Below are 114,218 nucleotides of genomic sequence, written 5' to 3' on the forward strand. Positions count from 1 at the left end.
TTGACGCGGGCTTCCTTAACTCAGTGTCCAACACAGCCCAAGCAGGCTGGACACTACTCACCGAGGCCTATTTTGCAACATACGCTCAAATCTCCGGTCACGTTTACAGGCGTCGGGCTGCACAGCGGCAAGCCGGCGACCATGGTCCTGAAACCGGCGGCAGCCGGTCATGGCATCTGGTTCAAGCGGACGGATATTCAACTGGGCGACGCGATGATCCCGGCGATCTACTATGCGGTTGAACGGACCCCGCTTTGCACGCGTCTGGTGAATGATGCCGGCGTTTCGGTTTCCACCGTCGAACATATCATGGCTGCATTGGCCGGGTGTGGCGTGCACAACGCGCTTGTCGAGATCGACGGTCCCGAAGTTCCGATCATGGACGGCTCCTCGATTGATTTCGTGCGTGGCATCATGGCCCGGGGTGTGCGCCGTCAGGCCAGCCCGGTATTGGCCTATGAGGTCCTGAAAACCGTCACCGCATCCCGCGAAGGCGCGAGCGCCAGTATTGCGCCCGCTGACGGGCTGATCATCGACTTCCATATCGATTTCGAAGACGGTGCCATCGGCAGCCAGAGCAAAACGCTTGATATGCGCAACGGTTCCTTCGCGCGCGAACTCAGCGATTGTCGCACGTTCTGCCGACGCACGGATGTCGAGGCGATGCGCGAAAACGGGTTGGCTTTGGGCGGCACGCTTGAAAACGCCGTGGTCGTTCAGGGCGTCGAAGTTCTGACACCGGGCGGTTTCCGCCGGGTCGACGAGGCCGTGCGCCACAAAATGCTGGATGCTCTGGGTGATCTCTATCTGGCTGGTGGGCCGATTTTGGGTCACTTCACCGGAAACAAGTCGGGTCATTCGCTGACCAACACATTGCTGCGCAACCTGTTCGAAACGCCGGGCGCCGTGCGTCCGGTACTGTGCACACCGGAACAGGCCGCGCGCCTGCCGGGGCAGGGGCTTGTGGTCAACGAAATTCCCGAAGTGGCCTGATCAGATCAACTCTGACGACATTTGCGCCGGAAGTCGCATAAGGCGTTTTGCACCGGAATTTTCTGTGCTAGACCATGGCTCAAATCGGGGCAAACCCCATTAAGCAAGACGACAAGGATGGGCGGTATGGTTGGCAGCAAAGCGGCAGTCAGACTCGCGGGTGCGATTCTTCTGGCAGCAGTTTTGACGGCATGCGGCAACGCCGGCGGCCTTTTTGGTCGCAAGGGCGCGGACCGTGAACAGAATCTGGAAGGGTTCACGCCGGAACAGATCTATACCCGAGGTGAATACGAACTGTCGCAGAATCGCTCGGACGACGCGGCGTGGTATTTCTCGGAAGTCGAACGTTTGTATCCGTATTCGGACTGGGCCAAGCGCGCACTGATCATGCAGGCGTTTTCGTTCCATTCGGACCAGAATTACGAAGAAAGCCGCGCGGCGGCGCAGCGGTATATCGACTTCTATCCGACGGATGAAGATGCTGCCTATGCGCAGTATCTGCTGGCGCTCAGCTATTATGACCAGATCGACGAAGTCGGGCGTGACCAGGGCCTGACCTTCCAGGCGCTGCAATCTCTGCGGACCGTGATCGAGGTCTATCCCGACAGCGAATACGCCACATCGGCGGTACTGAAGTTCGATCTGGCCTTCGACCATCTGGCGGGCAAGGAAATGGAGATCGGGCGCTACTACCTGCGTCAGGATCACTATATAGCGGCGATCAACCGATTCCGAGTTGTGGTCGAAGACTTTCAGACCACATCCCACACCGCCGAAGCACTGTATCGTCTGGTCGAGGCCTATCTGTCGCTTGGCCTGCTGGACGAGGCGCAGACCGCAGGTGCCATTCTTGGCTACAACTACCAGTCCTCGGAATGGTATGACGATGCGTACAAACTGTTGACCTCTCGCGGGCTTGATCTCAAGAGCCGCGGTAACAACTGGCTCAGCACGATTTATCGTCAGACCATCAAAGGTGAATGGTTGTAATCGCGATGGCCTTTGGTCCGGGACGCTGAAGACCACATGCTGCGCGCCCTTGATATCCGCGATATGCTGATCATTGACCGGCTGGAACTCAGCTTTCAGCCGGGCTTGAACGCCCTGACCGGCGAGACCGGTGCAGGCAAATCGATTCTGCTGGATTCGCTTGGCTTCGTGTTAGGCTGGCGCGGGCGCGCGGAACTTGTGCGGCAGGGTGCCGCGCAGGGTGAGGTCGTCGCCGAATTCGAACTCTCTGCCGATCATCCCGCACATGCGATTCTGGTCGAAGCCGGTCTGCCGGGTGGCCAGGAACTGATCCTGCGCCGCGTCAACACGGCCGAGGGGCGCAAGACCGCCTGGGTCAATGACCGCCGCTGCTCGGGCGAAGTTCTGCGGGCGCTGTCCGAGACCCTGATCGAACTGCACGGACAGCACGATGACCGCGGTTTGCTGAACCCACGTGGTCATCGGGCGATGCTGGACGAATTCGCACAGGTCACGGAGCAGCTGTCAAACGTGCGAACCGCCTGGGCCGCGATGTCCCGAACCCGCAAGGCGCTGGCCGAGACCGAGGCCGCTCTGGCTGCGGTCCGCAGCGAGGAAGAATTCCTGCGTCACGCGGTCGCCGAGCTAGACCAGCTTGACCCGCGACCCGGTGAGGATGCCGAACTGGATGCCCGCCGCCGCATGATGCAAGGGGCCGAGCGGATTCGCGACGATGTTGCGCGTGCCTTTGCCCTGTTGGCCGGGGACGGGGCGGAAGGGGCCATGTCCGACGCCATGCGCTGGTTGGAAGGCGTCTCGGACAACGCGGGCGGCCAGCTGGAAGAACCGATAGCAGCGCTCGGGCGCGCAATGATCGAGTTGGGCGAGGCGCAGGATGGCGTGAATGCCTGCCTTCAGGCGCTGGACGTCAACCCGGCAGAATTGGAACAGGCCGAGGAACGCCTGTTTGCCATCCGTGCGCAGGCCCGCAAACATGGCGTGGCCCCGGATGATCTGGGTTCGTTTGCCGACACTCTGCGTGACCGGTTGAACCGGTTGGAGGCAGGGGATGCCGACCTGGCAGACAGGCGAGCTGCCGTAGACGCGGCGCAACAGGCCTATGACGCCGCCGCAGCCGACCTCAGCGCCGCGCGCAAGGCCGCCGCTGGGCGGCTTGACGCGGCCGTCATGGCGGAACTGGCCCCGCTCAAGATGGAACGTGCCGTGTTCCAGACCGAGATCACCCCGGTTGAACCCGGCCCCGAAGGCACCGACGCTGTGGCCTTCACCGTGGCCACCAACCCCGGTGCGCCGGCGGGGCCGCTGAACAAGATCGCCTCGGGGGGTGAGCTCAGCCGCTTTCTGCTGGCCCTCAAGGTCTGCCTGTCTGGCGACGACAGTGCCCGGACGATGATCTTTGACGAAATCGATCGCGGTGTCGGTGGGGCAACCGCCGATGCGGTCGGACGCAGGCTGGCGTCGCTCGCGCAGGGCGGGCAGGTTCTGGTTGTCACCCATTCCCCGCAAGTTGCTGCGCGGGCAGCTCATCACTGGCGGGTGCAGAAACAGGTTACTGACGGACAAACCCTGTCCACCGTCATTCCTCTGGCCGAACCGGATCGGGTGGATGAGATCGCGCGCATGGTGGCCGGCGACACCATCACCGAAGAAGCCCGCGCCGCCGCCCGGGCTCTGTTGCAGGCCTGACGCGGCGATGGCGTGAATTGGTGCTCACACTGTCGCTATCTCACTTTTATATGGGCGCTCCGTGGCTTACTAAGGGTTAAGTGATGATCCTCGAGGGCCAATGACCCAATCGACCCGCACCGTTCTGCGCAACCAGTTCAATCAGGCTGTGGCCGCGATCAAGGATGCGTGGCGGGTCATGCTGCGCCGGGGGCCAAGCCAGATCCAGTTCTGGTTCATTGCGCTGGCCATCGGGATAGGGGCGGGTTTCATGGCGCTTGGCTTCCGCAAGGCCATCAGCGCATTGCAGGCCTATCTGTACGACACCAATGATATCCTGCTGCTGCACAGCCACGCCGAGAAACTGCCATGGTTCATGGTTCTGATCATTCCCATCTTCGGTGGCCTGGTCGTCGGCATCATCCTGAACCGGTTCACCAATGACGGGCGCGTCCGGTCGGTTGCCGACGTGATCGAAGGTTCGGCCATCACCGACGGGCGGGTCGAGGTCAAGGCGGGCATCGCGTCGTTCTTCGCCTCGCTGATCACGCTCAGTTCTGGCGGGTCAACAGGCCGCGAGGGGCCGGTGGTGCATATGGCCGGAGTGATTTCCACATGGGTCAGCAACCGCATACATGCGGACGGGATCACGGGGCGTGACCTGTTGGGATGTGCCGTCGCTGCGGCCGTGTCGGCCAGCTTCAACGCCCCCATTGCGGGGGCCTTGTTCGCGCTCGAGGTCGTGCTGCGCCATTTCGCCGTTCACGCCTTTGCTCCGATCGTCATCGCCTCGGTCGCGGGAACGGTGATCAACCGGCTGGAATATGGCGACGTTACCGAGTTCACGCTGGAGACGCCGGGATCGCTGCAATTCTATGTCGAGCTTCCGGCCTTCCTGATCCTGGGCCTGATCTGCGGACTTGTCGCGCTGCTGCTGATGCGGTCGATTTTCTTTGCCGAGGATATCGGCAGCCATATCCAGAACCGCCTGTCGATTCCGGCCTGGTTGCGCCCTGCGGTGTCCGGGGCGATGCTGGGGCTGATGGCGATCTGGTTCCCGCATATCATCGGCGTGGGGTACGAGACGACAATTCGCGCCCTGACCGGTGATCTGGTGCTGACCACGGCCATCCTGTTTGCGGTGACCAAAACGGTTGCGGTGGCGATTACCATGGGTGGGCGCATGGGCGGTGGGGTGTTCTCACCGTCTCTGATGGTCGGCGCATTGACCGGGCTGGCCTTCGGTCTGATCGCCACCGGGTTGTTGCCGGATGTGTCGGGCACGCATACGCTCTATGCCTTTGCCGGAATGGGCGCCGTAGCTGCGGCGGTGCTGGGCGCGCCCATCTCGACCACTTTGATCGTTTTTGAACTGACCGGCGATTGGCAGATCGGTCTTGCCGTGATGGTAAGCGTGTCCATGTCCACGGCACTGGCCTCGAGACTTGTGGACCGGTCTTTCTTCCTGACCCAGCTGGAACGGCGTGATGTCCACCTGGCCGCGGGGCCGCAGGCTTATCTGCTGGCAATGCTTCGCGCCGGTGCCGTGATGCGCCCGCTTGGGGATCCGCGGTCGATCACGAAAGAAGAGGCGCAGGGGCTGATTGACCAGGGCCTGTGCATTCAGGCCAGCGCCACGCTGGAAGCCGCCATGCCCTATTTTGATCGTGACGACATCCCCTGCATTCCGGTTGTCATTCTGGAAAACGACGGCTCTGAAACACCGGTTGGGGCGCTCTATCACGTCGATGCGCTCAAGGCATATAACAGGGCGCTTGCGGCCACGGCTGCCGAAGAGCATTCCTGAGTTTCACTCACCATACACGCTGGCTGCGTCGCCCAGATAATTGTCCCACGCAAACCAATAGGAAACATGACCGGCGACTCGTGGCAAACGCGTTCCATCCGGCCCGATCAAAGCCTCTTCCGTGACGGTCCAACCGTTCCCCGCGCTATCCTGCAACCCGCCTTGCGTCGCCCGGAACGCATGCGTTTTTCGCTCATAGGCCCGCACGCTGCGCTCTTTGGGATCGCCAATCAGAACCAGAGGTGTCCGACCGATTGCATCGTTGATCACCGGTTTGCCCTTGAACGCAACCAGAGGCCAGGCGCGGGCTGCACCAAACTGGCGCACGGCAAAGATGTAATCCTTCTGCCTAAGCCGGGACTGATCCACAACCGCCGGGAACATCAGCTCGCTCGAGGCGAAATAGTCGCGATAAACCACCCCTGATCCGTAATTGCGCCGATGCCCGGTGTTCAGCGACAGAACACGGGTTTTGGGATGCGAGGTCCTCCAGCTGTCCCATGTCGTGATCACCACAGGGTGTTGTTTCAACGTGATGCCGCTGTTCGCCAAGGGCCCCACAACAGGTTTGCCGGTATACTGGTTCCACAGCGAATGCGTCTCACGGTCAAACATCAGCTTGTTCGAGCGATAGAGGAAACCTGACGACCCGAAAATGAACGGCTTTCGCCGCCCCGCCACCTGGGTTTCAAACAGGATGCCAGACCCGCAAAGCGTGCAATAGGCCAGCGCCACGGGCACGCCACCGATCACCTCGTTGAACATCTCGTGCCAGCCCATGATCCGCAGGGGATAGGCGCGCTCATCCCCGTTGATGGCGACGCCGAACACCAGATCATCGCCCTTCAGATACCCCGCATTCGAAGCAGAGATCAGGGTGGGATCGTCCAGGGACGGAATGCCATCCTTGTACACACCGCCCCAGGCGATCTCTTCCAGGCGGATCTTCATCTTGTCGCGTTGCAGATATTCGGGCCGCAGGAACAGATCGAAATTCGGGTCGATCCCCAGAAGAACCTCGCGCTTGAACGGGATCAGCGACGGATGAGGGACAATCTGCGGGTTACGTTCCTGCCACAGCATCCAATCGAACCAGTCATTGCCATGGCGTTGCCCGGTCAGGGCCTCCATCACCTCGACAATCTCATCCCGTCGCCTGTCGGCATAACGCATCGCAGTCAGCAACCCGGCCACAACATCCGGCTGGCCACGGCCCTTCAGATACGCCATCTGCGCCTCAAACGCGGTCCGACGCCCGCTCAGCGTGCTGCGCAACGCGTCCAGAACCGGATCCTGCTGCGCCCACAGCACGCCGGGCGCCATTGCACCAGCCCCAATCATCCCAGCAAAATCGCGACGTGACATCGACATGGAAGCCTCCGGTGTTACCCCGGAGAAAGTGTGCCGCAAATGCCGTTCACGTGCATGCCACAGCTGCGTGAGGTGGGCGCGGGGGCTGGCGTTAAATCTGCTCCACTTTCACCGATTCGACCGGGTAGAATGCCAGATGGTCCTTGATCTCGGCCACCGCCTGAATCGGATCCTCATAGCTCCAGACCGCGTTGTCGGTCACGGATGACTTGTTGACGATGGAAAAGTGCGTCGCCTCGCCCTTGCCGGGGCAGTGGGTCACCTTGTCAGTCCGATCCAGAAACGCCATCGCAATATCGTTGCGCGGGAAATAGATCACCGGATCCTTTTCGCCTTCAAGCAGTTCCAGCGCGTTGTTCGTTTCGCCCAGGATAGCACCGCCCGAGCGGACAGTCCATTTGCCCGGCGCTTTCCGGATCGTGATCTCAGCCATTCCTCTTCCTTCCGTCGTCGTATCAGGGTCACCCCTCTGCCTGTTTTATGTAACAGGCCAGTGTCAGATTGGGGCAGTTGCGGCATCCAACCACAGTTGTGCGTCATGTCCCAGCCTTGGGCGGATTTTTTCCGCAACGTCGCGGTGATAGGCATTCAGCCAGTCGCGTTCGTCAGGCGTCAACATATCGACCAAGATCAGTCTGCGGTCAATCGGCACAAAGGTCAGCGTGCGCCAGTACAGCATCGCGCGTTCGGCATCGCCACCGGGAAGCAGAGGAGCGTCTTCCACCACCACAAGGTTTTCGATGCGGATGCCAAAGGCACCTTCCCGGTAATACCCGGGTTCGTTTGACAGGATCATGCCGGGTTGCAGCGGTACATGGCTGACTTTGGACAGCCGTTGCGGCCCTTCATGCACGCTCAGATAGGCGCCGACCCCATGTCCGACCCCATGGTTGAAATCCTGTCCCGCAGACCACAGCGGCACGCGGGCCACACATTCGATATCCCGCCCGGAAAGGCCCGCAGGCCAGCGCAGCATCGACATGGCAATCATGCCCTTCAGCACCCGGGTGAAGCAGGTTTTTTCCTCGGTTCCGACGTCACCGATGGCGATGGTTCGGGTGATGTCGGTGGTGCCGTCCAGATACTGCCCGCCACTGTCCAGCACCAGAATATGGCCATTTTCCAGGCGGCTGTCGGTCTCTTCGGTCACGCGGTAATGCATGATCGCGCCATTCGGACCCGTGCCTGCAATGGTATCGAACGAGATGTCCTGAAGCGCATTGTCCTTACGCCGGTTTTCTTCCAGCCGGGTGACAACCTGTGTTTCGGTCACGCTGCCCGGGGCCTGTTCGTCCAGCCAGCACAACGTCTCGATGACCGCCACCGCATCGCGCAAATGCGCCTCGGCGCTGCCCGCGATTTCAGCCGCATTCTTGCAGGCTTTGGGCAGGGCGCAAGGATCGCCGCCATCCGTCATTGCGTCACCCAGCGCATCGGCCACGATCTGAGGCACCGAAGCGGCATCCACCTGCACCGGACCGGCCAGAGCCGCAACCGAATCCAGAAAATCGCCCACAGCGCGCAAGGTCACCTGAGAACACAGATGATCCCGCACCCCGGCCAGTTTTTTTGCCGCCATGAACAGATCGACCTGACCACCTGCATGAAGAATGGCAAAGCCGTGGGCCACCGGGTTATAGGCGATATCCGACCCACGGATATTCAACAGCCACATGATGGAATCCGGCAGGGTGATCACCGCTGCCTTGTGCCCGGCCCGCCGAAGGTCTTCGGCCAGACGGGCGATCTTGCTGTCCGCACCTTCCCCGGCAAATTCGATCGGATGCGCCTTGACCGGGTTCATCGGCGGTGCGGGTTGATCGGCCCAGATCCGGTCCACAAGGTTTTCGCACCTTACCAGTTCGATGCCCGATCCATCCAGATCACTCAATGTGCCGGAAATCTGCCCCGCCGAATGCAGCCACGGGTCAAAACCGATCTTGCCGCCGTTGGGCAATTGCTGTTTCAGCCAGGCGCTCAGGCTTACCTCGGGCCAGGGGACCGGGGTGAAATCTGCGGCAACTTGTGCCTTGACCTGGGTGCGATACCGCCCGTCGATGAAAACTCCGGCCACGTCGCGCAGGGCGGCGCAAAACCCGGCCGAGCCCGTGAACCCGGTCAGCCAGGCCAGACGTTCATCGCGCGCCGCGACATACTCTCCCTGATGCGCATCCGCCCGCGGGATCAGAAACCCGTCCAGCCCTTCTTGCACCATCTGTTCGCGCAAGGCGGCCAGCCGCGGTGGCCCCTGTTCCGGGCGGGCGGTCACTTCGAAGGATTGGAACATGGGCGGCCTCATTCACATCATTTGAGCGTGACCCTGAGGCGCATTTCAAAAAATGTCCAGACGGGAACACCCCGTCTGAACGGGCCGATGATCAGCAAGGAAAAACACGTCGCCCTCGGGGAAATACGCCCACCGCGCGGAAGATCAGCCTCAGCCGGCCTTTCTCATCCCCATGACACGCGCCCGCGCCCGCGGGTCACTGTCAAACAGAGCCGCCAGTTGTTCGGTCATCGCGCCGGCCAGTTGTTCGACATCGGTAATCGTCACCGCCCGGTCGTAATACCGGGTCACGTCATGGCCGATGCCGATGGCCAAAAGTTCGACCATCTTGCGTTTTTCAACCATCGCGATCACGTCGCGCAGGTGTTTTTCCAGATAGTTGGCGGGGTTCACGCTCAGTGTCGAATCATCGACCGGCGCACCGTCCGAGATTACCATCAGGATCTTGCGTTGTTCGCGCCGTGCCAGCATCCGGCGATGGGCCCATTCCAGGGCTTCCCCATCGATGTTTTCTTTCAGCAGGCCCTCTTTCATCATCAGACCCAGATTGGGCCGCGCGCGACGCCAAGGGGCGTCCGCGCCCTTGTAGATGATGTGGCGCAAATCGTTCAGACGGCCGGGCTGTTGCGGGCGGCCATCGTTTAGCCACGCCTCGCGCGCCTGACCGCCTTTCCACGCCCGCGTGGTAAAGCCCAGAATTTCGACCTTTACATTGCACCGCTCCAGCGTCCGGGCCAGAACATCGGCACAGATGGCGGCGATCGAAATCGGACGACCCCGCATCGACCCCGAATTGTCCAGCAGCAGCGTCACCACCGTGTCGCGGAACTCGGTGTCTTTCTCGACCTTGAAACTCAGCGGAGTGGTGGGGTTCGCGACCACACGTGCCAATCGGCCCGCGTCCAGAATGCCTTCCTCGCGGTCGAACTCCCAGCTGCGGTTCTGCTGCGCCTGCAAGCGACGTTGCAGCTTGTTGGCCAAACGGCTCACCGCGCCTTTCAGCGGTTCAAGCTGCTGATCCAGATAGGCCCGCAGACGTTCCAGCTCGGCCGGTTCCGCTAAATCCTCAGCGGCGATCTCTTCGTCGTGAGTGTCCAGATAGACCTTGTAATCCGGGTCCGCTTCAGATGCCGGCGGTGGGGCAGGCGGCTCCAGAGGCGCCTCGCCATCCGGCATCTCAGCCTCGTCACCCATCTCGTCTTCGGCCATTTCGTCCATCGAGACCTGGGCCTGAGACTGATCCTGCTGCTCTTCCTGCGTCTGCTCAGGTGTCGCGTCGGCGTCCTGTTCGTCCTGATCATCCTGACCGGTGCTGTCCGGATCGGGCTGCTCCTCGGCGTCTTCCTCGGCCTGGTCTTCCTGCTCGTCGTCCAGCTCATCGGGGTCATCCCCAAGCTGGTCGCCATATCCCAGATCCTTGATCACCTGACGGGCGAATTTGGCAAACTCCGCCTGATCCGAGAGAATCTCGTCCAGATTCTCCAACGTCCCACCCGCTTGCTCTTCAATGAACCCACGCCACAGGTTCATGATGTTTTCTGCGGCGGGGGGCAGATCGCGCCCGGTGGCCAGATGCCGGATCAAGTACCCTGCCGCAACCGACAAAGGTGCATCGGCAGGTTGCTTGCACTGATCATACCCACGCCGGATTGCTTCATGCCCGATCTTGACGTCAATATTGCTGGCGGTGCCCGGCATGTCCCGCGCGCCCATTGCCTCGCAGCGGGCGGTCTCCATCGCTTCGTACAGATCCCGCGCCATATCGCCCGGAGGCGCATAGCGCGCATGGGTCGCGTCGTCATGATACTTGCGATGCAACGCCAAGGCGTCCGCCGTGCCTCGCGCCAACAGCACTTCTTCGCGCGTCATCCGGCGCGAGACCTGAGGCAGCCGCATCGACTCGCCCGTCATGCCCGAAGGGTCCACCGTATAGGTCACCGACAGTTCGGGATCATCGGCCATGACCTTGGTGGCCTCGGCCAAGGCCTTCTTGAACGGATCGGCGGGGTTGTCGTTCTTCTGTGCCATGTCCTTAAGCCCTCATAGTACTGGCCTGCCCGGCGTCGAAAACAGCAACGGATCTGTCTTCATCTGGCCAAAAATATCCCCGCCGGAGGCATTGCGCCCGCGCCGGGCGCAATTCGAGTGCTTACCCCAAGCTTGCACTCGCCGCGCTTTCAGGCAACTCCTCATCAAAGCAGCGCTGATAGAACTCGGCCACGGTCTGGCGTTCCAGCTCATCGCACTTGTTCAGGAAGGACAGGCGGAACGCATAGCCCACATTGCGGAAAATCTCGGCGTTCTGGGCCCAGTTGATCACGGTCCGCGGGCTCATGACGGTGGACAGATCGCCATTCATGAAGGCGGTCCGGGTCAGGTCGGCCACGGTGACCATCTGGCTGACAGTCTTGCGGCCCTCGGCGGTGTTGTAATGCGGCGCCTTCGACAGAACGATCATCGTCTCGGCGTCGTGGCTCAGATAGTTCAGTGTCGACACCAGCGACCAGCGGTCCATCTGCGCCTGGTTGATCTGCTGCGTGCCGTGATACAGACCCGTGGTGTCGCCCAGACCGACCGTGTTGGCGGTGGCAAACAGGCGGAAATTGGGGTTCGGGGTGATGATCTCGTTCTGATCCAGCAGGGTCAGCTTGCCGTCATGCTCCAACACACGTTGGATCACGAACATCACGTCGGCGCGGCCCGCATCGTATTCGTCGAACACGATGGCAACCGGGTTGCGCAACGCCCAGGGCAGAATGCCTTCGTGGAATTCGGTCACCTGCTTGCCGTCGCGCAGTTTGATCGCGTCTTTACCGATCAGGTCGATCCGGCTGATATGGCTGTCGAGGTTCACACGCACGGCGGGCCAGTTCAGACGGGCAGCGACCTGTTCAATGTGGGTGGATTTGCCGGTGCCGTGATAGCCCTGGATCATCACGCGACGGTTATGGGAGAAGCCCGCCAGAATCGCCAGCGTGGTTTCCGGATCGAACTTGTAGGTCGGGTCGATGGCAGGCACACGGTCTGTGGCTTCGGCAAAGCCCTTGACCGCCATGTCGCTGTCAATGCCGAACACGTCACGGACCGAGATATCCTCGGTAGGTTTTGCGTTGATATCGATCGATCCGTCAGCCATGCGCCTAGTCCTTATCCTTTGGCCCGTTCACCGGGTATGAACCCGTGTGTGGTGCAACATATTGCGGGCAAGGGCAAGGGAAAGCGAAAGGCGCCCAAAGGTGCGCATGTTTTTCTTGCAAACTGGCCCTATCGTTGCGCGTGGGATGTCATTCCAGAATGATGACCCACGCTACGATTTGGCACCTCGCGTTAACAAGCTTTGAGGCCGATTGCGCATAACCCAGAAGTCCTCGGTGAAAGGCTGGCAACGGCCTTTGCGCCTCGCTCAAATGCAAACATTAACATACTATCATTGAAATGCTTCTTCGGCGCGTTAACATGACTTCTAAATGTGGTTTTTTTGGCGGTCTTTGTGAGTTTGTGAGGGCTGTGGTGTTCTGTTCAGTCAACACACGGAAGGAACTTGTTCATTGCGAGTTCCCTTTTGGTCCACCCTGCTTAGCGGATACAACGTATGTCGTTTGATGTCTTACTTCATTCGGTCAACACAAGCGGGCAAGGGGACTTGATCGTCAAAAACTTGACCGATCCAGCCACTGTCTCGGGTCAAACGATTTCGATCAACGGTGGTCCGTTCGTACCCTACACGTATCTTGGACAAGGTAACTACAGAGGTACCGGCGAATCTGGTGAGTTTATTCAGGTTGGAACCGAAATCTATGCCTGGGACACCAACAACCCCACCGGGCCAATGACAACCGGAAACTGGCAAATCACAACCGGAGATCTTGATCCAAACAATCCGCCCTGTTTTGTTGCTGGAACCCTGATAGAGACCGAGGCCGGTCCACGCCCGGTCGAGAACCTGATGATCGGTGACAGAGTTTGCGTGTCAGGTGGAAAAACGCTGCCGATTTTGTGGATCGGGAAAAAAGTGCTGAGTGCACAAACACTGGCTTTGCAACCGAAATTTAGACCCGTTCGCATTCGGCGCGACGCGATTTGCAAGGGTCAACCCAACCAGGATGTTTTTGTGTCCCCGCAACATCGGATCATGCTGGAAGGCTGGCGCGCCGAGTTGTTGTTCGGACAAGATCGGGTCTTTGTTGCGGCAATCCACTTGGTGAATGACGGAACAATTCAGCAGGTGCATACAGGTGAAGACATCACATATTACCACATTGCCTGCTCTCGACACGCGATACTGCACTCGCAGGGGCTACGTAGCGAAAGTCTTTTTCTGGGCGACACAGCGCTGCAGTCTTTCTGTCGTGAAGACGTCGAAGAACTGCTCGCACTGTTCCCCGAATTGCGTGACGGCACTGCAGAGTCGCAACAAACTCGCTTAAGTTGTTTGAAGCGCCGGGAAGCAATTGCATTGCGAAGCTCATACCCGGACTAAAGCGCGGATAGTTGTAATCCGAACCGCTCCTGATTTGATCCCTGGCCTCAACAAACCCCTTCAAATGTGTTCTCTGGGACCATTTACCATAGGCAATTTCTCAGTGCAGCACCGTTGAGATGGCCTTACACATCTGTGCCTTGGGTCAACCGTTGCTTGACTATAGCGAAAACCAAAGCTCGCCCTTTTGAAAACCGCCTTTCACCAGGCGATCCGCGTTCAACACATCCGGAAACTCGTCTGCCCAATCCCGAAACCGGTCATTTGTGACGATGCGCGCCTGGCTGTCCCGCGCCGCCTGCAAGATCAGCGGGTCGGCGGGCGTTCCTTTGGGGGCCACCATGACCTGCTTGGATCGCAGGCCCAGGGCGCGGCTCAGCTTCCGGTCGTCCATATAGTGGCCTTCGACTTTGTACCCGACATTCGCATCGAACATAACACCGGGTTTGAACCCTGCGCGCTTCAAAGTCTCAAGGACCTTCTTCAACGTAACCAGATCCGGGGTGCCATCTTTCCAGTGCATGACGTTCGAGCCGTCCACGATGATCCATGTATTGGCCCGGCGCCACCTGAACCAGGCCCGTATGAACAGGATTGTGCTGGCCATCACGCAAATCAGCGCCAATAGGAACAGCCAATCCGCGTCTGTCTGAATGAAACTGGCAGCGATGAGCCCGCTTAGCGAGACGAGCAACAGGCAAATGGATGTGCGCACGAAACTGATCCCTGGAAACTCCTGTCCCAAATCCTCCACCACTTTCGCGTGGAATGAAACAGGGTTCCATACGGAACTTGCGCAGTTTTTTCAGGTTGTGTCGTCTGCGGCACCCAACCATTCAGGCAGAGCGCGCCGCGAACGCAAAGCAGGCAAAGCCGTGACCGCTACTTGAAGTTCCGGCTGTCCTTGATCTGATCCCAGGCCCAGACAACTTCCTGCAGCTGTTCTTCCTGTGAACGGTCGCCGCCGTTCATGTCCGGATGCAGCACTTTGATCAGCTTCTTGTACGCTTTGCGAACCTCGGCCTTGGTCCAGCTGTCATTGGCCTCGAGAATCTCGATCGCACGGCGTTCGGTCGGCGGCAGGCGTCGTCCGCCGCCACCCGTCGTGCGGCCTTTGTTCTGCGTGCTGTTGGCACCAAGAACCTGATGCGGATCCTCGATCCCCAAACGGGCCCAGGCACGTGCTTCGGGGTCGCCCATCGGCTTGGTCTCGCGCTCCCAAACCTTGTCTTTCGATCGCTGCGCGTTCAGCTCGGCTTCGGTGGTGCCGTCAAAGAAATTCCACTTCTGGTTATATTCCCGCACGTGTTGCTGGCAGAACCAGAAAAAATCATCCAGGACATCCGGTGCTTTTGGCGCGCGGAACTTTCCCGGTTCTTCGCATCCCTCGTGGTCACAGATCCGGACCGAGGTTTCAGAGGCACCCGACATGCCCCGGCGTCCCCGCGGATTCTTCTTTTTGGCGCTGGAAACGGACATATCGAATCCGAAGGGGTCTGATTTCGCCATGCTCTAATCCTCAAGAACGCGTCTTTTCGACTCGGAGGCAGCAGTTTAATCTAAGCAGCCGAAAGTAGAAGAGGGGTGCGGCAATATTTTTGCCGCTGAGCAAAAAAATGAGTGTGACTGACGAGATCCGAACCCGCCTGCAAGCCGCCTTTGATCCGCGCGAGCTGGACGTGATCGACGACAGCGAAAGCCATCGCGGCCATGCGGGATATCAGGACGGTGGTGAAAGCCACTTCAACGTCCGTATCCGCGCCAGCGCATTCGAAGGCAAATCCCGCGTCGCCCGCCACCGTGCCGTGCACAAGGCGCTGGGCGACATCGTACCGCGCATCCACGCGCTGGCCCTGGATATCGGCGTCTGAAGACCTTTACGTGTCAACCCGCCTCCATCTGTGCGGACGGCGTCGATGCCGAGATGGCGTATTCCTCTTCCGTCATGCCCTCTTCTATTTCCTCGAACAGCGGGGTCGACAAGTATCGCTCGCCGGTGTCCGGCAACATGACCAGCATGACAGAGCCCGCCGACGCGGATTCGGCCAGCTTCATGGCCACCGCAAAGGTCGATCCGCCCGAAATCCCGGTGAATATCCCTTCTTCGGCGGCAAGCCGGCGCGACCATGCGATTCCTTCGGGTCCGGGAATGGGGATCAACTCGTCATAGTATGAATTGTCGATGGCTTCCTGAAGAACCCAGGGGATGAAATCCGGTGTCCAGCCCTGAATCGGGTGGGGCTCGAAATCGGGGTGGCTTTCGGTCGGCTGATGGTCAGCGTTGCGCGTATTGACGTAACCTGATGATACTATTGCGGCATTTGCCGGTTCGGTCAGGATGATCCTGGTGTCGGGCCGCTCTTTCCGCAGTATACGCGAAACGCCCGAAACGGTGCCGCCGGTCCCATAGCCCGTCACCCAATAATCCAGCCGTTGCCCTTCGAAATCCGCAAGAATTTCCCGGGCAGTCGTGTTCTCGTGAATATCGGCATTGGCTGCGGTCTCGAACTGGCTGGCAAGGAACCATCCGTTTTCCTCGGCCAGTTCCTTGGCCTTGGTATACATGCCGAACCCTTTTTGCGCCTTCGGGGTCAGAACAACCTTGGCGCCCAGAAACCGCATCAGCTTTCGCCGTTCGACCGAGAAGCTCTCGGCCATCGTCACGACCAGAGGGTATCCCTTGGCCGCGCACACCATGGCCAGCCCGATCCCGGTGTTGCCGGATGTCGCTTCGACAACGGTTTGTCCGGGCTTCAGCCGCCCGTCACGTTCCGCCGCCTCGATGATGTTCAGCGCCAGCCTGTCCTTGACCGAGCCTGCCGGGTTGAAGGCCTCGAATTTCACATAGACGGTCACATGCTCGGGCGCGATCCGATTGACCCGAATGCAGGGCGTGTCACCGACCGTGTCGAGAATGCTGTCATACAGGCGTGTCCGCCCTTGTGTCTGTCGAATAGCCATTTCGATGTCCCTCCAGAATATCCGGCTAACATGCCACAGATTTCCCGAGGGTGTAGCCCTTATTGCTTTCCAATGTGGTTGGGCCGTCCCGGCTCGACTTGACGTATGTCAGAGCGAACACGGATGTCCTGCACAAGGCCACAGGGCATTTGCAATCGCTCTGGCGGTCGTACCAGCCCCCAAGCCTATGTTTTTGAAGGGTCGCTTTCATCAGCGGCGTCATCAGACCGCTTCAACGACAAAGGCGGCTCGTCCGCCTCTGCGGCAATAGGTTTTGGGGCCTGTACCTCGTCGGGGCCCGGAATCGGCTGGGCCAGCGGGGTGTCATCCATCTCAGGTACTGCGCCGACCCACGAGGCATCGACTTCCTCTTCCACCACGCGGCGGAACACCAGCACATTGCGCCAGTTCGTGGTCGATCCGGTCAGACCCGAGCGTTCTTCGCTGGGCAGCAACTCGGCCCGCTGGTATTCCCAGCCATCCTGCCCCAACTGATTCAGCAGTTGCTCGACCGAGACGGCAAAGCGGCCCTCGGCCGTTTTCACGCCTTTGGCTTTGACACCTTTTTGCGGGGCGGGGATGACCTTGTATTCGTAGCGCTTCATCTACTGTTCCTAAATGCGTTTCCGCGCCAACTTAACACGCTGCCCCCCGGGTGAAAGGGCCCTTGCTCATCCGGCGGAATTCACCTCTGACCATTCGCTTCGGCCTGTGCCGCCTTGGCCACAACCGACAGGCACAGTTCCGTCGCCAACGCCATGTCCTGCACTGAAATCCATTCCAACGGGCCGTGAACGCACTGCATCCCGGTGAAAATGTTGGGGCAGGGGGTGCCGAATTCGGTCAGGCGCGATCCGTCCGTGCCGCCCCTAATCGGTACCGACAGCGGTTCAACCCCCAACTCGCGACACGCATCGCGCGCCAGTTCGACCGGAGTCATGTCGTTTTCCAGCCAATACCGCATGTTGCGGTACTGGTGGCTGATGTCGCAGGTGATGGTCGCGCGCGGTTCCGTGGCCTGCACGGCGGCGCAGACCTGCCGCACGATGTTTCGTTGCGCTTCCAGCCCGTCCATCTCGAAATCACGCAGGATCAGCTTGATCTCCATCTCGGATGATCCGCCGTTCATGTCAGTGACATGGATGAAGCCTTCGCGCCCGTCCGTGGTTTCCGGCGTCATGGTGGCCTGAGGCAATGTCTGTACGATCTTTGCCGCCAGATGCGTGGCGTTCACCATCTTTTCCTTGGCCAGGCCGGGATGGATCGAAACACCCTCGATCCGGATCACGGCGCGGTCGGCCGAGAAACTTTCATACTCGATCTCACCCACTTGCTGCCCATCCAGCGTATAAGCAAAATCCACGCCCAGATCCTGGGGAAGTTGTTCCGTGACACCCCGGCCGATCTCTTCATCCGGAGTGAACGCGATACGAATCGGACCATGTGGAACATCCTGATTTTCGATCAGGTGCCGCGCCATCGTCATCAGAATCGATACACCGGCCTTGTCGTCCGCGCCCAGCAGGGTTGTGCCCGACGCAGTGATCAGGTCGTGGCCGATCTTTTCGGCCAGATAGGGGTGGTCTTCCGGAGAAAGAACCAGATCCGGGTTGTCCGGAAAGGTGATGTCGCCACCGTTGTAGCCCTTGATCACCCGCGGCTTGACGCCGGTTGCGTTGAACTGAGGGGCTGTATCGACATGGGCCAGAAAGCCCACGGTCGGCCCCGGCGCCGTTCCGGGAATGGTCGCGACGACAACACTGTCGCCCGTCATCTCAACATCCTGCGCGCCGATCTGGATCAGCTCATCGCGCAACAGGTTCAGCATGTCGAACTGAATCTGAGTGCTCGGGGTCGTCGGGGATGTCTCGTCACTTTGACTGTCGATGGCGGCATAGCGCACCAGCCGGTCTTCGAGTTCCTGATCAAATCTGCTTTGCATAATACCTCACCTCTCTGTTGCGGAGGAAAGGGCCCAAACAGCAGGAAGTCAAGCCGATGGCTTGACCCCAAGTCTTAAGATTTTGTGAGAAACCGGATAGTACAAACCCGCCAAAGATTGCCGGCAGGCTTGTACAAAACGAAAGGTTTACGAGCCCAGCTTCTTGCTGACCAGTTCGTTGACGGCTTTCGGGTTCGCCTTGCCGCCGGTGGCTTTCATGACCTGACCCACGAACCAGCCCGCCAGTTTCGGGTTCACCTTGGCCTTCTCGACCTGCGCCGGGTTGGCGGCGATGATCTCGTCCAGCGCGGCCTCGATCGCGCCGGTGTCGGTCACCTGTTTCATGCCGCGATCCTCGACGATCTGCGCCGGGTCGCCGCCTTCGGTATAGACGATCTCGAACAGCTCTTTGGCGATCTTGCCCGAAATCGCGTCCGAGGCGATCAGGTCGATGATCCCGCCCAGCTGCGCGGGCGAAACCGGCGAGTCGGTGATATCGCGGTCGTCTTTCTTCAGGCGGCCGAACAGCTCGTTGATGACCCAGTTCGCCGCCAGTTTTCCGTTACGGCCCTTGGCCACTTCCTCGAAATAGGCGGCGGATTCGACCTCGGCGGTCAGCACTGATGCGTCATAGTCGGTCAGGCCGAACTCATTGATGAAGCGCGCCTTTTTCTCGTCCGGCAGCTCGGGCAGCCTGGCGGCGATATCATCGACCCATGCTTGTTCGATCTCCAGCGGCAGCAGGTCGGGGTCGGGGAAATAGCGGTAATCATGCGCTTCTTCCTTGGACCGCATCGAACGGGTTTCACCCTTGTCCGGGTCATACAGACGGGTTTCCTGCTCGACCTTGCCACCACCTTCGACGATGGCGATCTGACGGCGGGCTTCGACCTCGATCGCTTGCTGGATGAAGCGCATCGAGTTCATGTTCTTGATCTCGCAGCGCGTGCCCAGATGCGAAAAATCCTGTGTTTCCTGATACTTCTCATAGGCGCCGGGCAAACAGATCGAGACGTTCACATCGGCCCGCAGGTTGCCGTTCTGCATGTTGCCGTCGCAGGTGCCCAGGTAACGCATGATCTGACGCAGCTTGGCGATATAGGCCGCGGCCTCTTCCGGCCCGCGGATGTCGGGGCGGCTCACGATCTCCATTAGGCAGACACCGGTGCGGTTCAGGTCGACGAAGGACATATGCGGATCCATGTCGTGAATCGACTTGCCCGCGTCTTGTTCCATGTGGATACGCTCGATCCGCACCTTGCGCGCGGTACCGTCGCCCAGTTCGACCAGCACTTCGCCTTCGCCCACGATCGGGTGATACAACTGGGAAATCTGATACCCTTGCGGCAGGTCGGGGTAGAAATAATTCTTGCGGTCAAAGGCCGATTTCAGATTGATATCCGCCTTCAGGCCCAGCCCTGTGCGCACAGCTTGCTCAACGCAGTATTCGTTGATCACCGGCAGCATCCCCGGCATCGCCGCGTCCACGAAAGCCACGTTTGAATTCGGTTCCGCCCCGAATTGGGTGGATGCACCCGAAAACAGCTTGGCATTGGATGAGACCTGAGCATGCACCTCCATCCCGATCACCAGTTCCCAATCGTGCTTGGCCCCGGCAATGGTTTTGGGTTTGGGCATTTCGTATGTCAGATCGAGCATGGCGCGCCTCATTTCCGCAGAAGTCTAAGCCTGCGTATTAGGCCCGGCAGGGCTTAGGGGCAAGGGGGAATCCTGTCGTGTTCAGTTCTGGGAAAACCGCAGGCCCGACGGTGTGAATGTCACATCCATACCGCTGCGCAGTTCTTCCCGGAACAGATCCGAGATGGCGCGCAAGGCATCGCGCTGACCGCGCGCTGCAAATCGTTCGGGCGAGTTTATGCGGACGGAATTGTTGAAACCGTTGGCCGCATGCGCCCAGATCAACGGGTGCAATTCAGTCAGGTGATCGCGGATAAGCCGGTTTGCCGTGTCACGCATCTGCGAACGGACAAGGTCGGCCTGATCGTTCAGGCCAAATCCGTTCTGGACAGTGATCGCGCAGTAGGATGACAGCATGTTGATCATCTGCTGATCAGGCCGCAGGCGCAGGATATCGCGCAGGCCTTCAAGGAAATACTCGATATCGACGCGGGCACAGGCCTCTTCGTCCAATGCGATGGCGTCGAACTGAACCCATGTGTATCCGCCCGCGCCCCAGATATCCTGTGTCCTGGCGGCTGTACGCAAGGCTTGCAGCTCCAGCTCTTCGTAGCTGCCGAACCACCGGGGCAGAAGATGGCTGCCCATCGCGCGCATGTGGCGCTGATTGCATGGATCCAGCGTGATCAGCCGTTCATATTCTTCGGCCACCCGCGCGTTGGATTTGCGCTGGCCAGCCAGCAGCGCACATCCGGTCGCTGCAATCAGGGGGCTGTCGGGAGCATCCTTTCTGCATTTGGGCAGGATTGCTGCGGCCCGGTCGAAATGCGCGGCGCAGCGTGACCGGTGCAAAGGTGGCAGCGTCGCGTCCGAGGCCGTACCGCGCCATGCCCACGCCAGATCGATATGGGCAAGGGCAACAACGGTGGCGATCATCGGGTCATAGGGGTTGTCTGCCATCTCGCCTTCAAGTTCCGAGATGCCACCCAACAGGTCGTAATCCGAGATGGCCGCGCCATCCGAGAGCGCATGTTCAGCGGCCAGAACAACGTCAGACCTTGCACCGAACGCCAGCAGATCGGCCACCGGCATACCATCCGCAACGGCGGCGCGATCCTGATCAGCCACGCGCATTTCCTGCGATAGCTCTGCCCAGCGGTCCTGCCGGGCGAGATAGCGGCCATGTTCGATCGTGGAATGTCCGATCAGATCATCGCGGTCGGATTTTGCGACGGGAATATTCAGCTGACCCTGCTCGGGCAAGGCGGCCGCAAGCGCGGATTTTGTCGCGCACAGATCTGCTGAAACATTTGTAGGAGTAGCTGTGGATGGGGCGAACAGTGCCCTTAGCGACCGAAACATGGCGATACTCAAAACTGTAAAAACGTATAACTGACACCGAAGTCTGGCGGGATATCGGGTTCAAATCAAGTAAATTGCCGATTAATTTCTTCTTTTCGTGTCCAATTCACCATTCAAGGGTCCAGTGTTTCAGAAAACAGTGAAATGATGCCGTTCTACGCGAAATCCGGCTTGTTTCAGAAGGGTTTCCAAATCCAGATGCGCCGGCAGCGACTCATCCGGCAGACGGATTCGTTTGCCGGAATGCAAAACGATCGACACTCGAACCGAGAAATCCCAACGGGTGTCAAAGCGGAAATGGTCGATGTCGCGCAGCGCGACCTCTGCCTGCCGGTTCCCCGTGAACCAGCTTAGCGCATCCTGATCCAATTGCATGCCTGCGCTGGTGTTCTGAACCACGTCCCAAAGTGCGGGCAGGGTGGCCAAAGACAGCAGCCCCGTGATCCACCAGGCCGCGTCAAACAGGACAACCAGCGTCAGCAACGCCGCATAAACGCCGGCCAGGATGGCCAGCGTTCGCAAATTCCGGTTGCTGCGGGCAAAGCTGTAAGGCGTCATGCGCCGAGGATGCGGGACACCATTTCGGTCGTGTCCCGCGACAGGTTCGGTGTTTCCGCGATGCGGGAAAGCTGCGCACGCATCAGGGCCTGACGATCCGGATCATACCGTTTCCAGGTCTGGAACGCCGAGCACATTCGGGCCGTGGTCTGTGGGTTTACCGGGTCCAGACGGATCAGCCAGTCGGCCAGCAGGGCGTATCCGGCGCCATCCGGCTGGTGGAACCCTGCGTGGTTCATCGCCAAGGCCCCCATGACGGCGCGGAACCTGTTCGGGTTTTTCCAGTTGAAATCGGAATGCTCGGTCAGGGTCGCGGCAATTGTGGGTGTAGCCTCGGGTGCTGCCATCGCGACTTGCAGGCCAAACCACTTGTCCATGACCAACCGGTCATGCTGCCACTGGTCGTAGAAGGCATCCAACTGCGCCTCACCCTTGCGGGCGCGTAAAAGGCAAGACAGCGCCGTCAGTTGCAATGTCATGTTGTCTGCCTTGTCGTACACCTCGGCCGCCATCGCCCCGCCGTCCAGGCGAGAGGTCAGCGCCAGCGCGGCGCTGCCAAGTGCCCGTTTGCCGGACTGCTCGGCGTTCGGGCTGTAGGGGCCGTCCACCAAAGCCTCACTGTGCAGGCGGGGCAGCAAATCTTGTACGGTCTGGGCTGTTGCCTGCCGCAACGTTTCCACTGCGGTCCAGATCGCCATAGGGTCGGGCGTGTGGCCACGGTCGTGCAGGGCCGCTGCCAATTCCGATTGTGTCGGCAATCCTAGCATCAACGCACGATAGGCCGGGTCCAGTTCGTCATTGCGCAGCACAGTCAACACGCCGTCAAGGTAATCGGTATCCGGTGCCGCATCCTTAAGGATCATCCGCATCAGGGTGTCCTGCGCCAGATCCCGTCCTGCCTGCCAACGGTTAAACGGGTCCGTGTCATGCGCCAGAAGAAACGCGCGTTGCGCGTTCGACTGGTCATGTTCCAGAATGACAGGTGCCGAGAAATCGCGCAGGATCGATGCTGTGGGTTTCGCCGCCAGGCCAGTGAACGCAAAGCTCTGTTCGGCCTGCGTCAGTTCCAGCACTTCGGTCGCGCGAACCTCATCGCCGTTTGGCCCAATCAGGCCGACTGCAACCGGGATGACCTGAGGCAGTTTCTCCTCCTGTCCCGGCGTGGGATCGGTTCGCTGTTTCAGCGTAAGTGTATAGGTGCCGTCGGCCCAGTCTTCCTGAACCCTGACGCGCGGAGTGCCCGACTGGCTGTACCAACGTTTGAATTGTGTCAGATCGCGCCCGGTGGTGTCTTCGAAAACCTTCAGCCAGTCCTCGATCGTGCAGGCCTGACCGTCATGGCGTTCAAAATACAGATCAAGCGCCTTGGCATAGGCCGCATCCCCGACCAACCGTTTCAGCATGCCGATCACCTCGGCGCCCTTCTCATAGACGGTGGCGGTATAGAAGTTGTTGATCTCCTGAAAGCTTTCTGGGCGCACAGGATGCGACAACGGCCCGTTGTCCTCGGGGAACTGCCGGGCACGCAGGTCTATGGCATCGTGGATGCGCTTTACCGGGGCCGAGCGCATGTCCGATGTGAATTGCGCATCCCGGAATACTGTCAGACCTTCCTTGAGGCACAGCTGGAACCAGTCGCGGCAGGTGATGCGGTTGCCGGTCCAGTTGTGGAAATACTCATGCGCGATGATCGCCTCGATCCGTTCGAAATTGGCGTCGGTCGAAGTTTCGGGACTGGCGAGAACGGCCGACGAGTTGAAGATGTTCAGCCCCTTGTTTTCCATAGCGCCCATGTTGAAGTCATCGACGGCGACGATGTTGAAGACGTCCAGGTCGTATTCACGGCCATAGACATCCTCGTCCCATTTCATCGACTTCTTCAACGCCTCCATGCCGAAGGCGCATTTTCCCTCGTCTCCGGGACGGACCCAGAGGTTCAGTTCGACGGTGCGACCTGATCTGGTGGTGAACTGACCGGGATGTGCAATCAGGTCTCCGGCGACCAGAGCGAACAGATAGGCGGGTTTTGGCCATGGATCGACCCATTCGGCCCAACCTTCACCCTTGCCCGACGGGTTGCCGTTCGACAGCAGAACCGGCAGGTCGCCGTTGATCCGAACTGTGAAGGTGGACATCACGTCGGGACGGTCGGGATAGAAGGTGATCTTGCGGAACCCCTCGGCCTCGCACTGGGTGCAGTACATGCCGTTCGACATGTACAGACCTTCCAGCGCGGTATTGTTGCCGGGGTCGATTTCAACCTCGGCTTCCCACAGGAACGGGGCGTCCGGGACATCTGCGGTTAGTCCTTTGTCGGTCACGTCTGGCGTGATCTCGGCCCCGTCAATGGCGGCGCGGATCAAGTTCAGTTCTTCCCCGTGCAGAAAGAAGGTGCGGTCGGTTGCGTCAGGATTGGGCCGGAACGCAATGCGCGAGGTGACGCGCGTGGCGTGCGCGTCCAGATCAAAAGTCAGGTGCACGCTGTCCACCAGATAGCCAAACGGTGTGTAGTCTTTCAGGTAGATCGTGGTGGGGGCAGCGTCGCGCATCTTGGGCCTCGTATCTGTTCGGGACTGGCGCGACGTTAGGGGCTTCGTTCGGGCGCTGCAACCGGCCCTGCCATTGCCTTGAGGTTTTTGAAACAGCTTCAAGCAAAAGCGAATGCCCCAAATGACGGGATGAAAGTTGCCTATCGGAAACTTTCCGCCTAAGTCACAGTGCATACAATGGCGCACAATCGCAGGAGAGCAGGAATATGACGGACAGACAAACCCTGAGCGGACTGCAGATCGATCCGGTATTGGCTGAGTTCATCGAGACGCAGGCGCTGCCGGGCACGGGCGTCTCTTCGCAGAAGTTCTGGGACGGCATGGCGCGGATGGTGGACGAACTGGGGCCGAAAAACCGTGAGCTGCTGGCCAAACGGGCCGAGATCCAAAGCCGCATCGATGGGTGGCACATGTCCCGAAAGGGGCAGAACACCGATGCCGCTGAATATGAGGCTTTCCTGAAAGAGATCGGGTATCTGGTCGAAGAAGGCGACGCGTTCCAGATTGAAACGGCCAAGGTCGACCCCGAGATCGCCCTGACCCCGGGCCCGCAACTGGTTGTTCCGATTACCAATGCACGCTTTGCCCTAAACGCGGCCAACGCGCGCTGGGGCAGCCTGTATGATGCGCTGTACGGAACCGATGCAATGGGGGATCTGCCGGCAAGCGGTGGCTATGATGCGGCGCGCGGCGCACGGGTGATCGCATGGGCCAAGGCGTTTCTGGATGATGCCGTGCCTCTGGCGTCGGGATCATGGGCGGATGTCACCGAACTGGGCATCACCGACGGTGCGTTGACCCCTGCGCTGGGCGATCCCGCTCAATTTGCCGGGTTTGGCGGTTCGGCGGACACGCCCGACTTTGTGCTGTTGAAAAACAACGGCCTGCACATCCAGATCATGATCGACTCCACAAGCAACATAGGCGCGACCGATCCCGCAGGCATTGCAGATGTCCAGTTGGAATCCGCACTGTCCACCATCATGGATTGCGAAGACTCGGTTGCCTGTGTCGATGCCGCCGACAAGGTTGTGGCCTATGGCAACTGGTTGGGCCTCATGAAAGGCGACCTGACCGAAGAGGTCACCAAGGGCGGCACAACGTTCACTCGGAAACTGGCCGAGGACCTGAGCTTTACCACTCCGTCGGGTGATCAGGCCAGGCTGAAAGGCCGGTCCCTGATGCTGGTGCGCAACGTGGGTCACCTGATGACCAACCCGGCCGTGCTTGACGCAGAAGGGCGCGAGATCGGCGAAGGCTTGATGGATGCTCTGTGCACCACCCTGATCGCCATGCACGACCTGAAGCAGGACGGGGGCAATTCTGTTGAGGGCTCTGTCTATGTGGTGAAGCCCAAGATGCACGGGCCCGAGGAAGTTGCGTTCTCGGTCGAGATATTCGACATGGTCGAAGACATTCTGGGCCTGCCGCGCAACACGGTGAAGCTGGGCATCATGGATGAGGAACGCCGCACCTCGGTCAACCTCAAAGAGTGCATTCGCGCCGCAAAATCACGCGTCGCCTTTATCAATACGGGTTTCCTGGACCGGACCGGCGACGAAATTCATACCTCGATGGAGGCCGGTCCGATGCTGCCCAAGGGCGACATCAAGAATACGCCATGGATTGCGGCCTATGAAGATCGCAATGTCGATATTGGTCTGGCCTGTGGCCTGAAGGGCAAGGCGCAGATCGGCAAGGGCATGTGGGCCATGCCGGATCGCATGGGCGATATGCTTGAGGCCAAGATCGGCCACCCCATGGCCGGAGCGACATGTGCCTGGGTGCCGTCGCCCACGGCCGCGACCCTGCACGCAACGCATTACCACAAGGTCGATGTGCTGGCCAGTCAGGACGAGCTGGCCGCAGGCGGCGCACGTGGTACGTTGAAGGATCTGTTGACCATCCCCTTGCTGGCTGGACGCAATCTGAGTGACGAGGAAATCACGCGTGAACTTGAAAACAATGCGCAGGGTATCCTCGGCTATGTCGTGCGTTGGGTCGATCAGGGCGTGGGCTGTTCCAAGGTGCCCGACATCAACGATGTCGGCCTGATGGAAGACCGCGCGACGTGTCGGATTTCGTCGCAGGCACTGGCCAACTGGCTGCATCACAGCATCGTGGATGAAGCTCAGGTCATGGCCGCACTGCAAAAGATGGCCGCCGTCGTGGATCGCCAGAATGAAGACGATCCGAATTACACACCGATGGCGCCGGGATTTGACGGTATCGCCTTTCAGGCCGCATGCGATCTGGTGTTCAAGGGCCGGGTTCAGCCCTCGGGCTATACCGAGCCGGTCCTGCATGCGCGCCGTCTGGAATTGAAAGCCAGCCAAAGATAACACCGACAAAAGCCCACAGACCAATCGTTTGCGGGCTTCGTCGAACTTCAATCTGACGAGAGGACCTTCAGATGTCAGTTTCCCTACGCAAGGCCCGCACCATCATCCGCAAAACCCTGGAAAAGGGCCGAGAGATGGAGTTGAAGCCGCTCTCAGTCGTGGTTCTGGACGCCGGTGGGCATGTCATTGCGTTCGAGCGCGAGGATGGTGCAGCACCGGGCCGGTTCGGGATTGCACAGGGCAAGGCCTATGGGTCGGTCATGCTGGGAATGGCGGGCACCGCGCAGATGCAGCGCGCTGAAACACAGGCCTATTTCATGGCCTCTGTAAATGGCGTCTATGGTGGTCAGGTCGTGCCTGTTCCGGGTGGCGTGCTGTTGCGTGATCGCAAGGGGGCCGTGATCGGCGCCGTTGGGGTTACCGGAGACACATCAGACAATGATGCGCTGGCCGCAATGGCGGGGATCGAGGCAGCCGGCCTGATCGGCGAGATTTAACAAGAGCGTTGTATTTATACGTCTTTCCCGCTGAGTGGGGAAATTTTTTCCATCGCGCAGATGTTCGTTGGAAAATTTTTCCAATTAAGCGGGGCGGGCCAGAACGTACAGTGCGTCTTCGAACACGTCCCTGCGCTTTCATGCAGGGCGTGTATTCTTGCACGTTAAAACCACTGCCGCTAGCTTCCTTGACAGGCACAACAACAGCAGGGAAAGCGGAATGTCTCGGCCTGTCGTCGGTATCATCGGCAACTCGTACCTCATGAACGATCAATACCCCACACATGCTGGGGGAACGATGAATTCGGATGCCGTGGCCAACGTGTCAGGATGTCTTCCGTTGTTGATACCCGCAGATCCGCGTTACGTGTCAGTCGATGAGTTGCTGGAGGTCTGTGACGGCTTTTTGCTGACGGGCGGTCGCCCGAACGTGCACCCGGAAGAATACGGGGAACCTGCAACCGATGCACATGGCGAATTCGACCGGGCACGAGACGCCATAACTCTGCCGTTGGTTCGGGCCTGCGTTGAAAGGGGGCAGCCGTTTTTGGGCATCTGCCGGGGGTTTCAGGAAGTCAACGTTGCCATGGGCGGAACGCTTTATCCCGAGATACGCGATCTGCCGGGGCGGATGAACCACCGGATGCCGCCCGATGGAACCCTGGAGGAAAAGTTTGCCCTGCGTCATGTGGTGACACTGGAAAACGGCGGCGTTTTCCACAAACTGTTCGGCGCAACCGAGGTCATGACCAACACCTTGCACGGTCAGGGCATCAAAACGATTGGGCAGCGCGTGGTCATTGATGGCCATGCACCGGACGGGACGCCCGAAGCGATCTACATCAAGGATGCGCCCGGCTTTACCCTGTCGGTTCAATGGCATCCGGAATGGGACGCGATCAATGACCCGGTCTCGCGCCCCCTGTTCGAAGCCTTCGGTGATGCGGTGTGTGGATGGGCCGCCGGAACGGTTCATCAGGCAGTTCAAAAATCTGCCTGAATGACACCGGCCCTGACGAGGGGGAAATCGGGCCGGTGCCGTGCGATCAGACCAGCAGGTTGAACTGATTGATCAGCGGAAGCGAACGGGCGCGCTTGCCCGTCAGGTCGAAAAGCGCATTGCCGAGTGCCGGCATCGAAGGCGGTGTTCCGGGCTCGCCCGCACCACCCATATGCTGATTGGTTTCCAGCACGCGCACCTCGACCTGCGGGGCTGTGTGAATCCGCATCGCGTCATAGTCGGAGAAGTTGAATTGCTCGACTTCGCCTTCCGCAAAGGTGATCTCACCGAAATACGCGGCAGACAGGCCGTACATCATGCCGCCGAACATCTGCGCCTTGACGTTTTCCGGGTCCAGCGCCAGCCCCATGTCGCAGGCAATCCAGGCCTTGCTGATGCGGATGGTGCCGTCTTCGTCGACCACTTCGATGACCTGGGCCACCGGAGTGCCGAAGCTGTATGTGAAAGCCACGCCCCGACCGACGCCTTCGGTCGTCTGACCCGTCCAGCCTGACATTTCCTTCACCGCTTCCAAACATCCCGCTGACGGCGCGTGTTCGTTCCTCATCAGCTCCAGCCGGAACTCCAGCGGATCACGGCCTGCGGCATGAGCCATCTCATCCATGAATGTTTCATGAAAAAAGCCGTTATGGCTGTTGCCGACCGAGCGCCAGAACCCCACGGGAACAGCCAAATCAGCAATGTGGCCGCTCATGCGGTAATTCGGTACCGCGTAGGGCTGGTTGAAGAAGCCCTCGACCAGCACTTTGTCGGGCCCTCCGCCGGGGAACCCGGTGTAGCGCTCGACCGCCTGTTGGGTCGGAGATTGGGCCGCGACCTTCCCGTCAACGAGCACGGCCTTGCCGTCCTGAACCGCGCCGCGCATCCGGGCGATGGCGCCGGGGCGGAAATAGTCGTGACGCATGTCCTCTTCGCGGCTCCAGGTCGTCTGAACCGGTGTGCCGGGCATGGCCATGGCAACCTTGGTTGCGATTTCGCCGAAATCCAGTTCGCCCCTGCGACCAAACCCGCCACCCAGATAGGTGGTGTGGATTTGGACGGCTTCGGTATCCAGACCGGCAGTGTTGGCAACGCGGAACTGAATCAGTGTGGGGGCCTGGTTGCCGCACCAGAGTTCCAACGCATTTCCCGTGTAGAGCGCGGTGGCATTCATTGGCTCCATCGTTGCATGGGCCAGATAGGGCACGCGATACTCGGCGGTGATTTCAATGGCGTTTTCCGGGCTCGCGCTGACATCGCCGTCGTCGCGCATGGTCGAGTTCGGTGCGTCGTCAAACGCCTCGGCGATCCTGGCAAAGATGTCTTCGGTTTCCGGCGGATAGGGCGCGTCGCCCCAATCGACATCAATGGCCTCGACTGCCTGATTGGCCAACCATGTGTTGCTTGCGATCACGGCCACGCCTGTGCCCAGATCGACGACCTTCTCAACCCCGGGCATGGATCTTGCGGCGCTGTCGTCAAAGCCGTTCATCACGCCGCCCAGTTTGGGGTTCATTCGCACGCTGGCGAATTTCATGCCCGGCAGGCGGACATCGACGCCGAATTCAGCGGTGCCTGTCGCCTTGCCCACCATGTCGAGACGCGGTTGGCTTTGGCCCAGATAGCGCCATTCGGACGGGTCTCGCAACGGTACCTCAACGGGTTCCAGCCCGGCGGCATCCTCGGCAAGCATTGAATAGGCGATCTTGTCGCCGTTGGGGGCAATGACATGGCCTGACGCCGTTTTCAGATCCGAGGGGTCGACGCCCAACCGGTTTGCGGCAGCGCGTTTGAGTGTTTCACGGGCCGAAGCACCGGCTTGCCGCATCCGGTCGAACCCATCTTTCATCGAGGTCGAGCCACCCGTGACTTGCAGGCTAAGCGTCTTGCCCAGAACACCCAGTGCCTCGCCCAGATTGTGCTGGAAATTCGAGATATCGTATCCCTTGTTTGGCAACCCTTCGCCCACAAGGGCCGAATTGTAATAGGCCGCCGCAGCGGGGCCGTGCAGAACGGTGATCTGATCCAGATCGACATCCAGTTCCTCGGCGATCAGCGCGGCCCATGTGGTTCGGACGCCCTGACCCATTTCCGCGCGGGGCGCGAACAATGTGACACCGTTCCGGTCAATCAGCACAAACGGGTTCAGTGCTGCCTCTCCTTCGCGGGGTTTCAAGGGGTTGGCCGCGGGGCGGGTCACGTAATAGGTGCCAAAGGCCACGCCGCCAACGATCGCGGCAGAGCCGATCAGGAACGTACGGCGGAGGATTTTTCCAACGGAAGCCATTGCTTACGCCTCCTTCAGCTTGGATGCCGCGTCATGGATTGCTGCGCGGATAAGGGGATAGGTGCCGCAGCGGCACAGGTTGCCCTGCATCGCTTCGTCGATGTCTGCGTCAGAGGGGGCCGGGTTTTCCACCAGCAATGCCGCGGCCTGCATGATCTGGCCCGACTGGCAGTATCCGCACTGCGCGACCTGATGATCGATCCAGGCCTGTTGGATCGTGGCCAGCGCGTCCGGCGAGCCGAGCCCTTCGATCGTGGTCACGTCACCCCAGACATCCGAAAGCGCCACCTGGCAGGAGCGCACGGCCTCGCCATCGATATGCACGGTGCAGGCCCCGCATGCGGCCACGCCGCAGCCGAACTTGGTGCCGGTCAGCCCGACCTCGTCCCGCAGAACCCAAAGAAGGGGGACATCATCAGGCAGATCCACCTGATGTTGCTTGCCGTTGATCTTCAGGGTCGTCGCCATGGCGCACCTCGTGTTACTGTGGCTGGATTCTGACATAATTGTAGGAAAGTGTCAGGATGTCAATTGACAAATTGAACAAAAAATGTCAGGGCTTCGAATATGAAAGACAATGGTGACGGCTCACGGCAACAGGCGATCCTGAACTCGGCGTTTCAGGCGTTTTCCACTTATGGATATAGAAAGACCTCGATGGACGACATCGCGCGCGGCGCGGGGATGTCCCGGCCGGCGGTGTATCTGCATTACAAGAACAAAGAGGCGATCGTCAGCAAGCTGACCGAGCTGTACTATGCCGAAAAGAGTGTTGCGGTGGCCGAAGCGCTGGCGACGCAGGGGTCGGTGCCCGAGGTTCTGACCCGCGCAATTCAGGCGCAGACCGAGGGGATGGCAAAAATTCTGGCCTCGCCCCACGGGCTTGAAATCCTCGACAACACAAAATCTCTGTCTGGGGAAATCATCGCGGCGGGTGAGGCCAGGCTGGCCGCGCTCTATGCGGACTGGCTGACGCAACAGGAAAAGGCGGGCCGGGTTCGCCTGCTGGCTGACGCGGCAGAGACCGGTCGGACGATCACGGCCACGCTCAAAGGGCTGAAGCTGATTGGCGCCGGCGCCGAGGTCTATGAACAGCAGGTCGCACAGGTCGCGGCCCTTTTCGGCGCCGGACTCGAAGTCAGGTAACGCGCTGACGGATCCTGTATTCGGGCGTGTCCCACAGGCGATTCTGCATGATATCGGCCATAATCCCGACGGCGCGTTCGACATCGCCTTCGTCGATATACAAAGGTGTAAAGCCGAACCGCATTATGTCGGGTGCTCGAAAATCTCCGATCACGCCTCGGGCGATCAGGGCCTGCATGGCGGCATACCCTTCCTTGAAACGGAACGAGATCTGGCTGCCACGCTGCTGCGGATCACGGGGGCTGGCCAGTTGCAGATCCGGGCAGGTTGCCTCGACGCGTTCTATGAAAAGCTCGGTCAGTTCAATCGATTTGGCCCGGACGTCGGTCATGTCCGCCAGATCCCAGATATCCATCGCAGCCGACAAGGCCGTCATCTGGATGATGGGGGGCGTTCCCACCCGCATCCGTTCAATGCCGCTGCCGGGGCGGTAGTCGAGATCGAAGGCAAACGGCGCTTCGTGCCCCAGCCATCCGGACAGGGCGGGGCGTGCGTGTTCCGCCAACCTCGGCGCGACATAGATGAAGGCCGGCGCGCCGGGGCCGCCGTTGAGGTATTTGTACGTGCACCCGACCGCGAAATCGGCGTTGCACCCTGAAAGGTCCACCGGGATGGCCCCCGCGGAATGGGCCAGATCCCAGACTGTTATCACGCCGTTGGCATGCGCCAGTTCGGTCAGTGCCTTCATGTCGTGCATCCGACCCGAGCGATAATCCACCTCGGTCAACATAAGAACAGCGACCTCTTCGGTGATTGCACCGGCCACGGCTTCGGGATCAACGACGCGCAACTCATACGCGTCCCCAAGCGAGTGCAGCAAGCCATCCGCCATATACAGGTCCGAAGGAAAGTTGCCGTTGTCCGACAGAACCACTTTGCGACCCGGATTCAGTTCAAGGGCCGAGGCCACGGCCTGATAGACCTTGATCGACAAGGTGTCTCCGGTCACCACACTGCCGGGCTCAGCTCCGATCAGGCGGCCAATCCGGTCACCAAGCGCGGTGGGCAGGGCCATCCAACCAGCCTTGTTCCATCCGGTGATCAGCATCTGGCCCCATTCATCCGTCAGCATCCGTTGCACTCGGGCACCGGCCGATTTCGGCAGGGGGCCCAGAGAATTGCCATCCAGATAGATGACGCCCTCTGGCAGGTCGAACATGGCTTTGGTTGCCGCAAAATCAGTCATGAAGGCTCGCTAACTCGTGTGAACGTCGGTGATTGCTATTGAGGTAGTCGATCCTCGATAATGAGTCCATGCGATGCGACATACTGGTCTTTTGCCATTTTGGCTCAAAAGCGGTAGGACATCGCGCAGAAGCGACATGTGCTTGATCTTGTCGTCATTCAATGAGGGCTTTGCATGCGCTGGATGGACGTTCCGCCGGTTTGGTTGATTGCTTTTGCGGCTCTTGCCTGGTTGCAGGCCAGGTATCTGAAGCTGGGCCTGTCGCTTGAGGGTGGTTTGACGGATCTTCTGAGCGGGGTGTTGATCGGAGGTGGAATCCTGATAGCTGTTCTGGCAGTGGTCGAATTCCGCCGTCACAAGACAACCGTCATCCCACATGAAACCCCGTCGTCGATGGTGCAGTCCGGCATTTACAAGCGCAGTCGCAATCCGATCTATGTGGGCGACGTTCTGATTCTTGCGGGTCTTATCCTTCGGTTTGATGCCGTGCTGTCCCTGGTTCTTTTGCCAGTCTTTGTCTGGGTGTTGGAGCGTCGGTTCATCCTGCCGGAAGAAGACCGCCTGCGTCGTACCTTTCGCGCTGATTACGCTCGCTACGAACGCAAGACACGGCGCTGGATCTAGTGTGGATTCTGCAATGACATCACGTCAAAAATGCTGCGCTTGCGAAATAATGTTGCGCAGGATACATCTTTGCTTAACAAAGAATACCGATCACCCGCTCAGAACGAGTAAGAATTAGGGGGACTGCCAGTGAAGATAGGCACGCCAAAGGAAATACTGGACGGCGAGAACCGGGTCGCGATGACACCGGACTCGGCCGTGCAACTGCAAAAACTGGGCTATGAGTGCCTGATCGAAAAAGGCGCAGGTGCTGCCGCCGGTTTTTCAGACGCGGCGTATGAGGCCGTGGGCGTTGAAGTTGTCAAGACCGCAGCATCGTTGTGGAAGGCCGCAGATATCATCGCCAAGGTTCGTATCCCGACCGAGACGGAACTGAAGCGTCTGACCAAGGGCAAGACGCTGATTTCCTTCTTCAACCCTGCCGGAAACGAAGAAGGAATGGACCTTGCCAAGTCCAAGGGCGCAAACGTGATCGCCATGGAAATGGTGCCGCGTATTTCTCGCGCGCAGAAGATGGACGCATTGTCGTCGATGGCCAACATTGCCGGCTACCGCGCCGTTATCGAGGCGGGCAACAACTTTGGTCGTTTCTTCACCGGTCAGGTGACTGCGGCTGGCAAGGTGCCGCCTGCGAAGGTTCTGATCGTCGGGGCCGGTGTTGCCGGGCTTGCCGCGATCGGTACATCGACCTCGCTGGGTGCAATCACCTACGCGTTCGACGTGCGCCCCGAGGTGGCCGAGCAGGTCGAATCGATGGGGGCCGAGTTCGTCTATCTGGACTTCGAAGAAGAACAGCAGGATGGTGCGGCCACCGGCGGGTATGCTTCCGTCCAGTCAGAAGAGTTCCGCAATGCGCAGCTGGCCAAGTTTCGAGAGCTGGCCCCGGAAATAGATATCGTCATCACCACGGCACTGATCCCCAACCGTCCGGCGCCAAAGCTGTGGCTGGAAGACATGGTCAAGGCCATGAAGCCGGGCTCGGTCATCGTTGACCTTGCGGCCGAACGCGGCGGGAACGTCGAAGGTACCGTGCCGGACGAAAAGGTGGTGACCGACAATGGCGTGACCATCATCGGCTATACCGACTTCCCCAGCCGGATGGCGGCGCAGTCTTCGTCTTTGTACGCGACCAATATCCGTCACATGATGACCGATCTGACGCCTGAAAAGGACGGCCAGATCAATCACGACATGGAAGATGACGTGATCCGCGGCGCGACCGTGACCTATGAGGGTGAGATCACCTTCCCGCCGCCACCACCCAAGGTGCAGGCAATCGCGGCGCAGAAAAAGCCCGAGGTCAAGGAACTGACCCCGGAAGAAAAGAAGGCGCAGGAAATTGCGGCCTTCAAGGCGCAGACCAAGCAGCAGTTCACCCTGCTGGGTGTTGGTGGCGTGCTGATGCTGCTGGTGGGGCTGATCGCTCCGGCCAGTTTCATGCAGCACTTCATCGTCTTCGTGCTGGCCATCTTTGTGGGCTTCCAGGTGATCTGGAACGTCGCACACAGCCTGCACACTCCGCTGATGGCGATCACCAACGCGATCTCGTCGATCATCATCGTCGGGGCCCTGATGCAGATCGGATCGGGGTCGTTCCTGGTCATTCTGTTGGCGGCACTGTCCGTCTTCATGGCCGGGATCAACATCTTCGGCGGTTTCCTCGTAACCCGGCGCATGCTCGCCATGTTCCAGAAATCTTAAGGAGGCCGGGCACATGGATTATGGCTTCACCACTGCCGCCTATGTTGTTGCGGCTGTCCTTTTCATCCTTTCGCTCGGCGGTTTGTCGAACCAGGAAAGCGCCAAGCGCGCGGTCTGGTATGGCATCGTCGGTATGGCGCTGGCGGTTTTCGCCACGCTGGTTGGCCCGGGCTCGGGTCTGTGGCTTCTGTCGCTGCTGCTGATCGCGGGCGGTGGTTTCATCGGCCAGTATGTTGCGCAGCGCGTGCAGATGACCGAGATGCCGCAGCTTGTTGCGGCGATGCACTCGCTGGTCGGTCTTGCGGCCGTGTTCGTCGGCTTCAACGCGCATTTCGAGATCGGCAACGTGGCGCAGGTCATGGCCATTGCGGACAGTGCCAGCCAGGCGGATCTGTCCGATCTGGGGTCTTTTGCCAAGTTGATTGCCAAGAAAACCCCGGCCGAGCTGGCAATCCTGCACGTGGAACTGTTCCTGGGCATCTTCATTGGTGCGATCACCTTCACCGGGTCGGTCGTCGCCTATGGCAAGCTGGCGGGCAAGGTGACCTCGGCAGCGACAAAGCTGCCCGGTGGCCATGCGCTGAACGCGGCGGCGGCGGGTCTCTCGCTGATCTGCCTGATCTGGTACACATCGACAGGGGGTCTGTTCCCGCTGATCCTGATGACGCTGGCAGCGTTGTTCATCGGCTATCATCTGATCATGGGCATCGGTGGTGCCGACATGCCGGTGGTTGTGTCGATGCTGAACAGCTATTCGGGTTGGGCGGCTGCGGCGATCGGTTTCTCGCTGGGCAACGACCTACTGATCGTGGTGGGTGCGCTGGTGGGCTCGTCTGGTGCGATCCTGTCCTACATCATGTGCAAGGCGATGAACCGCCACTTTGTCAGCGTGATACTTGGCGGTTTTGGCGGCCCGCAGGGCGAACAGATGGCCGTTGAAGGCGAACAGATCGCAATCGAGGCCGATGGCGTTGCTGCAGCCCTGAACGACGCGGACAGCGTGATCATCATTCCGGGCTATGGCATGGCTGTGGCACAGGCGCAGCAATCGGTTTCCGAACTGGTGCGCAAGCTGCGGGCCAAGGGCAAGAACGTTCGTTTCGCAATCCACCCTGTGGCGGGCCGCTTGCCGGGCCACATGAACGTTTTGCTGGCCGAAGCGAAGGTGCCGTATGATATCGTTCTGGAAATGGACGAAATCAACGACGACTTTCCGGACACGGATGTGGCAATCGTCATCGGCTCGAACGACATCGTGAACCCTGCGGCACAGGAAGATCCCAACAGTCCCATCGCCGGCATGCCGGTTCTGGAATGCTGGAAAGCCAAGCAGGTCTTTGTCTCGAAACGTGGTCAGGGCACCGGGTATTCTGGCATCGAAAACCCGCTGTTCTTCAAAGAGAACACCCGCATGTTCTACGGCGACGCCAAGGAGTCGCTGGACAAGCTGCTGCCGATGATCGATTGATCGTCGCGTTTGATCCGATTGCAAAGGGCGCCTTTGGGCGCCCTTTTCTTTTTGAACTTGTATGGGGGCGTTGCCCCCAAACCCCCAGGATATTTCCAGCCAGATGAAGCAGGCGGAGTGTGGTAGTCTGGGGTGGCGGCACAGATGGCAGGAGGTCGAGGATGGAGAAAGTGAATGGTATTGGCGGAGTGTTCTTTCGCGCCCGCGACCCTAAAGCGCTGAGCGCCTGGTATGAGAAGCACCTGGGCGTCAATCATTATGACCCCGTGCCTTGGAAGCAGCGTGAAGGCTATACGGTCTTTGCGCCATTCGCGGAGGACACCGCGTATTTCGGGCGGGCCGATCAGCAGTGGATGATCAATTTTCGTGTCGATGATCTGGGCGCGCTGACGGCGCAGCTTGAGCAGGCTGGAATCACGGTGGAAACCAATCCTGACTGGGACAGCGAAGTTGGAAAATTTGCCCGCATCCATGATCCCGAAGGCAACCCCATCGAGCTGTGGCAGCCAAATCAATGAGATAGCAGGGTTGTATACCGTTGTACTCCTGTAAGTACGTGAAATAAAAAGAGAATTGATGTGTCAACTATGTGCCGTATAGTGCGCGTGACGATGCGGAGCCTCACATGACACCGATAGATGACCATCCCCTTCGCTATGCGCTGGCCAATGAACTGCATGCTCGACCGTTTCCGGTCGCTTCAATGCCCTGTACGGTGGTCTTTCTTGCGATCAAAAAGCCTGAGGCCGCCGTGGCGCGCGATCGACGTGAGGATTTGGCTCATTTGATCGACCTGCTGGATCGCCACGGTGCGCAGCACCCTCGGCCGGACGCCACGCATTACGCGGGCCAGATTGGACGCCACTGGTTGAAGTGGGAGCAGCATACCGAATTCGTGACCTATACGGCGATCGCGCAGAATGTGAGTGAACGCGCCTTTGACCCGGCTGACTTTGAGGTCTTTCCGCCCGATTGGTTGATGGCCAGTCCGGGTCAAAGGGTTACGTCGGTTCTGGTGCGCGTGGTTGAACGCGCAAGTGACGACGTGGTGAAATCGAAACTGCTGGATTGGTTCGAGCCGGAAAGCCTGGCCGTGTCCAGGGTATTGGACGATGCAGCGGTTTGTGCCAGTGATTTTCGGATCGATCCGGCAGGTCACATGCGCTTTGCCTTGTTCGTGGCCGAGGGCACCGGACGGCGTCGGACGGGACGGATTATTCAGCGCCTTTGCGAAATTGAAACGTATAAGGCGATGTCGATGCTGGGTTTTGCGCGCGTCAAGCAGCTGATGCCGCGTATCGGAGAGCTGGATGGGCAACTCACCCGATTGATGGGGCAGATGACAGGCAACTCGGCGCAGCCTGACGCGCTGTTGCAGGATTTGCTGGCAACGTCGATCGAGCTCGAAACACTGTCGGCACGGTGTTCTTTCCGGTTCGGAGCCACCGGGGCGTATGAGGCCATCGTCAACCAGCGGATCGAAGTGTTGCGAGAAGAACGTTTCGAGGGCGGTCAGAATTTCGCCGATTTTATGATGCGCCGATATGACCCTGCAATTCGCACCGTGAAATCCACGGAACGCCGCCTTGAGGCCTTGTCGGACCGGGCGATCCGCGCGGGCGAGTTGCTGCGGACAAGAGTGGATGTGGAACGCAGCGCGCAAAATCAGGCGTTGCTGGAAAGCATGGACCGTCGGGCTGATCTGGCACTGCGCTTGCAACATACGGTCGAGGGGCTTTCCGTGGTTGCCATCAGCTATTACGCGGTTTCGCTGGTCAGCTATCTTTTGTATCCGCTGACGGCCTCTGGCATCAGCAAGGGCATGCTGACGGCGGCGGTTACGATCCCGGTTGTCGCCGCGGTGTGGTACTCGGTGCGACGCATTCGCAAACGGCTCGGTTGAGCAGCAATTGCCAAGTTTTTTCTGACCTGTAGAACGGTGGCATTGGGTAAGCTGAGCGAGGGCATGGGATGGCAAGCATAGTTGCAGCATGGCGCGCTGTCGCCGCCATGTTCATTCTGAATGGTGCCCTGTTCGGAATCTGGGCGTCGCGCATTCCCGCCATACGCGACCGCTTGGAACTGTCCCATGATGCGCTCGGGTTCGGCCTGTTGTTCATGGCTGCTGGGGCTGTCTGCTCATTCCCGATAACCGGGCGGCTTACGGATCGTTTCGGCGCTGTTGCAATCACCCGGATCATTGCGATTCTGTATACGGGGTCGCTGATCTTGCTGGCCATGGCGGATGGGCTTTGGGGGCTGGCAGTGTTCCTGTTTGTCTTTGGCGCCTTCCACGGGTCGATGGATGTTGCGATGAATGCATGGGCCGCCGAGGTAGAGCAGGCATATGACAAACCCGTTATGTCCTCGTTCCATGCAATGTGGAGCCTTGGTGCAGGTCTTGGCGCGCTCAGCGGTTATGCCGCGGTGCAGATGGGGCTGACGGTTCTTGTGCACTTCCTGTTGGCGGGTGGCGTGGTTGTTGGCCTTGCGCTTGCGTCATCCTGGGTAAGCTGGACCTCGCGCCAATCCCAAGAGCCTCAGAGTACGGTTTTCGCCTTGCCATCCGGCGCTTTGATACTGGTTGGCATAGCCGCCTTGTGCGGAGCGTTGGGCGAAGGGGCCGTGGCAGACTGGAGCGCGATATATCTGCGTGACATCACGGGGGCGTCCGAAAGCGTCGCTGCCTTGGGCTATGCGGTGTTTTCAGTAACCATGGTGGCGTTTCGACTTGCAGGCGCGCTTGTTATTATCCGGTTCGGTCCAGTCGTTTCCGCCCGGTTCGGCGGTATTTGCGCGGCGTTTGGTGTTTTTACGGTGGTTTCAACAGCAACGATCCTGCCCGTGCTGGCCGGCTTTGCCTTGATGGGAATAGGTTATGCCGTGATCATGCCACTGGCATTCAGCCGGGCGGCCAGCGATCCGAATGTGCCGCCGGGGCAAGCCATCGCAAGTGTTGCGACATTGGGGTATGGGGGGCTGTTGATCGGTCCGCCGTTGATCGGCTTTTTGGCGGAAGTGTTCGGCCTGCGTCTGGCATTCGCCGTGCTGTTGCCATTGGCCGTTCTGATCGTGCTGTTGGCCGGCGCGCTGAGGCGCGCCGACTGAACTTGTTTCAGCGTCCGCGAATGCGGGGATCCAGTGCGTCGCGCAGACCGTCACCCAGATAGTTGACGCTCAGGACAGTCAGCGAGATTGCCAGACCAGGCCAGAACACACGCTCGGGGTATTGCTGTAGGTAATCGACTCCGTCGAACAGCAGGCGGCCCCATGTCGGGAAGTCGGGCGGAAAGCCCAGACCCAGGAAGGAAAGCGCGCTTTCGGTAATGATCGCCGTGGCAATCCCCAGCGTCGCGGACACCATGATCGGTGAAAGCACGTTGGGCAGAATGTGCCGCGTGATGATCTGACTGTTACTGGTGCCGATGGAGCGTGCCGCCAGAACGAATTCGCGTTCCTTGATGGCCAGCACATCACCGCGCACGATCCGTGCGGTCGGCATCCATGAGGTGATGCCGATGGCGCAGACGATCAGGATGAAGATCCCACGCTCCAACCCGAACGCGGCCGACAGGGGCTCGCGGAACAGCAGCATCATGACCAGCAGCAAGGGCAGCAGGGGCAGGGCCAGAAACAGGTCTGTCAGACGCATGAGCGGACCATCCAGCCGTTTGAAGAACCCGGCCAGAACGCCGATGAACGATCCCAGGAACAGTGCCAGCAGCATCGCGGTGATGCCCACCGATACCGAGGTTTGACCGCCCGACATCATGCGCGCCAGAATATCCCGGCCCAACTGGTCGGTGCCGAAGGGATGCGCCCAGCTTGGCCCCTGATTGCGGGCCCGGATATCGATCTGCGTTGGATCGATGCTCCAGAGATAGGGGCCCAGATAGACGCCCGCCACGATCAGGATGAACAGCACCGCACCCACCATGGCGCCCTTGTGCGTCTTGAACTGATCCCAGACGTCGCGCCATTGGCTGCGCGGCGGGGTCGTGAGTTCCTCCATCACATCAGCGGTTGGCAGCGCGGTGGATGCCGGGGCCAGACCTTCGTCGGGGATCAGCGTGTCTGATTTGTCGTGATCAGTCATAGCGAATCCTCGGGTCCAGAATGCCATACAGGACGTCGGCGATCAGGTTGAACAACACGATCAGCACGGCAAAGATGAAGGTCAGGGTTTGCACCATTGGCAGGTCATTGGCCTGAATGGCGCCAATCAGCAACTGGCCGATGCCATTCACCTTGAATACCTGCTCGGTGATGATGGCGCCGCCGAAGATGGCCGGAATGCCCAGTGCAATGACCGTGACCACGGGGATCATCGAGTTCCGCAGGACGTGGACCATGACGACCGTGTATTCGCTGAGCCCCTTGGCGCGGGCGGTGCGAACGTAATCCTGGTTGAGATTGTCCAGCATCGAGGCGCGCATGAAACGGCTGAGTTGTGCCGTGATCTGCAACGCCAGCACCATGACCGGCATGATCATCTGCTTCAGCTGCACGACGAAGCTGTCCCAGCTGTTGACCACATGGGTCGTGTCATAGATCGACGGGAACCAGCCCAACTGGACCGAGAAGATCACGATCACCAGAACGCCCGAGAAAAACGGAGGGACCGAGAAGCCGACCATCGACACGAAGGTGCCCATCTGGTCGAACCAGGAATACTGGCGATAGGCCGAATAGATGCCGATGGGCAGCGCGATCAGGATGGCGACAACATAGGCGGTGCCGACAACCCACAGGGTCTGCGGGATACGCTGAACGACGATGTCCATGACGGGCGAGCGGGTCTGCCAGGATATTACACGCAGGTCGCCTGCGGAAAAACTGGTGCCGAAGATGTGGTCTATCAGAACCTGCGGTTCGATCCAGAAGAATTGCACGATCCACTTCCAGAACCGGATATGCATCGGCTGGCCAAGGCCAAGCGCCTCGCGCATCTTTTCCTTGACTTCGGGGGGAACGGTGAGCGGAACCTGCGCCATCGGATCGCCGGGTGCGAGTTCGAGGAGCAGGAAGATGACGAGGCTGATGAACAGCAGCGTTGGAACGGCCAGCACCAGTCGTCTGATTGTGAAATTAAGCATTAAGAGGCGCCTTTATATGCGTCTTCTTGTTGGGGTGGGATGCAAATGACCGCGCCCCGATAACGATCGGGGCGCGGTTTTGCAAGGTCAGTGCTTAGGAACCGGTCTTGCGGTACCAGTCCGCAATGTTCCACAGCTCGCTGTCCCAAACGTTCAGGACAACGCCACCCAGGGTGTTTGCATGCGCCGACAGGCGACCACGGTGAACCAGCGGGATCATACCACCATTCTGAACCATGATGTCATTCAGCTGCTTGGCGATTTCCGCACGCGCTTCCAGACCAGCGGTTTCGGCCAATTGAGCGTGCAGCTTGTCGAACTCTTCGTTGCAGAAGCGGCTGATGTTTTCGCCCTGCCACTGCGAGTCAGGACGCGGAGCTTTGTCGCACAGGCCGTTGCCCAGATAGGACTGCGGGTCGGTGCCGTTGAAGGTGTTGGCGTACATTTCAACGTCGGCATAGAACTTCTGGAACGTGTCGGGCGAGCCCGGGTCACCACCGAAGAAGACCGATGCGTTGATGTTGCGCAGTTCGGTTTCGATGCCGATCTGGCTCCACCATTCCTTGATCAGCGCCTGGAAGTCCTGACGGACGGCGTTGGTCGAGGTCTGATAGACGATCTTCAGCGGAACGCCATCCTTCTCGCGGACGCCGTCGCCATCGGTGTCGACGATGCCGGCATCATCCAGCAGTTTCTTGGCGCCTTCGATATCCTGGGTGTCACAGGTCATCGAGGTCGAGTTGAACGCAGCAGGGGCCGGAACCCAGTTGCAGGTCACTTTACCAGCCTGACCATAGCCGATTTCCACCAACAGCGGACGGTCGATGGCCATGGACATTGCTTTGTAAACGGCCGGGTCCTTCAGGAACGGATGCGGATGCTTTGCTGTCGAACGCTCGCCTTCAGGCAGCTCGGGCGACGGGTTGGTCTGGTTCAGCATGATGCGCTCGACCAGCGGGCCGAAGCCTGCAACCGGCGTACCTTTGCCACCTTCCTGCATCTGAGCGATCACTTCCGGAGCCAGTTGCAGGTTCCAGGCATAGTCAAATTCACCAGTTTCCATGACAGCACGACCAGCAGCTGTCGCGTCACCGCCGCCTTTGAAGGTCACGGTCGCAAAGGCAGGTTTTGCCGGATCACGATAGTTGTCGTTGGCCTTGAAGGTGATCACGTCGTTCGGCTTGAACTCGGTGACGACAAAGGGGCCGGTGCCGATCGGGTTGAAGTTCTGCTCGGTGCATTCGGGGGCTTTGGCGCCCATGCAGTTTTCGAACTGGGCCTTTTGCAGGATCGGGCTTTCACCGCCGACGAACGGGCCATAGGGGAAGGGGGTCGGTGCGTCGAAAGTGACCTTGACGGTCAGGTCATCAACAGCTTCGACCGAGGTGACGCCTTCGAACTTGGTGACCTGTGCGCAGCCACCTTCCGGGTGCATGCAGTAATCAGCGGTGAACTTCACGTCAGCAGCGGTGAACGGAGAGCCGTCAGACCACGTGATTCCCGGCGCGATTTTCCATGTGATCGACGTCAGGTCTTCGCTGACACCGCCATTTTCCACGGTCGGGATTTCAGACGCCAGAAATGGCACCATGTTGCCGTCCTGGTCGTAGCGTGCAAGTGGCTCGATCACCAGCGAGGCTGATTCCACGTCTTTCGTACCGCCGGACAGGAACGGGTTCAGGATCGACGGAGCCTGCCAATAGATGATGCTGACATTGCCGTCCGAACCGCGCTCGGCAAAGGCCATCGGGGCCATTGCCGTGCTTGCGATCGCACCAAGCAAAAGGGTTTTGATTTTCATAAGTCACTCCCGAATTGGACACGTTCGTGTCTCGATTATCTCCGCAAGGCCTGCGGGTTTGGCGTTGCCGCTTCGGGGTAAGGTTTTGATCATTCACGATAATAGCGCTAACGGATTCCGTCGGCGCTGCTTCCCCAAGGCGGTTACGTTGGGTATCGAAACAGAACTTGAGAAAAATGCAAGTGGTGCCGTCGCGAAAATGTGTAATGGGTTTGACTTTTCCCGGTGGCCCGCCGTAGCGTTCGGCACTCAGAACAAGAATTACCTCGTCAAGGGAGCGCGCACGTGCTGGATCAGCCTATTGCTCAAATCAAAAAACTGCGGGTGGAGTTTCAGACAAAGGACGGTCCCGTTGTTGGTGTTGAGGACGTCTCGTTCGAGGTCAAACCAGGCGAAACCGTTTGTATCGTTGGCGAATCGGGCTCGGGGAAGTCGGTTTCATCTTTGTCTTTGATGCGTCTGGTCGAGTTTGGTGGCGGCGAAATCGCGGGCGGCGAACTGCTGTTTGATCGCCGCGATGGCGAAAAAATGAACCTGGCCAAGGCTGATCAGGATCTGATGAAACAGATTCGCGGCAACGAGATCGGGATGATCTTTCAAGAGCCGATGACCGCGCTGAACCCCGTTTTCACCGTGGGCCGGCAGTTAACCGAAGGTCTGCGCATCCACAAGGACATGACGAAGGCGCAGGCCGAGCAACGGGCGCTGGAACTGCTGCGTCAGGTCCGTATCCCAGAGCCCGAGCGCCGTCTGAAACAATACCCTCACGAGTTGTCGGGCGGGATGCGCCAACGTGTTGTCATTGCGATGGCGATGGCCTGTGAGCCGCGCCTGTTGATCGCCGACGAACCCACCACGGCGCTGGATGTGACCATTCAGGCCGAGATCCTGGCCTTGATGGACCGCCTCAAGCGGGAAACCGGAACTGCGGTGATGTTCATCACCCATGACATGGCCGTGGTTGCCCAGATGGCTGACCGCGTGGTGGTGATGTTCCGCGGCAACAAGGTCGAAGAAGGCACGGTCAAGGAAATCTTTGAAAACCCGCAGCACGACTATACCAAGGCGCTTCTGGCCGCGGTGCCGAAACTGGGCGAGATGCAGGGTAAATCTGCGCCCGAGCCGATGAAGCTACTGGGGGTCGAAGGGCAGAAAATTGCACCAATTCCGGGTACGGAAGAGGTTCTGCTGACCGTCAAGAACCTGACAACACGGTTCCCGGTCAAAGGCGGGCTTTTGCGGCGCACGATTTCGAACGTTCATGCGGTCGAGGATGTCTCGTTCACTCTGAACAAAGGTCAGACGCTCAGTCTTGTCGGCGAATCCGGGTGCGGCAAGTCTTCGGCTGGGCGCTCAATCCTGCGGCTGGTTGAGCCTTTGGCGGGCGAGATTGATCTGGACGGTGTCGATATCATGAAGCTTGATCCATCTGGTTTGCGCAAGGCGCGGCTGGACATGCAGATGATTTTCCAGGACCCGTTCGCGTCGCTGAACCCGCAGATGCAGCTGGTCGACCAAGTGGCCGAGCCGATGCGCAATTATGGTGTGGCATCGGGATCCGAACTTCAGGATCGCGTGGCACAATTGTTCGACAAGGTGCAATTGCCGCGCAGCTTCATGCGGCGCTTCCCGCATGAAATGTCGGGCGGTCAGCGTCAGCGGATTGCAATTGCCCGCGCTTTGGCCCTGAACCCCAAGCTGATCATTGCGGATGAGGCGGTCTCGGCCCTTGACGTGTCGGTGCAGGCGCAGGTTCTGAACCTGATGATGGAATTGCAGTCCGAGTTGGGCCTGTCATACCTGTTCATCAGCCACGACATGGCCGTTGTCGAACGCGTCAGCCACTATGTCGGGGTCATGTATCTGGGGCGCATTGTCGAACTCGGGCCCCGGGCGCGGGTGTTCGAGAACCCGCAACATCCCTATACGCAGGCGCTGATGAAGGCGGTTCCGATCGCAGACCCGAACAAGCGGAAATCGGAAAAGGATCTGAATTTCAAACCGATCCCTTCTCCTATTCATCCCACCAACTACACGCCGGAACCTTCGCAATATCAAGAGGTTGAGGCAGGGCACTTCATTCTGACCACGGACAGCGGGTATTGACCCAAATGGCGAAACGCCTGACTCCGCTTGAGATCATGACACAGCTGATCTCATTTCCGACCGTAAGCCGTGATACCAATCTGCCGCTGGTGGATTGGGTTCAGGACTACTTGCAAGGCCACGGAATCGAAAGCCACCGCTGGCCAGATCCGGACCAACCGCACAAGGCCGCGATCTTTGCGCATGTTGGTCCATTGGAAGAAGGTGCGGTGGTTCTGTCCGGTCACACGGATGTCGTGCCGGTGGACGGTCAGCCGTGGGACACTGATCCTTTCACGGTGACCGAGAAAGACGGCAAGTACTTCGGTCGCGGCACCTGCGACATGAAGGGGTTTGACGCCCTGGCCATCTGGGCTCTGGTCGAAGCACACTATGCCAATATCAGCCGGCCGCTTCAGCTGGCGCTCAGCTTTGACGAAGAGGTCGGATGCACCGGTGCGCCGCCGATGATTGAAGCAATGCAACAGGTTCTGCCCAAGGGATCGGCAGTGATAGTGGGTGAGCCGTCGATGATGCAGGCGGTGACGGGGCATAAGGGCGGGTTCGGCATTGATACACATATCGTCGGGTTCGAAGTGCACAGCTCGATCATGCACACTGGCGTGAACGCGATCATGGCGGCGGCGCCTTTGATTGATTGGGCAAATCACCGAAATGCCGAAAGCATGGCTGCTGAGCCGAGCGAAATCGCAGCCGTATTTGACCCGCCGTGGACAACCTGTCATGTCGGCATGATTGAAGGCGGGACAGCCCATAACATCACCGCCAAAGACTGCACTTTCATGATGGATTTCCGCACGGTGCCGGACGAAACGCAGGCTGAATGGCGCGATGCCTATATCGAACAGGTCCGCCAGGTCGAAGCTCGGATGCAGGCCGTTCACCCCGATACGCGCATCGAACTGTCTGAACATTTCGCGATCCCGGGGCTGGTGCCCGAACAGGACGGAGAAGCCGAAGCTTTGGTGCGCGCCCTGACCGGGGACAACGCAAGTCACGTCGTCAGCTATGGGACCGAGGCAGGGCAGTTTCAGGCGGCCGGGTATTCAGCCGTGATTTGCGGCCCCGGCGATATCGCGCAGGCTCATCAGCCGAACGAGTTCATATCGATCGCGCAATTCGAAGCTGGGCATGGGTTCATGCAACGATTGGTTGAAAGGCTGAGCGCGGCGTAACATTCAACGTGGCCTCAGTGGTTCAGGGGAGGGTCTTGAGATGCCAGTCAAAAACAGACTTGCAGAGATGCATGGTGATATTACCAAGTGGCGCCGCCACCTGCACGCACATCCTGAACTGATGTATGACGTGCATGAAACGGCTGCTTTCGTTGTCGAGCGTCTCAAGAAATTTGGTGTGGATGAGATCACGCCGGGAGTTGGCCGGACGGGTGTCGTGGCTGTGATCCGGGGACGGCAGGATACGACCGGGCGCGCGATCGGATTGCGCGCTGACATGGACGCATTGCCGATCGAAGAAGCGACGGGGTTGGACTATGCCTCGACCGTATCGGGCAAGATGCACGCCTGCGGGCATGACGGGCATACCTCGATGCTGCTTGGGGCCGCCCAGTATCTGGCTGAAACCCGAAACTTCGATGGCACCGTTGTTTTGATTTTTCAGCCCGCCGAAGAAGGTGGCGCAGGCGGTCTGGCCATGTGTCAGGACGGCCTGATGGACCGCTGGGGCATTGATGAGGTCTATGGCATGCACAATATGCCGGGGTTGCCGGTGGGCGAATTCGCGATCCGACCCGGCGCATTGCTGGCTTCATCTGATGAATTCGAAATCACGATCACCGGCAAGGGCGGACACGCGGCTGCACCGCATGACGCGGTAGACACCACGCTGGTGGCCTCGCATATCGTCGTGTCGTTGCAATCCGTCGTGGCGCGCACCGTCGATCCGATCAAACGCGTGGTGCTGACCGTGGGTACGTTTGAAACGGACAGTGTCGCGTCGAACGTGATCGCGCATACCGTCCGCTTGCAGGGGACCGTCCGGACGCTCGACCCCGAATACCGCGCCATTGCAGAAGAGCGCGTTCGCAGGATCGCCGAGGATACGGCCTCGGCCTTCGGCGCAAAGGCAGATGTCGTCTGGTCGCCCGGCTATCCTGTGACTGTGAATTCCGAGGCTGAGACGGCATACGCTGCCGAGGCGGCCGAGGCCGTGGCGGGCAAGGTCAATGACAGCACTGATCCGATCATGCCGTCGGAAGATTTCGCCTACATGCTTGAAGAACGGCCCGGAGCTTACATCTTTATCGGGAACGGGGACACGGCCATGTGCCATCACCCGGAATACAATTTTGACGACAATGCGATTCCCGCCGGTTGCAGTTGGTTTGCCGAGATCGTGGAACGACGATTGCCCGTGGCATAATTTGAGGGAGAGTGACATGCCGATCAAAAACCGCCTTGCAGAGATGCACGAAGAGATCACAGGCTGGCGGCGTGACATTCACCAACATCCGGAAATTCTGTACGACACGCATCGCACCAGCGCGCTGGTGGCGGAAAAGCTGAAGGAATTCGGCTGTGATGAGGTCGTTACAGGCATCGGTCGCACCGGCGTGGTCGGGGTCATTCAGGGAAAGAGCGACACGCAGGGCCGGGTGATTGGCCTGCGCGCCGACATGGATGCGCTGCCGATGCAGGAACAGACCGGGCTGGACTATGCCTCGAAGACATCAGGCGCGATGCATGCCTGCGGGCATGACGGGCATACCGCCATGGTTTTGGGGGCGGCAAAGTACCTCTCTGAGACGCGCAATTTCGATGGCACTGCAATCGTGATCTTTCAGCCTGCCGAAGAGGGCGGGAATGGCGCCGAGGCCATGTGCAAGGACGGTCTGATGGACCGGTTCGGCATTCAGGAAGTCTATGCGATGCACAACGTACCGGGCCTGCCGACCGGGCAGTTCGCGATCCGTTCGGGCCCTTTGCTGGCCGCAGCGGACGAGTTTGATATCCATCTTGAAGGGCGCGGCGGTCACGCTGCAAAACCCCATGAAACGGTCGATACGACGGTGATGCTGTCACAACTGATCGTGGCATTGCAGACGATCGTGTCGCGCAATGCCGATCCGATCCTGCAAGCCGTGCTTTCGGTGACGTCTGTCGAGACGTCATCGAAAGCGTTCAACGTGATCCCGCAATCGGCGCAGATACGCGGCACGGTCCGAACCCATTCCAACCAGATGCGAGATCTGATCGAACAGCGCCTCAAAGAGGTCGCCGAAGGGATTGCAGCAACATTCGGTGGTTCCGTGAACGTCAATTACTCGCGCGGCGTTCCGGTGACGATCAATGCCGAAACTCAAACCGGATATGCGGCAGAGGCCGCAGTCTCGGTCGGGGGCAGCTGCATCGAGGCGCCGATGGTGATGGGGGGCGAGGATTTCTCGTTCATGCTGGAGGAACGGCCCGGAGCTTTCATTGTTCTGGGCAACGGTGACAGCGCCGGGTTGCACCACCCTGAATACGATTTCAACGACGAGATCATCCCGATCGGATGTTCGTGGTTCGCAGAAATGGTCGAGCGCCGAATGCCGGCGGCTTGAACTGAATTAGGAGAGAACAGACATGCCAGTCAAAAACCGCTTTGCCGAATTGCAGAATGAAATCACGGAATGGAGAAGGGATCTGCACGAAAATCCAGAGATCCTGTTTGAGACCCACCGCACCAGCGCGAAGGTGGCCGAGAAGCTGAAGGAGTTCGGCTGCGATGAGGTGGTGACCGGTATCGGACGTACCGGTGTCGTGGGGGTGATCAAAGGCAAGTCGGACAGCAAGGGAAAGGTGATCGGCCTGCGCGCAGATATGGATGCGCTGCCGATCCATGAGGCGACGGGGTTGGACTATGCCTCGAAAACGCCGGGCGCAATGCATGCCTGCGGCCACGATGGCCACACGGCGATGCTGCTTGGTGCGGCGAAGTACCTGTCTGAAACCCGCAATTTCGATGGCACGGTTGTTGTGATCTTCCAGCCTGCCGAAGAGGGCGGCGGCGGTGGTCGTGAAATGTGTGAAGATGGCATGATGGACCGCTGGAATATTCAGGAAGTCTACGGCATGCACAATTGGCCGGGTCAACCTGTGGGCAAGTTCGCCATCCGCCCCGGTTCTTTCTTTGCCGCAACCGATCAGTTCGACATCACTTTTGAAGGGCGCGGTGGTCATGCTGCCAAGCCGCATGAAACAGTAGATACCACGGTACTGGCCGCGCAGGCGGTGTTGGCGCTTCAGACGATTTCCTCGCGCAATGCCGATCCGATCGATCAGGTCGTGGTGTCGGTGACGTCGTTCGAGACCTCGTCGAAAGCGTTCAACGTGATCCCGCAGACTGTTCAGATCAAGGGTACCGTGCGCACCATGAGCAAGGATATGCGGGATCTGGCCGAAAAGCGGATCAATGAGATCTGCAATGGTGTGGCGGCAACGTTCGGAGGCACCGCCGATGTGACCTACATCCGTGGGTATCCGGTGATGGTGAACAGTGAAGAGCAGACTGAGTTTGCCGCAGCTGTTGCCCGGTCGGTATCCGGCGATTGCGACGATGCGCCTTTGGTCATGGGCGGCGAGGATTTTGCCTTTATGCTGGAGGAGCGCCCTGGCGCCTATATTCTCGTGGGTAACGGCGATACGGCCATGGTTCACCACCCGGAATACAACTTCAACGATGAGGCGATTCCCGCCGGGTGCAGCTGGTGGGCAGAGATCGTCGAGCAGCGGATGCCGGCGGCCTGATGGGGCGGGTGGGGGCTCTGCCCCCACACCCCCGGGATATTTTTGGCCAGATGAAGAGGGATCCCGCCTGATCACGTCAGGTTGAGCGAACAGCAAAGCGTTTCCACGACGGAGTCCAGTGCGTTGCTTTGCGTCTGGACGCAGGATTGGGCGGCGCTGCGGGCCCGGGTCAGGGCTTGATCGTCTGAAAGCCAAAGGTCGACCGCCGCAGAGAGATCTGTTTCGGTTCGAACCTCGATGGCGCCACCGGCTTTGATCAACGGCGCGAAAGTTTCAGCAAAATTGAAGTATCCGGGGCCGGTTATCACGGCGGCTCCGGCCTGGGCGGGTTCGAAAGGGTTGTGGCCGCCGATGTTTTTCAGGGAACCGCCCAGGAACACGATGGGAGACAGAGCGTACCATGTGCCGGTCTCGCCCAATGTATCGGCGACATATACCTGGGTTTCGGTTTCGATCGGGGAACTTTCTGATCGGAACGCGGCGCTAAGATCGGAGGCGTCCAGTAGTTTTGCGATATCGCAACGGCGCTCTGGGTGGCGGGGGATCAGCAGCAGCAGCAGATCGGGCCAGCGTTCCAGAAGTGATTGATGCGCGGCCAGAACGATTTCCTCTTCACCGGCATGGGTTGAACTGGCGATCCACACAGGTCTGCCAGAAATCCGAGAACCGATGTCATCCAGCGTGCCGTGGTCTATGGGAAGAGGGTCTGACATGGCCTTGAGATTGGTGCCGGGCCGGACGCGGCCGGCAGGGGCACCCATGGCTGTCAGGTTGGCTGCGGTTTTGTCGTTTTGCGTCAGGAACAGGTTGAACTTGTTCAATACGAACCGCGCTGTTCTGGGGCGTTTTTTCCAACCGGCAACGGACTTGTCCGACAGTCGTGCATTCAGAAGGGCCAGCGGAACGGCGTGTCTGGCGCTTTCGACGATCAAACGCGGCCAAATCTCACTTTCGACGAAAACCCCGCCCTCTGGTTGCCAATGGTTCAGAAAGCGCCGGACCGGGCCTGCCGTGTCAAGCGGCGGGAATTGATGCCGTGTACGGGGCGGCAGGCGTTTTTCGATCAGAGCCGCTGAAGTCGGGGTGCCGGAGGTGATCAGAAACTCGGCCTCGGGCAGGCGGCCTGCCAGCCGTCTGATCAGGCTGAGGACCGAAAGGCTTTCACCGACGCTGGCGGCGTGGAACCAGATCAAACGCCCATTTGGTCTGGGCAGGCTGGCATGGCCAAGGCGTTCTTGTTGCCGCTTATCAGGTACGTTTGCTGCACGCAGCTTGTTCCGAACGACCCGCCATATCAGAGGCGCGGCCAGAGACGTTAGGGCGCAGTACACATGGTACAACGCCGTGGGGCGGCCGTCATGATCCGGCATATCAGCCGCCTGTATGGCTCATGTGACGGCTCATCCGGCCATCGACGGCTTGGCGGGAATAGTCGAAGTCATGCCCTTTGGGTTTGAGATTGATCGCAGATCGGATTGCGTCTTCAAGTGGCTGTTCGGTATCGGGATGATCGCGCAGGGCGCCGCGCAGGTCGGCCATGTCTTCCTGACCCAGGCACATGTAAAGCTCGCCCGTGCAAGTCAGGCGAACCCTGTTGCAGCTTTCACAGAAATTGTGCGACAGCGGCGTTATGAAGCCAATTTTTTGGCCGGTTTCCTCGAGCCGCACGTAACGGGCCGGGCCACCGCTGCGTTCGGCCAGATCGGTGACCGAATAGTGGTTTTCGTATTCTTTCCGGACGTCCTTGAGCGACCAGTATTGATCCAGGCGGTCTTCGTTGCCAATATCACCCATGGGCATGACTTCGATCCAGGTCAGATCCATATCCCGCTGGGCACACCATTCCGTGATTTTGGGAAGTTCGGGCTCGTTGAACCCTTTCAGGGCAACGGCGTTTATCTTGATCCGCAGGCCAGCTTTTTGCGCGGCGTCGATTCCGTTTAAAACCTGTTTCAGGCGACCCCAGCGCGTCACCTTGGCGAACTTGTCATCATCCAGAGTGTCCAGCGAGACATTCACCCGACGCACACCGGCCGCATACAGATCATCGGAAAATCGGTGCAGTTGCGATCCGTTGGTTGTCAGCGTCAACTCCTTCAATGCACCGCTGTCCAGATGACGTGTCATCGAATTGAAGAACGTCATGATGTTGCGACGCACCAAAGGCTCACCACCCGTAATGCGCAGCTTTTCGACCCCCATTCTGACGAAGGTCGAACACATCCGGTCCAGTTCCTCCAAAGTCAGCAGGTCTTTCTTGGGCAGAAAGGTCATGTTCTCGGACATGCAATACACGCAGCGGAAGTCGCAGCGGTCCGTGACGGAGACGCGGAGATACGTGATGGCGCGGGCAAACGGGTCGATTAGCGGAGCTGTCATGCCATTATAGGTAAAGCTGGAACATGCTCGCGACAAGGGCGAACTGTGCTTTGCGCTGGAACAGCTGGGCGCAGGGTTGTAGGTTTCCGGCATGAAGAAAATACTTGTTTTGACATGCGTAATGACGGCCGGATGCGATGCCGTGCAGTCAACGACTGACCGAGTGTTCGGCGGGGGCGACGCGCCCGCCCAAACGGTGCCTGACACGGAAGCCGGCACCGCAGTTGCCGAAGAGGTGTTGCAGCCCGAACCGGTTTCCGCGCGCCCGAACTGGGTTGGGGCGAAAACCACCATCGCCGGGCTTGGGGATCCGACCACTCCGGGGCGTTGGATGCAGACACCGCTGGTGGACAGCGAAGTTACGGCACGTGTCGTCGTGCCACGAACCGGGGCGCAGGCCTATATTACGTTGGTCCCGGTTCCCGGTCCGGACAGCAGCGGCAGCCGCTTGTCACTGGACGCCATGAGGGCCCTGTTGGTGCCCTTCGACGAACTTGTCGAGCTTGAGGTCTATGTGGACTGATTTTTCAGGTATTTGCCTGCTTCACGGCGGGCAAACGGCTTCATGGCATCACCGTTCTGGTTCAGAAAGGCGATCACGCGTTCTGGGTCATGTTTGGACAGTTCGCGCAGCCACCAGGCTATGGATTTCTGGATGAACCAGTTGCGGTCCGAAACATATCCCGCAGCCCAGCCAAGGATGCGGTCACGGCGGTGCAGATCGTCAGGCTTGGGGTGGTTCTGTTTGGTCCAGGGCAGGGTTGCGACCAAGGCCGCGCGCCGGGTCCACATGTGATCGGACCGGGTCCACAGTTCAACCTCGTCCAACCGTTCGGGATCTGCTGAAAGCCGTTTTTGCATCGCCATGCACGCATGGTCCGCAACGGCCCAGGCATCGAAATCCGGCAGCCAGCTTTGAAGCAAATTCCAAACGGCCCCATCCGGTCGGATGCGTGCCTGAGTCAAAAGCTTGGATGCAGCAAGCCGCCCTTCGTGGATGTTGCTTTGCCATAGCCCGTCCGCCAATGCGACCCGCGCCGGTACGTCCAATTCTTTCCGCCACGCCTTGGTCAGGTCGTTGAGAACCGGGTTCGCGACGCCCAGATATATGCGATCCGCCTTGTGGTAGCTGGCCATCTGGGTCGCGCGCTCGGGGTCACCATGCGCTTTGATCTGATCTAGATATCCACTCAGCATCGGGCTCACATCGGTACGCCGGTTGGCTTTCCATCAATCGTATGGCTGTTCCTTTCCACCCAATACGAGCGGATGTCCTCGTCTGATTTTCCATCCACCCATTTCTGCATCGTATCGCGGTCGGATTGGAATTCCATGAAAGGCACGGCATAGCCGCAAGAGGTCTGCACCATGTCGATCGTCTGGTCATAGATCTGCCGTGCGCTTCGGTGATTTGGGAACAGGCCGGCAAAGTCGTCCCATCCATCATCCCCGACATGCAGGCAACGTGCCGTGCCGTAGGTGCGCAGGATCATCGGGCGCGTGGTGAAGGAACACCACATCAGCGTCATCCTGTTGACCTGCAAAAGATGCCCCGCCGTTTCATTGCCACTGCCGGTCAGGTTCATCCAGACGATGCGGTTCGGCCCCAATATCCGCAGCGAATCCATTCCCTTGGGGGAAATATTGACACGACCTTCGGCCCCGGCGGTGCCGACGAAGAACATATGCTGATCTTCGATGAACTTTTGATGCGCTTCCTCAAGCTGCGGGAACTGCTTGGCCATAATTCACTCCACCGTGACCGACTTGGCCAGATTGCGCGGCTGATCCACATCGGTGCCCTTGGCAACCGCCGTGTGATAGGCCAGCAATTGCGCGGGAACCGAATACAGGATCGGTGCAAGACTGGTGTGAACATGCGGCATGCGGATGGTGCTCCAGACTCCGTCGCCGGCCTCGTCAATGCCGTCATCATCAGAGACCAGGATCACCTTGCCCTTGCGCGCCATCACTTCCTGCATGTTCGACACGGTCTTGTCGAACACGGTGTCACGGGGTGCCATGACAACCACGGGCATATGTTTGTCGATCAGGGCAATGGGGCCGTGTTTCAACTCTCCTGACGCATAACCTTCGGCGTGGATATAGCTGATTTCCTTCAGTTTCAGCGCGCCTTCCATTGCCAGCGGGTACATCAGGCCACGGCCCAGAAACAGGACATCGCGCGCCTCGGACAGGCGTTGGGCGGCTTTGCGGATCGCCCGGTTCTGATCGAGCGCGGCGTTCAGCACGGTCGGCAACCCGCGCAGCGCGGCGGCATGATCGGCGATGTCCTCATCCGTCATCGTGCCCCGGTCTGCTGCGGCCTTGAGCGCCAGCATCAGCAGCACGCTCAGCTGACAGGTGAAGGCTTTGGTCGAAGCCACGCCGATTTCGACACCGGCATGGATCGGCAAGGCGATATCGCTTTCCCGTGCAATCGAGCTTTCGGGCACGTTGACGACCGAAACGATCTTGTCTGCCTTGCCCTCACAGTACCGCAACGCGGCCAGCGTGTCGGCGGTTTCGCCCGACTGGCTGACGAAAAGCGCCAGTGTTCGATCCGTGATCGGAGGTTCGCGATAGCGGAACTCGCTGGCTATATCGACCTCGACCGGCATCTTGGCCAGTTGTTCGAACCAGTATTTCGCGGTCAGGCAAGCGTAAAACGCGGTGCCGCAGGCCACCATGGTCAGACGGTCCAGCTTGCTGAAATCCAGATCGGTATCGGGCAGTGCCACGCGGTCACCGCCCGTGGGCAGGTAGGACCGGATCGCTTCGGCCACAACGATGGGCTGTTCGGCGATTTCCTTGGCCATGAAATGCTTGTGCTCGCCCTTGTCCGCGCGCGCATGATCCAGCTTGATCTTGCGCTTTTCCCGGTTGGCCAGCTCACCGGCTTCGTTGCGGATTTCAAGCGACGTTCGGGTCAGAACCGCGCGGTCGCCTTCTTCCAGATACGTGATCTGATTGGTCAGAGGCGCCAGGGCGATGGCGTCAGAGCCCACATACATCTCGCCATCCCCATGTCCGATGGCCAGTGGTGATCCCTTGCGGGCCGCCACGATCAGGTCGTCCTCACCGTCGAACAGAAAGGCCAGCGCAAAGGCGCCTTCCAACTGGTCGATCGTCTTGAACGCGGCCTCAACCGGGGACAGGCCCGAATTCAGGTGGTGTTCCGTCATGAGGGCGACCGTTTCCGTGTCGGTTTCGGTTTGGAAATCAACACCATGTTCGGCCAGTTCGGCCCTCAGGTCGCGATAGTTTTCGACGATGCCGTTATGAACGACGGCCACCGGACCCGCCTGGTGCGGATGTGCGTTGTTGACCGACGGGGCGCCATGCGTGGCCCAACGGGTATGGCCTATGCCGGATTTTCCGGGAAGAGGATCATGCACCAATAGGTCGCTGAGGTTGACCAGCTTGCCAACCGCGCGCCGCCGGCCCAATGCGCCGTCGTTGACGGTTGCAATCCCGGCGCTGTCATAGCCGCGATATTCCAGCCGTTTCAGGGCTTCTACCAGAATAGGGGCGGCCTCGTGCTGCCCCAAAACACCTACTATTCCACACATATCTCAGGCCTTTTTATCGCGGCGAGCCTTTTTCGCCTTCAACATATCAAACAGTTTTCGCGCATATCCGGGCTTGTTTTCCTGCTTCGCACGGGCAACGGCCAATGCCTCGGGGTCTACATCCCTGGTCACGACAGTGCCCGTCGCGGTCATCGCGCCGTCGCCTACAGTGACCGGCGCCACCAGCATGGTGTTCGAGCCGACAAAGACATTCTCCCCAATCGTGGTCTTGTGCTTCATCACGCCGTCATAGTTGCAGGTGATTGTCCCCGCGCCGATGTTGGTCGCAGCGCCAACCGAAGCGTCCCCGATATAGCTGAGGTGATTGACCTTCGCGCCTTCGGCGATTTCGGCATTCTTGATCTCGACAAAATTGCCGACCCGCGTGTTTTCGGCCAGTTCGGCACCAGGGCGCAGGCGCGCGTAGGGGCCGACGACAGCGCCCCGGCTGACATGGCAGCCCTCAAGATGCGAAAAGGCGCGGATCGTTGCGCCGCTTTCGACCGTGACGCCCGGTCCGAACACCACATTTGGCTCGATCACCGTATCGCGCCCGACCACCGTATCCGCGGCCAGATACACCGTGTCAGGCGCCATCAAGGTGACACCCAGGTCAAGCAGCTCGGCACGGGCGCGCGTCTGAAATACGGCATCGGCGGCCGCCAGATCAGCGCGAGAGTTCACGCCCAGCGTCTGCGCTTCGTCGCACGCGACTGCGGTCACGTTCAGCCCACGGCGGCGCGCAATTTCAACCACGTCGGTCAAATAGTATTCGCCCGAAGCGTTGTCGTTTCCGACCTCGTCGATCAGCGAAAACAGCAGCTGCGCATTGCAGGCCAAAAGCCCTGAGTTGCAAAATGTTATGGATCGTTCTTCATCCGACGCATCCTTGAATTCGACAATGCGTTCCAGCACGTCGCCATTCATGACCAGCCGGCCATAACGGGCAGGATCGGCTGCTTCAAAGCCAAGAATAACAAGGTCATTCCCGGACCGTGCCTCGATCATCCTTTCCAGCGTGTCGGGCTGCAGGAACGGGGTGTCGCCGTAAAGAACAACCACATCACCTTCGAACCCGCTCAATGCGCTTCGGGCCTGGGCGACCGCATGGGCCGTACCCAACTGGTCTTCCTGCACGGCGATCTGCGCCCCTTCATCCTCGGCCCGTGCAACCTTTGCCACAGCTTCGGACCCGTGGCCGGTGACGATCACGGTATGTTCGGGCGACAGGACAGATCCGGCGCGCATCGCATGGATCAGCATCGGAACCTGAGCGATGGGATGCAGAACTTTGGGAAGGTCCGAATTCATCCTGGTGCCTTTTCCGGCGGCAAGGATGACAAGGGCAGTGGTCATGAATTCGTTTTCTCTTTGTGTTTTGTTGCGGTCCGTTTTATCCGCTGAGGTCAAAGGCGCAAGCCGTTCGGCCATCAAACAAGATTGCCGATTGAAACAGGACACGGCGAAAACCTGCCGAGCAAGGGGGCGAAATGCGCACCGTCATCTTCGATCTGGACGGCACTTTGGCGGATACATCCGGCGATTTGCTGGCGGCCGCGAACCATTGTTTCCGCAAGATGGGGCACGGGGATGTACTGGTCCACGGGCCGGATTCCGGTGTGGCGCTGCGAGGTGGACGCATGATGCTGACCCACGGGCTGAAACGAGTCGGGGCCTATGACGAAGATACGGTGCAGGCCTATTACCCGGTTCTTCTTGAGGCCTACGCGCAGGACATCGACACCCACACCAGTTTCTATCCCGGCGCACTACAGGCGGTCGAGATGCTGAGTGACGCGGGTTACGGTGTGGGCATTTGCACGAACAAACCGGAACATTTGGCCGAATTGTTGCTGACACGCATGGGGGTGCGGGACCGTTTTGCATCTTTGGTCGGGGCAGATACGCTGCCGGTCCGCAAACCGGACCCGGCGCCGTTGCGTGAAGCCGCGCGCCGTGCCGGGGGCGATCCGGACTTGTGCGTGCTGGTCGGAGACTCGGATACTGACCGCAACACCGCCAGGGCGGCGGGCGTTCCTTCGGTGCTGGTTACCTTCGGGCCATCGGGGGATGACATGGCGGCGCTGGAACCCGAAGCCCTTCTGCATCATTTTGATGACTTGCCCGGCCTCGTGCCTGATCTGATCGGTGCGGCAGCCTGAAACCTTGACCGGACCCTTTCGGAGCCTCAGAACAAGACCATGACCGACGTATTCTCTGGCAGCTTTACGCAGCAGGAACCCCTTCTGGAAGAAGCAATCGAAGCGGCACTGGCCGTTCTGCGCCATGGACGTCTGCATCGTTACAATGTCGTCCCCGGAGAGTTGGGGGAAACGGCCCTGCTGGAGCAGGAATTTGCGGCGCAGATGGGGGCCAAATACTGTCTGGCGGTTTCGTCTGGCGGTTACGCTCTGGCCACGGCCCTGCGTGCGGTTGGCGTGCAGCCGGGCGACCCGGTTTTGACCAATGCGTTTACGCTGGCGCCGGTGCCGGGGTCGATTGCCTCGGTCGGAGGGCGGGCAATTTTTGTCGGAGTGACGGAAGAGCTGACCATCGATCTGGATGATCTAGAGGGCAAGCTAGATCAAGCGCGTGTTCTGATGCTCAGCCATATGCGTGGGCATCTGTGTGATATGGACCGGCTGATGCAGATGTGTGACGCGGCCGGGGTGATCGTGATCGAGGATTGCGCACACACGATGGGTGCAGCCTGGCGCGGTCAGTTGTCAGGACGGCAGGGCGCGATCGGGTGTTATTCCTGCCAGACCTACAAGCATGTCAATTCGGGCGAAGGGGGCTTGCTGGTCACCGATGACGAGGAACTGGCGGCCAAGGCTACGATGTTGTCGGGGTCCTACATGTTGTACGAACGCCATCTTGCGGCGCCGGGGCCGGACGTGTTCGAACGGATCAAATACACCACGCCCAACGTCTCGGGCCGGATGGACAATTTGCGCGCCGCCATCCTGCGCCCGCAATTGCGGGATCTGGACCGGCAGGTGGAACGGTGGAACGAACGTTATCGCGAGATCGAAGCCGGGTTGCGGGGCACGCCGGGTCTGACGATCGTCGAACGGCCCGAAGAAGAATCCTATGTCGGGTCTTCGATTCAGTTCTTGCTGCTGGATTGGGTGCCTGAACGGATAGCCGAAGTCATCAGCCGTTGCGCCGCGCGTGGGGTTGAGCTGAAGTGGTTCGGCGGTGCCGAACCGACAGGATTCACGTCGCGCTATGACAGTTGGCGATATTTCGATAGCGAGCGGATGCCTGAAAGTGACCGGGTTCTGGCCGGCGTTATGGATATGCGCGTGCCTTTGACGTTTTCCCGGGAGGATTGTCGATTGATCGCCCGGATCATCCGGGCTGAGGTGAGCGCGGTTTATCAGTCTTGACCAAGCGGAGTGCGCCTGCGGCGCACGCTCGATCTTTTGAAACGCCGCCCTTTTCGGGGCGGCGTTTTCTGTTTCGGACGCGCTGCCACAAAGATTGACCGGCCGCAGATTCGCTGCTAGAGATTTATTGAACACTTGTTCATTAAAGCGGAGGGAAGACGCAGATGTTCATGGCCACGATGAAATTCGATCTGGGTGAGGATGTGAATGCCCTGCGCGAGATGGTGCATCGCTGGGCGCAGGAGCGTGTCAAGCCGATGGCGGCCGAGATCGACGCCACCAATGCCTTTCCGAACGAGCTGTGGAAAGAGATGGGAGAGCTTGGTCTGCTGGGTGTTACCGTGCCGGAAGAGTACGGCGGTGCAGGCATGTCCTATCTGGCGCATACGATCGCCGTCGAAGAGGTCGCGCGCGCTTCAGCTTCGGTTTCTTTGTCATACGGGGCGCATTCGAACCTGTGCGTAAACCAGATCAAGCTGAACGGCAATGAAGAACAGAAGCAAAAGTACCTGCCGCGGCTTATCTCGGGCGAGCATGTGGGGGCGCTGGCCATGTCGGAACCTTCGGCCGGGTCGGATGTGGTGTCGATGAAGCTGCGCGCCGAAAAGCGGAACGACCATTACCGTCTGAACGGCAACAAATACTGGATCACCAACGGGCCGGATGCGGATACTCTGGTGGTTTATGCCAAGACGGACCCCGATGCCGGATCAAAGGGTATTACCGCATTTCTGATCGAAAAAGAGATGAAGGGTTTTTCAACCTCGCCCCATTTCGACAAGCTGGGTATGCGCGGGTCGAACACGGCTGAGCTGATCTTTGAAGATGTAGAGGTTCCGTTCGAGAACGTGTTGGGCGAAGAGGGCAAGGGTGTTGCCGTGCTCATGTCGGGGCTGGATTATGAACGGGTCGTGCTGGCAGGCATCGGGACCGGCATCATGGCCGCCTGTCTGGACGAAGTGATGCCTTATCTGGCTGAACGCAAGCAGTTCGGCAAACCCATCGGCAGCTTTCAGTTGATGCAGGGCAAGATTGCCGACATGTACACCGCGATGAACTCGGCGCGGGCCTATGTTTACGAAGTCGCCAAGGCGTGTGACCGCGGTGACGTGACCCGGCAGGATGCGGCAGCGTGCTGCCTTTACGCGTCGGAACAGGCGATGGTTCAGGCCCATCAGGCGGTTCAGGCGCTGGGCGGGGCGGGCTTCCTGTCGGATGCGCCGGTCAGCCGGATTTTCCGGGATGCCAAGCTGATGGAGATCGGTGCAGGCACCAGCGAGATTCGCCGGATGCTGATCGGCCGCGAAATGATGAATGAAATGCTCTGAAAGAAAAAACACCCTGCGGACGAGGTAACCGCAGGGCGCTTTGGAAACGGGATCAGAACCGATGGACGTAGGAAACACCGACCAGCCAGGGATCGATTTCCGCGGTGCCGATGGGGGCGCCGTTGAGCGAGACGTCCGAGTCAATGTCGAACCAGCGCACGTTCAGGCGGATCGCCCCGTTGTCGGTGACCATGTAATCCAGACCGGCCTGCAACGAGACGCCGAAGGAGTCATCGACCTTGATGTTGCCCAGGGGCGATTGCTCGTCGAAGAAGATCGTATAGTTGAGACCGGCGCCGACATAGGGTTTCCAGGCGCTGTTGGTCGGGAAGTGATAATTCAGCGACAGGGTGGGCGGCAGGTGCTTGACCGTGGCCGCGTCCGTACCGCCAAGGGCCACGGTGTGTTTGAACGGGGTCGCCGCCAGAAGCTCAATGCCCAGGTTGTCGCGAATAAAGTATTCGGCGGTGAAAATCGGGCGGGTGTCCGCGTCGATCGTCGCTGCCGCACCGGCCAGCGTGCCGTTGTCGGATTTCGGATCCAGATAGCCAACACCGATACCCAGCGTCCAGTCCCCTTGCGACTGGGCCAAAGCCGGAGCCGCCAGGGCGACCAGCGCGGTAGACAGTGTCAAAGCGGCGAGTTTCTTTGTCATATTCTTGCCTTTGGTTATGTTGATGCTCTTGGTTTCGCAAAGGCGGTGTCCGGCCACTCTGATCTGCATCAAGTTTGTGTGATGTGTCCGCCCAAGGTCAGGTCGCGAAGCATCAGGAAAACAAGGGGAATTCGCGTTGTTGCACGCTGAGCGCATACCGGGTTTGCGCTCAGGAGGAGGCTGGGACATACCGGACCGGCTGAACATGGCGCAGCAATGTCTGAACCATCCGGGTGATCAGGTGGCGCTTATTGATCTGACCGGATCAGGGCAGCGGCTGACAACCTATGGGCAACTGGCGCAAATGGCTGATGGGATTGCCCGCGCCCTGCTGGCCCGCGTCCGGCCCGGTGATCGGGTCGGAGTGCTGCTGAGCCAGTCACCCTGGTGTGCGGCAGCTCATCTGGCGATCTGGAAGATCGGCGCGATTTCGGTGCCCTTGTTCAAGTTATTCAAACGGGATGCGCTGCGGTCGCGGGCGGGCGATGCAGGCGTTCAGATCGTGCTGACTGATGCTGAAGGGGTGGATTTGCTGGGCGATCTGTCTGAACCTCTGATCGCATCCGAAATTGGCGTGGCCGGTCCTGCGCTGCCCTATGCCGCGACAGGGCCCGAGGATCCTGCCGTATTGATCTACACCTCTGGTACAACCGGCAGCCCCAAAGGCGCACTGCACGGGCATCGGGTTCTGACCGGGCATGTGCCGGGTGTCTCGATCAGCCACAATCACCTGCGCGAAGGAGACTGCCTGTGGACCCCGGCGGATTGGGCGTGGATTGGCGGGTTGTTCGATGTGCTGATGCCGGGCCTTGCGCTGGGCATTCCGGTTGTCGCGGCACGGCTTGAAAAGTTCACTCCCGAAGCCTGCGCCGAGATCATTGCGCGGGGCGGGGTGCGGAATGTGTTCTTTCCGCCGACCGCCCTGCGGATGCTCAAGGCGGCGGATCAGGCGATCCCGGGTTTGCGCTCGGTTGCGTCCGGGGGTGAGCCGCTGGGGGCCGAGATGCTGGCCTGGGGCCACGGTGCGTTTGGTCTGACGATCAACGAATTCTACGGCCAGACCGAATGCAATATGGTCGTATCCTCCTGCGCCGAGGATTTCCCTGTTCAACCCGGCTGTATCGGAAAGCCGGTGCCTGGGCATGAAGTCGCGGTGATCGACGAGGATGGCATCCCGACCAGCGAGGAAGGCGATGTTGCCATCCGGCGGGGTTCGGCCTCGATGCTGCTGGAATACTGGAACAATCCGCAAGCGACGGCCGAGAAGTTCCGGGGTGACTGGCTGATCACCGGAGACCGCGGCGTGTGGGAAGGCGACTATCTGCGCTTTGTCGGTCGGGATGATGACGTGATCACCTCGGCCGGTTACCGCATCGGTCCGGCCGAGATCGAGGATTGCCTGCTGACCCATCCGGCTGTGGCCACCGTGGGCGTGGTCGGCAAGCCCGACCCGCTGCGGACCGAGATCGTCAAGGCCTACGTGGTGTTGAAACCGGGGGCCGAGGCCACGGGTGCCGAGTTGCAGGGTTGGGTCAAGGACCGTCTGGCGCATTATTCGTACCCGCGCGAAGTGGCATTTCTGGAGGAACTGCCGATGACCGTGACCGGGAAGGTGATCCGCAAGGAGTTGAAGGCGCGGGCGGCGGGGGAAGATGTAGGGGAATGAAAGTACTCGATAGAATTAGTGGGCTCCGATGTCCTTGTTGCGACGCACCTGTCACGTGGAATATCGCAAATACAGCGAAGGGCAGTGAGGGCTACATACCTTTCGTCGAATGTGGAAAATGCAATGAGAAGCTCAGAGTCGCGAGCGGTTCTGGTCTCATCCACGCAATAATAGCTTGCACTCTCGTGACCGTTTTTTGGTTCGCCTTTGGAATGATGGGCTTGTTCGGCGTCGACGGCGTGTCACTGTTCCCAAGTTGGGTGCCGATTGGACTATTAGGAAAATCAATATTGTTTGGCATTGCTGTGGTTTTCATAGCTCTTCCAATTGCCAATCGGTCTTTGAAAATAGAGGTATGCAAATGAAACTCACATCCAAAGCTATGCCCGCCTCTGAGGGCTTCAAAGCCAACCGCGCAGCCCATCTCGACGCGCTGGCGCAAATCTCTGCCGCCGCCGAGGCAGCCCGCATGGGGGGCGGCGAGAAATCCCGCGCGCGGCATGAATCCCGCGGCAAGATGCTCCCCCGCCGAAGGGTGGCGAACCTGCTGGATCCGGGGTCTCCGTTCCTCGAAATCGGGGCAACAGCGGCGCATGGGATGTATGGCGGTGCCGCGCCCTGTGCTGGGGTGATTGCGGGCATTGGCCTTGTGCAGGGGCAGCAGGTTATGGTTGTGTGCAATGATGCCACCGTGAAAGGCGGCACCTACTATCCGATGACGGTCAAAAAACACCTGCGGGCGCAGGAGATTGCCGAGGAAAACCATCTGCCCTGTATCTATCTGGTCGACAGCGGTGGCGCGAACCTGCCCAATCAGGATGAGGTCTTTCCCGACCGCGATCACTTTGGCCGCATTTTCTACAATCAGGCGCGGATGAGCGCGAAGGGGATCGCTCAGATCGCCGTGGTCATGGGGTCATGCACGGCCGGTGGCGCCTATGTGCCGGCGATGTCGGATGTGACGATCATCGTCAAGGAACAGGGCACGATCTTTCTGGCCGGTCCGCCGCTGGTCAAGGCAGCAACGGGAGAGGTCGTCAGCGCCGAAGATCTGGGCGGCGGCGATGTGCACACGCGCCTGTCCGGCGTGGCCGATTATCTGGCCGAGGATGATGCGCACGCGCTGGCCTTGGCCCGTCGGGCGGTTAAGTCACTCAACCGCCGCAAGCCGCAGACGGTGGACTGGGCCAGCCCCGAAGATCCGGCCTATGACCCCGAGGAAATCCTGGGCGTTGTCCCTGCTGATCTGCGCACGCCCTATGACATCCGTGAAGTGATTGCGCGTCTGGTCGATGGGTCTCGGTTCGACGAATTCAAACCGCGCTTCGGCGAAACGCTGGTCACGGGGTTTGCCCATGTCAAAGGCTGTCCGGTTGGGATCATCGCCAATAACGGCGTGCTGTTTTCCGAAGCCGCGCAGAAGGGCGCCCATTTCGTCGAGCTGTGTTCGCAACGCAAAATCCCGCTTGTGTTCCTGCAAAACATCACCGGCTTCATGGTGGGCCGCAAATACGAGAACGAAGGCATCGCGCGGCATGGGGCCAAGATGGTGACGGCGGTGGCCACGACGTCGGTGCCCAAGATCACGATGCTGGTCGGCGGCTCGTTTGGTGCTGGAAACTACGGCATGGCCGGTCGTGCCTATCAGCCGCGCTTTCTGTGGACCTGGCCGAATTCGCGCATTTCTGTGATGGGCGGCGAGCAGGCCGCTGGCGTTCTGGCCACCGTCAAACGCGACGGGATAGAACGGCAGGGTGGCACGTGGTCCGCCGAAGAGGAGGCCGAGTTCAAACGCCCGACGCTGGATATGTTCGAGGAACAGTCGCATCCACTCTATGCCTCGGCCCGACTGTGGGATGACGGCATCATTGACCCGCGCAAGAGCCGCGATGTGCTGGCCCTGTCGCTCAGCGCCGCTCTGAATGCCCCGATCGAGGAGACACGTTTCGGCGTGTTCAGGATGTGAGATGAGCGAGAGTTTGAAAGACATATTAGCCCGTTATCCCGGTGCACAAACCTTCAAATTCGGCGACAACCCCGTGCTGAGTTCAGAGCTTCTGGCCTTGGTCCGTTCTGGCCGTAAAACAGCGACCTGCGACGCGCTCAGAAACTATCCTGATGACAGCCTTGAGATGCCCAAGTCCGGTCGCCGCGATATTGCGCTGAACTGGGATGACACTCCGGCGTTGGTCATTGAAACCGTTGATATTTCGATCCAGCGTTACTGCGATGTGACCGAGGAATTCGCCTTGGCGGAAGGTGAAAATGAAACGCTTGAAGGATGGCGGGAAGATCATCGTCGATATTTCCAACGAAACGGCGACTTTGATCCCGAGATGAAACTCGTGTGCGAACGGTTCCGTCTCGTCGAAGATCTGGCATTGGAAGGGTGAAGGCCATGTTCAACAAAATTCTGATTGCCAACCGGGGTGAGATCGCCTGCCGGGTGATGGAAACGGCTCAGAGCATGGGCGTGTCCTGCGTTGCTGTTTATTCCGATGCGGATGCAGCCGCAAAACATGTTCAGATGGCGGATGAGGCGGTTCATATTGGCGGCCCGGCCCCGGCGGACAGCTATTTGAAGGGTGATTTGATCATTCAGGCCGCGCTGGACACCGGCGCGCAGGCGATCCATCCGGGATACGGCTTTTTGTCCGAGAATCCCGATTTCGTGGATGCCGTGCAGGCGGCGGGGCTGACGTTCATCGGCCCCTCGGCGGATGCGATCCGCAAGATGGGCCTCAAGGACGCGGCCAAGGTTCTGATGGAGAAGGCCGGCGTTCCGGTCGTGCCAGGTTATCACGGCGACAATCAGGACCCCGAGCATCTGGCAGGTGCGGCGGATGCAATCGGCTATCCGGTTCTGATCAAGGCCGTTGCGGGCGGCGGCGGCAAGGGGATGCGCCTTGTCGAACGCCCCGAGGATTTCGCGACCGCGCTCGACAGCGCGCGGGGCGAGGCCCGGACCGCCTTCGGCAATGATGCCGTGCTGGTCGAAAAATTCGTGGCCAAACCCCGCCATATCGAAGTGCAGGTGTTCGGCGATGGTACTCATGCCGTGCATCTGTTCGAAAGGGACTGCTCGTTGCAGCGCCGCCATCAGAAGGTGATCGAAGAAGCCCCCGCCCCGGGCATGACGTCTGAGATGCGCGAGGCTATGGGTCAGGCCGGCGTGCGGGCCGCCGAGGCGATCGGCTATAAAGGCGCGGGCACGGTCGAATTCATCGTCGATGCCTCGGACGGGCTGCGCCCCGACAGATTCTGGTTCATGGAAATGAACACGCGCCTTCAGGTGGAGCACCCGGTGACAGAGGCGATCACGGGGATCGACCTGGTCGAGTGGCAGCTTCGCGTGGCCGCAGGCGAGAGCCTTCCCAAGAAACAGGATGATCTTGCGATCTCTGGCCATGCCTTCGAGGCTCGTCTGTATGCCGAGGATGTGCCGAAAGGGTTCCTGCCCGCGACGGGGACGCTGACTCATCTGGTTTTCCCCGGCACGTGTCGCGCCGATAGCGGCGTTCGCGCCGGGGACACGATCAGCCCGTGGTATGACCCGATGATCGCCAAGGTGGTGGTGCATGGATCGACGCGTGCCGTTGCACTTGAGACGTTAAACCGGGTGCTGCAACAGACCGAAGTTGCGGGTACCGTTACCAATCTGGCCTTTCTGGGCGCGTTGACGCGTCACGAAGGATTTGCCTCGGGCGATGTCGATACGGGGCTGATCGGGCGGGACCTTGAAATGTTGGTGCAGGAACCCGAGCCGTCGGATGTTACCGCGGTCGCGGCTGCGATGACAGCATTGGATCTGGTGGATGTCGATCCGGAAACCGGGTTTTCGCTGTGGGCGCCGCTGCATCGTGCCGTGCATTTGTCCCGTCGCGACGACGTGCTGGATCTGGATGTGCAGGTCGATGGGCCGGATCGCCAGATTTGGCAGATTGGCAAAAACCGCGTCGTTGCGGACCGCACCGCCGGGCGCTGGATGTTGAACGACACGCCGATGCCTCGCGTTGCTGCACAAAACGGGACCCTGACGGTTTTCACCGATTACGGTCAGAGCTTTGACGTCATCGATCCGCTGGACCGCGATACCAGCGCGACCGGCGACACCAATGTGATCGAGGCGCCTATGCCCGGTCTGGTCAAAGCCGTTTTTGCCACAGCGGGACAAACCGTACAGAAAGGCGATCGTCTGGCCATTTTGGAAGCGATGAAGATGGAGCATTCGCTGCTTGCGGCGCGGGACGGGATCGTTGCCGAAGTGCTGGTCGGGGATGGTTCGCAGGTCGAAGCCGGGGCTGCCTTGGTGAGATTGGAGGAAGAAGCTTGATCTGTACCCGCGCAACGCGGCGTGCCAAGGTCAGACGATATTTGCTTGAAACGACGACAATCCAGAAGGGGGGCGGACATGGGTGAGCTGGTCGAAATCTATGAGGTCGGGCCGCGCGACGGGCTGCAAAACGAAAAACGCGAAATACCGGTCGCGGACAAGATCGCCTTGATCGACTGTCTCAGCCGGGCGGGGTTTCGCCGGATCGAAGTTGCAAGCTTCGTGTCCCCGAAATGGGTGCCGCAGATGGCGGGTTCCGCTCAGGTGCTGGGGGGGATAACGCGTGCGAATGGGGTGCGCTATGCCGCGCTGACGCCGAACATGCATGGCTATGGCGACGCGCTGGCGGCCAGGGCGGACGAGATTGCCGTGTTTGCCTCGGCCTCCGAAGGATTCTCGAAGGCCAATATCAATGCCTCCATCGCCGAGTCGATCGAGCGGTTCACGCCGATTCTGGAGGCGGCGCGCCATATCGACCTGCCGGTTCGTGGCTATGTCTCATGCGTTACGGATTGCCCATATGACGGTCCGACGCCGCCCGAAAAAGTGGCTGAGGTTGCTGATCGGCTTTTCGCGCTGGGCTGTTACGAGGTTTCGCTGGGCGACACGATAGGGCAGGGAACTCCGGACAAGGTTGCACATATGCTTCTGGCAGTGCGCGAGAGGGTTCCAGTGACGCGGCTGGCGGGGCATTTCCATGACACCAACGGGCGCGCGATCGACAACATCGATGCGGCATTGGCGCTGGGCGTGCGGGTGTTCGATGCAGCCGTGGGAGGGTTGGGCGGTTGCCCCTACGCCCCGGGTGCGGCCGGTAACGTGGCGACCGAGGAGGTTGCGGCACATTTGCATCGGCTGGGATACGAAACTGGCCTGGATATCGACGTTGTTGAAGAGGCCGCGCAGATGGCCAGGGCTTTGCGGGGCTGACATGTTTGAAACGATCACGATCTCGACGGATAGGCGCGGTGTCGCGACGCTCACCCTGAACCGGCCGGAAAAACACAATGCCATGTCGGGGCAGATGATCACGGAATTGACCGACGCCGCATCGCAACTTGGTCAGGATGACGCGGTCCGGGCGGTCGTTCTGGCCGCGGCGGGCAGGACGTTTTGTGCCGGCGGTGATCTGGGGTGGATGCAGGACCAGATGGCGGCTGACAAAAAGACGCGTTTTGTCGAGGCGCGCAAACTGGCCGAGATGTTGCAGGCTCTGAACACGATGCCAAAGCCTCTGATCGGGGCGTTGCAGGGCAATGCCTTTGGGGGCGGGGTGGGCATGGCGGCCGTGTGCGATGTCGCGATCGGGGTCGACAGTCTGATGATGGGGTTGACCGAAACGCGCCTGGGGCTGATCCCCGCAACAATTGGCCCCTATGTCATCGCCCGCATGGGCGAAGCCCGCGCGCGCCGGGTCTTCATGTCGGCCCGTCTGTTCGATGCGTCCGAGGCCGTTGATCTGGGCCTGCTGGCGAAAACCGTGTCGGCAGATCGGCTTTCGGAGGCCGTTGAGGACGAAATTCGCCCCTATTTGTCTTGCGCGCCCGGGGCGGTTGCCTCTGCCAAGGCGCTGGTGCGCGCTTTGGGGCCGCGCATCGACGATGCCGTGATCGATCAGACCATAGGCGAGTTGGTCGAGCGGTGGGAAACACACGAGGCACACGAAGGGATCGCGGCGTTTTTTGAAAAACGAAAACCTGCATGGAATAAGTAGGTTTTACAAGGTTCCGCCATGCCAATGCCAAACGCCGGTGCTGCGATTCTATGCCGCGCTGTCAAGCGCAGGTTTGATCGCGAAGGGGGCTGTGTTCGGTTGACCCTCTGACCCCGCGGGGATAGAGAATGTCCAGTCAACACGCCAATTGACGGCGCACCCGGATCGGGGCATGCGCAGGAAAGGAGCTATTCGTGGAAGACCTGCTGCGGGAGTACCTCCCGATTCTGGTGTTTCTGGCCGTTGCCGTTGGCCTTGGGATCGTCTTGATTCTGGCCGCCGTCGTACTGGCCGTCCGCAATCCCGACCCCGAAAAGGTCAGCGCATATGAATGTGGTTTCAATGCCTTCGACGATGCGCGGATGAAATTCGACGTCCGATTCTATCTGGTTTCGATTCTGTTCATCATCTTCGATCTTGAAATTGCCTTCCTGTTTCCCTGGGCCGTCGGCTTCAAGGACATCAGCGATGTCGGGTTCTGGTCCATGATGGTGTTCCTGGGTGTTCTGACCATCGGCTTTGCCTATGAATGGAAGAAAGGGGCGCTGGAATGGGAGTGATGACAGGTGCAAACACCGCTGGCGTCGACAAAGAAGTCGCCACCCAGGCCCTGAATGCCGAGCTGCAGGACAAAGGGTTCCTGCTGACCTCGACCGAAGACATCATCAACTGGGCCCGTACCGGCTCGCTGCACTGGATGACCTTTGGTCTGGCCTGCTGCGCAGTTGAGATGATGCATACCTCAATGCCGCGTTATGATGCGGAACGGTTTGGCATTGCCCCCCGAGCGTCTCCGCGTCAGTCGGATGTGATGATCGTGGCCGGAACCCTGACCAACAAGATGGCGCCCGCGCTGCGCAAGGTCTATGACCAGATGCCCGAGCCGCGCTATGTGATCTCGATGGGGTCTTGCGCGAATGGCGGTGGGTATTACCACTATTCCTATTCCGTCGTACGTGGCTGTGACCGGGTTGTTCCGGTGGACATCTACGTGCCCGGATGCCCTCCGACTGCTGAGGCACTGCTTTACGGTCTGATGCAGTTGCAACGCAAAATCCGCCGTACCGGCACAATTGTCCGCTGAGGAGAGAGCTGATGAGCGAAGCACTCAAGGAACTCGGCGCGCAGCTGGAAATCAAACGATCTGATTGCGTTCTGTCATGGGACGTGACCCATGGCGAACTGAACGTGGATGTGGCGCCGTCAAACCTTGTGGAATTCGTCGAATTCCTGAAATCCGACCAGAGCTGCAAATTCTCGTCGCTGGTGGATATCACCGGTGTGGATTACCCCGAACGCGCCAAACGGTTCGATGTCGTCTATCACTTCCTGTCGATGTACCAGAACCAGCGCATCCGGCTGCGGGTGTCGATCCGCGAGGATGACATGGTGCCGTCCATCGTTGACGTGCACCCCTCGGCCAACTGGTTCGAGCGTGAGGTGTACGACATGTTCGGCATCCTGTTCTCGGGCCACCCAGATCTGCGCCGCATCCTGACCGACTATGGCTTTCGCGGTCATCCGCTGCGCAAGGATTTTCCGACCACTGGCTATACCGAGGTCCGCTATGACGAGGCGCAGAAACGCGTCGTCTACGAGCCGGTCAGTCTCGTGCAGGAGTACCGTCAGTTTGATTTCATGTCCCCATGGGAAGGTGCGAACTACATTCTGCCGGGGGATGAGAAACAGGAGACCGAATAATGGGTGGCATCTGGTGGCTGATCCTGTCTGCGCTGACCATCATTCCGATGGTGAAGATATTGCCGTTCTTCGGGATCAACAAATACTGGTGCCTGCTGTGTCTGGTTCCCTTTGGCACGATCGCCCTGCTGTGGTGGGTCGGGCTTAAACTGCAAGAGCTGGAGCGCCGCTGATGGGTCTGGGGGAACTGATCGCGTTGGGGGCGCTGGGGGTTCTGCTGGCCGGGGCTGCTGCCAAAGCGGCCGAGGCGGAAAAGGTTCGGGTTCGGGCCGATGCGAAAAAGAAACGAGGGCGTTGATGGACGGCTCAAGATACGATGACGGCAGCACGGACGCGCTGAGCGGAGAACAGAAGATCCGCAACTTTAACATTAACTTCGGCCCGCAACACCCTGCGGCGCACGGGGTTCTGCGTTTGGTGCTTGAACTGGACGGCGAGATTGTCGAGCGCTGCGACCCGCATATCGGCCTGCTGCACCGCGGCACCGAAAAGCTGATGGAAAGCCGGACGTATCTGCAAAACCTGCCCTATTTCGACCGTCTGGATTACGTGGCGCCGATGAACCAGGAACATGCCTGGTGTCTGGCCATCGAAAAGCTGACCGGGGTTGAAGTACCGCGTAGGGGTTCGCTGATCCGGGTTCTGTATTCCGAGATCGGCCGCATCCTCAACCACCTGCTGAACGTGACCACGCAGGCGATGGATGTGGGCGCGTTGACCCCGCCGCTTTGGGGCTTTGAAGAACGCGAAAAGCTGATGGTGTTCTATGAGCGTGCCTGCGGGGCCCGCCTTCACGCGGCTTATTTCCGCCCCGGCGGTGTGCATCAGGACCTGCCGCCGGAACTGCTGGACGATATCGAGGCCTGGAGTCACGAGTTCCCAAGCGTCCTTGATGACATTGACGGGCTGCTGACCGAAAACCGCATCTTCAAGCAGCGCAACGCCGATATCGGCGTGGTGACCGAAGATGACATCCAGAAATACGGCTTCTCGGGCGTGATGGTGCGTGGATCGGGTCTGGCCTGGGACCTGCGTCGCGCGCAGCCCTACGAGTGCTACGACGAGTTCGAATTCCAGATCCCCGTCGGCAAGAACGGCGACTGTTATGACCGCTACCTTGTCCGCATGGAGGAAATGCGCCAGTCGCTGCTGATCATCCGTCAGGCCATCGCCAAAATCCGCGAGTGCCCCGGTGACGTTCTGGCGCGCGGCAAGATCACCCCGCCAAAACGCTCGGACATGAAGACCTCGATGGAAAGCCTGATCCATCACTTCAAACTGTATACCGAAGGCTTCCACGTGCCGGCTGGTGAGGTCTATGCCGCCGTCGAGGCCCCCAAGGGCGAGTTCGGCGTCTATCTGGTCGCCGACGGCACCAACAAGCCTTATCGCGCCAAACTGCGCGCGCCCGGTTTCCTGCACCTGCAAGCCATGGACCACGTTGCCAAAGGCCACCAACTGGCCGACGTCGCCGCCATCATCGGCACCATGGACGTTGTGTTTGGGGAGATTGATCGGTGAGATGCTTTGCCCTGATTCTGGCCCTCGTGGCTGCCCTACCGGCGCAGGCCGCATCGACTCACCCGACGGCAAAAGTGCTGGAGGTTATGCGGGAAAACGGCTGTCGGCTGGATATTTCGCAAACCGAGGAGGCTTTTTCTGCGCGTGACCTGCGCCCCGAGGATGTCAGCGCCGTGATCAATTCCTGGGCCGAACGGGGGTTGGCTGGTCTGGACGGTCCCGTATTCGAGATTGCGCCTGCGATTTGCGGTGCGCATGGACTTGCGCCCGAGGATACGGCAAGGCGTGCCGACGCCTTATTTGACTTCGTGCGTTTGAATGGGTGCCGTATGGTCGAAGAAGAAGCCGAGATAAAATTGCGCCCCGCCGGTTTTTCACAGGCCGAAACGCCTGATCTGATTGCCTTCCTTGTCGAACAAGGTCGCGCGCATCAGGACGCCCCCTATATCATCGTGATCGGAGATGCCTGCTAATGCTGCGCCGTCTGCACCCCGAACAACCCGAAAGCTTTGCCTTCACCGCTGCCAACCAGCAATGGGCCAAAGCGCAGATTACCAAATACCCCGAGGGGCGTCAGGCCAGCGCGGTGATCCCGCTACTCTGGCGTGCGCAGGAACAAGAGGGATGGCTGAGCCGTCCGGCGATTGAATCGGTCGCGGATATGCTGGGCATGGCCTATATCCGCGTGCTCGAGGTCGCCTCGTTCTACTTCATGTTCCAGCTGCAACCAGTAGGATCTGTGGCGCATATTCAGGTCTGCGGCACGACGTCCTGCATGATCTGCGGGGCCGAGGATCTGATCGCGGTCTGCAAGGAAAAGATCGCGGCGAAACCGCATGAACTTTCTGCCGATGGCAAGCTGAGCTGGGAAGAGGTCGAGTGCCTGGGATCGTGCACCAATGCGCCGATGGCGCAGATCGGCAAGGATTACTATGAGGACCTGACCGCCGAGAGCTTTGGCAGGATCCTCGACGATCTGGTGGCGGGCAAGGTGCCGACGCCCGGTCCTCAGAATGGGCGTTACGCGGCCGAGCCGTTGAAAGGGCTTTCCAGCCTGTCCGAATATGAAGCCGGCAAGCCGAAATACAACGCGAGTGTTGAACTGGCGACAGAGCTTGGGGACACGGTCAAGCGTATCGACGGAACCGAAGTTCCGATCCTGACTCCTTGGCTTGGTAAGGATGGCAAAGCCGAAGCTTCCGGTTCCGCTCCTCAACCGCCGAAAAAGCCGGAGCCCGGCAAGACGGCGGCACAACAGAGTGGAACCAAAAAATCTACCCATACCGAACCGGCATCTCCCGAGGGCGCTGCAGCAAAGACGGATGGCCCAGACGTTCAGGAAACCCAGCCTAACACTCTAACCGCGGCACGTGACGGCAAGGCGGATGACCTTAAATTGTTGAAAGGCGTCGGCCCCAAGCTGGAAGAAACGCTAAACGAGCTGGGTTTCTATCACTATGACCAGATCGCGGCCTGGACGCCCGAACATGTGGCCTGGGTCGATGCGCGATTGAAATTCAAAGGCCGGATCGAACGCGATGGCTGGATCGAGCAGGCGACCAAGCTTGCTGCCGGTGAGGAAACCGAATTCGCCAAACGTGCCAAATCCGAGGGCACATACGAAGACTAGACGGATGCCCGTTCCGGGCTTCGGGGGAAGATGGACAAGGACAAGGAACAGGCCATAGCCCGCAAGGGCCGACATATCGGGGTGGTCATCGCCGTGACCATGCTGATCTGGCTTGCGATGAACCTGTTCATTGGCCCCGCGCTGGGTTTGACAACCCGGCATGCGCTGCTGTTTGATTTCGCCGCTCTGGCGGGATTCATCTATGCGGGCGTCAACATTTTTCAACTCTGGCGCATGCGTCAGGACAGCTGAAGGTAACACGCGATGCTGAAGGATCAGGACCGGATCTTTACCAACATCTACGGGATGCATGAACGCACACTGAAAGGTGCGCAGGCCCGCGGGCATTGGGACGGCACTGCTGGCCTGATTGATAAAGGGCGCGACTGGATCATCCAGACGATGAAGGATTCCGGGCTGCGCGGACGCGGCGGCGCGGGTTTCCCGACCGGTCTCAAATGGTCGTTCATGCCCAAAGAAAGCGACGGGCGCCCGTCCTATCTGGTGGTCAACGCGGACGAATCCGAACCCGGCACCTGCAAAGACCGCGAGATCATGCGCCATGATCCACATACGCTGATCGAGGGCTGCCTGATCGCGTCTTTCGCCATGAATGCCCACACCTGCTACATCTACCTGCGTGGTGAGTACATCCGCGAACGCGAGGCGTTGCAGGCCGCGATTGACGAGGCCTATGACGCGGGTCTGCTGGGCAAGAATGCCGCGGGCTCGGGCTGGGATTTCGACCTATTTCTGCACCACGGGGCGGGCGCCTATATCTGTGGCGAGGAAACCGCGCTGATTGAAAGCCTCGAAGGTAAAAAGGGCATGCCGCGGATGAAGCCGCCGTTCCCGGCAGGTGCGGGTTTGTATGGCTGCCCGACGACCGTGAACAACGTCGAATCCATCGCCGTCGTACCTACGATCCTGCGCCGTGGGGCGGATTGGTTCGCAGGTTTCGGCCGCCAGAACAACGCGGGCACCAAGCTGTTTGCGATCTCGGGTCACGTCAACAACCCCTGCGTCGTGGAAGAGGCGATGTCAATTTCCTTCGAGGAGCTGATCGAGACCCATTGCGGCGGCATTCGCGGTGGCTGGGACAATCTGCTAGCCGTGATCCCCGGAGGATCCTCGGTTCCGTGTGTGCGCGGTGAGAACATGCGCGACGCGATCATGGATTTCGATTATCTGCGCAACGATCTGGGCTCGGGGCTTGGAACGGCGGCGGTGATCGTGATGGACAAGTCCACCGACATCATCAAGGCGATCTGGCGCCTGTCAAAATTCTACAAACACGAAAGCTGCGGCCAGTGCACGCCCTGCCGCGAAGGCACTGGCTGGATGATGCGGGTCATGGACCGCCTGGTGCGCGGCGAGGCCGAGCTGGAAGAGATTGACATGCTGTTTGATGTGACCAAACAGGTGGAAGGTCACACGATCTGCGCGCTCGGCGATGCGGCCGCCTGGCCGATCCAGGGCCTGATCCGGAATTTCCGTGAAGAAATCGAAGACCGCATCAAGGCTCAGAAATCGGGCCGTATGGGTGCGATGGCGGCGGAGTGATCGGGATGGACATGTTTGCAGAATACAGCCACGCGATTTCATCGGTTGTGCTTTTCACGCTGGTGGTTCTGTTCCTGGCCCCGTTTTCAGCGCTGGCCAAGCAGGGCAAAGGCCTCGCGCCTGGGGCGACCCCTGAGCAGGACTATTCCGACCAGGCCTATCGACTGAACCGGGCCTATCTGAACGGAACGGAAACGCTTCCGGCGTTTGTGGCTGTTGTGACTGCGGCGGTATTGCTGGGCGCCAGCCCGTTCTGGGTCAATCTGCTGGCGTCTGTCGCATTGGTTGCGCGGTTGGTGATGCTGGTGGTGCACATCAAAGGCATAGGCAAGCCGAACAGTGGCCTTCGGTCCGTGCTGTATGTATTGGGCTGGGCCTGCATGTTTGTGATTGGGCTTATGGCATTGGTGGCGGCGTTCTGATGGCGTCCCGGCAGATGAGAACACGAAGAGGGATAGTATGAAGGCCTCAAGAACCCTTGTAGTCCTGCTGGCACTGGCAAGCGTGTCCGCCTGCGGCATCATCAAGCCGTCGGAAGATCGTATTCTGTTCGATGGAAAAGCGTTCAAGGCAAAGGCGAAGGCGGTCGACAAGAAAGCATCGCCAACGGACTTTACCGTTGTGGTAAAGGGTGCGTCCGCATCGCTGGACGGCGCACGTGAGGCCGGCCGTCATGAAGGAACCAAGTTTTGCGTGCAGAATTTCGGGTCTTCGCGGATCGATTGGAAAGTGGGGCCGGACACCGAACCGCAAAACTTGCGCATCAGTGATGATCAATTGACCTTTGCGGGAAAATGCCAACGGCCATGACGCGCGGTTTTGCATATCACGACATGGATTGCCGGCCGCTATTGCCTAGCAAGACCGGACCGGTTCGTTTTGGTGCGTCCAAAACGAAGGGAAAATCCATGTCTATTGCCAAAACACTTGCGCTGGCTACCTTGGTCACATTGCCTGCCGTTGCAAATGCGAAGCCGCCCTTGAGGGATGTCAAAGAGATCGACGACGAACTCTATTACATCGCGATCGCAAATGAAATTTCGGAATATTGCCCCTCGATCAGCGGGCGTCGATTGAAAGCGATCAGTGTGATGTGGGGGCTGCGCTCCAAGGCGAACAAACTGGGGTATTCGGACACCGAAATCCGCACTTACGTCGAATCGGATGCTGAAAAAGACCGGATGCGCGCCAAGGGCGAGGCGTATCTGGCTTCGAATGGCGTGACCTATGACAACCCCAACACATTCTGCACTCTGGGGCAGAAGGAAATCCAAAGAAACAGCGCCATTGGCGTTTATTTGAGGGCGAATTGAAAGCCATGTCTGACCTCCGCAAGATCAATATCGACGGACAGGAAATCGAAGTCGATGGCGCGATGACCCTGATCCAGGCTTGTGAACAAGCCGGGGTCGAAGTGCCGCGCTTTTGTTATCACGAGCGTCTGTCGATTGCTGGCAATTGCCGGATGTGCCTGGTCGAGGTCGTCGGCGGGCCGCCGAAACCTGCGGCCTCCTGCGCGATGCAGGTGCGTGACCTGCGTCCGGGGCCTGAAGGTCAACCCCCGGTGGTCAAGACGAACTCGCCCATGGTCAAAAAGGCCCGCGAAGGCGTGATGGAGTTCCTGCTGATCAACCATCCGCTGGATTGCCCGATCTGTGATCAGGGTGGCGAATGCGACCTTCAGGATCAGGCGATGGCCTATGGCATGTCCGGATCCCGCTTCAAGGAAGCAAAGCGGGCGGTCGATGATCTGGATCTTGGCCCGCTGGTTGGCACCGCAATGACCCGCTGCATCAGCTGCACGCGCTGCGTGCGCTTCACCACCGAAGTTGCCGGGATAACTCAGATGGGTCAGACCGGGCGCGGTGAGGATGCCGAGATCACCTCGTATCTGAACCAGACGCTGGATTCGAATTTGCAGGGCAACATCATCGATCTGTGCCCTGTCGGGGCGCTGACCTCCAAGCCTTACGCCTTTACTGCACGTCCGTGGGAATTGACCAAAACCGAAAGCATCGATGTGATGGATGCGTTGGGATCGAACATACGCGTCGATACCAAAGGCCGTGAAGTCATGCGTTTCCTGCCGCGCAATCATGACGGCGTGAACGAGGAATGGATCAGCGACAAGACCCGCTTTGTCTGGGATGGCCTGCGCCGTCAGCGTTTGGACAAGCCCTATGTCCGTAAAAACGGCAAGCTGCGCCCGGCCTCATGGTCCGAGGCGCTGACCAAGGCAGCAGAGGCGCTGAAAGGCGCCGAGAAACCCGCCGGTATCGTGGGCGATCTGGCTCCGGTCGAGGCGGCGTTTGCGCTGAAACAGATGATCGAAGGGCAGGGTGGTGTTGTCGAATGCCGTACCGATGGCGCAAAGCTTCCGGCGGGCAATCGTGGCGCTTACGCTGGCACCGCCGCGATTGAAGATATCGACACAGCGGAACGTATCCTGCTGATCGGTACCAACCCACGTGACGAAGCGCCTGTCCTGAACGCGCGCATCCGCAAGGCGTGGGCGCATGGGGCCGAAGTCGCTTTGGTCGGTCCTGCGGTCGATCTGACATATGAGTATCAGCATGTTGGCGATGATCGAACAGCGCTGCAAAAAGTTGTCAACATGGGCGGAGATGATGAGATCAAGGGAAAACGGTCGTTGGTCATCATCGGTCAGGGCGCTTTGCAGGAAGCGGACGGCGCCGCCGTGCTGGCTGCTGCGCAAGCCATCGCGGCCAATACAGAAAGTGGTCTGATCGTTTTGCACACTGCGGCATCGCGCGTTGGTGCGATGGATGTGGGTGCCACGAACGAAGGCGGAATGGACGCGATCAGCGCCGCCGACGTGATCTACAACCTTGGTGCGGATGAGGTCGAGATCGGCGAAGGCGCCTTTGTGATCTATCAGGGCAGCCATGGTGACCGGGGTGCACACCGCGCCGATGTGATCCTGCCGGGCGCGGCCTATACCGAGGAAAACGGCGTGTTCGTAAACACCGAAGGTCGCCCTCAACTGGCGATGCGGGCCGGTTTTGCGCCGGGTGAGGCGAAGGAAAACTGGGCCATCCTGCGCGCCTTGTCGGCCGAACTGGGTGCAACACTGCCCTACGACTCTCTGGCACAGTTGCGCACGGCCTTGATCAAGGCGGTTCCGCATCTGGCCCGTATCGACGAAGTGATCGAGAACGATGTGAAAGCTCTCGACGCCGGTACTCTGGGCAACGCAGCTTTCCGCTATGCGATCAAGGACTTCTACCTGACCAACCCGATCGCACGGGCTTCACAGTTGATGGCCGAGCTTTCGGCACAGGCGCAGGCCCGCAAATCCGAGAAGATCGCGGCGGAATGACCCAGACCATTTTCATATCGCAGATCGGCGCATCCGGTGCCGGGCGGCAGTTGGCCGCGCCTGATTTGCGTGTGAAACCGAATATTAAGGGTGGCGCAATGGCGGCAGATGCTGTTTACACCAACGCGCCGACCCAGCCGCAGTTTGCGCAGGCTTCTGGCCTTTGCATCGCGCGCGGAAAACGGAATACCCACGGTGTGAGGACCAATGGCTGAATTCTTTAACACCCCAGGCGGAATAGCCATCATCATTCTGGCGCAAGTGCTTGCCGTTGTTGCCTTTGTGATGATTTCACTGTTGTTCCTTGTTTACGGGGACCGCAAGATCTGGGCCGCTGTCCAGATGCGCCGAGGCCCCAACGTGGTGGGCGTCTATGGCTTGCTGCAATCGGTGGCGGATGCCCTGAAATATGTGGTGAAAGAGGTCGTCATTCCTGCGGGCGCCGACCGGACGGTCTTTATCCTCGCACCGCTGACATCCTTCGTTCTGGCGATGATCGCCTGGGCGGTGATCCCGTTCAACGATGGCTGGGTTCTGTCGGATATCAACGTCGCGATCCTCTATGTATTCGCGGTGTCCTCGCTCGAGGTTTATGGCGTGATCATGGGCGGTTGGGCGTCGAACTCAAAGTACCCGTTCTTGGGCTCGCTGCGCTCGGCCGCGCAGATGATTTCGTACGAGGTTTCGATCGGCCTGATCATCATCGGTGTGATCATTTCGACCGGCTCGATGAATTTTGGCGACATCGTGCGCGCTCAGGACGGCTCGTTCGGCTTCTTCAGCTGGTACTGGCTGCCGCATTTCCCGATGGTGTTCCTGTTCTTCATCTCGGCCCTGGCCGAAACCAACCGACCACCGTTTGACTTGCCCGAGGCGGAATCGGAACTGGTCGCCGGTTATCAGGTCGAATATTCGGCCACGCCTTTCCTGCTGTTCATGGCAGGCGAATACATCGCCATCTTCCTGATGTGCGCGCTGACCTCTCTGCTGTTCTTCGGCGGCTGGCTGTCCCCGATCCCTGGCCTGCCGGACGGCGTTCTGTGGATGGTGGCCAAGATGGCGTTCTTCTTCTTCATCTTCGCAATGGTCAAGGCGATCACGCCCCGCTACCGCTATGACCAGCTGATGCGGCTGGGCTGGAAAGTGTTCCTGCCATTCTCGCTGGCTTGGGTGGTTTTCGTGGCCTTTGCGGCGAAATTCGACTGGTTCTGGGGCGCATTTGCCCGTTGGAGCGTAGGAGGCTGATATGACCCAAATCGACTACACCCGCGCTGCCAAATACTTCCTTCTGCAGGACTTCTGGGTCGGCATGAAGCTGGGGCTGAAGTATTTCTTCGCGCCCAAGGCCACGGTGAACTATCCGCACGAAAAGGGGCCTCTGTCCCCACGTTTCCGCGGCGAACACGCTCTGCGCCGCTATCCGAATGGTGAAGAACGCTGCATCGCCTGCAAACTCTGCGAGGCGATCTGCCCGGCCCAAGCCATCACCATCGACGCTGAACCGCGTGAGGACGGCAGCCGCCGCACCACGCGCTATGACATCGACATGACCAAGTGCATCTATTGCGGCTTCTGTCAGGAAGCCTGCCCGGTCGATGCCATCGTCGAAGGCCCGAATTTCGAGTTCGCAACGGAAACCCGCGAAGAGCTGTTCTATGACAAGCAGAAACTGCTGGACAACGGCGAACGCTGGGAAGCCGAGATCGCCCGCAATCTGGAAATGGACGCGCCTTACCGATGAGTGACAGCCCGACAAATCCGTTCGAGCTGATGATGAAGCAGGCTCAGGACATGGCCAAGGCGATGAACCCGGCGATGGAAAGCTTCTCGCCCAAGGGGTTCGAGGCGCTGTGGCCGACCATGCCGAAAGAGGTCATGGAGATGATGTTCGGCAACACCGTCAACAAGGACGGGCTGGATGCCAAGACCCGCCTTCTGCTGACGCTGGCCGGGCTGACCTGTCAGGGCGCTCAGGCGGACTCGGCAGTGCGTCAGACCGTGCGCCACGCTTTGGAGGCGGGTGCCAAGAAACAAGAGATCGTGGAAACGATCGGTCAGATGTCGGTCTTTGCCGGCATCCCGGCCATGACCCGCGCGCTGGATCTGGCGCAAGAGGTCATGGGCGACAACGAGGATGAGGATCAATGACCGTCTTTGCCTTCTACCTGTTTGCCATCAGCGCCATTACCGGCGGGCTGTTCACGGTGATCAGCCGCCAGCCAGTGCACTCGGTGCTGTGGCTGATCCTGGCGTTTCTGTCCTCGGCAGGGCTGTTCGTGCTGCTGGGGGCCGAGTTCGTGGCGATGCTGCTGGTAATCGTCTATGTCGGCGCGGTCGCGGTTCTGTTCCTGTTCGTGGTGATGATGCTGGACGTGGACTTTGCCGAGCTCAAGGCCGAAATGGCGCGCTATATGCCCCTGGCCCTGCTGATCGGTCTGGTCATCCTGATGCAGTTCGTCATGGCCTTCGGGGCATGGGATAGCGCACAGGGTGCCGCGGCCAATCTGGCGCAGCCGGTCCCGGCGGACCGTCACAACACCGAGGCGCTTGGCGTCATTCTTTACGATCAATACTTCCTTCTGTTCCAGCTGGCGGGCCTGATCCTGCTGGTGGCCATGATCGGTGCCATCGTGCTGACGCTGCGCCACCGTCAGGACATCAAGCGTCAGGACATCGTCGGCCAGATGATGCGCGACCCGGCCAAGGCGATGGAATTGAAGGACGTAAAACCGGGGCAGGGACTTTGAGACGATGATCGGACTTGAACACTATCTTACGGTCGCGGCGACGCTGTTCGTCATCGGCATCTTCGGTCTCTTCCTGAACCGCAAGAACGTCATCATCCTGCTGATGAGCATCGAACTGATGCTGCTGGCGGTGAATATCAACCTCGTGGCGTTTTCCAGTTTCCTCGGCGATCTGGTCGGGCAGGTGTTTACGCTGTTCGTTCTGACCGTGGCGGCGGCCGAGGCGGCGATCGGGTTGGCCATTCTGGTCTGCTTCTTCCGCAACCGCGGCACCATCGCGGTTGAAGACGTCAATATGATGAAGGGCTAAGAGAACTATGGAAACCACCATCCTCTTTGCCCCGCTGGTGGGCGCGCTGCTCTGCGGGTTTGGCTGGAGATTCATTGGCGAGAAGGCCGCCATGTGGACCGCCACGGGCCTGCTGTTTCTGGCTTGTCTGCTGTCATGGCTCGTGTTCTTCTCGTTCGACGGGCACACACAACAGATCGAGATCATGCGCTGGATCGAAAGCGGGTCGCTCTCGACCTCGTGGGCCATCCGTCTGGACCGGCTGACCGCCATCATGCTGATCGTGGTCACCACGGTTTCGGCGCTCGTGCATCTCTACAGCTTTGGCTACATGGATCACGACCCGCAATGGCGCGAAGGCGAAAGCTATAAGCCGCGTTTCTTTGCCTATCTGTCCTTCTTTACCTTCGCGATGCTGATGCTGGTGACGGCGGACAACCTTGTGCAGATGTTCTTTGGCTGGGAAGGCGTGGGTGTTGCCTCGTATCTGCTGATCGGCTTCTACTATCGCAAGCCGTCGGCAAATGCGGCGGCGATGAAAGCGTTCATCGTCAACCGTGTGGGCGATTTCGGCTTTGCTCTGGGCATCTTCGCGCTGTTCTTCCTGACCGACAGCATCAACTTTTCGGACATTTTCGCATCGGCACCCGCGCTTGCAGAAGAAAAGCTGCATTTCCTGTGGGGCGAATGGACCGCGGTCGAGGTGATCTGTGTTCTGCTGTTCATCGGTGCGATGGGTAAATCCGCGCAGCTGATCCTGCACACCTGGTTGCCGGACGCGATGGAAGGCCCGACGCCGGTGTCGGCCCTGATCCACGCGGCCACCATGGTGACAGCGGGCGTGTTCCTTGTCTGCCGCATGTCGCCGCTGATGGAGTTCGCGCCGGGCGCGACCGGGTTCATCACCTTCCTTGGGGCCTCGACAGCGTTCTTCGCGGCGACCGTGGGTCTGGTACAGACCGACATCAAGCGCGTCATTGCGTATTCGACCTGTTCCCAGCTGGGATACATGTTCGTGGCCGCGGGCGTCGGCATGTATTCGGCGGCGATGTTCCACCTGTTCACGCACGCTTTCTTCAAGGCGCTGCTGTTCCTCGGTGCCGGTTCCGTGATCCACGCCATGCATCACGAGCAGGAGATGACGGAATATGGCGGTCTGCGCAAAAAGATCCCTTACACCTTCTGGGCAATGATGATCGGAACGTTGGCCATCACGGGTGTCGGCATTCCGCTTACCACAATCGGTTTTGCCGGGTTCCTGTCTAAAGACGCGATCATCGAAAGCGCCTATGCGGGCGGAACCGGCTACGCCTTCTGGATGCTGGTGATCGCGGCGATGTTCACCTCGTTCTATAGCTGGCGTCTGATTTTCCTGACCTTCTTTGGCAAACCGCGTGGCGACAAGCATACGCATGACCACGCACATGAAAGCCCGATGACCATGCTGGTGCCGCTGGGCGTTCTGTCGCTGGGTGCGGTGTTTGCCGGGATGATCTGGTATGGCAATTTCTTTGGCCATGCGGACAAGGTCGGCAAGTTCTACGGTATTCCGGTTGCCGAAGCGTCAGAACATGCCGAGGCCGGTGATCATGCGGCGGCGGATGCTTCGCACGGTGAAGACAGCCATGCGGATGAAAGCCACGCGGCTGACAGTCATGCCGATGAAGGTCATGGTGAGAAGGATGCAAAGGGTGGCGATCATCACTATGTCTTTGCGGGCCAGCCCGGCGAGGGCGCGCTTTACATGGCGCCGGACAACCATGTTCTGGACGATGCGCATGCGGCTCCGAAATGGGTCAAGGTTTCACCCTTCGTCGCCATGTTGCTTGGCTTTGTCGTGGCCTATTGGTTCTACATCGTGAATACGTCGCTGCCGGCACGTCTGGCTGCAAATCAGCGTCCGCTGTACCTGTTCCTTCTGAACAAGTGGTATTTCGACGAAATCTACGATGCGGTCTTCGTAAAACCCACTGTGGCGCTTGGCCGCTTCCTGTGGAAACGCGGTGACGGCAATACAATCGATGGCTTCCTGAACGGAGTAGCAATGGGCGTTGTTCCCTTCTTCACCCGCCTCGCCGGCAAGGCGCAGACCGGGTACATCTTTACCTATGCCTTCTGGATGGTGCTGGGCATCGCGGCCCTTGTCACCTGGATGTCGATCGGCGGAGGGGCCCAGTAATGGATTATATCCTTTCGATCGTCACGTTTATCCCCGCCATCGCCGCAGGCATTCTGGCCTTGTTCCTGCAAGGTGACGATGCGGCGGCACAGCGGAACGCCAAGTGGATTGCTCTGCTGGCCACCACTGTGACCTTCCTGGTTTCCATCGGCATCTATACAGGCTTTGACCCGTCGAACCCCGGTTTCCAGATGGTGGAAGAGGGTGAGTGGCTGATGGGCCTCAAATACAAGATGGGTGTTGATGGCATCAGTGTCCTGTTCGTTCTGCTGACGACCTTCATCATGCCGCTGACCATTCTGGCCAGCTGGAATGTCACGGACCGTGTCAAGGAATACATGGTTGCCTTCCTGCTGCTGGAAACGCTGATGCTGGGCGTCTTCATGGCGCTTGATCTGGTACTGTTCTACCTGTTCTTCGAAGCAGGTCTTATTCCGATGTTCCTGATCATCGGGATATGGGGCGGCAAGGATCGGATCTACGCCAGCTTCAAGTTCTTCCTCTACACCTTCCTCGGCTCGGTCTTGATGCTGGTCGCCATGGTTGCAATGTATGCGGATGCGGGCACCACGGACATTGCCGCGCTGATGACGCACCAGTTCTCGTCCGAGGGCTTCAGCGTGCTGGGCATCTATGTTGTCGGTGGCATGCAGACCCTGATGTTCCTGGCCTTCTTTGCCTCGTTCGCGGTGAAAATGCCGATGTGGCCGGTGCATACCTGGTTGCCGGACGCCCACGTTCAGGCGCCCACGGCGGGATCGGTCGTACTGGCCGCGATCCTTCTGAAGATGGGCGGCTATGGCTTCCTGCGGTTCAGCCTGCCGATGTTCCCGGTGGGTTCGGCCGTGATGACCGATCTGGTGCTGTGGATGTCTGCCATCGCGGTTGTCTATACCTCTTTGGTGGCGCTGGTGCAGGAGGATATGAAGAAACTGATCGCCTATTCCTCGGTCGCGCATATGGGCTTTGTGACCATGGGTATTTTCGCGGCAAACCAGCAGGGCATCGATGGCGCGATCTTCCAGATGCTCAGCCACGGGTTCATCTCGGCCGCGCTGTTCCTGTGCGTTGGCGTGATCTATGACCGGATGCACACCCGCGATATCGAGGCTTATGGCGGTCTGGTGATCCGGATGCCAGCCTACGCGCTGGTCTTTATGTTGTTTACCATGGCCAATGTGGGCCTGCCGGGCACCAGTGGCTTCATCGGTGAATTCCTGACCCTGATGGGCGCGTTTCAGGTCAACACCTGGGTAACGGCTGTGGCAGCGACCGGTGTGATCTTCTCGGCGGGTTATGCGCTGTGGCTCTACCGCCGGGTCGTGTTTGGCGATCTGATCAAGGAAAGCCTTAAGGCGATGACCGACATGAGCTCGCGCGAGCGATTGATCTTCGCCCCGCTGATCGTGATGACCATCTTGCTGGGTGTCTACCCGTCGCTGGTGACCGATGTAATCGGGCAATCCACAGCGGCTCTGATTTCGAACTATGACACGGCTCTGGCCGCGGCTGAGGCTGCGACCCAGACAGCCGCTTCGCATTAAGGGAACTTTGGAGACATGATCCAGGCTGATCTGACAATCATCCTGCCGGAAATCGTTCTGGCGCTTTATGCGATGGCGGCGCTGCTGGGGGCTGTCTACACGACAAAGGACGGACTGGCGCCTTTGCTGGTCTGGACCACGGCGGGTCTTATGGCCCTTCTGGCAATCTGGATTGCAACTCAGGGCGGGGGTACAAACGTGGCCTTCAACGGCATGTTCGTCGATGACGGCTTTGCCCGCTTTGCCAAGGTTGCTATCCTTTTGTCGGCGGGTGCAGTACTGGTCATGAGCCAGGAATACATGGCGCGCCGCGATCTGCTGCGTTTTGAATATCCTTTGCTGGTGGCACTGGCCGCCGTGGGGATGATGATGATGGTCAGCGCAGGCGATCTGATGTCGCTTTACATGGGGCTCGAGCTGCAATCGCTGTCGCTCTATGTCGTGGCCGCTCTGCGTCGTGACAGCGCGAAATCGACCGAGGCAGGTCTGAAGTATTTTGTGCTGGGTGCGCTGAGCTCGGGTCTGCTGCTTTATGGCGCGTCGCTGGTCTATGGCTTCACCGGCACCACGTTGTTCTCGGGCATCATCCAGACAGTTCACCATGGCGATGTTTCGTTGGGGCTGCTGTTTGGCCTGATCTTCCTGATCTCAGGTCTGGCCTTCAAGGTCTCGGCCGTACCGTTCCATATGTGGACGCCGGACGTTTACGAGGGGTCTCCGACACCGATCACGGCTTTCTTTGCCACGGCGCCCAAGGTTGCGGCGATGGCGTTGTTCGCGCGCCTGTTGCATGACGCGTTCGGCGGCATTGTCAAAGACTGGCAGCAAGTGATTGTCCTGCTGTCCGTGCTGTCGATGTTGCTGGGGGCCGTGGCCGCGATCGGGCAGCGCGACATCAAGCGACTGATGGCGTTTTCGTCGATTGCCCATATGGGCTATGCGCTGATTGGCCTGGCCGCTGGTACCGAGCTGGGTATCAAGGCCATGCTCATGTATCTGGCCATCTACGTGACCATGAATATCGGCACATTCGCCTTCATTCTGATGATGGAACGTGACGGCAAACCCATCACCGACATTGACGCTCTGCGGCAATACTCCAAACGTGATCCGGGCAAGGCGCTGGCGGTGCTGATCCTGATGTTCAGCCTGGCGGGCGTGCCTCCGATGCTTGGTTTCTTTGCGAAATTCGGCGTCTGGCAGGCGGGCGTCAGTGCGGGTCTGACCGGTCTGGTCGTCGTCTCGGCCATCGCTTCGGTCATCGGTGCCTTCTATTACCTGCGGATCGTGTTCTACATGTATTTCGGGGCCGAGAACGAAGAGCCGATCGAAACCCGGTCGACCCCTGTTCTGTGGGTGGCATTGATGGGGTCTGCGGCCCTGATGCTGGTCGGCGTCTTCTATCAGTTCGGTGTCGAGGGCGCGGCAGCTGCCGCGGCGGCCACGCTTGTCAACTGATCGTTTTGCACAACCGGAAAGAGGGGCTCGGTCGCGCGACCGGGCCTTTTTGATATGACAAAATGGCCCCAAGGCTATGGCCTGCACGAGGTGCAGGAAGTCGACAGCACGCTGAATGAAGCGGCGCGGATTGCTCCGAATGCGCGTGGTCCTGTCTGGATCATGGCGCATCACCAGACGGCGGCGCGCGGGCGGCGCGGACGAAGCTGGGCCAACCCGATGGGCAACCTGGCGGCGACCTTGCTGATGCGTCCTCAGGGCGCGCCGGAACAGGCGGCTTTGCGCAGTTTCGTGGCGGCGCTGGCCCTTTTTGACGCGTGTGTCGCCGTTACCGGGCGGGCTGCCGGACTGTCGCTGAAATGGCCCAATGACGTGCTGCTGAACGGCGGCAAGCTTGCCGGTATCCTGCTGGAAAGCACGGGGCAGGGGCATGGCGTGGCGCATCTGTCCATCGGCATCGGAGTGAATCTGGCCAATGCCCCGGATGCGGACGCGGTAGAGCCCGGCGCGGTTCGTCCCGTCTCACTTCTTTCGGAAACCGGGGCACATGTCTCGCCCGAGGATTTTCTGACCGAACTGGCCGCGGCCTATGCCGGGTATGAAACCCAATTCGTCACCTATGGGTTCGAACCGATCCGCACTGCCTGGCTGTCCCGCGCGGCCCGGTTGGGCGAGGTCATCACTGCGCGGACCGGTACGTCGGAAACGGTTGGAACCTTCGAAACGGTGGACGCAGGTGGTAACCTTGTCTTAAACACCGCCAAAGGCCGCGTGAGCATTCCTGCGGCGGATGTCTATTTCTGAGAGGGGCGCGGATGCTTCTGGCCATCGATTGCGGCAATACCAATACCGTCTTCTCGATCTGGGACGGTGAGGAATTTCTGTGCACCCTGCGCACCTCGACCCACCATGCGCGCACGGCAGACGCGTATTTCACCTGGTATTCGACGCTGGTGAAACATTATGGGATCGAGGCGAATATCTCGGATGTCATCATTGCCTCGACCGTGCCACGTGTCGTGTTCAACCTGCGCATCTTTGCCGATCGCTTTTTTGGTTGCAGACCATTGGTTGTGGGCAAGCCCGATTGCCTGTTGCCTGTCCCGCCGCGTGTGGATGAAGGAACGGTGCCCGGCCCGGATCGACTGGCCAATGCAGTGGGCGCTTTTGACCGCCATGGTGGCAATGTGGTTGTCGTGGACTTTGGTACCGCAACAAATTTCGACGTTGTCGCCGCGGACGGTGCCTATGTGGGGGGCGTTATCGCTCCGGGTGTGAACCTCAGCCTTGAGGCTTTGCATCAGGGCGCAGCCGCACTGCCGCATATCGACATCACGCGTCCCGAGAAGGTGATCGGCACAAATACGGTTGGTTGTATTCAATCGGGCGTGTATTGGGGATATTCCGGTTTGATCGAGGGGCTGATCGCCCGGATCAAGGCCGAGTATGGAATGCCGATGAAAGTCGTTGGAACCGGAGGGCTGGCCCCCTTGTTCGATCAGGCCGACGTGGGGTTCGACGCAATCGAAGATGATCTGACGATGCACGGCCTAACCGTGATCCATCGCTACAACAAGGATAATGGCTCCGTATGAGCAGTGAAAGATTGATCTACCTGCCGCTGGGTGGCGCGGGCGAAATTGGCATGAACGCCTATGTGTACGGCTACGGTGAACCGGGAAAGGAACGCCTGATCCTTGTGGATCTGGGCGTCACTTTTCCTGATATGGACACAACGCCGGGCGTTGACCTTATCCATGCCGATATCTTTTGGCTGAAAGAGCGTGCCGACCGGCTGGATGGTGTTTTCATCACGCACGCCCATGAAGACCACGTCGGTGCCGTGGCCCATTGTTATGAAGCTTTGGGCGCGCCGGTCTATGCGCGCGCCTTCACGGCCAATATCGCGCGCCGCAAGATGGAAGAACACGCGCACCCGACCGAGGCGGTCACGACTGTTTCCGCCTGGCCTGAACAGGTGTCCGTCGGGCCGTTCACGGTTGGCTTCCTTCCTGTTTCGCACTCGATTCCCGAAAGTGCCGCACTGGTCATCGACACACCCGCAGGGCGTGTAGTGCATTCGGGCGACTTCAAGCTGGATGCTGCACCCGTCGTTGGAGAGGCCTTTGACCCTGACCTGTGGGCCGAGGTTGCCAAGCCCGGCATCAAGGCGCTGGTCTGTGACAGTACGAATGTGTTTTCGACCCATCCGGGGCGTTCAGAATCCGAAGTTGGCCCCGAGATTGTCAAGCTGGTCGAAGGCGCGGAAGGTATGGTCGTGGCGACCACCTTTGCGTCAAACGTCGCGCGGGTCAAAACGCTGGCCGAAGCAGGTGCGCGGGCCGGGCGTTCCGTCGTTCTGCTGGGGCGCGCGATGCGTCGGATGATCGAAGCCGCGACCGAAACCGGTATTCTTGCGGATTTTCCAAAGGTGATCAGCGCCGAAGAGGCTCTGGACCTTCCGCGCCAGAACCTGATGCTGATCGTGACCGGCAGCCAGGGGGAACGACGGGCCGCAAGCGCCCAACTGGCCCGTGGCAAGTACCGTGGTCTGGAGCTGGCCGAAGGCGATCTGTTCCTGTTTTCCTCGAAGACCATTCCCGGGAACGAACGGGGCGTGATCTTCATCATGAACCAGCTCAGCGAAAAGGGCGTGGATGTCGTTGATGACAGTTCTGGCCTTTATCATGTCTCGGGCCATGCGAACCGGCCGGACCTCGAGAAAGTGCACGCACTGACTGATCCGCAATTCGTGATCCCGATGCACGGCGAACACCGGCACCTGCGCGAGCATGTCAAACTGGCAGAGCAGGGCGGCAGAACCGGAGTGCTGGCGGTGAACGGCACCATGCTGGATCTCAGCGGCAATGCGCCTGTGGTCGTCGATTATGTTGAAACCGGTCGCACATATCTGGACGGCACCGTGAAGATTGGTGCCCTTGACGGCGTGGTGCGGGACCGTATCCGCATGGCTTTGAACGGCCATGTTACAGTGACGGTGGTTCTGGACGAAGAAGACGAACCGCTGGGCGAGCCGTGGTGCGATACCATGGGGCTGCCCGAAACCGGCACGTCCCGTGCCGCGTTGGTCGAAGTGCTGGAAGAGGATCTGAACCAGTTCCTGATGCGGGCCGCTGCCAAGACCTTGCGCGATGACGACAAGCTGGAAGATGAAATGCGCCGCATCGTGCGGCAGACAGCCAAAGCGGAAATTGGCAAAAAGCCCGAAGTGACGGTGGTGGTCAGCCGGATGCGGTGAAACCGATCCGTCAGTCGTGGGTTGGCATCGGATAGCCCCTGAGACGCAGGAACAGGTTGGCTTCTTCGTTGTTTTTGTAGAATGGAACTGACGATGGCGGCTCGGGGGACGTAACCCGGGCCGCTATTTCCGCCAGAACGACCTCGGTGATAAACGGCAGATCCAGATCCCGTGCCCGATCCAGTGGCACCCATTGCAGGTGCGACAGCTCATCCGAGGCGTGACTGAAATCATCCACATCACCTTGCAGAGCGTCGGCGTCGACCAGAAAGAACCGCGCATCGAACCGGCGGGGACGGCCCGGTGGAGTTACCGCGCGAAAGACGAACTGAAGCGCAGCCGCAGTTGGCAGGTAACCCAACGCGGCAAAGCTCTGCCAATCGTCAGGTACCTGACCGGGCCATGTGCCCGGCTGGCCGAGAACAAGACCGGTTTCTTCCCAAAGCTCGCGTATGGCGGCCGCGGCGAGGGCGTATTGAATCCCCGGCTCGGCCTGTTCGCCCAAACGTTCAAAGCACAGATCCGGTAAATCCGTTGCCAATGTAACATCCGCGTCAGCCGGATCAACCGCGCCACCGGGAAAGACGAACTTGTTCGGCATGAAGGCCGCTTTGGACCCGCGCTGCCCCATAAGGATCGAGGGGTTTGTCCATCTGTCCCGCAGCACGATAACCGTCGCTGCGTCCCGGATGGCGGTTTTGTCGGGTGTCATGTCCAAACTGGTCAACTGGGTCGGGTCACGCGGTTTTTCCAAAGCCATGCATGCGGCGTGCCCACTGATACGCCACCACTGCACCTTTCAGGCGTGGCAACAGGTACAGGGACAGGGCGACGCAGGCGACGGAAAAGCCGATGGCCATCGTCCACGGATCGGGCCGCCAATGCACGTACGACACGTGCAGAGCAGGCGCCAGCAGGTGGCCGACCAGCAGGATTGTCAGGTAGGCGGGCCCATCATCTGCGCGATGGTGAAACAACTCCTGCCCGCAGTTCGAGCAGGAGTCATTGACCTTGAGATAGCTGTGCAACAGCTTGCCTTCCCCGCAGTTGGGGCATTTGCAGCGAAACCCCTTGATCAGGGCTGGCCATGTCTCACGCTCATCTTCAGAGGTCGTCTCGATCGTCTGATCCGTCATAATGTAACTCGCGCAGTAATCTTTTGCGGATAATGGGCCTGATCGTGGAAATTTAAAAGGGGGGTGCGTCGCTTTGCAACGTCTGCCCGGCACCTCGTCTTGGGGCGGTCCCGAACCTTTCAAAAATAATATCGAATTCAGCGACGGAATTCCTGGCGCGGCCCGTTTGAATGGGTATGAGCGGCGGCACTCGGGCCGCGTCAACAAAAGGAAACGGAAATGAAAAACGTTACATTCATCTCGGCCATTGTCATGTCGGCGGTTGCGATTACCGGTACTTCTGTTTTGGCCGCTGGCTCGGGTGGCCGCGAGCCGGTGTCCTTTCAGGAATTGGACGCCGATGGGGATGGTCAGGTGACGCAACAAGAGATGGAGGCGCACCGAACCGCTCGTTTCACCGAGGCGGACACCAATGGGGATGGAAAGCTGAGCCAGGAAGAAATGCAGGCTGCCGCCCAGAAGAAAGCCAGTGATCGGGTTGCCAGGATGTTCGAAAACAACGACGCGAACAAAGATGGCTTCCTCAGCCAGGATGAGTTGCCGAAACCGCGCCGGGCTGACAAGATGTTTGATCGGATGGATGCGGACAACAGTGGCGGAATCTCGGAACAGGAATTTGCCGATGCCAAAGATCGGATGGGACGGCACCATAAGAAAAAGCATCAAAAATCGGATACAAGCGATAACTGATGCAGGATGGAGGATCTGACCTCCCACCCACAAGATGTTCGCGGCGCGGATTGCGCCGCGAACACACTCAGCGACGATGCGTTGCTGAGGCAATTCGCTGATGGTGAGGCGGGGGCGGCACGGATCCTGACCGATCGTTTGGGGCCACGCTGTTACTCGGTTGCTTTGCGCATGTTGGGCAATCGGGCCGAGGCGGAAGACGTGACGCAGGATGCGATGATGCGGTTGTGGCAGATGGCGCCGAATTGGGTTTCGGGTCAGGCCAAGGTATCGACCTGGCTGTATCGGGTGACGCTGAACCTGTGCGTGGACATCAGGCGCAAGAAGACACCCGACAGGTTGTCGGACGTTCCCGAACCCGAAGATGGCAAGGCCAGCGTTGTTGACCGCATGCAGGACGAGGCGCGCAAGGATGCCTTGCAGTTGGCTTTGGCTGAGCTGCCCGAGCGGCAGCGACAAGCGGTCGTGCTGCGCCATATTGAAGAGCTGCCCAACCCCGAGATTGCCGGGATAATGGGCATTTCGGTAGAAGCAGTTGAAAGCCTGACCGCAAGAGGCAAGCGCAGCCTGACCGCGATCTTGGCTGGACGACGCGAAGAACTGGGGTATGACAATGGCGGATGAAGACCTGGAACTTGATCATTTGTTTGCACAGGCACAGCGGCAGCGACCGGCACTGCCGGACGATCTTGCCGTGCGCATCCAGACGGATGCTGAAACTGTTCGCCTCGGTCGTCTTGCGCCTGCACCGGAGCCGATGCCTTCGATATGGAACAGGTTGATTAGCAATGTAGGAGGATGGCAGGGCCTTGGCGGGCTTGTTGCCGCAAGCGCTGCCGGGGTCTGGATCGGGTTTTCCGCACCGGCCTTTCTGCCGGACCCGGCCAGCCTGTTGACGTCAGAGGAGACATCCTTCCTCGTGGCTGACCTTGGATTTGACTCGAGTTTTCTGGAGAGCACGGAATGAACGCTGATCCCAAGCCCAAACGCAAGTGGGTGCCTGTCGTCCTGGCCTTGTCACTGGCGCTGAACCTGCTGGTTGTCGGTGTCGCTGTGGGCACCGTATTGCGCCTGAGAGGTGGGGATCATGCCAAATCACCGCCCGGCTTCGGCCCCGCGTTGTACCGGGCCCTGCCCAAGGATGATCGAAAGGCGATGCGGGGCGAGTTGACGGGCCTGCACAAAAAAGGATCCAAGGGTCGTGCTCAGGATTTTGAAGCGCTCAGTCAGGCATTGCGCGCAACGCCCTTCGACCCGGTCGCCGTTCAGGTTCTGTTGCAACAACAAGCTCAGGCCACCGCCGATTTGCAGCATGCCTTGCAAACGCAATGGCTGGCACGTGTGACCGCCATGAGCAATGATGAACGGCAGGCCTATGCAGACCGATTGCAGGAGGTCGTCAAACGCGGGCCGCATGGGCACAAGAAAAGAGACTGAACAGATCAGGCCGCACTTTGCCTGATACTCACCTGATTGCGCCCTGCCTTCTTCGCAGCATACAGCGCTTTATCCGCGGATTTGATCAGGTTTTCCACGCTTTCAGCCGCATAGTCTTGCCGGGCGAAACTGACCTGAGACAACTTCAACCCGATACTGACCGTCACATCAACTTGTGCCCCATGGTCCGGTAACAGGAACGGGGACTGACAGATGCTGTCACAAACGGTTTCGGCCAGGTTCAACGCCTGTTTGGGCGATACATCGGGCACGCCGATCATGAACTCTTCCCCCCCGATGCGGGCGACAAAGCCACGGGATCCCAAGGCATGTTGCATACGTTCCGCCGCTTGCGTCAAAACATAATCGCCGCTTGCATGGCCATGGCCATCATTGATTGCCTTGAAGTGATCCAGATCGGCCAGCATGATCGCAAAACTGCGCCCCGTTCTGGCGGATTGGCGCGCGATTTGATCCAGCGCGCGCATGGCGTAGCGGCGATTGTGCAGCCCAGTCAACGGATCGATCCAGGATTCCGCGATGCCTCTTTTGAGAGAGACCCGCATCTGATCCAGTCGCGCTTTGCGGGCAATCTGGTTTTCAAGCCGCAGCAGGATCTCCTGTGCGCAGAACCCGCCCAGACAGACAGCATCGGCCCCTCGGTCCAGAGCTTCCGAAGCCTGTCCGGCGTCTTCGTCTTTCAGCACCCCGATCAAAACCGTGTGCCGGGTCACGCCGCGTGATCTGAGATCGGCAAGGATATTGAGGCCGGCAGGGTTCGAGCCCAGTTCAACCACGATCGCATCGGGAACAGAGCCGGACAAAACACTTCGCAGGTTCGACTGAAGATGCCAGTTCAAATCAAATTGACGTTGATCTTCCAGAGCCTTTTGCCAAAGCGTGCCGTTTCGGGCCGTGTGGGTCAGGATATCAACCCGCGCTGCTTTGGACGGTCTGATTATGGGTTGGACCGGCTCTGCGAAGCCAATCGATTGCGATCCGTTGCTGACCTGCAAATCCTGAGTGGCCGCACGAGCACGCAAAAGGCTGCGAATGCGCGCCAATAATAAGGTGTCTTTGAACGGGTGCGTCAGAACATCATCCAGCCCGTCCTTTAACGCCCGCAGCCGGGCGTCCCGGTCATTTTGCGCGGCAATCGCCACGACCGGAACGTCGTCAAGGCCGGGTTCCTTCACAATCGCCTTCTTCACATCCGCAGCCGTTCCATCCGGCAACGTCTGAGCCGTCAGAACCAGATCCGGTTGCGTACGCCGCACGAGCGCGGGCAACCCTTCAAGCTTTTCGCCCTGCACCACGTGATACCAGGCCGCCGTCAGCTGTACCTTCAGCATGATGCGATTGGTCGATACCCCGTCGAGGACAAGGATGGTTCCCTGCACAGACATAGTTGTTCACCGTTGATTGCATGCGTGAACAAAGTGTTTATGACTCTGGTTAACAAACCCTTTCCAAGACCGGATCTGACCCAAGTTTATGCCGATATCCTCTGATTCCGCCCAAACTCTTGCGCTGACGGCCCTGGCCTGGCTGGTCAGCAATGACGAGCTTTTGCCTGTTTTTCTGGGCTCTACGGGCGCATCGATCGAGGATGTCCGCGATCGGGCAAGCGATCCCGAGTTTCTGGCGTCGGTTCTTGATTTTCTGGTGCTTGACGATTCGTGGGTCATGGCGTTTTGTGACGCCAATTCACTCGCCTATGATCTTCCCGCCCAGGCAAGGGCGGTATTGTCTGGCGGCGCTGAGATACACTGGACATAGCCATATTTTCCGCAGGAGCACCGGATGCCGATAGATGCGATCATCTTTGACAAAGATGGCACGCTGTTTGACTTTGCAAATACGTGGGGAGGGTTCGGGCGCTCCATGCTGTTGCGCCTGTCCAACGGGGACGAAGATCGCGCCACCGAGCTTGGCCGTGTCATCGGATATGATTTCGAGCAAGGGAGATATACCGAAGACAGCATTGTAATCGCCGCCACGGTCGAGGAAATCGCAGAAGTCTTGATTGCCCATGTCGATGGCGTGACCTTACATGAGATCATCGATTTGATGAACTCTGAGGCCGCCTCGGCCCCGCAGGTGCCCGCCGTGCCATTGGTTCCTTTCCTGGAAGGTCTGCAAGATGCCGGAATCAAGCTGGGCGTTGCGACGAATGACAGCGAACATCCCGCTTTGCAGCATCTCGAATCTGTCGGGATAAGGGGGCATTTCGATTTCGTCGCCGGGTATGACAGTGGTCACGGGTTCAAGCCGGGACCGGGCCAGTTGCTGGCCTTTGCCGCCCATATCGGGGTCGAGCCATCTCGTATCGCGATGGTGGGTGACAGTCTTCATGACTTGCAGGCCGGGCGCGCGGCGGGGATGACCACGATCGGTGTTTTGACCGGTTTGGCCGAGGCCGATGCTTTGGCTCCGATGGCGGATGTGATTTTGCCTGATATCGGACATATTCCCGAATGGTTGGCCAAAATCTGATTTTCAAATCCGGGATTCGACAAAACGGAATGAAAAACCGACATATTCTGTCGCATACGGAGCGGCCATAGGCGTCTCTTCGGGGCTTGCTTGACGAAAGCAAGAACAGGAGGCACCGATGGCCGAGACCAAAACACGTAAGCGCCGCGGAGGAGGGCGCGCAGGGGCGGCTGCGCGCAGGGGCAGTGCAGCGATTGACCAGATGCCCTGGGATCCGCCGGTCAACATCGATCGACCCACAGAACCTTTGGATCAGGCCGGCATCGAAGCGATCCATGAAGGGGCGATGCGCATCCTCGAAGAGATCGGGATCGAGTTTTACAACGAAGAGGCAATAGGCATCCTGCGCGAAGCCGGTTGCACCATCAACGGCGACAATGTCCGCATGGGGCGGGACTTTGTCATGGAGATGATCGCCAAGGCTCCCAGCCGGTTTTCGATCACCCCTCGCAATCCGGATCGCAAGATCGAAATCGGCGGGAAGAACATCCTGTTCGGCAACGTCTCTTCCCCGCCGAATTACTGGGACATGGAGATCGGGAAAAAAGTTCCGGGCAATCGCGAGATGTGCCGGAACCTTCTGAAGCTGACGCAATACTTCAATTGCATCCATTTCGCGGGCGGATACCCGGTCGAGCCGGTCGATATCCACGCCAGCGTTCGCCATCTGGATGTACTGTACGACAAGCTGACCCTGACCGACAAGGCCATGCACGCCTATTCACTGGGCAAGGAACGCGTCGAAGATGTCATGGAAATGGTGCGCATCGCAGGAGGGTTGAGCCATGAGGAGTTCGAGGCCGCGCCGCGCATGTATACCAATATCAACTCTACCTCGCCGCTGAAACACGATCACCCGATGATCGACGGGTGTCTGCGCCTGGCGCGGCGCGGTCAAGCGATTGTTGTCACGCCCTTTACGCTGGCGGGTGCGATGGCCCCCGTAACCATGGCAGGCGCCGTGGCGCAATCCTTGGCCGAGGCGCTGTGCGCCATTGCGCTGTTCCAATACGTGCGCCCCAGTATTCCCTGTGTGATCGGTACATTCACGTCGAATGTGGATATGAAATCCGGCGCGCCCGCCTTTGGAACACCGGAATACATGCGTTCGACCCAGATGACCGGCCAGATGGCGCGGTTCTATGGTTTGCCCATGCGGTCTTCGGGTGTTTGTGCGGCAAATGTGCCGGACGGGCAGTCTGTGTGGGAGACTTCGAACTCGCTTTGGGCCGCCGTGCAATCGGGCACCAATATGGTCTACCACGCAGCCGGTTGGCTTGAGGGCGGTCTGATCGCCAGCCCGGAAAAGTTTATCATGGATTGCGAAATCCTACAGCAAATTCAACGCTATATGAACCCCGAGTTGACCGCCACAGGGCCGGACGAGATTGCACTGGATGCGATCCGGGCAGTCGGCAATGACGGTCATTTCTTTGGCATTCAGCATACGCAGGATCGCTATACCACGGCCTTCTATCAACCCTTCTTGAGTGATTGGAAAAACTATGAAGGATGGGAGGTCGCCGGCGGCATCTGGACGGCAGAACGCGCGCATCACATGTTCAAGGAGATTATCTCGAGCTTTGACGCCCCCCCGATCGATGAAGGCATTCGCGAGGAACTGGCCGCTTTTGTCGAACGCCGCAAAGCGGAAGGCGGCGCGCCCACGGATTTCTGATCGGACAGGTGGTCTCGAGCTGATACTCGGTTGAATTCGCTATAACTCAGGGTGGATTTTGGCTATTTGTTAAGGTTTTTCCGGCCACAGTGCACAGGACACCAAACTGGGGCATCTGATGCATGGTCTGATCAATCGGGCGATACAGTCCTTTGTCTGTGCGACCTACGGGCGATCCTGCTGGTTGCGCGTGACCGAAGCCGCGCGGCTGGGGTTTGTCGAGTTCGAGGCCATGCTCGTCTATGACGATGACATGACGTCCAAGGTAATGGAGGCGCTGAGCGCAGACCTTGATCGACCGCCAGCCGAAGTCTTTGAGGACCTGGGAACGTACCTCGTATCTCATCCGAATATGGAAGGGCTGCGCCGCCTTCTCAGGTTCGGCGGTGTCAGCTACGTGGAATTTCTTCATTCGCTCGACGATCTGGCGGACCGCGTGCGGCTGGCCGTGTCTGATTTGACCCTGCCGGCCTTGGAATTGAGAGAGCTGTCAGCCACGGAATTTCAGCTGAGTTGCTCTCCAGGCCTGCCAGGGTATTCCAATGTCATGGTTGGGGTCCTGCGCGCAATGGCGGATGACTATGGTGCGCTGGTGATGCTGTCACACGAGGGGCAGCAGCAAGGCAGTGATGTCATTTCCATCATGTTGGTTGAAAGCGCTTTTGCCGAGGGGCGGCATTTTGATCTGGGGGCTCGGAACGGATGACAGACACCCAAGAACTGGCTGGTCTACTGGAAACGCTTTGCCCGATGTTCCTGTTGGTGGACCAAAATGGGCATATTCGGCAGGCAGGTCCGACCCTGCAAAAGTTGCGACCTGAACTGCCGCTGGTGGGGCAGGGATTTCTGGATGTGTTTGAACTGATCCGCCCCAGAACGATCACCACCATTCCCGCCCTGATGTCAATGGCGGGGGCGAAGCTGCATCTGAGGTTTCATGATGAACCCCGCACAACCCTGAAAGGCTTGGTCGCTCCTTTGCCGCATTCCGGTGGTGCGGTCATCAATCTGTCATTTGGCATCTCGATTTTGGATGCGGTGCGGGACTATGCGCTGACAAGTGCGGATTTCTCGGGCACGGATCTGGCGATTGAGCTGTTGTATCTGGTCGAAGCCAAATCCGCCGCGATGGAGGCATCCCGCTCTCTCAACCTTCGGCTGCAGGGTGCGATGCTTGCAGCCGAAGAGCAGGCCTTTACCGACACATTGACCGGACTGAAGAACCGCAGGGCGATGGATCACTTGCTCGAGCATTTGATTTCGGGAAATTCCACCTTCGCGCTCATGCATCTGGATCTGGATTTTTTCAAATCTGTAAATGACAAGCTGGGCCATGCCGCGGGTGATTTCGTCTTGCAGCAGGCCGCCCGCATCATGCAACAGGAGACACGAAGCAACGACACTGTGGCCCGGGTCGGCGGGGATGAATTCGTCATTGTTTTTAAGGATCTGACTCGGGAAGATACTCTGGCCTGCATTGCTGGGCGTCTGATATCAAGGTTGAATGAACCGATGACGTTTCAGAATCAGAGTTGTTCGATCTCGGCCAGTATTGGCATTGCCTTGTCCACGCAGTTCGACTGCCCCAACGCCGCCGACATTCTTCACGCAGCAGACTTGGCCCTTTATCAGGCCAAGCGCGACGGCCGGTCTTGCCATCGCATGTATTCAGCGTTGAGCAAGGCGCAAACCTGAATTCGTTCAGAAAACACGATGGGCACGTATCGGGGCTTCAGGCTGAATCGAATGCCGCATTTATATTTTTCGCAATCTGTTGCCGGATCGGAGGCAACTCTCCCACCACCGGCAGGACCACGCCTGAAAACCCCGCGCGATCCAGCTCTTGCGGGACGTCTTCCTGCACATGCCCTCCGGCACAAGCAAAGAACGGAAGGCACAGCGCCTGATCTTCGGTACCGTTTGCAGCGTCAGATATGGAAGGTGGCTCTTCGACGAAACCGACGCGAACGGATTTGAACGCCACCAGTCCCGCAAGCTGTTTCGCAAACTGCAACGCCACGGTCGACGGGTTCCGGCTGCGCCCGGAACCATGCGCGGCAATGACCAGATCGGTGGACCGAGCGGCCCAGTGTTTGTCGGACAATTTCGATCGCAGGGCCTCTGCGGTCAGGGCCGGCAGGTCCGGGTCAATTCCAAGCGGGTCCAAAATCCGTGCCGGATGGTGCCCAAGCCGTTTGGGTAGAGCGCTGGTGACAAACCACCCTTTTGCCATGAAAAGTGGATAGATGACCGAGTTTTCGGGCGCGCGGTCAAGCTTCGCCTCCAACGCACCCGGCGCTGCCAGAGTGGCCGAATCCACTGCTATATGCCCGATAAGCGCGTTGACCTTGGCGGCGAATGCCGCAAGTGCAGCTTCGGCCGGTTCCGGGTCTGACGGTTGGCCATGAGCGACAATTATGGCATGTGACATGCGGATCTCCTGCTGCGTTGCGCGATAGGTGTTTCACATTAACCTGAAGTCAACACCTCAGTTAGCCCAGAAGTGTCAGCCATAGCCAGACGGTCAGAATGGACGAGGCCGTTCCGATAAGTACCGCCGACGCTGCGACCCGTTTTGCGCGACCATACATGTTGGCGAAGATATAGGCGTTGAAACCCGGAGCCATGGCGGCATTCAAAACCCCCGACCGAAACAGATCCTGCGGCAGGCCCGTGGATTTGCCGAACACCCACACCAGGCTGGGATGCAGCATCAAAGAGATACAGCAAACATACGCAATGGTGCGCAGGTCGCCCTCGGGCTTGTATTTGACCAGCACACCGCCCAACGCAAACAACGCCCCGGGCAGGGCAGCACGGGTGATCAACCCCAGTGCTTCGTCGACCACCGCAGGGATTGCCAGGCCGGACAGGTTGACTAGAAACCCAAGGGCGATACCAAGGATCAGCGCGTTCTTGAACATTGCAGACAATACAGACCGTGCCATGCGCATGCCACCATGACCGCGATTTCGCACGACCTCCATCACCGTGATCCCGACGCCGTAACAAAACGGAGAATGGAAGGCGATGATCGCGTAGTTGCCGGTCAGGTTCTCGGGCCCATATGCGCGTTCGGTTATCGGCAAACCCAACAGGACAGAGTTTGAGAACAGGCAACAAAACCCGATGGCAACGCAATCTTCCCAATCGCGCCCGAAAATGATGCGTGCGCCGAACAGACCTGCTGTGAAACACAGGGCGGCAGCGGAATAGAAACTGGCCAAAAGCCGGGGGTCGAAACTGGCGCTGAGGTCCAGATGCGCGATGGCCAGGAACAAAAGGCAGGGAATCGCAAAGCCTTGGGTGAACTTCATCAGCCCATCGACATGCGCTTCTTTGAAGTACCCCGTGCGTGTTGCCGTATACCCGGCCCCGATTACAAGGAAAACCGGAAGAATGACGTCGATCAGGCTTTGCAGCATGTGGCCCCCGTGCGACGGGCCTGCTGCGATATCATGCGGGCGACGGGCAGCGGCCTACTGCGACTGATGGATCACCATCCCGTCGAAGGCGGGGGTGATGTGGTCGGGGGTTTCAGCATCGACGGTGGCATAATCGAGATCGATATGCATGTTGGTCAGAACCGCGCGCTTCGGTTGGAGTTCTTCGATCCACCCAAGCGTCTTTTCCAGATGCGCATGCGTTGGATGAGGCGAGCGGCGCAGGGCATCGATGACAAGGCAGTCCAGCCCTTTCATTTCGGGCCAGGCGTCGTCGTAGATCTCGGCGACATCCGGAAGATAGGCGAGTTGCCCTATGCGGAATCCAAGGGAATCGATCGAACCGTGATTCACTTTGAAAGGACGCAACGGAATCGGGCCGCCGGGGCCGTCGATTTCAAATGGACCGTCGATAGACTTGAGCTCCAGTATTGGAGGATAAGGGGAGCCTTCCGGCTGAATGAACGCGTATCCAAACCGCCCCAACAAGGCGTTCTGGGTGTCGCCATCCGCCCAAACGGGAACGCGGGTTTTCATGTTGAACACGATCATGCGCAAGTCATCGATTCCATGCACATGGTCTGCGTGAGAGTGCGTATAGACGACCCCGTCCAACCGCCCTGTACCTGTATCCAGCAACTGGCTGCGCATATCTGGCGTTGTGTCGATCAGAACCGAGGTTGTCCCATCTGGCCCGTCGCGTTCGACCAGCATCGAACAGCGGCGCCGGATGTTCTTGGGGTTCGCAGGGTCACAATCGCCCCACTGACCGCCCAGCCGCGGCACGCCGCCAGAGGACCCGCAGCCCAGAATTGTAAATCGGAAGCCGGTCATGCGGCGGCCTTGTCTGATGTCGCTTTGGTAAACAGCCGGTCGAAGTTCGCCTGTGTCTGGTCAGCAAAGGCGGCATAGTCCATGCCAAAGATTTCAGCCCCCTTTTGGGCCGTGTGCACAGTATAGGCCGGCTCGTTTCGTTTGCCGCGATAGGGCGGCGGGGCCAGATAGGGCGCGTCAGTTTCCACCAGAATGCGGTCCACCGGGGCGTTTGCGAAGATATCGCGCAACTCCTGGCTTTTGGGAAAGGCTGCGATGCCGGACATGGACAGATAAAACCCCAGCTCCAGCGCGGCCTTGGCCAATTGAGCAGACGATGAGAAGCAGTGCATGACGCAGGAATAGGGTGCGTTGCGATATTCTTCAGCCAGAATGCGGGCCATATCTTCATCAGCTGCGCGGGCGTGAATGATCAGGGGCAGCCCGGTGCGCTGGGCCGCTTCGATATGGATGCGCAGTGACTGTTTCTGCACTTCGGCACTGTCGGCGGTATAGTGGTAGTCCAAGCCGGTTTCACCGATACCGACGAATTTGGGATGCCGTGTCAGGGCGACCAGATCATCGACCGAGGCCAATGGCTCGTCCGCGGCGCTCATCGGATGTGTGCCGGCGGCATAGAAGACCGGCGCGTGGGCTTCGGCAATCGCACGGACGGCGGGTTCGTTGCGCAGTTTGGTGCAGATCGTCACCATCCGGGTCACGCCAGCCTGGGCAGCACGCGCGATGATGTCGTCCAACTGGCCTTCGAAATCCGGGAAGTCCAGATGGCAATGGCTGTCGGTAATCTGGGGGGTGTCGCTCATCTGTTCTGACCGGCAGTTTCCTGTATCTTGAACACCGTATCTAGGACCAGAGCGGCAGGGTCAAGGTTGACTGCCTGACCATGTCGCGCTCGGGCTGTGATCGTTGCGGCGACCTCGGCCCAGCGACGGGCTTGATTTGGCGATGCTGACAGACGCGCCAGTGTTTCACCCTCGTTGGGGGCGGCTTCAGGCAGCGGGGGCGTGCCCGTTGCCCCGGTCAGTGCCAGCCGTGACAGAGCGATGTCGATCAGGGTAAGCAAAAGTTCGAACCGGTCCGCCGCACCGCGCTGTGCTGCCGCTTCGGCCAGGGCCAGCGCGCGCTGGCGATCCATGCGGGGCAGGGTTCCCAGAATGGCGATCAGTTCGGTATAGATGTCCAGACCACCCAGATTGATCAAACGCACGGCGTCTCCGACTGAACCCGCTGCAAGCGCGGCAAGGTGTTCTGTCTGCGCGGGAATTTCGGTTTCCGTTTGTGACAGGGCGGCTTGCATGTCTTGCGCGTTCAGCGGGCCGAGGCGCAGCGTGCGACAGCGTGAACGGATGGTTGGCAACAGGCGCGAGGGTTGATGCGATACCAGCAAAAGGGTGGTGCGGGCAGGCGGCTCTTCCAGCATTTTCAGCAACGCGTTGGCGGCGCTGACGTTCATTTCGTCTGCTGAATCCACGATCACGACGCGGCGGCCGCCGTCCGCGGAGGACAGGCCAAAAAACTTTCCAAGCTTGCGGATGTCATCCACGACGATCTCACCGCGCAGCCGTCCCTGATCGTTCAGTGACCGGGTTATTGCCGCCAAACCCGGTTCCGCCCCGGCCTGAATGCGATGGGCCACCGGGTGATCGGGATCGATATCGAGCGTCTCGGGCGGAGGCGGCGCGCCGAACAACCCGCCATCCTCGGTCGGCGGAGTGGAAAGCAGAAATCTTGCAATTCGCCAGGCAAGGGTCGCCTTGCCGACACCGCGTGGCCCTGTCAGCAGCCAACCGTGATGCAAACGGTCCGAGGTGTAGGCGGTCAGGAATGCCTGTTCAGCCGCGTCCTGGCCAAAAAGCCGAACGGTTTCGCGCGGATGTGGTGCGCCCTGCACCTGATCCGGAGAAGGGATATCGTCGCTCATCGTCTACCGCAGTGCTGCCTGGACGATTTCTGTCACATCCTGCGCAACGCTGTCCATGTCCCTGTTGCCATCCACGATGTGAAACCTGTCGGGGAACTCATCGGCCAGCGCCAGAAAACCGGCACGCATTTTCTTTTGTAAATCCGGGCCAAAGTCCTCGAAACGTTCTTCGGTGCCTTGTCGCCCCTTGGCGCGTGCCAGGCCCGTTTCGGGGTCCATGTCGATCAGCAGCGTCATGTCCGGTTCGCGCCCGATCATCAGGCTGTGCAACTGATCCACCAGATTTCGCAGGTCACCCCGGGACAAGCCCTGATACATACGTGTGCTGTCAGCAAAGCGGTCGCAGATCACAACCTTCCCTGCCTCCAGAGCCGGCTCGATTGTACGCTCCAAATGGTCGCGGCGGGCTGCTGTGAACAGCAGAATCTCGGTCTCGGCCGACCAGCGATCCGGGTCGCCCTCCAAAACCAAACTGCGAATTTCCTCGGCCCCCGCGGAACCGCCGGGTTCGCGCGTCAGTACCACCTCGTGACCCTGCGCGCGCAGATGTTCCGCCAGCATCCGTGCCTGTGTTGACTTGCCTGAACCGTCAATGCCTTCGAAGGTCAGAAATAACCCCGCTTTCGTCACATCGACTCCAGCGGGTTGTTGATCACGTCTTTCAATACGATACCGCCGACGGTCAGCATGCGCACCACAAACCCGCCAATCGCAACATCTTCGGCTGCCACCAGCGGGCGCCGGATTTCCGGCAGCCCTTCGGGCTTGATAACCAGTTCGGCCAGCTGCTGACCTTTTTTGACGGGCGCGTTGATCGGGCCGTCATAGACCACTTCGGCCTCGACATTCTGAGTGCCCAGAACCGGGAACAGCACATTCAGATCACCTTCGGGAACAAGGCCCACGGTCTTTTTCTCGCCCATCCACAGTTTGGCTTCGGCTATCGGCGTTTCCGCAGTGGCAACTGTCCTCTCGACAAAATTTCGAAACGACCAGTTAACCACGGCCTCAGCCTCCTCTGCCCGTTGGCCGGTGCTGTCAAGCCCCGTCAGCACAAAGATCACACGCCTGTCGCCTTGTTTGGCGGACCCGACAAGGCCATAGCCCGCTTCTTGCGTGTGGCCGGTTTTCAGGCCATCTGCGCCGATATCCAGCCGCAGCAACGGGTTGCGGTTGCGGGCGTTCGAAGGCGCGCGGCCATCGAATTCGAAAACTTCTTCGGCGAAAAGGGGATAGTATTCCGGAAAGTCAGTGATCAGCCGGTCTGCAAGAACGGCCAGATCATGAACTGACATCATATGCCCGGCGGCGGGCCAGCCGTTTGAATTTGCGAAGTTCGAATTGTTCATGCCCATCTGCTTGGCCCGCTGGGTCATGTATCGCGCAAACCCTGCTTCGGTGCCATCCGGGCTGAGCGCTTCGGCAATGACGACGCAGGCGTCATTGCCCGACAAAACGATAATGCCGCGCAGCAGATCTTCGACACGTACGCGATCCTGCGTATTCAGGAACATCGTCGAGCCGCCATAGCTCATCGCGTGTTCCGAAACAGGTAGAGTTTCGTCCAGCGTCAAGCGCCCGTCCCGCAATGCTTCGAACGCAACATAAAGCGTCATGAGCTTGGACATCGACGCAGGCGGCAACGGTTGGTCGGCTTCTTTCGACAGCAGCACGGTACCGGTGGTTTGGTCGATCACGTAAGCCGCGTGGGCGGATGTATCAAAAGCCTGGGCCGGTATCGCCAGAACGGCAAGCCCAAGAGCCAGAACAGATGTTCGTATTGAGGACAGCATGTTAAGCCTCCCTGAATTAGTCGGTTACCGTGAACGCATCTTTGAAGCCAAGGTCTTTCACGTCCTTTTGAAAGGCTTTGCGCTCGGCCCTTGTTGCGGCGGGGCCTACCAGCACGCGCCACACTGTACTATTCGCTGTTTTCAGTTCTCGAACAACCGTAGGCATTCCGTTGCGACGCGCCTTTTGGGCTGCTGACTTGGCGTTTGCCTCAACGCTGAAGGTTCCAATCTGTACATACGGCTTGCTCAAAGACGTCGTCGATGTCGCGGCGGCGGCAACAGGCGTGGCGTCTGACGCATCTATTGCTGCTGCGGCCCCTTCTACCGGGTCCAGCGGTGTTTCGGTGATCGCGGCAGGGTCTTTCTTTTGCCACCATTTCCGCTTGGCAGGTTTTTCGGCAGGGGGTGTGACCGGTGCATCCGACAAAGAGGGCGACGCCACGGCCGCAGCGGCTTCGGCGGCTACGTCTGCGCTGTCGGTCGCTGTATCTGCCGCGGCCACGGCAGTTCCCGCAGCCGCAGCTGTGGGGGCTTTCTTCTGCCACCATTTCCGCTTGGCGGGTTTATCGGCAGGTGCTTCGACCTGATCGTCGGCTGATGTAGGCGTCTCGGCATCTTCGCTTGCGGGCTCGACGTCCTCAGCCGTTTCATCGGATGAACTGGCTGCACCGGCTGCAACCGCAGTCGTACCAGCCGCGGCGGCGGCTGGTTCCTTTTTCTGCCACCACTTCCGTTTGACCGGTTTTTCCGGCTCTGCGGACGCTTGCGTGTCGGAAGCTCCATCAGCAACCGCAGCCGTGGTTTCGGCGGCCGATTCTTCTGCTTCTGGCGCATCTTCCGACGACGGTTCTTCCAGCTTTTCCCGGCGCAGTGCGACGACACTGACTTTTGTCGGCGCCCCCGCAAGCATTCCCAGCTCTTTCGCGGCAGCGGACGAGACCTGAAGCGCAGGCCCGGGCAGGTTGCGCTCGCGCCGGAACAGGGCGCCGGTCACCGATTTGTTGTTGGACGTGTTTTTGATCACGACACGTTCAGGTTGGGACGCATCCGGGTGCGCAACCCATATCCCGCCAAGAGACGGCCGGCCATCCCAAAGCCCTGCTTCGGTTGTCTGAAAAACCTCAGGGGCCTCGATATCACGCTGAGAGCCGGTGGCCACCTCGGGCAGGAGTTCCGTCTTGCCCGAATTGTCTTCCGGTTTTTCAGCCGAGTCAGAAGTTGACAAAACCTCTTCGCATCCGGCCAGTATCGTCAAAGTCAACGCCAGATACGCCAGCCGTTTAGGCCCCGGGCGTGTCTCGATCGCTCGCTTCATCTGCTTTTCCCTTGCCTGAAGGGGTTTCGTTTTCCGAACCCCACTGCCGGTCTGCTGGTTCTGGATGCCAGCCTGTTGCGGTCTTTCCTGCGGATCATAACGTGGCTGAAGTGTCATGGAAAGACCGCTGCACAGGCTTCGGCAAGATTTCCCGATTTCGACTTGCCTCTGGTCGAACTTCGCCTTAGACCCTGCTTTCGACGGGGAGGTGGCAGAGTGGTCGAATGCGGCGGTCTTGAAAACCGTTGGGCGTGAGAGCGTCCCCAGGGTTCGAATCCCTGTCTCCCCGCCACAAAAATGGCAAATCCGACCACACGCTGACCACGTCCCGTATTTTACGAACCTACGGTTTCTTCAGAAAATTCCCATGTCTGGTTCGTGTTCTAGTCCCCGCTTGGTCTGAGCATGCTTTGCGAGTCGCTTTTCGCCGGCACCTTTCGAGTGTTCTTGAGCCATGGAGAAATTTCTTTGTGACCTGTGGTGGACGCAATCTGGTGGTCAGTACATCCAGCCTCGGCCAATTCGCTTGCTGCGCTGTATCGCAGGCAATATCGACATCTACAAAGACCGCCCCGAATGATCACCCGAAATGGGGCTGGGGCAGGGGAGGCGGGCAGGCGCCTCAACAATCGACGCGGCCATTCTGTATGCGCAAGCTTGGGCCGTGTCACAAACATCGCGCAGTTAGAACCTCCACGGCGTCGTCAAAGGTTTGGGTGCTCTTCTCGACCCGAGCCGTCAGATGAGCGCCTTCCAGCAAGGCCAATGCCGCGCGTGCTTCTGCTTTCGGATCCTCAACGCCCGTGATCGAATGATCTGTTTTGCCAAGCGCAAAGACATTCTCGATCCACCGGGTCAACATGCGCCGGAACTCGCGGATTTTGTCGGTGACCTCATTTGACAAGCTTTCCCGGCTGATGATCAGCGACACACATAAGCATAGGGTTTTTCCGTCGTTCAAAGCCGCGCGATACAGCGCGATCAGTGCACGCATGCGCGCGCCCGCCGTTTCGCAAGTTTCCTCGATCTCGACGCAGCGTCCGGTAAGCTCGGTATGGTAGCGTGTCATCAAAGCTGCAGAAAGCGCGGCTTTGGTCGGGAAGTGATAGTGGATCGATGCCTTGCGGATGCCCACATCATTGGCAAGGTCGGCATAGCTGAAGCCGTCGAAGCCTTTGCTGCGTACGGCAAATTCGGCAGAATTCAGCAAAGCGGTTTTTGTGTCTATTTCCATGCCACGTTCATCCTATTTGCGCTCAACAATGCCGCGGTGTTTTCTGCCGCTTCCAATGCACCTTCCAGATATCCCCCAAATTGCGCGGCTGTTTCGGTGCCACTGAAGATGATCCGGTCTTCCCAGATCCGCGTCATGGCCTTGGGCATGCCGTATTGCGGATGGGCATGTACGGGCTGAAGATCCAGGTTGGTTGCTGTGAAGCGATCAAACGCCCAGTCTTTTAACAAAAGCGCATTGGGGCTGGTCGCCTTGCGCCCGAACAATCGCCCCAGCTGAGCCAGAACCTGCTGCCGCAACGCCCCTTCATCCCGGCGAGCTTGCGCAGGGATGCCGATGAAACCGAACAGCGCGAAGGGACCACCGCTGGCAGGCGACGCGTCGTGGATTTCCACCATGGGACCGCGCCGGCTCATAGCATCCCCTGACAATCCGTCTTTGCGCCAGAACGGAGTGTCATAGACCGCAACTGCTTTGGCCTGACCGGCCATCCAGGTCGCGATGTGCCGCATGGCTGACAACGTGCCATCGGGCAGGGCGGGCTCATAGGTCAACTCGGCCGCGATACGTGGGGGCATGGCAAGTACCACACGGCTTGCCCAAATATGCTGTCCAGATTGCGAGGTGACCCGAACTCCGCCTTTGGTGCGGGCCAAGGCGGTGATCTGTGTGGACAGGTGAATTGCTCCATCCGGCAACCGTGCCGACAGCGCATCCGTCAAAGCAGCGAGCCCCCCGACCAGACGATAAGACCCTTCCATGGATGAAAACCCGCGGCCCCGCACAACACGGCCCTGTTCATCTTCGAAGCTCAGCGCGCCGGAACTGAATTGGTCAAACCGGTGCAGGCCCAGTCGGTCTGTCAGCGCTGCGATACGTGGCTGCCCGGGCCAGAACCAAGCCGGACCCATGTCCAGATGGGCGCGCCCCTGAAGCTCGGTTAGAATGCGCCCGCCCAGACGGCTGCGCGCCTCAGCAACCAGCACCTCCTGACCCTGATCCACAAGCTGTGTCGCCAGGCCAAGCCCTGAAAGTCCGCCACCGATGATGAGCGTATCAGTGCGCATGGGTCAAACCCCCTCAGTTGAAGGACGCAGGTCCAGCTTTTGGGCCCAACTCGACCGGGGTTGTTGCGCCAGGGTTTTGTTCAGACATCGGTTACACCGCCGGCGGTTGGGCGTAAGGCAGGTGGCCTGTCTTCATCCAGACCTTGGCCCCGTCCGCCCCAGCAACGGCCGTCAGGCTGTGGCCTTCAGGCAGGCGCAGCCAATCGTTTTTGACCAGTTCGTCCCCGCCTTCGGTGACCGACCCGTCGATGATCAGAACCTCGATCCCGCCGGGGGCGTCCGAGCGCAGCGTCGCGCCCGCGTCCAGATGGGCGTAGGTCACGATCTCGCGCGCATCCTCATGCAGGACTGCGGTGGCGATACCGTTTGCGGGTGCGCGCAGCTCATCCACCATGTTTTTGCGAAACTGGGTTCGGTCGTTCAGGTCGAACTGCCAAAGCTTGACGAAGATCGTGCATCCCGGTTCCGACCCCGGTGTGTGTTGCGAGGTTGGCGGGTTGCGCACATAGGTCCCCGCCGGATAGTCACCATGTTCATCCTGAAATACACCGTCAAGGACAATGAACTCCTCGCCACCCGTATGGGTATGGGCAGAGAAATGACTGCCCGGCGCATAACGTACGATAGTGGTGGCCCGTGCGACCTCGCCTCCGATCCTGTCCAGCATCCTGCGATCCACACCCTTCATGGGTGAGGCCTGCCATTCCAGCTGGTCCGAGTGAACGACAACGCGGTCAGAGAAGTCCGAATTGATTTCCATGGGGTCAGTTCTCTTCCTTGGTTGCAGCAAGGATGACTATCTACCAGTAGGTAGGCAAATGCCAACTGAAATGTTGGTATAGGCGACACCTTACACAGAGTGTTGAACGGTTTCTTGTCAGTGTGGCTTGGTTCCACGGTTAGGTGACGCAATTGCCGGGAAGAAGTGCCACGCCTTTTTTGGGGGCGGGTGCGATACGCAAGATCAGGCGCATTAAGTATCTGAATGATATCAATTGCTTCGTGCGAAAGGACAGCTTCACCACCCGTTTCGAAACTGGTTGTGCCTTCTGCACGGGGCATTTCGGTGCTCAAGAAACCAGCGGGTATTTTCGGATTCTGAGGTTTCGGAGGGGCAATGTTGAATTGCAGGAAGTCGAAACAAACTTGCGAAAATACCGCATTCAAGAGGTATAAAAACGTATTCCTTGAAGGGCAGCGCATCCGCATGCTTCACTTTTGGAGCCATGTAAGCCTGTGATTTTGCTGGCCCAAAAAAACCCGAAAGGCACGGCCTTTCCACACAAAAAAACTTAGCGCACCACTACCCGAGAGGGTGAGAAAAACAAGCGCGGAAACGACCCAACACGGAGATATCAGATGAAAAAAACTGCAACGCTACTTGGAAGCGCGTCTTTCGCGATTGCCGGGCCGGTCATGGCCGCGGATATCGTGATCGGTGTGCCCAACTGGGCCTCGGTGAACGCCACGGCACATATTCTTGAGGTCGTGATCGAAGAGAACCTCGGCCTGGACGTGGAATTGCAAAACGGCACCAACCCGATTGTCTTCGAGGCCATGGACAGCGGTTCGATGCATGTCCATCCGGAAGTGTGGATGCCCAATCAGCAAAACCTTCACGATACCTATGTCAAGGAAAACGGCACCGTCGTCATGAACCAAAACCCGGTTCAGGCGGAACAGGGCATGTGCGTGCCGACCTATATCGCGGAACAGTACGACATCAAATCGATCGATGACCTGAGCGACCCCGACAAGGTTGCGATTTTCGATACCGATGGCAACGGAACACCCGAGGTATGGATCGGTGCGCCGGGTTGGGCGTCGACCGTTGTCGAGAAGATCCGGGCCAAGTCCTATGGCTATGACCAGATCTTCGATTTGACGGAATACGAGGAAACCATCGCCTATGCCAATCTGGCAAATGCGACCAAAGCGGGCGACCCGTGGATCGGGTTTTGCTACAGCCCCCACTATATCTTCGTGACACAGGATTTGACGGTTCTGGAAGAACCGCCTCATGATCCGGCCACCTGGACAATCGTTCAGCCCACGGATGATCCGGATTGGTTGTCCAAGTCCGAGGCGTCCTCGGCCTGGAACGGAGCAACGCTTCACTTGCACTACGCCAAGGAACTGGAAGAGAGCTATCCCGAAGTGGCCGCCCTGTTCAACAACTACCAGATGACAGGCGACGATCTGAGCGCGATGGGTAAGGCGCTGGCCGTCGACAACATCGAAGCTGCGGATTTCGCCAAGGAATGGGTGGCTGCGAATGAAGACACCGTCATCGGCTGGCTGACCAACTAAATCACCACTCTTTGGGCCGTCGCGCAAAACCGCGGCGGCCTTTTTCTGTCGGGCAGGGCATCGCCCTGTGGGAGATAAATGGACGAACCTGTCGTAAAATTAGAAAACGTTTGGAAGATCTTCGGCTCGCGTGCCGAAGAGGCAATGGAAGCGGTCAGAAACGAAGGCATAGGCAAGCCGGAGGTTCTGGAGCGGTTCAACTGTGTTGTCGGCGTTCAGGGCGCCACGTTCGAAGTGCCGAGGGGTGAGATTTTCTGTATCATGGGGCTGTCCGGCTCGGGCAAGTCCACATTGGTGCGACACGTGAATCGATTGATCGAACCGACGGCGGGCCGGATCGAAATTCTGGGTCACAATGTTTCGAAACTGTCGGAATCCGAGTTGCGGCGCATTCGTGCCCAGCAAATCGGTATGGTCTTTCAGCATATGGCGCTGATGCCGCATCGTTCCGTGCGCGATAACGTGGCCTATCCATTGGAGATCCGAAAGGTGTCCAAGTCAAAGCGCTGGGCCGTCTCGGATCACGCGCTGAGCCTGGTGAATCTGACAGGTTACGAGGACCGCCTGCCCAAAGAGCTTTCGGGCGGGATGCAGCAACGCGTGGGGATCGCGCGGGCGCTGGCTTCGGACCCGGAAATCCTGTTGATGGATGAACCTTTCTCTGCTCTGGATCCGCTGATCCGCCTGCAATTGCAGGACCAGTTCAAAGCACTTGTGGCGCAGCTCAAAAAGACCACGCTGTTCATCACCCACGATCTGGACGAGGCCATTCGGATCGGCCACCGGATTGCGATCATGAAGGATGGCGTCATCGTACAGATCGGAACCCCCGAAGACATCGTCATGAACCCGTCCGACGATTACGTGCGCGAATTTGTTCAGGGCATCTCAAAACTCAAACTGGTCAAGGCGCATTCCATCATGGAGCCTTTGGACAGTTATTCAGGGCCACTTGACGGTGCGCCCCGAGCCGACGAGGGCGCGGATCTGGATCAGCTGATCGACCTAGCCGTGAATTCTGATCTTCCGGTCGTCATCACGGATGCGGGTATCGATGTGGGTGTCGTGACCAAGCCGCGCCTGTTGCGCGGTATCCAGGGGGGCAAAAATGACTGATGCTGCAACAGAGATGAAAGTAACGGCCGCCTCTGATATCGAGGTCGATCGCGAGGCCTTGGACCTTTCCATCAAAGAGTTCGCGGGTCCGAACGGTGACTACTATGTCAATGCGTTCCACAAGATTCATGATGCAACCAGCGCGATTCCCAACACGTTCAACACGTGGGCCGCGGTGCTGGGGCCATTCTGGTCTGCGTCACGCGCCATTTGGGGCATGTTCTGGACCTTTCTGATCCTTGAGATCATCGCGTGGGTCCAGATCGGCAGGGGCGCGTGGGGCAATCCCGGCGCGGATTTCGCCGAGCGCGCTGCGCGTCAGCAGGAACGTGCGGCCGAACTGTTGGCGCGCGCAGCGGATGCCACGGAACAGGCCGATATCGATCGTTTCACCAAACTGGCCGAGAACATACAAAAAGCAGCGGCCACAAGTCTGGAAAGGGCCGCCGCTGCTCAGTCCGAGGCGGCAGGAATCCTGATTACCGGGTTGTTGATGTTGCTGGTATTCAAATTGGTTCAAGGGTTCTATGCCGACCGCGTCTATGAAAAACAGTACTCGAACTGGCGTATCGATCCGGACAGCACGGAAAGCGGGCGTTCGACCCGTAATATTGTCATGGGTGCGATCCTTGTCGCAGCAATCGGACCTTTGATTGTGTACAAGTTCACCGTGAACGCATCCCTTCCATTGTTGGACGCGTTCCCGGAACAGCAAGTGTCTGCGATATTTCTTGGCGAAGGCAACGGCACGCTGTTTTCGAGCCTGGCAAACTGGATGGAGGCCAGGATTGATGCCGCGGCGGCGGCAGGCGGCGACATCTTTGACGGGATCGTGGCGGGCGTGCGATCGGTGCTTGATGCGCTGACGATTGC

At 59.3% G+C, this 114,218-nt stretch carries 111 protein-coding genes and 1 tRNA gene (1 of these 112 only partly in view); 71 read left to right on the forward strand and 41 right to left on the reverse strand.

What is annotated here, in order from left to right:
* Positions 1–72 precede the first annotated feature (72 nt).
* The 4 genes from lpxC (at position 73) to I9184_RS02035 (ending at position 5,455) form a co-directional block, all read left to right on the forward strand.
* Positions 73–993, forward strand: a complete 921-nt coding sequence (gene lpxC / locus I9184_RS02020; protein ID WP_171722921.1) for a UDP-3-O-acyl-N-acetylglucosamine deacetylase — start codon at positions 73–75, stop codon at positions 991–993.
* A gap of 126 nt (positions 994–1,119) precedes the next feature.
* Positions 1,120–1,983, forward strand: coding sequence for an outer membrane protein assembly factor BamD (locus I9184_RS02025; RefSeq protein WP_209832531.1), 864 nt, complete (start codon positions 1,120–1,122; stop codon positions 1,981–1,983).
* A 36-nt stretch (positions 1,984–2,019) separates the two neighbouring features.
* Positions 2,020–3,669, forward strand: coding sequence for a DNA repair protein RecN (recN, locus tag I9184_RS02030; protein ID WP_209832533.1), 1,650 nt, complete (start codon positions 2,020–2,022; stop codon positions 3,667–3,669).
* Positions 3,670–3,769: 100 nt separating this feature from the next.
* Complete coding sequence (locus tag I9184_RS02035; RefSeq protein WP_171631023.1) at positions 3,770–5,455, forward strand: chloride channel protein; 1,686 nt, start codon at positions 3,770–3,772, stop codon at positions 5,453–5,455.
* A 3-nt stretch (positions 5,456–5,458) separates the two neighbouring features.
* On the opposite strand, the gene I9184_RS02040 is transcribed toward I9184_RS02035, so the two are convergent.
* The 5 genes from I9184_RS02040 to cobS all read right to left on the reverse strand — a co-directional run bounded on the left by I9184_RS02040 (position 5,459) and on the right by cobS (position 12,249).
* Entirely contained in the window at positions 5,459–6,826 is a 1,368-nt protein-coding gene (locus I9184_RS02040; protein WP_209832535.1) for a DUF3179 domain-containing protein, read from the reverse strand.
* 91 nt (positions 6,827–6,917) lie between these two features.
* Positions 6,918–7,259, reverse strand: a complete 342-nt coding sequence (locus I9184_RS02045; RefSeq protein WP_209832537.1) for a DUF427 domain-containing protein — start codon at positions 7,257–7,259, stop codon at positions 6,918–6,920.
* A gap of 63 nt (positions 7,260–7,322) precedes the next feature.
* Positions 7,323–9,113, reverse strand: a complete 1,791-nt coding sequence (locus I9184_RS02050; protein ID WP_209832539.1) for an aminopeptidase P family protein — start codon at positions 9,111–9,113, stop codon at positions 7,323–7,325.
* A gap of 150 nt (positions 9,114–9,263) precedes the next feature.
* On the reverse strand, positions 9,264–11,141 hold the full coding sequence (cobT, locus tag I9184_RS02055) for a cobaltochelatase subunit CobT (RefSeq protein ID WP_171167240.1): 1,878 nt from the start codon (positions 11,139–11,141) through the stop codon (positions 9,264–9,266).
* A 121-nt stretch (positions 11,142–11,262) separates the two neighbouring features.
* Positions 11,263–12,249 (reverse strand): cobaltochelatase subunit CobS, encoded by a 987-nt coding sequence (gene cobS, locus I9184_RS02060; RefSeq protein WP_209832541.1) that lies wholly within the window; start codon positions 12,247–12,249, stop codon positions 11,263–11,265.
* A gap of 456 nt (positions 12,250–12,705) precedes the next feature.
* On the opposite strand from cobS, the gene I9184_RS02065 reads away from it, so the two are divergent.
* Entirely contained in the window at positions 12,706–13,593 is an 888-nt protein-coding gene (locus tag I9184_RS02065; RefSeq protein WP_209832543.1) for a Hint domain-containing protein, read from the forward strand.
* Between the two features lie 160 nt (positions 13,594–13,753).
* Here the strand turns inward: I9184_RS02065 and I9184_RS02070 are convergent, their stop codons facing one another.
* Positions 13,754–14,308, reverse strand: coding sequence for a hypothetical protein (locus I9184_RS02070; protein WP_348539498.1), 555 nt, complete (start codon positions 14,306–14,308; stop codon positions 13,754–13,756).
* A gap of 167 nt (positions 14,309–14,475) precedes the next feature.
* On the reverse strand, positions 14,476–15,102 hold the full coding sequence (locus I9184_RS02075; RefSeq protein ID WP_171631037.1) for a J domain-containing protein: 627 nt from the start codon (positions 15,100–15,102) through the stop codon (positions 14,476–14,478).
* Between the two features lie 107 nt (positions 15,103–15,209).
* On the opposite strand from I9184_RS02075, the gene I9184_RS02080 reads away from it, so the two are divergent.
* Positions 15,210–15,464, forward strand: coding sequence for a BolA family protein (locus I9184_RS02080; RefSeq protein WP_171631039.1), 255 nt, complete (start codon positions 15,210–15,212; stop codon positions 15,462–15,464).
* A gap of 13 nt (positions 15,465–15,477) precedes the next feature.
* On the opposite strand, the gene I9184_RS02085 is transcribed toward I9184_RS02080, so the two are convergent.
* The 7 genes from I9184_RS02085 to pepN all read right to left on the reverse strand — a co-directional run bounded on the left by I9184_RS02085 (position 15,478) and on the right by pepN (position 24,603).
* The gene (locus I9184_RS02085; protein ID WP_209832545.1) at positions 15,478–16,554 is read right to left on the reverse strand and encodes a pyridoxal-phosphate dependent enzyme; all 1,077 of its coding nucleotides are present in this window, start codon (positions 16,552–16,554) and stop codon (positions 15,478–15,480) included.
* Between the two features lie 185 nt (positions 16,555–16,739).
* Positions 16,740–17,159 carry a DUF4177 domain-containing protein gene (locus I9184_RS02090; protein ID WP_171631043.1) on the reverse strand — a complete coding sequence of 140 codons (420 nt, stop codon included), beginning with the start codon at positions 17,157–17,159 and terminating at the stop codon, positions 16,740–16,742.
* A gap of 80 nt (positions 17,160–17,239) precedes the next feature.
* On the reverse strand, positions 17,240–18,496 hold the full coding sequence (gene pepT, locus I9184_RS02095) for a peptidase T (RefSeq protein WP_171631047.1): 1,257 nt from the start codon (positions 18,494–18,496) through the stop codon (positions 17,240–17,242).
* 147 nt (positions 18,497–18,643) lie between these two features.
* Positions 18,644–20,155 (reverse strand): Asp-tRNA(Asn)/Glu-tRNA(Gln) amidotransferase subunit GatB, encoded by a 1,512-nt coding sequence (gatB, locus tag I9184_RS02100; protein ID WP_209832547.1) that lies wholly within the window; start codon positions 20,153–20,155, stop codon positions 18,644–18,646.
* An 81-nt stretch (positions 20,156–20,236) separates the two neighbouring features.
* Entirely contained in the window at positions 20,237–21,496 is a 1,260-nt protein-coding gene (locus I9184_RS02105; protein ID WP_245217960.1) for a hypothetical protein, read from the reverse strand.
* 129 nt (positions 21,497–21,625) lie between these two features.
* On the reverse strand, positions 21,626–22,054 hold the full coding sequence (locus tag I9184_RS02110) for a hypothetical protein (RefSeq protein ID WP_171722931.1): 429 nt from the start codon (positions 22,052–22,054) through the stop codon (positions 21,626–21,628).
* A complete protein-coding gene (gene pepN / locus I9184_RS02115) occupies positions 22,051–24,603 on the reverse strand; it encodes an aminopeptidase N (protein ID WP_209832549.1) in 2,553 nt (850 codons plus the stop codon). Before pepN ends, I9184_RS02110 begins: the two co-directional genes overlap by 4 nt.
* Positions 24,604–24,809: 206 nt before the next feature.
* On the opposite strand from pepN, the gene I9184_RS02120 reads away from it, so the two are divergent.
* The 3 genes from I9184_RS02120 (at position 24,810) to I9184_RS02130 (ending at position 28,442) form a co-directional block, all read left to right on the forward strand.
* The gene (locus I9184_RS02120; protein ID WP_209832551.1) at positions 24,810–26,945 is read left to right on the forward strand and encodes a malate synthase G; all 2,136 of its coding nucleotides are present in this window, start codon (positions 24,810–24,812) and stop codon (positions 26,943–26,945) included.
* 71 nt (positions 26,946–27,016) lie between these two features.
* Positions 27,017–27,442, forward strand: a complete 426-nt coding sequence (locus I9184_RS02125) for a heme-binding protein (RefSeq protein WP_152458631.1) — start codon at positions 27,017–27,019, stop codon at positions 27,440–27,442.
* A gap of 220 nt (positions 27,443–27,662) precedes the next feature.
* The gene (locus I9184_RS02130) at positions 27,663–28,442 is read left to right on the forward strand and encodes a gamma-glutamyl-gamma-aminobutyrate hydrolase family protein (protein ID WP_209832553.1); all 780 of its coding nucleotides are present in this window, start codon (positions 27,663–27,665) and stop codon (positions 28,440–28,442) included.
* A 46-nt stretch (positions 28,443–28,488) separates the two neighbouring features.
* Here the strand turns inward: I9184_RS02130 and I9184_RS02135 are convergent, their stop codons facing one another.
* Positions 28,489–30,729, reverse strand: coding sequence for a molybdopterin cofactor-binding domain-containing protein (locus tag I9184_RS02135; protein ID WP_209832555.1), 2,241 nt, complete (start codon positions 30,727–30,729; stop codon positions 28,489–28,491).
* 3 nt (positions 30,730–30,732) lie between these two features.
* Complete coding sequence (locus I9184_RS02140; protein ID WP_209832557.1) at positions 30,733–31,197, reverse strand: (2Fe-2S)-binding protein; 465 nt, start codon at positions 31,195–31,197, stop codon at positions 30,733–30,735.
* A gap of 99 nt (positions 31,198–31,296) precedes the next feature.
* Between I9184_RS02140 and I9184_RS02145 the strand changes: the two genes are divergently transcribed.
* Positions 31,297–31,875 carry a TetR/AcrR family transcriptional regulator gene (locus tag I9184_RS02145; RefSeq protein WP_209832559.1) on the forward strand — a complete coding sequence of 193 codons (579 nt, stop codon included), beginning with the start codon at positions 31,297–31,299 and terminating at the stop codon, positions 31,873–31,875.
* Here I9184_RS02145 and kynU read toward each other — a convergent pair.
* Complete coding sequence (kynU, locus tag I9184_RS02150; protein ID WP_209832561.1) at positions 31,868–33,061, reverse strand: kynureninase; 1,194 nt, start codon at positions 33,059–33,061, stop codon at positions 31,868–31,870. The genes I9184_RS02145 and kynU overlap by 8 nt on opposite strands.
* Before the next feature lie 174 nt (positions 33,062–33,235).
* On the opposite strand from kynU, the gene I9184_RS02155 reads away from it, so the two are divergent.
* The 6 genes from I9184_RS02155 to I9184_RS02180 all read left to right on the forward strand — a co-directional run bounded on the left by I9184_RS02155 (position 33,236) and on the right by I9184_RS02180 (position 39,962).
* Positions 33,236–33,685: an isoprenylcysteine carboxylmethyltransferase family protein gene (locus tag I9184_RS02155; protein WP_209832563.1), complete on the forward strand. Its 450-nt coding sequence runs from the start codon at positions 33,236–33,238 to the stop codon at positions 33,683–33,685.
* Positions 33,686–33,814: 129 nt separating this feature from the next.
* Entirely contained in the window at positions 33,815–35,386 is a 1,572-nt protein-coding gene (locus I9184_RS02160; RefSeq protein ID WP_171631071.1) for a Re/Si-specific NAD(P)(+) transhydrogenase subunit alpha, read from the forward strand.
* A 13-nt stretch (positions 35,387–35,399) separates the two neighbouring features.
* Positions 35,400–36,854, forward strand: coding sequence for an NAD(P)(+) transhydrogenase (Re/Si-specific) subunit beta (locus tag I9184_RS02165; protein ID WP_152458621.1), 1,455 nt, complete (start codon positions 35,400–35,402; stop codon positions 36,852–36,854).
* A 161-nt stretch (positions 36,855–37,015) separates the two neighbouring features.
* Positions 37,016–37,372: a VOC family protein gene (locus I9184_RS02170; protein WP_171631075.1), complete on the forward strand. Its 357-nt coding sequence runs from the start codon at positions 37,016–37,018 to the stop codon at positions 37,370–37,372.
* A 107-nt stretch (positions 37,373–37,479) separates the two neighbouring features.
* Positions 37,480–38,757, forward strand: coding sequence for a DUF3422 domain-containing protein (locus I9184_RS02175; RefSeq protein WP_209832565.1), 1,278 nt, complete (start codon positions 37,480–37,482; stop codon positions 38,755–38,757).
* A gap of 68 nt (positions 38,758–38,825) precedes the next feature.
* Entirely contained in the window at positions 38,826–39,962 is a 1,137-nt protein-coding gene (locus I9184_RS02180) for an MFS transporter (RefSeq protein ID WP_209832567.1), read from the forward strand.
* A gap of 7 nt (positions 39,963–39,969) precedes the next feature.
* Here I9184_RS02180 and I9184_RS02185 read toward each other — a convergent pair whose 3' ends face one another.
* The 3 genes from I9184_RS02185 to I9184_RS02195 all read right to left on the reverse strand — a co-directional run bounded on the left by I9184_RS02185 (position 39,970) and on the right by I9184_RS02195 (position 43,751).
* Positions 39,970–40,950: an ABC transporter permease gene (locus I9184_RS02185; RefSeq protein ID WP_171631083.1), complete on the reverse strand. Its 981-nt coding sequence runs from the start codon at positions 40,948–40,950 to the stop codon at positions 39,970–39,972.
* Positions 40,943–41,950, reverse strand: a complete 1,008-nt coding sequence (locus I9184_RS02190) for an ABC transporter permease (RefSeq protein ID WP_171114986.1) — start codon at positions 41,948–41,950, stop codon at positions 40,943–40,945. Before I9184_RS02190 ends, I9184_RS02185 begins: the two co-directional genes overlap by 8 nt.
* Positions 41,951–42,044: 94 nt before the next feature.
* Positions 42,045–43,751, reverse strand: coding sequence for a peptide ABC transporter substrate-binding protein (locus tag I9184_RS02195; RefSeq protein WP_171631085.1), 1,707 nt, complete (start codon positions 43,749–43,751; stop codon positions 42,045–42,047).
* A 285-nt stretch (positions 43,752–44,036) separates the two neighbouring features.
* Between I9184_RS02195 and I9184_RS02200 the strand changes: the two genes are divergently transcribed.
* Genes I9184_RS02200 through I9184_RS02220 form a run of 5 tightly spaced genes read left to right on the forward strand, consistent with a single transcriptional unit; the run spans position 44,037 to position 50,605 of the window.
* Positions 44,037–45,857, forward strand: coding sequence for an ABC transporter ATP-binding protein (locus I9184_RS02200; protein ID WP_171631087.1), 1,821 nt, complete (start codon positions 44,037–44,039; stop codon positions 45,855–45,857).
* Positions 45,858–45,862: 5 nt separating this feature from the next.
* On the forward strand, positions 45,863–47,032 hold the full coding sequence (argE, locus tag I9184_RS02205; protein WP_209832569.1) for an acetylornithine deacetylase: 1,170 nt from the start codon (positions 45,863–45,865) through the stop codon (positions 47,030–47,032).
* A gap of 40 nt (positions 47,033–47,072) precedes the next feature.
* Positions 47,073–48,239, forward strand: a complete 1,167-nt coding sequence (locus tag I9184_RS02210; protein ID WP_209832571.1) for a M20 aminoacylase family protein — start codon at positions 47,073–47,075, stop codon at positions 48,237–48,239.
* Between the two features lie 16 nt (positions 48,240–48,255).
* On the forward strand, positions 48,256–49,419 hold the full coding sequence (locus I9184_RS02215) for a M20 aminoacylase family protein (RefSeq protein WP_209832573.1): 1,164 nt from the start codon (positions 48,256–48,258) through the stop codon (positions 49,417–49,419).
* A 22-nt stretch (positions 49,420–49,441) separates the two neighbouring features.
* Positions 49,442–50,605 (forward strand): M20 aminoacylase family protein, encoded by a 1,164-nt coding sequence (locus I9184_RS02220; protein WP_171631096.1) that lies wholly within the window; start codon positions 49,442–49,444, stop codon positions 50,603–50,605.
* Positions 50,606–50,676: 71 nt separating this feature from the next.
* Here the strand turns inward: I9184_RS02220 and I9184_RS02225 are convergent, their stop codons facing one another.
* On the reverse strand, positions 50,677–51,975 hold the full coding sequence (locus tag I9184_RS02225) for a 3-deoxy-D-manno-octulosonic acid transferase (RefSeq protein ID WP_209832575.1): 1,299 nt from the start codon (positions 51,973–51,975) through the stop codon (positions 50,677–50,679).
* 1 nt (position 51,976) lies between these two features.
* Positions 51,977–52,984 carry a GTP 3',8-cyclase MoaA gene (gene moaA, locus I9184_RS02230; RefSeq protein WP_171631101.1) on the reverse strand — a complete coding sequence of 336 codons (1,008 nt, stop codon included), beginning with the start codon at positions 52,982–52,984 and terminating at the stop codon, positions 51,977–51,979.
* 91 nt (positions 52,985–53,075) lie between these two features.
* Between moaA and I9184_RS02235 the strand changes: the two genes are divergently transcribed.
* Positions 53,076–53,507 (forward strand): hypothetical protein, encoded by a 432-nt coding sequence (locus tag I9184_RS02235; RefSeq protein ID WP_171631103.1) that lies wholly within the window; start codon positions 53,076–53,078, stop codon positions 53,505–53,507.
* Here the strand turns inward: I9184_RS02235 and I9184_RS02240 are convergent.
* From I9184_RS02240 to glmU, 4 genes are read right to left on the reverse strand one after another with little or no spacing between them, the layout of a single operon-like run.
* Entirely contained in the window at positions 53,495–54,181 is a 687-nt protein-coding gene (locus I9184_RS02240) for a DNA alkylation repair protein (protein WP_171631105.1), read from the reverse strand. The genes I9184_RS02235 and I9184_RS02240 overlap by 13 nt on opposite strands.
* Before the next feature lie 5 nt (positions 54,182–54,186).
* Positions 54,187–54,729, reverse strand: coding sequence for a pyridoxamine 5'-phosphate oxidase family protein (locus I9184_RS02245; protein WP_171631107.1), 543 nt, complete (start codon positions 54,727–54,729; stop codon positions 54,187–54,189).
* A 3-nt stretch (positions 54,730–54,732) separates the two neighbouring features.
* Positions 54,733–56,556, reverse strand: coding sequence for a glutamine--fructose-6-phosphate transaminase (isomerizing) (glmS, locus tag I9184_RS02250; RefSeq protein WP_209832577.1), 1,824 nt, complete (start codon positions 56,554–56,556; stop codon positions 54,733–54,735).
* Positions 56,557–56,559: 3 nt separating this feature from the next.
* Positions 56,560–57,912 (reverse strand): bifunctional UDP-N-acetylglucosamine diphosphorylase/glucosamine-1-phosphate N-acetyltransferase GlmU, encoded by a 1,353-nt coding sequence (glmU, locus tag I9184_RS02255; RefSeq protein WP_209832579.1) that lies wholly within the window; start codon positions 57,910–57,912, stop codon positions 56,560–56,562.
* A 134-nt stretch (positions 57,913–58,046) separates the two neighbouring features.
* Between glmU and I9184_RS02260 the strand changes: the two genes are divergently transcribed.
* The 3 genes from I9184_RS02260 (at position 58,047) to I9184_RS02270 (ending at position 61,276) form a co-directional block, all read left to right on the forward strand.
* The gene (locus tag I9184_RS02260; RefSeq protein WP_209832581.1) at positions 58,047–58,718 is read left to right on the forward strand and encodes an HAD-IA family hydrolase; all 672 of its coding nucleotides are present in this window, start codon (positions 58,047–58,049) and stop codon (positions 58,716–58,718) included.
* Between the two features lie 39 nt (positions 58,719–58,757).
* On the forward strand, positions 58,758–59,948 hold the full coding sequence (locus I9184_RS02265; protein ID WP_209832582.1) for an aminotransferase class I/II-fold pyridoxal phosphate-dependent enzyme: 1,191 nt from the start codon (positions 58,758–58,760) through the stop codon (positions 59,946–59,948).
* A 164-nt stretch (positions 59,949–60,112) separates the two neighbouring features.
* Positions 60,113–61,276, forward strand: a complete 1,164-nt coding sequence (locus I9184_RS02270; protein ID WP_171115013.1) for an isovaleryl-CoA dehydrogenase — start codon at positions 60,113–60,115, stop codon at positions 61,274–61,276.
* Positions 61,277–61,328: 52 nt separating this feature from the next.
* On the opposite strand, the gene I9184_RS02275 is transcribed toward I9184_RS02270, so the two are convergent.
* Positions 61,329–61,931 carry an OmpW family outer membrane protein gene (locus tag I9184_RS02275; RefSeq protein ID WP_171227945.1) on the reverse strand — a complete coding sequence of 201 codons (603 nt, stop codon included), beginning with the start codon at positions 61,929–61,931 and terminating at the stop codon, positions 61,329–61,331.
* Positions 61,932–62,136: 205 nt separating this feature from the next.
* Between I9184_RS02275 and I9184_RS02280 the strand changes: the two genes are divergently transcribed.
* The 32 genes from I9184_RS02280 to I9184_RS02430 all read left to right on the forward strand — a co-directional run bounded on the left by I9184_RS02280 (position 62,137) and on the right by I9184_RS02430 (position 90,875).
* Positions 62,137–63,597 (forward strand): AMP-binding protein, encoded by a 1,461-nt coding sequence (locus tag I9184_RS02280; RefSeq protein ID WP_245217961.1) that lies wholly within the window; start codon positions 62,137–62,139, stop codon positions 63,595–63,597.
* 361 nt (positions 63,598–63,958) lie between these two features.
* Positions 63,959–65,563, forward strand: a complete 1,605-nt coding sequence (locus tag I9184_RS02285) for a carboxyl transferase domain-containing protein (RefSeq protein WP_171722952.1) — start codon at positions 63,959–63,961, stop codon at positions 65,561–65,563.
* Position 65,564: 1 nt separating this feature from the next.
* Complete coding sequence (locus I9184_RS02290; RefSeq protein ID WP_209832585.1) at positions 65,565–65,990, forward strand: ASCH domain-containing protein; 426 nt, start codon at positions 65,565–65,567, stop codon at positions 65,988–65,990.
* Positions 65,991–65,995: 5 nt separating this feature from the next.
* A complete protein-coding gene (locus I9184_RS02295; RefSeq protein ID WP_209832587.1) occupies positions 65,996–67,930 on the forward strand; it encodes an acetyl/propionyl/methylcrotonyl-CoA carboxylase subunit alpha in 1,935 nt (644 codons plus the stop codon).
* Positions 67,931–68,008: 78 nt separating this feature from the next.
* Positions 68,009–68,860: a hydroxymethylglutaryl-CoA lyase gene (locus tag I9184_RS02300; RefSeq protein ID WP_171631130.1), complete on the forward strand. Its 852-nt coding sequence runs from the start codon at positions 68,009–68,011 to the stop codon at positions 68,858–68,860.
* Position 68,861: 1 nt separating this feature from the next.
* A complete protein-coding gene (locus I9184_RS02305) occupies positions 68,862–69,644 on the forward strand; it encodes a crotonase/enoyl-CoA hydratase family protein (RefSeq protein ID WP_209832589.1) in 783 nt (260 codons plus the stop codon).
* 194 nt (positions 69,645–69,838) lie between these two features.
* Positions 69,839–70,204 carry an NADH-quinone oxidoreductase subunit A gene (locus I9184_RS02310; protein ID WP_050602775.1) on the forward strand — a complete coding sequence of 122 codons (366 nt, stop codon included), beginning with the start codon at positions 69,839–69,841 and terminating at the stop codon, positions 70,202–70,204.
* Positions 70,195–70,728, forward strand: coding sequence for an NADH-quinone oxidoreductase subunit B (locus tag I9184_RS02315; RefSeq protein WP_010442777.1), 534 nt, complete (start codon positions 70,195–70,197; stop codon positions 70,726–70,728). Before I9184_RS02310 ends, I9184_RS02315 begins: the two co-directional genes overlap by 10 nt.
* Positions 70,729–70,739: 11 nt before the next feature.
* Positions 70,740–71,345, forward strand: a complete 606-nt coding sequence (locus I9184_RS02320) for an NADH-quinone oxidoreductase subunit C (RefSeq protein ID WP_171631137.1) — start codon at positions 70,740–70,742, stop codon at positions 71,343–71,345.
* Entirely contained in the window at positions 71,345–71,518 is a 174-nt protein-coding gene (locus I9184_RS02325; RefSeq protein ID WP_010442775.1) for a hypothetical protein, read from the forward strand. The genes I9184_RS02320 and I9184_RS02325 overlap by 1 nt, the downstream gene beginning before the upstream one ends.
* The gene (locus tag I9184_RS21035; protein ID WP_256368965.1) at positions 71,518–71,643 is read left to right on the forward strand and encodes a hypothetical protein; all 126 of its coding nucleotides are present in this window, start codon (positions 71,518–71,520) and stop codon (positions 71,641–71,643) included. Before I9184_RS02325 ends, I9184_RS21035 begins: the two co-directional genes overlap by 1 nt.
* Entirely contained in the window at positions 71,643–72,866 is a 1,224-nt protein-coding gene (locus tag I9184_RS02330; RefSeq protein WP_171631140.1) for an NADH-quinone oxidoreductase subunit D, read from the forward strand. Before I9184_RS21035 ends, I9184_RS02330 begins: the two co-directional genes overlap by 1 nt.
* Complete coding sequence (locus tag I9184_RS02335; RefSeq protein WP_209832591.1) at positions 72,863–73,339, forward strand: hypothetical protein; 477 nt, start codon at positions 72,863–72,865, stop codon at positions 73,337–73,339. Before I9184_RS02330 ends, I9184_RS02335 begins: the two co-directional genes overlap by 4 nt.
* The gene (locus tag I9184_RS02340) at positions 73,339–74,496 is read left to right on the forward strand and encodes an NADH-quinone oxidoreductase subunit E (protein WP_209832593.1); all 1,158 of its coding nucleotides are present in this window, start codon (positions 73,339–73,341) and stop codon (positions 74,494–74,496) included. Before I9184_RS02335 ends, I9184_RS02340 begins: the two co-directional genes overlap by 1 nt.
* 30 nt (positions 74,497–74,526) lie before the next feature.
* A complete protein-coding gene (locus I9184_RS02345) occupies positions 74,527–74,748 on the forward strand; it encodes a DUF5337 domain-containing protein (protein WP_171115038.1) in 222 nt (73 codons plus the stop codon).
* Positions 74,749–74,760: 12 nt separating this feature from the next.
* A complete protein-coding gene (gene nuoF, locus I9184_RS02350; protein ID WP_209832595.1) occupies positions 74,761–76,059 on the forward strand; it encodes an NADH-quinone oxidoreductase subunit NuoF in 1,299 nt (432 codons plus the stop codon).
* A 5-nt stretch (positions 76,060–76,064) separates the two neighbouring features.
* The gene (locus I9184_RS02355) at positions 76,065–76,481 is read left to right on the forward strand and encodes an MAPEG family protein (protein WP_171115040.1); all 417 of its coding nucleotides are present in this window, start codon (positions 76,065–76,067) and stop codon (positions 76,479–76,481) included.
* Positions 76,482–76,518: 37 nt separating this feature from the next.
* Positions 76,519–76,869: a hypothetical protein gene (locus I9184_RS02360; RefSeq protein WP_171631153.1), complete on the forward strand. Its 351-nt coding sequence runs from the start codon at positions 76,519–76,521 to the stop codon at positions 76,867–76,869.
* 98 nt (positions 76,870–76,967) lie between these two features.
* Positions 76,968–77,372, forward strand: a complete 405-nt coding sequence (locus tag I9184_RS02365; RefSeq protein WP_171631156.1) for a DUF5333 domain-containing protein — start codon at positions 76,968–76,970, stop codon at positions 77,370–77,372.
* Positions 77,373–77,377: 5 nt separating this feature from the next.
* Positions 77,378–79,399 (forward strand): NADH-quinone oxidoreductase subunit NuoG, encoded by a 2,022-nt coding sequence (gene nuoG / locus I9184_RS02370; protein ID WP_209832597.1) that lies wholly within the window; start codon positions 77,378–77,380, stop codon positions 79,397–79,399.
* The gene (locus I9184_RS02375) at positions 79,396–79,614 is read left to right on the forward strand and encodes a hypothetical protein (RefSeq protein WP_171631160.1); all 219 of its coding nucleotides are present in this window, start codon (positions 79,396–79,398) and stop codon (positions 79,612–79,614) included. The genes nuoG and I9184_RS02375 overlap by 4 nt, the downstream gene beginning before the upstream one ends.
* Positions 79,607–80,644, forward strand: a complete 1,038-nt coding sequence (nuoH, locus tag I9184_RS02380; RefSeq protein ID WP_152458581.1) for an NADH-quinone oxidoreductase subunit NuoH — start codon at positions 79,607–79,609, stop codon at positions 80,642–80,644. Before I9184_RS02375 ends, nuoH begins: the two co-directional genes overlap by 8 nt.
* Before the next feature lies 1 nt (position 80,645).
* Positions 80,646–81,140, forward strand: coding sequence for an NADH-quinone oxidoreductase subunit NuoI (gene nuoI, locus I9184_RS02385; RefSeq protein WP_170397042.1), 495 nt, complete (start codon positions 80,646–80,648; stop codon positions 81,138–81,140).
* On the forward strand, positions 81,137–81,547 hold the full coding sequence (locus I9184_RS02390) for a carboxymuconolactone decarboxylase family protein (RefSeq protein WP_170476531.1): 411 nt from the start codon (positions 81,137–81,139) through the stop codon (positions 81,545–81,547). Before nuoI ends, I9184_RS02390 begins: the two co-directional genes overlap by 4 nt.
* A complete protein-coding gene (locus tag I9184_RS02395) occupies positions 81,544–82,146 on the forward strand; it encodes an NADH-quinone oxidoreductase subunit J (RefSeq protein WP_209832599.1) in 603 nt (200 codons plus the stop codon). The genes I9184_RS02390 and I9184_RS02395 overlap by 4 nt, the downstream gene beginning before the upstream one ends.
* Positions 82,147–82,150: 4 nt before the next feature.
* Entirely contained in the window at positions 82,151–82,456 is a 306-nt protein-coding gene (nuoK, locus tag I9184_RS02400) for an NADH-quinone oxidoreductase subunit NuoK (protein WP_005984024.1), read from the forward strand.
* 7 nt (positions 82,457–82,463) lie between these two features.
* Positions 82,464–84,614 carry an NADH-quinone oxidoreductase subunit L gene (gene nuoL, locus I9184_RS02405; RefSeq protein ID WP_209832601.1) on the forward strand — a complete coding sequence of 717 codons (2,151 nt, stop codon included), beginning with the start codon at positions 82,464–82,466 and terminating at the stop codon, positions 84,612–84,614.
* A complete protein-coding gene (locus I9184_RS02410; RefSeq protein ID WP_171631166.1) occupies positions 84,614–86,158 on the forward strand; it encodes an NADH-quinone oxidoreductase subunit M in 1,545 nt (514 codons plus the stop codon). The genes nuoL and I9184_RS02410 overlap by 1 nt, the downstream gene beginning before the upstream one ends.
* Positions 86,159–86,173: 15 nt before the next feature.
* The gene (gene nuoN / locus I9184_RS02415; protein WP_209832603.1) at positions 86,174–87,616 is read left to right on the forward strand and encodes an NADH-quinone oxidoreductase subunit NuoN; all 1,443 of its coding nucleotides are present in this window, start codon (positions 86,174–86,176) and stop codon (positions 87,614–87,616) included.
* A 54-nt stretch (positions 87,617–87,670) separates the two neighbouring features.
* Positions 87,671–88,420, forward strand: coding sequence for a biotin--[acetyl-CoA-carboxylase] ligase (locus I9184_RS02420; protein ID WP_171631171.1), 750 nt, complete (start codon positions 87,671–87,673; stop codon positions 88,418–88,420).
* 11 nt (positions 88,421–88,431) lie between these two features.
* The gene (locus tag I9184_RS02425) at positions 88,432–89,211 is read left to right on the forward strand and encodes a type III pantothenate kinase (protein ID WP_171631173.1); all 780 of its coding nucleotides are present in this window, start codon (positions 88,432–88,434) and stop codon (positions 89,209–89,211) included.
* Entirely contained in the window at positions 89,208–90,875 is a 1,668-nt protein-coding gene (locus I9184_RS02430) for a ribonuclease J (RefSeq protein ID WP_171631175.1), read from the forward strand. Before I9184_RS02425 ends, I9184_RS02430 begins: the two co-directional genes overlap by 4 nt.
* 10 nt (positions 90,876–90,885) lie before the next feature.
* Here the strand turns inward: I9184_RS02430 and I9184_RS02435 are convergent, their stop codons facing one another.
* Entirely contained in the window at positions 90,886–91,587 is a 702-nt protein-coding gene (locus I9184_RS02435) for an NUDIX hydrolase (RefSeq protein WP_209833685.1), read from the reverse strand.
* Positions 91,588–91,612: 25 nt separating this feature from the next.
* Positions 91,613–92,011: a DUF983 domain-containing protein gene (locus tag I9184_RS02440; RefSeq protein ID WP_209832605.1), complete on the reverse strand. Its 399-nt coding sequence runs from the start codon at positions 92,009–92,011 to the stop codon at positions 91,613–91,615.
* A gap of 219 nt (positions 92,012–92,230) precedes the next feature.
* On the opposite strand from I9184_RS02440, the gene I9184_RS02445 reads away from it, so the two are divergent.
* From I9184_RS02445 to I9184_RS02460, 4 genes are read left to right on the forward strand one after another with little or no spacing between them, the layout of a single operon-like run.
* Positions 92,231–92,701 carry an EF-hand domain-containing protein gene (locus tag I9184_RS02445; RefSeq protein WP_171631177.1) on the forward strand — a complete coding sequence of 157 codons (471 nt, stop codon included), beginning with the start codon at positions 92,231–92,233 and terminating at the stop codon, positions 92,699–92,701.
* Positions 92,702–92,707: 6 nt separating this feature from the next.
* A complete protein-coding gene (locus tag I9184_RS02450) occupies positions 92,708–93,325 on the forward strand; it encodes an RNA polymerase sigma factor (RefSeq protein WP_171631179.1) in 618 nt (205 codons plus the stop codon).
* A complete protein-coding gene (locus I9184_RS02455) occupies positions 93,315–93,668 on the forward strand; it encodes a hypothetical protein (protein ID WP_209832607.1) in 354 nt (117 codons plus the stop codon). Before I9184_RS02450 ends, I9184_RS02455 begins: the two co-directional genes overlap by 11 nt.
* The gene (locus I9184_RS02460; protein ID WP_209832609.1) at positions 93,665–94,138 is read left to right on the forward strand and encodes a periplasmic heavy metal sensor; all 474 of its coding nucleotides are present in this window, start codon (positions 93,665–93,667) and stop codon (positions 94,136–94,138) included. The genes I9184_RS02455 and I9184_RS02460 overlap by 4 nt, the downstream gene beginning before the upstream one ends.
* A gap of 5 nt (positions 94,139–94,143) precedes the next feature.
* On the opposite strand, the gene I9184_RS02465 is transcribed toward I9184_RS02460, so the two are convergent.
* Positions 94,144–95,544, reverse strand: a complete 1,401-nt coding sequence (locus I9184_RS02465) for a diguanylate cyclase (protein WP_209832611.1) — start codon at positions 95,542–95,544, stop codon at positions 94,144–94,146.
* 88 nt (positions 95,545–95,632) lie between these two features.
* On the opposite strand from I9184_RS02465, the gene I9184_RS02470 reads away from it, so the two are divergent.
* The 5 genes from I9184_RS02470 (at position 95,633) to I9184_RS02490 (ending at position 100,007) form a co-directional block, all read left to right on the forward strand.
* Positions 95,633–95,917: a DUF3572 domain-containing protein gene (locus tag I9184_RS02470; RefSeq protein WP_171631188.1), complete on the forward strand. Its 285-nt coding sequence runs from the start codon at positions 95,633–95,635 to the stop codon at positions 95,915–95,917.
* A 24-nt stretch (positions 95,918–95,941) separates the two neighbouring features.
* Positions 95,942–96,634: an HAD family hydrolase gene (locus I9184_RS02475; RefSeq protein ID WP_209832613.1), complete on the forward strand. Its 693-nt coding sequence runs from the start codon at positions 95,942–95,944 to the stop codon at positions 96,632–96,634.
* Between the two features lie 118 nt (positions 96,635–96,752).
* Complete coding sequence (locus I9184_RS02480; RefSeq protein WP_209832616.1) at positions 96,753–98,312, forward strand: trimethylamine methyltransferase family protein; 1,560 nt, start codon at positions 96,753–96,755, stop codon at positions 98,310–98,312.
* 118 nt (positions 98,313–98,430) lie between these two features.
* On the forward strand, positions 98,431–99,018 hold the full coding sequence (locus I9184_RS02485; RefSeq protein WP_171631195.1) for a heme NO-binding domain-containing protein: 588 nt from the start codon (positions 98,431–98,433) through the stop codon (positions 99,016–99,018).
* Entirely contained in the window at positions 99,015–100,007 is a 993-nt protein-coding gene (locus tag I9184_RS02490; protein WP_209832618.1) for a GGDEF domain-containing protein, read from the forward strand. Before I9184_RS02485 ends, I9184_RS02490 begins: the two co-directional genes overlap by 4 nt.
* A 37-nt stretch (positions 100,008–100,044) precedes the next feature.
* Here I9184_RS02490 and I9184_RS02495 read toward each other — a convergent pair whose 3' ends face one another.
* The 8 genes from I9184_RS02495 to I9184_RS02530 form a co-directional block, all read right to left on the reverse strand.
* Entirely contained in the window at positions 100,045–100,743 is a 699-nt protein-coding gene (locus I9184_RS02495) for a CbiX/SirB N-terminal domain-containing protein (protein WP_209832620.1), read from the reverse strand.
* Between the two features lie 61 nt (positions 100,744–100,804).
* Positions 100,805–101,737, reverse strand: coding sequence for an AEC family transporter (locus tag I9184_RS02500; protein ID WP_171227973.1), 933 nt, complete (start codon positions 101,735–101,737; stop codon positions 100,805–100,807).
* A gap of 54 nt (positions 101,738–101,791) precedes the next feature.
* Positions 101,792–102,589: an MBL fold metallo-hydrolase gene (locus I9184_RS02505; RefSeq protein ID WP_171631213.1), complete on the reverse strand. Its 798-nt coding sequence runs from the start codon at positions 102,587–102,589 to the stop codon at positions 101,792–101,794.
* Positions 102,586–103,392 (reverse strand): TatD family hydrolase, encoded by an 807-nt coding sequence (locus I9184_RS02510; RefSeq protein WP_209832622.1) that lies wholly within the window; start codon positions 103,390–103,392, stop codon positions 102,586–102,588. Before I9184_RS02510 ends, I9184_RS02505 begins: the two co-directional genes overlap by 4 nt.
* The gene (locus I9184_RS02515; RefSeq protein ID WP_209832624.1) at positions 103,389–104,510 is read right to left on the reverse strand and encodes a DNA polymerase III subunit delta'; all 1,122 of its coding nucleotides are present in this window, start codon (positions 104,508–104,510) and stop codon (positions 103,389–103,391) included. Before I9184_RS02515 ends, I9184_RS02510 begins: the two co-directional genes overlap by 4 nt.
* A gap of 3 nt (positions 104,511–104,513) precedes the next feature.
* Entirely contained in the window at positions 104,514–105,140 is a 627-nt protein-coding gene (gene tmk, locus I9184_RS02520) for a dTMP kinase (RefSeq protein WP_209832626.1), read from the reverse strand.
* Positions 105,137–106,303 carry a D-alanyl-D-alanine carboxypeptidase family protein gene (locus I9184_RS02525; protein ID WP_209832628.1) on the reverse strand — a complete coding sequence of 389 codons (1,167 nt, stop codon included), beginning with the start codon at positions 106,301–106,303 and terminating at the stop codon, positions 105,137–105,139. The genes tmk and I9184_RS02525 overlap by 4 nt, the downstream gene beginning before the upstream one ends.
* 16 nt (positions 106,304–106,319) lie before the next feature.
* Positions 106,320–107,618 (reverse strand): SPOR domain-containing protein, encoded by a 1,299-nt coding sequence (locus tag I9184_RS02530; RefSeq protein WP_209832630.1) that lies wholly within the window; start codon positions 107,616–107,618, stop codon positions 106,320–106,322.
* Between the two features lie 202 nt (positions 107,619–107,820).
* Here I9184_RS02530 and I9184_RS02535 point away from each other — a divergent pair.
* Together I9184_RS02535 and I9184_RS21040 are read left to right on the forward strand one after the other, a co-directional pair.
* Positions 107,821–107,910 (forward strand) — tRNA-Ser (locus I9184_RS02535).
* A gap of 162 nt (positions 107,911–108,072) precedes the next feature.
* Positions 108,073–108,198 (forward strand): hypothetical protein, encoded by a 126-nt coding sequence (locus tag I9184_RS21040; RefSeq protein WP_280922458.1) that lies wholly within the window; start codon positions 108,073–108,075, stop codon positions 108,196–108,198.
* Between the two features lie 87 nt (positions 108,199–108,285).
* Here I9184_RS21040 and I9184_RS02540 read toward each other — a convergent pair whose 3' ends face one another.
* The 3 genes from I9184_RS02540 to I9184_RS02550 form a co-directional block, all read right to left on the reverse strand.
* Entirely contained in the window at positions 108,286–108,852 is a 567-nt protein-coding gene (locus I9184_RS02540) for a TetR/AcrR family transcriptional regulator (RefSeq protein WP_171631227.1), read from the reverse strand.
* Positions 108,843–109,919 carry an NAD(P)/FAD-dependent oxidoreductase gene (locus I9184_RS02545; protein WP_209832632.1) on the reverse strand — a complete coding sequence of 359 codons (1,077 nt, stop codon included), beginning with the start codon at positions 109,917–109,919 and terminating at the stop codon, positions 108,843–108,845. Before I9184_RS02545 ends, I9184_RS02540 begins: the two co-directional genes overlap by 10 nt.
* A gap of 91 nt (positions 109,920–110,010) precedes the next feature.
* On the reverse strand, positions 110,011–110,679 hold the full coding sequence (locus I9184_RS02550) for a cupin domain-containing protein (protein ID WP_209832634.1): 669 nt from the start codon (positions 110,677–110,679) through the stop codon (positions 110,011–110,013).
* Positions 110,680–111,278: 599 nt separating this feature from the next.
* Here I9184_RS02550 and I9184_RS02555 point away from each other — a divergent pair.
* The 3 genes from I9184_RS02555 to I9184_RS02565 all read left to right on the forward strand — a co-directional run.
* Positions 111,279–112,229 carry a glycine betaine ABC transporter substrate-binding protein gene (locus tag I9184_RS02555; RefSeq protein WP_245217962.1) on the forward strand — a complete coding sequence of 317 codons (951 nt, stop codon included), beginning with the start codon at positions 111,279–111,281 and terminating at the stop codon, positions 112,227–112,229.
* A gap of 78 nt (positions 112,230–112,307) precedes the next feature.
* The gene (locus tag I9184_RS02560) at positions 112,308–113,345 is read left to right on the forward strand and encodes a glycine betaine/L-proline ABC transporter ATP-binding protein (RefSeq protein WP_209832636.1); all 1,038 of its coding nucleotides are present in this window, start codon (positions 112,308–112,310) and stop codon (positions 113,343–113,345) included.
* On the forward strand, positions 113,338–114,218 hold the 5' portion of the coding sequence (locus I9184_RS02565) for an ABC transporter permease subunit (RefSeq protein ID WP_171631236.1). It continues 709 nt past the right edge of the window; 881 of the gene's 1,590 nt are visible here — the first part of the coding sequence; its start codon is at positions 113,338–113,340; the stop codon falls past the right edge of the window. The genes I9184_RS02560 and I9184_RS02565 overlap by 8 nt, the downstream gene beginning before the upstream one ends.

The organism is Ruegeria sp. HKCCE3926, assembly GCF_017872515.1.
GTDB lineage: Bacteria > Pseudomonadota > Alphaproteobacteria > Rhodobacterales > Rhodobacteraceae > Ruegeria.

Coding starts and splice junctions, on each gene's coding strand:
- I9184_RS02130 (WP_209832553.1), top strand. CDS start 27,663: ATGTCTCGGCCTGTCGTCGGTATCATCGGCAACTCGTACCTCATGAAC.
- I9184_RS02290 (WP_209832585.1), top strand. CDS start 65,565: ATGAGCGAGAGTTTGAAAGACATATTAGCCCGTTATCCCGGTGCACAA.
- I9184_RS02560 (WP_209832636.1), top strand. CDS start 112,308: ATGGACGAACCTGTCGTAAAATTAGAAAACGTTTGGAAGATCTTCGGC.
- pepT (WP_171631047.1), bottom strand. CDS start 18,496: ATGCAAAGCAGATTTGATCAGGAACTCGAAGACCGGCTGGTGCGCTAT.
- I9184_RS02105 (WP_245217960.1), bottom strand. CDS start 21,496: ATGTTTCGGTCGCTAAGGGCACTGTTCGCCCCATCCACAGCTACTCCT.
- I9184_RS02425 (WP_171631173.1), top strand. CDS start 88,432: ATGCTTCTGGCCATCGATTGCGGCAATACCAATACCGTCTTCTCGATC.
- I9184_RS02340 (WP_209832593.1), top strand. CDS start 73,339: ATGCTGCGCCGTCTGCACCCCGAACAACCCGAAAGCTTTGCCTTCACC.
- I9184_RS02445 (WP_171631177.1), top strand. CDS start 92,231: ATGAAAAACGTTACATTCATCTCGGCCATTGTCATGTCGGCGGTTGCG.
- I9184_RS02185 (WP_171631083.1), bottom strand. CDS start 40,950: ATGACTGATCACGACAAATCAGACACGCTGATCCCCGACGAAGGTCTG.
- I9184_RS02525 (WP_209832628.1), bottom strand. CDS start 106,303: ATGCTGTCCTCAATACGAACATCTGTTCTGGCTCTTGGGCTTGCCGTT.
- I9184_RS02485 (WP_171631195.1), top strand. CDS start 98,431: ATGCATGGTCTGATCAATCGGGCGATACAGTCCTTTGTCTGTGCGACC.
- I9184_RS02360 (WP_171631153.1), top strand. CDS start 76,519: ATGAAGGCCTCAAGAACCCTTGTAGTCCTGCTGGCACTGGCAAGCGTG.
- nuoI (WP_170397042.1), top strand. CDS start 80,646: ATGACCCAAATCGACTACACCCGCGCTGCCAAATACTTCCTTCTGCAG.
- nuoN (WP_209832603.1), top strand. CDS start 86,174: ATGATCCAGGCTGATCTGACAATCATCCTGCCGGAAATCGTTCTGGCG.
- I9184_RS02050 (WP_209832539.1), bottom strand. CDS start 9,113: ATGTTCCAATCCTTCGAAGTGACCGCCCGCCCGGAACAGGGGCCACCG.
- kynU (WP_209832561.1), bottom strand. CDS start 33,061: ATGACTGATTTTGCGGCAACCAAAGCCATGTTCGACCTGCCAGAGGGC.
- cobT (WP_171167240.1), bottom strand. CDS start 11,141: ATGGCACAGAAGAACGACAACCCCGCCGATCCGTTCAAGAAGGCCTTG.
- I9184_RS02225 (WP_209832575.1), bottom strand. CDS start 51,975: ATGCCGGATCATGACGGCCGCCCCACGGCGTTGTACCATGTGTACTGC.
- I9184_RS02550 (WP_209832634.1), bottom strand. CDS start 110,679: ATGGAAATCAATTCGGACTTCTCTGACCGCGTTGTCGTTCACTCGGAC.
- I9184_RS02355 (WP_171115040.1), top strand. CDS start 76,065: ATGGACATGTTTGCAGAATACAGCCACGCGATTTCATCGGTTGTGCTT.
- I9184_RS02075 (WP_171631037.1), bottom strand. CDS start 15,102: ATGGCGAAATCAGACCCCTTCGGATTCGATATGTCCGTTTCCAGCGCC.
- I9184_RS02430 (WP_171631175.1), top strand. CDS start 89,208: ATGAGCAGTGAAAGATTGATCTACCTGCCGCTGGGTGGCGCGGGCGAA.
- I9184_RS02025 (WP_209832531.1), top strand. CDS start 1,120: ATGGTTGGCAGCAAAGCGGCAGTCAGACTCGCGGGTGCGATTCTTCTG.
- I9184_RS02170 (WP_171631075.1), top strand. CDS start 37,016: ATGGAGAAAGTGAATGGTATTGGCGGAGTGTTCTTTCGCGCCCGCGAC.
- I9184_RS02080 (WP_171631039.1), top strand. CDS start 15,210: ATGAGTGTGACTGACGAGATCCGAACCCGCCTGCAAGCCGCCTTTGAT.
- nuoH (WP_152458581.1), top strand. CDS start 79,607: ATGGCTGAATTCTTTAACACCCCAGGCGGAATAGCCATCATCATTCTG.
- I9184_RS02045 (WP_209832537.1), bottom strand. CDS start 7,259: ATGGCTGAGATCACGATCCGGAAAGCGCCGGGCAAATGGACTGTCCGC.
- nuoG (WP_209832597.1), top strand. CDS start 77,378: ATGTCTGACCTCCGCAAGATCAATATCGACGGACAGGAAATCGAAGTC.
- I9184_RS02365 (WP_171631156.1), top strand. CDS start 76,968: ATGTCTATTGCCAAAACACTTGCGCTGGCTACCTTGGTCACATTGCCT.
- I9184_RS02440 (WP_209832605.1), bottom strand. CDS start 92,011: ATGACGGATCAGACGATCGAGACGACCTCTGAAGATGAGCGTGAGACA.
- I9184_RS02320 (WP_171631137.1), top strand. CDS start 70,740: ATGAGCGAAGCACTCAAGGAACTCGGCGCGCAGCTGGAAATCAAACGA.
- I9184_RS02210 (WP_209832571.1), top strand. CDS start 47,073: ATGCCAGTCAAAAACAGACTTGCAGAGATGCATGGTGATATTACCAAG.
- I9184_RS02490 (WP_209832618.1), top strand. CDS start 99,015: ATGACAGACACCCAAGAACTGGCTGGTCTACTGGAAACGCTTTGCCCG.
- I9184_RS02260 (WP_209832581.1), top strand. CDS start 58,047: ATGCGCACCGTCATCTTCGATCTGGACGGCACTTTGGCGGATACATCC.
- I9184_RS02325 (WP_010442775.1), top strand. CDS start 71,345: ATGGGTGGCATCTGGTGGCTGATCCTGTCTGCGCTGACCATCATTCCG.
- I9184_RS02510 (WP_209832622.1), bottom strand. CDS start 103,392: ATGAGCGACACCCCCCAGATTACCGACAGCCATTGCCATCTGGACTTC.
- I9184_RS02265 (WP_209832582.1), top strand. CDS start 58,758: ATGACCGACGTATTCTCTGGCAGCTTTACGCAGCAGGAACCCCTTCTG.
- I9184_RS02475 (WP_209832613.1), top strand. CDS start 95,942: ATGCCGATAGATGCGATCATCTTTGACAAAGATGGCACGCTGTTTGAC.
- nuoF (WP_209832595.1), top strand. CDS start 74,761: ATGCTGAAGGATCAGGACCGGATCTTTACCAACATCTACGGGATGCAT.
- cobS (WP_209832541.1), bottom strand. CDS start 12,249: ATGGCTGACGGATCGATCGATATCAACGCAAAACCTACCGAGGATATC.
- I9184_RS02330 (WP_171631140.1), top strand. CDS start 71,643: ATGGACGGCTCAAGATACGATGACGGCAGCACGGACGCGCTGAGCGGA.
- I9184_RS02280 (WP_245217961.1), top strand. CDS start 62,137: ATGGCGCAGCAATGTCTGAACCATCCGGGTGATCAGGTGGCGCTTATT.
- I9184_RS02345 (WP_171115038.1), top strand. CDS start 74,527: ATGGACAAGGACAAGGAACAGGCCATAGCCCGCAAGGGCCGACATATC.
- I9184_RS02180 (WP_209832567.1), top strand. CDS start 38,826: ATGGCAAGCATAGTTGCAGCATGGCGCGCTGTCGCCGCCATGTTCATT.
- nuoK (WP_005984024.1), top strand. CDS start 82,151: ATGATCGGACTTGAACACTATCTTACGGTCGCGGCGACGCTGTTCGTC.
- I9184_RS02515 (WP_209832624.1), bottom strand. CDS start 104,510: ATGAGCGACGATATCCCTTCTCCGGATCAGGTGCAGGGCGCACCACAT.
- I9184_RS02140 (WP_209832557.1), bottom strand. CDS start 31,197: ATGGCGACGACCCTGAAGATCAACGGCAAGCAACATCAGGTGGATCTG.
- I9184_RS02545 (WP_209832632.1), bottom strand. CDS start 109,919: ATGCGCACTGATACGCTCATCATCGGTGGCGGACTTTCAGGGCTTGGC.
- I9184_RS02090 (WP_171631043.1), bottom strand. CDS start 17,159: ATGAAGCGCTACGAATACAAGGTCATCCCCGCCCCGCAAAAAGGTGTC.
- I9184_RS02465 (WP_209832611.1), bottom strand. CDS start 95,544: ATGTCTGTGCAGGGAACCATCCTTGTCCTCGACGGGGTATCGACCAAT.
- I9184_RS02410 (WP_171631166.1), top strand. CDS start 84,614: ATGGATTATATCCTTTCGATCGTCACGTTTATCCCCGCCATCGCCGCA.
- I9184_RS02240 (WP_171631105.1), bottom strand. CDS start 54,181: ATGCTGAGTGGATATCTAGATCAGATCAAAGCGCATGGTGACCCCGAG.
- I9184_RS02395 (WP_209832599.1), top strand. CDS start 81,544: ATGACCGTCTTTGCCTTCTACCTGTTTGCCATCAGCGCCATTACCGGC.
- pepN (WP_209832549.1), bottom strand. CDS start 24,603: ATGCGCGACGCTGCCCCCACCACGATCTACCTGAAAGACTACACACCG.
- I9184_RS02390 (WP_170476531.1), top strand. CDS start 81,137: ATGAGTGACAGCCCGACAAATCCGTTCGAGCTGATGATGAAGCAGGCT.
- I9184_RS02035 (WP_171631023.1), top strand. CDS start 3,770: ATGACCCAATCGACCCGCACCGTTCTGCGCAACCAGTTCAATCAGGCT.
- I9184_RS02505 (WP_171631213.1), bottom strand. CDS start 102,589: ATGACCGGCTTCCGATTTACAATTCTGGGCTGCGGGTCCTCTGGCGGC.
- I9184_RS02305 (WP_209832589.1), top strand. CDS start 68,862: ATGTTTGAAACGATCACGATCTCGACGGATAGGCGCGGTGTCGCGACG.
- glmU (WP_209832579.1), bottom strand. CDS start 57,912: ATGACCACTGCCCTTGTCATCCTTGCCGCCGGAAAAGGCACCAGGATG.
- nuoL (WP_209832601.1), top strand. CDS start 82,464: ATGGAAACCACCATCCTCTTTGCCCCGCTGGTGGGCGCGCTGCTCTGC.
- I9184_RS02165 (WP_152458621.1), top strand. CDS start 35,400: ATGGATTATGGCTTCACCACTGCCGCCTATGTTGTTGCGGCTGTCCTT.
- I9184_RS02120 (WP_209832551.1), top strand. CDS start 24,810: ATGACGGACAGACAAACCCTGAGCGGACTGCAGATCGATCCGGTATTG.
- I9184_RS02065 (WP_209832543.1), top strand. CDS start 12,706: ATGTCGTTTGATGTCTTACTTCATTCGGTCAACACAAGCGGGCAAGGG.
- I9184_RS02295 (WP_209832587.1), top strand. CDS start 65,996: ATGTTCAACAAAATTCTGATTGCCAACCGGGGTGAGATCGCCTGCCGG.
- I9184_RS02245 (WP_171631107.1), bottom strand. CDS start 54,729: ATGGCCAAGCAGTTCCCGCAGCTTGAGGAAGCGCATCAAAAGTTCATC.
- I9184_RS02285 (WP_171722952.1), top strand. CDS start 63,959: ATGAAACTCACATCCAAAGCTATGCCCGCCTCTGAGGGCTTCAAAGCC.
- gatB (WP_209832547.1), bottom strand. CDS start 20,155: ATGCTCGATCTGACATACGAAATGCCCAAACCCAAAACCATTGCCGGG.
- I9184_RS02480 (WP_209832616.1), top strand. CDS start 96,753: ATGGCCGAGACCAAAACACGTAAGCGCCGCGGAGGAGGGCGCGCAGGG.
- recN (WP_209832533.1), top strand. CDS start 2,020: ATGCTGCGCGCCCTTGATATCCGCGATATGCTGATCATTGACCGGCTG.
- I9184_RS02500 (WP_171227973.1), bottom strand. CDS start 101,737: ATGCTGCAAAGCCTGATCGACGTCATTCTTCCGGTTTTCCTTGTAATC.
- moaA (WP_171631101.1), bottom strand. CDS start 52,984: ATGACAGCTCCGCTAATCGACCCGTTTGCCCGCGCCATCACGTATCTC.
- argE (WP_209832569.1), top strand. CDS start 45,863: ATGGCGAAACGCCTGACTCCGCTTGAGATCATGACACAGCTGATCTCA.
- I9184_RS02110 (WP_171722931.1), bottom strand. CDS start 22,054: ATGACGCCTTACAGCTTTGCCCGCAGCAACCGGAATTTGCGAACGCTG.
- I9184_RS02085 (WP_209832545.1), bottom strand. CDS start 16,554: ATGGCTATTCGACAGACACAAGGGCGGACACGCCTGTATGACAGCATT.
- I9184_RS02470 (WP_171631188.1), top strand. CDS start 95,633: ATGCCGATATCCTCTGATTCCGCCCAAACTCTTGCGCTGACGGCCCTG.
- I9184_RS02315 (WP_010442777.1), top strand. CDS start 70,195: ATGGGAGTGATGACAGGTGCAAACACCGCTGGCGTCGACAAAGAAGTC.
- I9184_RS02460 (WP_209832609.1), top strand. CDS start 93,665: ATGAACGCTGATCCCAAGCCCAAACGCAAGTGGGTGCCTGTCGTCCTG.
- I9184_RS02455 (WP_209832607.1), top strand. CDS start 93,315: ATGGCGGATGAAGACCTGGAACTTGATCATTTGTTTGCACAGGCACAG.
- I9184_RS02275 (WP_171227945.1), bottom strand. CDS start 61,931: ATGACAAAGAAACTCGCCGCTTTGACACTGTCTACCGCGCTGGTCGCC.
- I9184_RS02235 (WP_171631103.1), top strand. CDS start 53,076: ATGAAGAAAATACTTGTTTTGACATGCGTAATGACGGCCGGATGCGAT.
- I9184_RS02270 (WP_171115013.1), top strand. CDS start 60,113: ATGTTCATGGCCACGATGAAATTCGATCTGGGTGAGGATGTGAATGCC.
- I9184_RS02125 (WP_152458631.1), top strand. CDS start 27,017: ATGTCAGTTTCCCTACGCAAGGCCCGCACCATCATCCGCAAAACCCTG.
- I9184_RS02215 (WP_209832573.1), top strand. CDS start 48,256: ATGCCGATCAAAAACCGCCTTGCAGAGATGCACGAAGAGATCACAGGC.
- I9184_RS02190 (WP_171114986.1), bottom strand. CDS start 41,950: ATGCTTAATTTCACAATCAGACGACTGGTGCTGGCCGTTCCAACGCTG.
- I9184_RS02450 (WP_171631179.1), top strand. CDS start 92,708: ATGGAGGATCTGACCTCCCACCCACAAGATGTTCGCGGCGCGGATTGC.
- I9184_RS02420 (WP_171631171.1), top strand. CDS start 87,671: ATGACAAAATGGCCCCAAGGCTATGGCCTGCACGAGGTGCAGGAAGTC.
- I9184_RS02145 (WP_209832559.1), top strand. CDS start 31,297: ATGAAAGACAATGGTGACGGCTCACGGCAACAGGCGATCCTGAACTCG.
- I9184_RS02435 (WP_209833685.1), bottom strand. CDS start 91,587: ATGACACCCGACAAAACCGCCATCCGGGACGCAGCGACGGTTATCGTG.
- I9184_RS21040 (WP_280922458.1), top strand. CDS start 108,073: ATGGAGAAATTTCTTTGTGACCTGTGGTGGACGCAATCTGGTGGTCAG.
- I9184_RS02195 (WP_171631085.1), bottom strand. CDS start 43,751: ATGAAAATCAAAACCCTTTTGCTTGGTGCGATCGCAAGCACGGCAATG.
- I9184_RS02495 (WP_209832620.1), bottom strand. CDS start 100,743: ATGTCACATGCCATAATTGTCGCTCATGGCCAACCGTCAGACCCGGAA.
- I9184_RS02155 (WP_209832563.1), top strand. CDS start 33,236: ATGCGCTGGATGGACGTTCCGCCGGTTTGGTTGATTGCTTTTGCGGCT.
- I9184_RS02375 (WP_171631160.1), top strand. CDS start 79,396: ATGACCCAGACCATTTTCATATCGCAGATCGGCGCATCCGGTGCCGGG.
- I9184_RS02220 (WP_171631096.1), top strand. CDS start 49,442: ATGCCAGTCAAAAACCGCTTTGCCGAATTGCAGAATGAAATCACGGAA.
- I9184_RS21035 (WP_256368965.1), top strand. CDS start 71,518: ATGGGTCTGGGGGAACTGATCGCGTTGGGGGCGCTGGGGGTTCTGCTG.
- I9184_RS02175 (WP_209832565.1), top strand. CDS start 37,480: ATGACACCGATAGATGACCATCCCCTTCGCTATGCGCTGGCCAATGAA.
- I9184_RS02040 (WP_209832535.1), bottom strand. CDS start 6,826: ATGTCGATGTCACGTCGCGATTTTGCTGGGATGATTGGGGCTGGTGCA.
- I9184_RS02300 (WP_171631130.1), top strand. CDS start 68,009: ATGGGTGAGCTGGTCGAAATCTATGAGGTCGGGCCGCGCGACGGGCTG.
- glmS (WP_209832577.1), bottom strand. CDS start 56,556: ATGTGTGGAATAGTAGGTGTTTTGGGGCAGCACGAGGCCGCCCCTATT.
- I9184_RS02530 (WP_209832630.1), bottom strand. CDS start 107,618: ATGAAGCGAGCGATCGAGACACGCCCGGGGCCTAAACGGCTGGCGTAT.
- I9184_RS02540 (WP_171631227.1), bottom strand. CDS start 108,852: ATGGAAATAGACACAAAAACCGCTTTGCTGAATTCTGCCGAATTTGCC.
- I9184_RS02135 (WP_209832555.1), bottom strand. CDS start 30,729: ATGGCTTCCGTTGGAAAAATCCTCCGCCGTACGTTCCTGATCGGCTCT.
- I9184_RS02555 (WP_245217962.1), top strand. CDS start 111,279: ATGAAAAAAACTGCAACGCTACTTGGAAGCGCGTCTTTCGCGATTGCC.